This window comes from Pseudorhodoferax sp. Leaf274 (assembly GCF_001422445.1).
Taxonomy (GTDB): domain Bacteria; phylum Pseudomonadota; class Gammaproteobacteria; order Burkholderiales; family Burkholderiaceae_C; genus Pseudorhodoferax.
The window spans coordinates 108,607-221,309 of the sequence record NZ_LMNA01000030.1; the positions used below are offsets into that span (position 1 = coordinate 108,607).

A 112,703-nucleotide genomic window follows, 5' to 3' on the forward strand; every position below is an offset into this window, starting at 1 on the left:
CCTGGGCGCCACGCGCGAGGAGGTGATCGCCTGGCACACCGGCAGCGACTACACGGTGGCCTTCACCGGCTTCGCGCCCGGCTTCGCCTACCTGAGCGGCGGCGACCCGCGCCTGGACGTGCCGCGCCGCAAGACGCCGCGCACGCGCGTGCCGGCCGGCGCCGTGGCCCTGGCGGGCACCTTCAGCGCGGTCTATCCGCAGGCCAGCCCGGGCGGCTGGCAGCTGCTGGGCGTCACGCACACGCCGATGTGGGACCTGGCCCAGGCGGTGCCCGCGCTGCTGCAGCCCGGCTTTCGCGTGCGCTTCGTCGATGCGGCGCGCCGGCCGCCGCGCGCCCGCACCGCGGCACATGCCGTGGCGCCGGCCGTCGCGGGCACCGCCGCGCCGGCCCCGGGCATGGCTGCCGGCCCCGCAGGTGCGGTGCTCGAAGTGCGCAACGCCGGCTTGCAGGCCGTGTTCCAGGACCTGGGCCGGCACGGCCAGGCCGGGCAGGGCGTGTCGGCCTCCGGCGCGCTGGACCAGGGCGCGCTGCGCGCCGCCAACCGCGCCGTGGGCAACCCTTGCGACGCGGCGGCGATCGAGATCGTCGACGGCGGCTTCGAGCTGTGCAGCCAGGGCGACACCGTGCTGGCCGTGGCCGGCGCCGACGGGCCGCTGCACCTGGTCGCGCCCGATGGCCGGCGCTGGCCCCAGCCACGAGGGCAGGCGCTGGCGCTGTCCGATGGCGACCGGCTCGTCGTCGGTGCCCCGCGCGCCGGCGTGCGCTCCTACCTGGCGGTGCGTGGTGGCTTCGCGGTGGCGCCCGTGCTGGGCAGCTGCGCGACCGACACGCTGGCCAAGGTCGGCCCCGATCCCATCCGCACGGGCGACCGCCTGGCGGTTCGGCCGGCGGTGCGCGGCACCGTGGGCACACCCGAACTGGCGCCCGGCGACCTGCCGACCGCGCAGGACATCGTCGTGCTCGACGTGGTCATGGGCCCGCGCACCGACTGGTTCACGCCCGAGGCGGTGGCGTTACTCGCGCAGCAGCTGTGGAGCGTCACGCCGCAGTCCAACCGCGTCGGCCTGCGGCTGGCGGGCGAACAGCCGCTGGCGCGCAGCCAGCCCGCCGAACTGCCCAGCGAAGGCACGGCGCTGGGCGCCATCCAGGTACCGGCCAGCGGCCAGCCCGTGCTGTTCCTGGCCGACCATCCGCTGACCGGCGGCTACCCCGTGATCGGCGCCGTGGCGCCGCACCACCTCGATCTCGCAGGGCAGATCCCCATCGGCGCCCGCATCCGTTTCAACCCCATCCGGCCGTTCGCGCCCATCACGCCATGAACATGACCCCCACGCTCGTCGCCGCGCATCCTTCGCTGCCCCCCGAGGAGGCGCCGCATGCCTTGGGGCGTCCCGGCGGCATGCGCAAAGTCCTCATCGCCAACCGCGGGGAGATCGCCGTGCGCATCGCGCGCGCCTGCGCCGACTACGGTGTGCAGTCCGTCGCCGTCTACGCCGACCCCGACCTCGACGCGCTGCACACCCGCGTGGCCGACGAGGCGCATGGCCTGGACGGCAGCCGCCCGGCCGACACCTACCTGTCGATCGGCAAGCTGCTGGCCGTGGCCAAGAGCAGCGGCGCCGACGCCGTGCACCCAGGCTACGGCTTCCTGTCGGAGAACGCCGGCTTCGCCCAGGCCGTGCTCGACGCCGGCCTCACCTGGATCGGCCCGCCGCCTTCGGCCATCGCCGCGCTGGGCGACAAGGTGCAGGCGCGCAGGCTGGCGCTGGAGGTCGGTGCGCCGCTGGTCGCCGGCACGCCCGGCCCGGTGCAGGGCGCCGACGAGGTGCTGGCCTTTGCCCAGCAGCACGGCCTGCCGATCGCCATCAAGGCGGCCTACGGCGGCGGCGGCCGCGGCATCAAGGTGGCGCGGCGCATGGATGAAGTGGCCGACCTCTACGCGTCCGCAGTACGCGAGGCCATCGCCGCGTTCGGTCGCGGCGAATGCTTCGTCGAGCAGTTCCTGGACAAGCCGCGCCACGTCGAGGCCCAGGTCATCGCCGACACCCATGGCAACGTGGTCGTGCTCGGCACGCGCGACTGCTCGCTGCAGCGGCGCAACCAGAAGCTCGTGGAAGAGGCGCCCGCGCCGTTCCTGACCGACGCGCAGCGCGAACGCATCCACCAGTCGGCCAAGGACGTCTGCGCGCGTGCGGGCTACGTCGGCGCGGGCACTGTCGAATTCCTGCTCAGCGCCGCTGGTGCGATCTCGTTCCTCGAAGTCAACACGCGGCTGCAGGTCGAGCACACGGTGACCGAGGAGACGGCGGGCATCGACCTGGTGGTGGAGCAACTGCGCGTGGCCGACGGCCTGCCGCTGTCCATCACCGAAACCCCGGTGCCCCAATGCCATGCGTTCGAGTTCCGCATCAATGCTGAGGACGTGGGCCGCGGCTTCCTGCCCGCGCCCGGCCCGGTGCGCGTGTTCGAGGCCCCGGGCGGCATCGGCGTGCGGGTGGACTCGGGCGTGGTCTCGGGCTCTGTGGTGCCCGGCCAGTTCGATTCCATGATGGCCAAGCTCATCGTGACCGGCGCCACGCGCGCGCAGGCCATCGCACGCGCACGCCGCGCGCTCAAGGAATTCCGCATCGAGGGCCTGGCTTCGGTGCTGCCGTTCCACCGCGCGGTGATGGCCCATGCGGACTTCACCGGTGGCGACGGCTTCAAGGTGCACACCCGCTGGATCGAGACCGACTTCGCGAACGACCTGGCCGCGGCCCTGCGCGCGGAACCGCAGGACGATGGCCGCTTGCTGCGCACGGTGGCCGAGATCGACGGCCGGCGCGTGATGCTGGCCCTGCCGGCCGCGCTGCTGGGTGGCCTGCAGGCTGCGGCGCCCTCCACGGCCGCCTCCACGGCGCCGGCCAGCGCCCCCGCGGCCGATGCAGCGGCAGTTGCCGCCCCGGTGGCCGGCACCGTGGCCGCGTGGAAGGCCGAGGACGGCGCGCAGGTGCAGGAGGGCGAACTCGTCGCCATCATGGAAGCCATGAAGATGGAAACCCAGGTGCTGGCGCACCGGGCCGGCCGGCTGGTCCGGCTGCTGGAGCCCGGTGCCTACGTGGGGGCCGGGGCGCCCATCGCCCGCATCGGTTGATGCGCCCGCGCCATCACGGCGCCGGCTTGTGGAACAGCACCATCTGGGTGTTCACGGTCACGTTCTCGCTGGCATCGGGGTCGCTGCGCGTGGTGAACTCCTTGGTGGCCATGACGTCGCCGCCGACGATGCGCCAGTCGCGGATCGCCATCGCCAGCGTGGGATCGGCAAACGGCTGGATCCATGTCGGGAAGGCCGCGGTGACCCAGCTTTCGTGGTCGGTGGTGGTGGACGGCTGCTCGCAGCCCGTGGGATTGCGCGGCGAGGACAGCGTCACGCTGTAGCTGGAGCCCAGGCCGGTCGGGGCCACGGCGGGCGTGAGGTAGAAATCCTGCACCTCGGCGCGTTGCGCCACGCCGCCCTGGCGTGCGGTGAAGCCCAGCGAACCCCACACGGTGGCGTCGACCGGCGTCGTGCTGTTGACCGACGCGCAGGTGTGCCCATAGGTCACGCTGTAGCCGCTGGAGCTCAGCGGCACGGCCGCCGGCGAGGTGGCCACGTACGAGCCGCCGCTGGCGTAGAAGGCGATGCCCAGGTTGAACGGCAGCGGCACGCGCGCGCTGACGCTCTCGCGCACCGTGTGCGCGTCCACGTCGGAGCCCTCGGTCAGCACCATCTGCGAATCGATCTGCAGTTCGAAGTTGAGGCACTTGGCCGTGGCCGCCTCGGCGTCCTGCAGCCAGGCCGGGTCGGCCACGCCGGGGCTGCCGGCCAGGCCCAGCAGCTGGGCCTGGCGCGACAGGCCCAGGTAGTAGGGCAGCATGCGCGTGACGATGTGCTCGTCGCGGCACAGCGCGTACTCCTCGCGCGTGCAGGCGGCGGTGGCCTGGACCATGATGTCGCCATACAGCGCGCTCTGGCTGTAGGCGTCGTCCGGGTAGCCCAGCAGCTGGCGCTGGCGGCTGCGGCCCAGCACTGTCTGGATGGCCAGCCGGCCGGCCGCGCAGCTGCTGCCGGCGGCGGCGATGCGCGGTTGGAGCACTTCCTCGTCGTAGGCCTTGAAGATGTCGTCCAGGTTGAGTTCGGCCGGCGTCTGGCCCAGCAGCTGGCGCTGGCGTTCCTGCAGCAGCCGCTCGGCCGTCAGGCTCTGCAGCCGCGCCTCGGCGTCGCCGCCCAGCCGGTGGCGCGCCGGCTCCAGCGTGGCATTGGTGCCTTGGCGCGCCAGCAGCAGCGCGTAGCCGCTGAAGTGCAGCAGCTTGAGGCTGGTCTCCCGCCGGGTCGGGTCGAGCGCGGCCAGGGCCACGGTGTTGTTCTCGCCGCTCCAGCCGATCGGCAGCTGGCGCTCGACCGGCACGCTGGCACCGGGTGGGGGCGTGATGGTCAGCGTCACGTAGTTGGTGAACTGCGCACCGTCCGGGCCGAGCTGCACGCCGTAGGCCGCATCGCTGGCGAGCCCGTCCACCGCCAGGCTGCCCAGCGGCGTGAGGCTGATCTCGGTGGGTTCCGTGAGGGCGTTGTTTGGCACCGTGAGCGTGTAGACCGATCCGTCGGCGCCGATGGCCGACAGCGTGCCGCCCTCCAATGGCATGCGCTGCGTGACGGTGCGTGCGGTGTCGGCAACCAGCGTGGCGCGCAAAGGGTTGGTGTCGACGGCGATGGCGGCCGAACCCGTGCCGGTCACGGTTCCTGTTCCCGTGCCAGTGCCAGTGCCAGTGCCAGTGCCAGTGCCAGTGCCCGGGCCTTGCGCTGAACCGCCATCGTCTGCGCCGTCTCCGCCGCCGCAGGCCACGAGCACGGCGATGGCGAGACCGATGGCGGCGTGTTGCAGCCAGGTTCTGTCAGGGGAGCGGCCCCCCTCGGCGGGATGTGGCATGGAACCTCCGTGTGGTAGCGGCCGGCAGCGGCCGCGGCGCACGCAGGATAGGAAGGGCCGCCTCTGGCGGACAGTGTCCGGAGTCATGCTGGACGCGGGCCTCGGCCGGCACCTCTTCCAGCATCCCTATGGGCAAGCACGGCGCCGCCAGCGCCGCGGCCCTCGCCGCGTCAGTGCGGCGCCGCGCCGCCTTGAGCCGGCGCGTCGGCCGCGTGGCGCAGCGTGTACAGCCCCACGTCGACACGCCCGCTGCGAAACCCGGCCTCGCAATAGCACAGGTAGTACTCCCACAGCCGCTTGAACGGCAGGTCGAAGCCCTGGGCCTCGATGGCCGGCCAGGCCGCCAGGAAGCGGCGGCGCCATTCCACCAGCGTGGCGGCATAGCTGTCGCCGAACAGCAGTTCCTGCTGCAGCACCAGGCCGGCGCGCGCGGCCTGTTCGCGCAGTGCGGTGGGCGAGGGCAGCATGCCGCCCGGGAAGATGTAGCGCTGGATGAAATCGGCGCCGCGCCGGTAGCCTTCGAAGTGCGCGTCGGCGATGGTGATGGCCTGCAGCACGGCGTGGCCGCCCGGCGCCAGCCGGTCGCGCAGGGTGGCGAAGTAGGTGGGCCACCAGGCTTCGCCCACGGCCTCGACCATCTCGATGGAGACGATGCGCGCGTAGCGGCCTTGCACGTCGCGGTAGTCCTGCAGGCGCAGGTCCAGCTGCTGGGCGCAGCCCTCGGCCAGCGCCCGCTCGCGCGCGAAGGCCAGCTGTTCGGTCGACAGCGTGAGCCCCGTCACGCGCGCAGCGCGGCGCTGCGCCAGTGCCAGCGCGAGCGCGCCCCAGCCGCAGCCGATCTCCAGCACATCGGCGCCCTGCGGCGCATCGACCAGTTCCACGATGCGGTTCAGCCGCTCGGCCTGCGCCTGCTCCAAGGTGGCGTCGGGCCGCGTGTACAGCGCGCTGGAGTACAGCATGCTGGCGTCCAGCCACTGGGCGTAGAAGGCGTTGCCCAGGTCGTAGTGGAAGGCGATGTTCTCGCGGCTGCCGCGCTTCGTGTTGCCGCGGCGCAGGTGCGCCAGCCTGGCCAGCAGGCGCGACCAGGCCTTGCCCTGCAGCCGCTTGCCGGCCTGCTGGTCGTTGGCTGCGCCGAACTGCAGCAGCGCCACCAGGTCGGGGGTGGACCAGTCGCCGTCGCGCCAGGCACGCGCCAGGCCCAGGTCGCCCTGGGCGGCCAGGCGTAGCAGCGGGCGCCAGCGGTGCAGCACCAGCTGCGCCTGCGGGCCGGGCGCAGCGCCGCGCGCCAGCACGCGTTCTCCGTGCGGCAGCACCACCGTGAGTTCGCCGCAGGCCAGGTCGGCCAGCTGGCTGTGCAGGGCCTGGCGCAGCAGGCGCTGCGGCAGGGTCGCAGGTGGGGTGGGCGCGGCGGCGTGGGCCAGCAGGTCGGTGGCAGGCTTCATGGCGTGTGGTCGGGCGAAGGGCGGGTGACGAAGGTGACGGGCTCGGCCGGAGCGGCGGGGCGGGGATGCAGGCGCGCGCCCTTGCACCACAGCTTGAGCGCCTCCCAGTGGATGGCGGCGATGACCTTGAGCGTGAGCAGCGGGTGCGTGCAGAAGGCGCGCAGCAGCGCGCCATCGGTGAGCGGGCGGCGCTGGGCATCCAGCCGTGCCAGCAGCACGGCGCCGGCGGCGTCGTGGGTCTGCACGCCGATGGACAGCTGCTCGCCGGGCGGACGCACGCGAAAGCGGTAGTGCATGTCCAGCGGCAGGAAGGGCGAGACGTGCATGCGCTTGTCGCAGCGCTGCGTGATCCATGGCGCATCCGCCTCGGGGCCGGTGGTCAGCAGGTAGCTGTGGCGCTCGCCGAAGGTGTTGTTGACTTCGTAGAGGATGGCCTGCAGGCCGCCGGCCGGCGCGTGGCAGAAGTACACGGCCAGCGGATTGAAGGCATAGCCCAGGATGCGGGGCATCGCCAGCAGGCGGATGGCGCCGCCCACGGGCAGGCCGGCGGCGCGCAGCTGGCGCTCCACATGCGCGCGCGGGCCTTCGGGCTCGCCCGCGCCATGGTCGCGCCGATGGAAGCTGAACAGGTTGAAGCGGTCCAGCGAGAACAGCCGCAGCCGCGCGGCCAGGGCCGGCAACTCGTCCAGGTCCAGCAGCAGCGAGAACATGCGGTAGCGCAGGCGGTGGCGCAGCGGGCGCAGCCGCTGGTGCATCACCGTGCCGGTGTAGAGCGCGCTGTTCATGCGCTGGCCGCCCGGGTGGGATCGGTGGCGGCCGGCAGCACGATGCGGCCCGATTCGTCGGCCACCGTCCAGGGCCGGCGCACACCGCCGAGCGCCTCGGCCACGGCCAGGCCGGCCTGCAGGCCGTCCTCGTGGAAACCGGCGCCGAAGTAGGCGCCACAGAACCAGCTGCGCCGCTGGCCCTGCAGCGACCACAGCCGGGCCTGGGCACGCAGCGCCTCGGCATCGAACAGCGGGTGCTCGTAGACCTCGGTGCGCACCAGGTGCTCGGGCCGCGGCGCCTGCGCAGGGTTCAGCGTGACGAACAACGGCCGGTCTTCCGGCAGGCCCTGCAGCCGGTTCATCCAGTAGGTGACGCACAGCGCATCGGGGTGGCTGCGGTCGGCCAGGTAGTTCCAGGCCGACCAGACCGCGCGGCGCCGCGGCATCAGCGCCGGGTCGCTGTGCAGCACCGCCAGGTTGCGGCTGTAGCCGAAGGCGCCCAGAAGATGGCGCTCCTCGCCGCTGGCGTCGGGCAGCAGGCGCAGCGCCTGGTCGGCGTGGCAGGCCAGCACCACCTGGTCGAAGCGCTCGGGATGCCAGCCCTGGCGGGTGCGCAGGCGCACGCCTGCCGCGTCGCGCTGCACTTCCAGCACGGCGGTGTCCAGGTGCAGGCGCTCGCCGAAGCCCTCGGTGAGCCGGCGCACATAGCTGCGGCTGCCGCCCTGCACGGTGCGCCACTGCGGCCGGCCGTTCACCTGCAGCAGGCCGTGGTTCTGGCAGAAGCGCACGAAGGCCGCCGTGGGGTAGCGCCCGACCTGCGCCGCCGGCGTGGACCAGATCGCCGCGGCCATCGGATAGAGGTGGTCCTCGCGCAGCGCGGCGCCGTAGCCCTGCAGGTCCAGGTAGTCGTCCAGCGGCTGCAGGCCGGCGGCCTTGGCATGGCCCGGCGCCTCGCGATAAAAGCGCAGCAGCTCGCGCAGCATGCGCCAAAAACGTGGGCGCAGCAGGTTGCTGCGCTGCGCGAACAAGGTGTTCAGGCTGCTGCCCGCGTACTCCAGCGCGCCGCCGTCCAGGCTCACGCCGAACGACATGTCTGTGGCCTGCGTGGGCACCCCCAGGTGGGCGAACAGCGCGGTGAGGTTGGGGTAGGCCGGTTCGTTGTAGACGATGAAGCCCGTGTCCACCGCCACCGAGCCGCCGGGCTGGGCCACGTCCACCGTGTGGCTGTGGCCACCGGGCCGGCGGTCGGCCTCGAACACTTCCACATGGTGGCGCTGGGCCAGCAGCCAGGCTGCCGACAGGCCGGCGATGCCGCTGCCGACCACCGCCACGCGCAGCGGCTGGCCGCCGGCCGTGGCAGCGATGGCAGGGGACAAGGTGTGTGCTGGCTGCATGCGCAAGATCCTTGGAGGCGAGGGGCCCATTTTGTTTGCCGTCTGACGGTGCCTTCTACGCGGCCGCGCCGCATTTGGATCTCCGCAGTGATCCGGTGCAGGGGCCGCTGCGTAAGATGGACCATGAGCCCACAGCAGCCCCAGCCATCCGCACCGACGGAGCCCGTCGCGTCCGGGCTGCGCCCCAGCCATTTGTCCATCGTGCCACCACCCGGTTCGCGCAGCGCCGTTCCCAGCCCCGAAGACCTGGCCCACTGGCTGAACGCGGTCGCACAGGCGGGCGACCGCCAGGCCTTCGGCCAGCTGTTCGCCTATTTCGCACCGCGCATCAAGAGCTACCTGCTGCGCGCCGGCACCGACGATGCGCTGGCCGAAGACCTGGCCCAGGAGACCATGGTGCTGCTGTGGCGCAAGGCCGCATTGTTCGACGCGGCCCAGGCCGGCGCCGCCACCTGGGTGTTCACCATCGCGCGCAACCTGCGCGTGGACCGCTTCCGCCGCCAGGGCGGCGCCGCCGCACTGCAGGCGGACGATGTCGACATCGACACCCTGGCCCATGCCGCACCCGAGCCCGCCACCCAGCTGCACGCGCAGCGCATGGAGCGCCAGGTGCAGGCCGCGCTGCGCCAGCTGCCGCCCGAGCAGGCGCTGGTGCTGCAGCTGTCCTATTACGAAGACCAGCCGCATGCGCGCATCGCCGAGCGGCTTGGCATTCCCCTGGGCACGGTCAAGTCGCGCGTGCGGCTGGCCGTGAACCACCTGCGCCGGCTGCTGGCCGCGTTCGAAGACCCCGCACCATGAGTACCGCGAGCATCCAACACCACCCCGGCGACGATTTGTTGCTGGCCCTGGCGGCAGGGCAGTTGCCGACCGCCCCCGCGCTGGTGCTGTCCAGCCACGTCGAGGACTGTGCGCACTGCCAGGAGCAGCTGCGCGTGCTGCAAGCCGCCGGCGGCGCGCTGCTGCAGGAGCTGGCGCCCGCGCCACTGCGCGACGATGCGCTGGCGCGCGCCTTGCAGGCCATCGACGCGCCGCAGGCGGTGCCTGCGGCCGTGCCCGTGCGCGGCCTGCCGCCGCTGCCGGCCGGTGCGCACTGGCCGCGGGCGCTGGCCGGCTGCCGCATCACCCGCTGGCGCTGGATGGCGCCTGGCATGCGCTACGCCCGCGTGCGCGTGCCGCACGATCCGGCTGCCAACGTGTTGCTGCTGCGCATCGCGGCCGGCATGTACCTGGCCCAGCACACGCACAGCGACCGGGAACTGACCCAGGTGCTGCACGGCAGCTTCCACGATGGCCGGGCCCAGTTCAGCGCGGGCGATTTCGACGCGGCCGACACCCAGGTGCACCACCAGCCCGTGGTGCAGGCCGGCAGCGAATGCATCTGCTTGGCCTCGATCGAAGGGCGGCTGGAGTTCAACGGCTGGTTCGCGCGCACGCTGGGTTCGCTGGTCGGGATATAGGGCGCGCGGCCCCTGTGCGGTGGGGTGCCCATGCCGGTACACCACCGCACAGTTACCCGAAGATGCCCGAAGATGCCCGAAGGTATAGGGCGGTGCGCAAAGATGCGCAGCGCGCCAGGGCAATTGGCCCTCAGTTCTTGAACACCGCCGCGTGCAGCCAGGGGGCTGCTGCGGCACCGCCCGCCGCCGCCATGGCGGTCACGAAACTGCCCCAGGCCAGGTCGGCCAGCGTCACATGCCAGGGCCAGTCCTTCAGCACCGCCTGGTTGGTCAGGTCGAACGTCGCGTAGGCCAGCAGGCCCAGCAGCGCCCCGTGGCCCAGCGCGGCCAGCACCGGGCGGCGCGACTCCAGCGTTGGAGCGATGGCGAAGAACACGATGCCGCCCACGTACAGCACGTAGAACAGCACCGCCGGTGCCGCGGCGAAGCGCTCGGCCATGAGGTGGCCGATGCCCGGGCGGTACAGCCGTTCGGCCATGCTGCCCAGCCAGATGGCGTCCAGCCCCAGGAACACGAGGGCGCTGACGGCGTAGGCGATGGCGGCTAGGGACAGTGGCATGCGATGGCTCCGGCGGTGGGTTGCGTGCAGTACGCGGCTGGCGCCGCGTTGGATCACCAGCGCAGCAGCACCGGGCTCGGCGGCGGGGGCCAGCCTCCTGCCGCGCCGTGTCCCGCGTCAATACCCGTTTGGATGACGGCCGTCGGCGATGCGTTCCACACACTCGGCGCTTCATCAACCAGCAGCGAGGGAATTGGCGTGGCACGAGCAGCACAACAGCGTTGGAGGCATCCCGTCACGGTACTGGCCTTGGTGGCCACGGGCGTGGTGGGATGCGGTGGAGGGGGCGAAGACGAAGGCTCGGGATCGGGCACGGGCGGCTACGTGAACTGGAACAACAGCACCAACGGGGCCGTGGTCGTGGATGCCGACAACGAGGAGTTCCGCGTCGTCTCGGACAGCCGCCAGATCGAGGACCGCAGCGGCAAACAGGCACGCGGCATGACGGTGGACAGCGATGCGCGCGTCTTCGTCGAAGGCAGACAGGTGGGCGTGGTCCAGCTGGTCGACGGCAGCAACGGCACGAAGATCGCGGCGTTCCGCTGTCTCAACGGCTCGGCGATGGACATCACGTTCCAGGCCGACAACACCTATTCGTACGCTTGCGCCGCGCCGGCTTCGGGAGGCTCCACCGGCGCTGGCGCGGCCACCGGCACCGGCGGCGCGGACAGCACGGGCTACCTCACGTTCCAGGGCAACGGCAACGGGACGGTCGTGCTGGACAGCGACGACGAACGCTTTCAGGTGGCTGCTGCCACCCGCACGGTGGTGGACCGGTCCGGCGTGCGCCTGTCGGGCCTGGTGGTCGACAGCGGCGGCAACGTGCTGCGCAACGGCGTGACCATCGGCGCCGTCACGCTGGCCAGCGGCACGGGCGGCAGCCCTGTCGCGGTGTTCAGCTGCAACAACGGCAGCCGCATGAACCTGACCGTAGGGGTCCAGGGCTGGGGGCAGACCTGCGCGTCTGACAGCACAGGCGCCGGCAACCAGGCCGGAGGATCGACGGGCGGCAGCAGCGGCGGGCAGAGCCGCTCGTTCATCACGTGGACCGGCTCGGCCAACGGCGAAGTCGTGCTCGATGCGTCTAACGACCCGTTCAAGTTCAACAGCGCCACGCGCTGCCTCTACAGCGTGAACCGCGACATGGAGTACGGCAACTTCTGCCTGGCCAGCGGATCGGCTTCCATCAGCTTCGGCGGGACCACGTATTCCGTCACCCGGTTGCTCAGCACCAGCAACACCTGCATCGTCGGGCTGACGACGGCGGATGGCTACAAGGCGGACATCGTGACGGACGCCACCCGCATCGACAACATCCGGGCCACCACCGATCGCCCGGTGGCTTGCTGATTTCGGGTGCGACCCGGCCCCGCCGTCCGGCCCGTGCGACGCCGGGTCACGCCGGGAGCAGCACCAGCCCCGGCGGCAGCGCCTCGCCGAACACGCGGCGCTGGTCGGCCTCGTCCAGCACCGTCACCTCGCGCACCATCGCGGCCCAGCTCGGGGCGGCGTGGGCGGCCTGCAGCTGCGCAACGATCTGCAGGCGCAGGGCCTCGGGCAGGTCGCGTGCGCGGTCGCCGGTGGCCTGTGCGATCTGGGCCACGGCGAAGGCCGCGGCCTCGTTGCGGGCCCAGTCCGGCGCGATGGCCGCCACCTGCGCCAGCCAATCCTGCGCCGTGGCGGGCGGCAGCACATGGTGCACGCTGGCATACAGCGGCTGGCGCGCGCCCAGGCGGCCCAACGCCCACCAGAGTTCGGCCGTGGCGCCGCACTTCAGGCGCTGCAGCAGCCAGTGGCCGAACTGCGTCTTGTGGGCGGGAGAGATGCGCTCGAACGAAGCCGCCATGCGCAGCAGTTCGTCCAGCGCCTGCATGGCCGGCCCCTCGGGCGTGGCGATGTCGGTGCCGCCCGGCGGCTGCAGGTAGTAGGCGATGACCTCGAACACCATCTGCTGCTGTTCGGCGTCGAGCCCGCCCGCGATGCGGCGCCACAGCAGCCACCACTCGGACCATTGCTGGCTGTCGTGGCTGTGCGCGATGCCCGGGCCGAACAGCTCCCACATCTGCGCCATGCGCCAGCCGTCCAGCGCGTCGCCGAAGCCGGGGCGCAGCGTGAAGCCGACCAGGTTGAACCAGGTGCGCTCGTGCTGCAGCGAGCGGCGGCGCCGCCTGGCGCCCTGCAGCAGCGCGCCGAACAGCGTGCGCAGCAGGGCCGCATGCCAGGTGGAGCGCTCGCCGAGCAGGCGCTCCAGCGTGGCACGCAGCTGGCGCACTTCCCTGGCTTCCACGCCTTGCTTCTTGTCGCCGTAGACGCGGGCGATGGCGGCCAGGGCCTCGGCCAGGCGCGGGTGGGCGGCCACGGGCACATCGGCATCCTGTGCGGCGGCGTCGCCACGCAGCTGGAATTCGAGCCGCCAGCGCTGGCGTGGCGCGTCGGCGGCCACGCAGTGCATCTCCAGCGTGCCGACTTCGGTGATCTGCGCGTCCAGCAGCACCTGCACCTCGGCGGCGGCGCCGCCGGCCGCAGCGGCTTTGGGCTGCAGCACGGTGGCGATCGGCGGCAGGCGTTGCAGGCCGTCCTGCAGCGCGACGAGATCGCCCGCGCGGTGCCGCAGGTCGACGGCGCTGGTGGCCAGGTTGAAGCGCACCGGCCGGCCCAGGCGCAGGCTGAAGCGTTGCGCGTCCAGCCGCACCGTCTCGCCTTCGGGCGTGCCGTGCGGCAACACGCAGACGCCCTGGCCGTCGTCGAGCGCGAGGTAGTAGGCGCGCGCGGCGCCGCTGCGGATGCGCGGCCCGCTGCCGGCGCGGGCCATGGCATAGGCCACCGCGCCGCGCGCCACGGCGGCATCGAGCCGGGGGGCGTCCAGCAGGCGGATCGGCGTGCTGCCTGCCGGCTGCCAGCTGCGCAGCGTGGCCAGCAGGCGTTCGCGCAGCACCTGGGCATGGAACACGCCGCCGTTGAGCAGCACCGTGTCGGGCAGGGCGCCGCCCTGGCGCTGCAGGAAGGCCGCGATGTGGCGCGTGATGGCCGCGTCGCTGGCGTAGGGCAGGCCGAATTCGACCAACGCGCCGCGGGCGCGCCGGGGCTGGGCATCGGCCGGCACCTGCGGGAAGAAACCTTCGACCAGCAGGCGGTCCACATCGGCGCGGGTCAGCAGGGCCGAACGCGCGCCGCCGATCAGGCGGCTGCCACTGCCCTGCAGCGTGACCGTGGTTTCCAGCGGGCCATCGGGGGCCAGCAGGCGCTCCTTGGCGCTGCGGCAGCGCTGCGTGAGCTGGGCCAGTTGGATGGCACTGAGCCGTTGGCCCGGCGTGCCGCCGGACAGCCGCGGCTCGATCCAGCGCGCCAGGGCCAGGTCCATGTTGTCGCCGCCCAGCACCAGGTGGTCGCCCACGCCGGTGCGCGCGAGCTGCGGCTGGCCCTGGGCGTCCAGCGTGACTTCGATCAGCGTCAGGTCGGTGGTGCCGCCGCCCACGTCCACCACGAGCAGGCGGCGCGTGCCGGCCAGATGCGCGGCCAGGTCGGCACGGTGCGCGAAGACCCAGTCGTAGAAGGCGGCCTGCGGCTCCTCGATCAGGTGGACCGCACCCAGGCCGGCCAGCTGGGCCGCCTGCAGCGTGAGCTGGCGTGCGCCCTCGTCGAACGAGGCCGGCACCGTGAGCACGGTGGGCTGCCGTGCCAGCGGTGCCCCGGGATGGGCGTGGTCCCAGGCCTGGCGCAGGTGGCGCAAGTAGCTCGCGCTGGCCTCGAGCGGGGAGACCTTGGGCACCTCGTCGGGCGCGCCCCAGGGCAGGATGGCGGCCGTGCGGTCGACCGACGGGTGCGACAGCCAGCTCTTGGCGCTGGCGACCAGCCGGCCCGGCGTCTGCTGGCCGAGTTCGCGTGCGAAGGCGCCGAGGATGGCCTTCTCCTCCGATGCCCAGGGCAAGGGCAGGTCGGCCGCGGCCAGCGCGCCCTCGGCCGCATGGAAGCGCAGCGAGGGCAGCAGCGGCTGCGGGGCGACCTCGCCGGCCGCGATGCTTTGCGGGACCGCAAACACCGCGATGTCGCCACCCATGTCCGCGTTCAGCGGCGCGAACGCCAGCACCGTGTGGGTGGTGCCCAGGTCGATGCCGATGCAGAACGCGGCGGTCATCCCTCGCCGCGGACGTCGAACTCCACCTTCCAGTGCGCGCCGCCAGCCGCTTCGGCCAGAAGCTCCAGCGTGCCGACCTCGGTCACGCGCGCACGCAGTTGCACGGGCACGACCTCGCCGACGGCGCGGCCTTCGGCCGGCAGCGTCGCCTCGATCTGCGCCAGCTCCTGCAATTCGTCTGGCGTCCAGAAATCCAGCAGCGTGCCGGGCCGGTCCTCGCGCCGCGTGGAAGAACCGAAGAAGCGAAAGCGCACCGATTCGCCGACGACCAGGCCCAGTTGCTGCGGCGGCAGCGGCGCCTCCGAGCCTTCCTCCATGCCGAAGGGCGCCACGCACAGCGCCTGCACCGGCGGCTCCAGCCCCGGCACGGCCGGCATGCTGGACTCGATGCCCACGTAGTAGGCCTGTGCCGTGCCGCCGCGGATGCGGATGCCCTGGCCTTGGCGCACCTGGCCGTAGTAGGCGGCGCCGCGCGCCACGGCGTGGTCCATGTCGGCGCCCTGCAGCAGCCGCGCGGCGGGTGCGCCGTCGGCGGCGAGCCAGGCGTTGAGCGTGTCCAGCACGCGCTGCACCAGCAGCGCCGACTTGAACACGCCGCCGTTGAACAGCACGGCAGTGGGGTGCAGGAAGCTGGCGGCCTCGGCCTGCGCGAAGCCCGCCAGCTGCGCCGTGGCGCCGAGCTGGCGGCCCAGCAGCGCGGCCAGGTGGCGCGTGACGGCCGCGTCCTGCGCATAGGGCAGGCCGATCTGCGTGAGGCCGGCACGCGGACGGCTGACGGGCCGCGCGTCGCTGGCCACGGCCGGGAAGAAGCCGTCGAGCAGGATGGTGGTGAGCAGCGCGCGCTGCAGTTCGGTCTTGATCGAGCCGCCGATCAGCTTCGATCCGCGGCTGGGCACGACCAGCGGCACGCTCTGCAGGTCGGCATCGCCCAGCAGTTGCTCCTTGGCCAGGCGGCAGGCGTAGGTCAGCGCGCGCATCTGCCAGGGGTCCAGGGTCTTGCCCTCGGCGGCCAGGCCGCGCGCCACGCCGTGGGCCAGCGCCAGGTCCATGTTGTCGCCGCCCAGCAGGATGTGCTCGCCCACGGCCACGCGGTTGAGCTGCAGGTTGCCGGCCTCCTCGGTCACGGCGATCAGCGAGAAGTCGCTGGTGCCGCCGCCCACGTCGACGACCAGGATCACGTCGCCGACCTGCACCTGCTTGCGCCAATCCCCCGCGCTGCCGGCGATCCAGCTGTACAGCGCAGCCTGGGGTTCCTCCAGCAGCGTGACGGCATGCATGCCGGCGGCCTGGGCGGCCTCGGCCGTCAGCTCGCGCGCGGCCGGGTCGAAGGAGGCCGGGATGGTGACGGTGACCGACTGCTGGTCGAACGGCGCCTCGGGATGGCGGTGGTTCCAGGCGTCGCGCAGGTGCTGCAGGTAGTGCGTGCTGGCCGCCAGCGGCGAGATGCGTTCGACCTCGGCCGGTGCGTCGGCCGGCAGGATACCGGCACGCCGGTCCACGCCGCCATGGCCGAGCCAGCTCTTGGCGCTGGAGACCAGGCGGATCGGCGTCAGCGCGCCATGGCTGCGCGCCCATTCGCCCGTGATGCGGTCGGGCGCAGGGTTCCAGGGCAGGGCCAGGTCGCTGGCCGCGAATTCGCTGGCGTTCGGCAGGTAGAGGAAGGAGGGCAGCAGCGCGAAGTCCTGCACGGCGCCGGGGCCGCTCTGCTGCGCAATGGGCAGGATCTCGGGGGCTGCGCCCTCGGCCTGCAGGTCGACCCAGGACAGTGCGCTGTGCGTGGTGCCCAGGTCGATGCCAATGGCGTACCGCGCGCCGCTCAAAGCTCGACCTCCGCCGGCGCGATCACGCGCGCGTCGTGGCCTTCGGTCAGCGCGGGCAGCCGCACCGCCGTGGCGCGCCAGCCCTTGTGCTGCAGCGTGCCCGTGAACGGCGCCTGGCCGACCACGTTGCCGGTGAGGCGCACGGCCGCCGCGTCGAAGCCGGCGGGCAGCGTCAGGCGGCCGCCTTCGGCCTCGCTGCGCACGGGTTCGAGGTCGAAGGTGTCCTTGAGCACCTTGCGCGCGCCGCCGTGCAGCAGGCGCGCGGCGCCGCCCACGTCGGCGTCGGAGTAGGCGGCGATATCTTCCTGCAGGAAGTCGACCAGCCGCGCCTCGCGCTGCAGCAGGCCCAGCAGCTGCAGCGCCGCATCGACCTGGGCGGTGGCGCGCACGGGCGAGGGGGCCGGCGCCGGCGGGGGCGGCACCGGGGCCGGCGCAGGCGGCTGCGCAGGGGCCGGCGTGCCATTGCGCAGGGCCTGGACCTGGGCGGCCAGCTTGCCGTCGCCCAGCAGTGCGAAGAAAGTCCCGATGGCCAGCGCCAGGCGGGAGAGGAAGGGCAGGGGTTGTTCGTTCATCGGTGTGCTCGCAACAAGGCAAACGGCCTGGGGGAGGTCCAGGCCGCGGGGGCTATTGTCGCGGTTGGCGGGGCGGGCCCGCTGCGGATGGGCCACGGCGCGGCAAGGGGATGGGATCTCGGCGCCACGGATGGCCGCGGCCGGCGGCCCGGCACTGCGCCGCAAGGGGGATGCGCGTGGCCGCCCCGTCCGCAGATCAAGCCCCGCGTACCGCCTGTAGCGCCCATCGCCTGGCACCGCCGGCGCGCGGCGAAAGGGTGTTACAAAAGCCGCCCCCGGCCATCTGCCGCAGGCGTGCGTTTCCTCGCATGCCCACGAACACCAGCCCCCGCTGCATGACCAGCCTTTCCTCCCCGATTTGGCATCGCCCCCCCGATGCAGACCCGGCGCTCGCCACCATCGAGCCCATCGACCGCGACATCGACCGCACCGCCCTCGATGTCGACGACGCACAGGCCATCGTGGCCACCCTGCGCAACCTGGCCATGCGCGCCGAGCCGGTCACCCTGTACCCCGCGGGCGGCAGCACCTGCGTGTCGGGCCGGCTGGTCAGGCTGCAGGAGCCCGGACTGCGCTGGACCGTCCAGGCCGAGCCCGCCGCGGTGCCGCTCGCCGGCCCCGCGTTGCTGGTGGCGGCGCCCGAGGAATTGCGCGTGCAGTTCATCGCCCATGTCGCATGGCAGCGGCGCGAAGGCTGCGCGCTGGAGGCCACCGCCGATGCGCCCCACGCCATCGTGCGCCAGCAGCGGCGCCGCTTCGTGCGCGTGGAGGCGCCGCTGGGCCCGTCGCTGCGGGCGGAGTTCTATGCCGAGGGCAAGAAGCGCGTGATGGTGGTGGACGACCTGTCGCTGGGCGGCGTCGGCCTGCGCGGCCCGCTGCGCGAGCACCGCGACCTCATGACCAAGCTGCGCCTGGAGCGCGTGCGGCTGGAGCTGGGCGGCGCGCGCCTGCCCGACCTGCGGCTGGACGTGTGCTCGCACCGCAGCTACCGCTCGTTCCTGGCGGGCGAGCAGGTCCACTTCGGTTGCCGGTTCGTCGACCTGGCTGCGCGCGACCGCGCCACGCTGGAGCGCGTCCTGCACAGCCTGGAGCAGGAGCGCCGGATCGACACGACGTTCTGAGCTAGGACACCGCCCCGTACACCAGGTTCTTGTAGAGCATCCGCGTGTGGATGCGGTTGGACGGGCACTGCGCCATCAGCACGCCCACCAGCCGCTCGCGCGGGTCAATCCAGAAGCTCGTGCCCCAGGCGCCGGCCCACATCGCGTCGCCGGTGCTGCCGGGCGTCCAGCCCACGCCGTCGTACAGGCGCACCCCCCAGCCCAGGCCGAAGCCGTAGCCCGGGCCGGTGGTGGCGTTGGGCACGCCGGCCTTGCCGACCAGGTGGTCGGACAGCATGAACTCGGTGGTCTTGCGCGACAGGTAGCGCGTGCGGCCGTCGGTGCCGCCGTTCAGCACCATCTGCGCGAACTTGAGGTAGTCCGCCCCGGTGCCGACCAGGCCTGCACCGCCCTTGAGGTACTGGCGCGGGGCCGGGTCGCTGTCCTGGCGGTAGGCGCGCGTCATGGCGGCCTTGAGCGGGTCGCTGTCCAGCGTCTCTGCCAGGCGCGCGCGCTTGGCCGGCGGCACCCACCAGGCCGTGTCCGCCATGCCCAGCGGGCCGATCAGCAGTTCCTGCGTCAACGCATCGAGCCGCTTGCCCGACACGCGCTCGAGCAGCAGGCCCAGCACGTCGGTGGCGATGGAATAGAACCAGGTGGTGCCGGGCTGGTAGAGCAGCGGGATGGTGCCCAGGCGCTTGAGCATCTCGTCGCCGGAAATGTCGGTCTCCAGCGATTCGATGTTGAGGTCGGCGTACATCTTGGCGATGCGCGGCGAGGGGCTGGCCGGGCCGTAGACGAAGCCGGCCGTGTGCATGAGCAGGTCCTGCACGGTGATGGGCCGGGCCAGCGCCACGTCGCCCTGCGGCGTCTCGACCTTGAGGTTCTTCAGCTCCGGCAGCCAGTTGGTCACCGGGTCGTTGATCTTCAGCTGGCCCTGCTCGGCCAGCATCATCGTGGCCACCGAGGTGATGGGCTTGGTCATCGAGGCCAGGCGGAAGATGGCGTCGCGCGGCATGGGCCGGGTCTTGGCCGCGTCCAGGAAGCCCACGGCCTCGTGCTGCACGATCCTGCCGTCCTGCGCCACCAGCGACACCGCGCCGGCGAAGGTGCCGATGCGCACCTGCGCGTCCAGCGCGGGCGCGATGCGGCCGAGCCGGTCGGCCGACACCTCGGTGCGCGGCATGGCGGGTGGGCTGGCGCAGCCGGCCAGGAACGTGCTGCCCAAGGCAGAAAAGGCGAGCTGGCGCCGGGTGATCGTCATGTGCTGTCTCCTATTTGGTATTGGAAGCGCACAAATTCTTTCGATCCTTGGCATCGATTGGTGAACGGGTAAACCCCCGGATACCGGGCGCCATGCCCGCGCAATTGTGTCAATCCGCAATCAGGCGGCGAACCCGCCGTCGATCAGCAGGCTGCCACCCGTGACCATGCCGGCTTCCGGGCCGACCAGGTAGGCCACCATGCCGGCGATCTCGTCGGGGTGGGCATGGCGGTCCAGCGCCATGAGGCCGTGCATGCCGGCCGCCATGGGGCCGTCGGCGGGGTTCATGTCGGTGTTGACGGGGCCGGGCTGCACGTTGTTGATGGTGATGCCGCGCGGGCCCAGGTCGCGTGCCAGGCCGCGGGTGAGGCCGACGATGGCCGCCTTGCTCATGGCGTAGACGGCGCCGCCGGCCCAGGGCATGCGCTCGGCATTGGTGCTGCCGATGTTGACGATGCGCCCGCCCTTGCCCATGTGGCGCGCGGCAGCCTGCACGCCGACGAACACGGCGCGCACGTTCACGTCCAGCGTGCGGTCCAGGTCTTCCAGGCGGAAGCTGTCGAGCTCGCCCATCACGGCCACGCCAGCGTTGTTGACCAGGATGTCGAGCCGGCCGAACTGGGCGGCGGCGCGGTCGATGGCCGCGCGCAGCGCGTCGGCGTCGGCGCTGTCGGCCTGCAGGGCCAGCGCGCGGCCGCCGGCGGCCTCGATCCCGGCGGCCAGCGCTTGCGCCGCGGCTTGCGAGCCGGCGTAGGTGAAGGCCACGGCCGCGCCGTCGCGCGCCAGGCGGCGCACGATGGCCGCGCCGATGCCGCGGGCGCCGCCCGTGACGAAGGCGGCCTTGCCGGCAAGGACGGGGGAATGGGGGGTGGTCGGGGCCATGTCGAAACTCCAGAGTGGTGTGGGTGCTGGCAGTGTCGGCACGGCGGCCTGATCGCGGTAGCCATCAATGGGATGGATCAATTTCAACCATCCATTGAAAATGGTGGCCATGCCATCCCTGAGCCACCTGGAGTGCTTCGTGAAATCCGCCGAGCGCGGCAGCTTTTCGGCGGCCGCGCGCCTGCTGGAATGCACGCCGGCGGCCGTCAGCAAGAACATCGCGCGGCTGGAGGCCGAACTCGGCGTGCGCCTGTTCCAGCGCAGCACGCGCAGGCTGGCGTTGACGGAGGGCGGCGAGCGTCTGCTGGCCCAGGTCGGCGGCCCGCTGGCCGCGCTGTCCGATGCGGTGGGCCACGTGGCCGAGCAGGACCGCCAGCCCGCCGGCACCTTGCGCGTGAGCATGGGCCAGGCCTTCGGCCGCGCCTACCTGGTGCCGCTGCTGGACGAGTTCCTGCGGCGCTATCCGGCCGTGGTGCCCGATTGGCGCTTCGAGAACCGCCAGGTCGACCTGATCGGCGAAGGCTTCGACGCCGGCATCGGCGGCGGGCTCGAACTCAAGCCGGGCATGGTGGCGCGCACATTGGGCCGCATCCACATCGTGGCGGTGGCGGCGCCGGCCTACCTCGCGGGCCGCGCGCTGCCGCACCATCCGAGCGGGCTTGCGGCGCTGGACGGCATCGTGCGGCGCTCCAGCCAGAACGGCCGCATCTACCAGTACACGCTGCGCCGCGCCGATGGCGAGGTGGCGGCTGCGGCCCAGCGCACGCGCGTGGTGTTCGACGACCCCGAGGCCATGTGCCAGGCGGCCCTGCTGGGCCTGGGCGTGGCCCTGCTGCCCATGCCGTTCGCCGCACCCTGGCTGCGCAGCGGCGCGCTGGTGCGCGTGCTGCCGGGCTGGTCGGCAGAAGCCGGGCCGATCTCGCTGTACTACCCGGCCAAGAAGCTGTTGCCGGCGCGCACGCGCGTGTTCGTCGACTTCGTGCTGGAACAGTTCCGCGCGCGGGGCTTCGAGCAGTTGGTGCAGGACGTCTGAGGCGTCCGACGCGCCGGTGATGCGGCCGTCCACTCAGCCGTCTGTGCAGCCGTTTATGCAGCCGTCAGTGCAGCCGGTAACGCAGCTGCCTGCCGCTGCGCACGGTCGAATCCAGCCCCACCCAGTCGCCCGCTGGCGTGTACCAGACGTCGATCGGCTGCTCCGGCCCTTCGATGCGCCAGCGCTCGGCCGACCGAGGCTGGCCGCGCACGTCCACGGTACCGCTGTCCATGCGCCTGATGCGCACGGCCTCATGGCGGCCGGTCTGGGCGTTGAGCAGCTGTGTCTGCAGGCGCATCGCCGGGTTCCAGTAGGCGTAGCTCATCACGCAGCCAGGCAGGCTCAGCGCGCCGGCCGGGCCGGTGACCTGCAGCACGTCGCCCCTGGCCTGTGCCTGCACCTTGCCGGGCTGGCCGTCGTCGTCGGTGCTGGCATCCAGCGCGGCCAGGCAGTCGCCGCGCCATTGCTCGCTGGCCTGGTGGCGGTACCGGTAGACGGTGAGCCCCAGCAGCTTGACGGCGAACGCGGCTTCGCTGCGCACCGTGCGGGCCTGCGGCGTGCCGCCGAGCGTAAAGCGGTGGGTGCCGATGGGCTGGTCGTCCAGCGTGACGCCGAACTCCTGCGCGCCCGCCAGGCCGGGCAGGGCGGCCAGCAGCAGGGCGCACAGGCGCGACCGCTCAATCCGCATGCGGGCGCACCGGGCCGGGGAAGAATGCGTTGGTGCGGGCGATGTAGTCGCGGTAAGCCGGGCGCCGCTCGGCGATGTCCTGCTCCAGCAGGCGCACGCCGGAGACCTTGAGCAGCAGCACCGTCATCAGCACCGGCGCCACGATGCTCCACGCCGCAGCCATGCCACCGGCCAGTGCGGTGAGCCACAGGCCCCACCAGACGCAGCACTCGCCGAAGTAGTTGGGATGGCGCGAATGGCGCCACAGGCCCTGGTCCATCACCCGGCCCTTGTGCGTGGCCACGGCCTTGAAGCGCGCGAGCTGCAGGTCGGCCACGGTCTCGAACACGAGGCCGAACGCGGCCAGTGCCAGCCCCGGCGCATCGAGCCAATGCAGCGGCCGCCCACCCGCCAGGCCCGCCAGCAGCGGTGCCGACACCACCCAGGCCAGCAAGGCCTGCAGCGCGAACACGAGGTAGAGGCTCTTGAACGCGAAGCCCGGCTGGTTGCGCGCGCGGATGGCCTGGTAGCGCCGGTCTTCGCCATGGCCCCAGTTGCGCCAGGTGATGAAGGCGCCGAGCCGCAGCGCCCACACGCTGGCCAGCAGCAGCATGGCCAGGCCGCGCTGCGACGGCGCCGGCAGCAGCGCCCAGTAGACCCAGCCCGCGCCCACGATCAGCAGCGCCCAGACGCGGTCGACCAGGCTCACATCGCTGCGCACCACGCTGGCGAGCCAGGCCAGCACGGCGGCGGCTCCCGTGAAGGCAAGGCCGGCGAGCGCCGTGCCCCACAGCGGCAGGGGTTCATGCATGGGGCACCTGCGGTTCTGAAACACCGTCGAACTGCGCCGACAGCCGCACCAGCAGCGGCAAGGCCAACGCCCACACGATGGCCAGCGTGGCGAGCGCAGCCGTGGGATGCAGGAACTGCGCGCCGCCGAGCCGCACGCCGGCGGAGAAAGCCATCGGCCCGACCACGGCGCCCAGCCCTGCCGCCAGCCACAGGCGCCCGCGCAGCCAGCGCATCGTGACGTTCAGCGCGATGGCCAGCAGCCCCCACAGCGCCACCATCCAGTACGGCGGCAGCTGCGCGAACGGCTGGCCCGAGGGATAGGCCACGTTGCCCTGGAACACGACCCATGTCTCGACCCCCAGGCCGACCAGGCTGGCCAGCAGCACCAGCCAGGCCTCCCGCGCAGGGCGCGCCGAGACCGCCAGGTGCCAGCCGATGGCCGCCACCACGCACAGCGTGCCCGCCAGCGGATGGTGGCGGGCTGCGCCCAGCACGGCGGCCCACCACGCCAGCTGCGACACCGCGAAGTTGGCCAGCTGCATGGCCCGCGTGGGCCTGGCGGCGGCAAGCGGCGCGGCCGGCGGGCGCAGCGGCCAGGACGGAGCCATCATGCGGCGCGCCGCTCGAACAGGTAGTGGCTGACCCACCACTGCTGGCCATCGGCGTAGCCGAACAGTTCTTCCACGGCCATGAAGAACAGGCGCCAGCGCTGCCACCAGATGCCGGCATGGTCCTCGCCATAGGTGGAGGCCAGCAGCGGCAGCAGCGTGGCCTGGCCGGCATCCATGTTGGCCAGCCAGGCGGCGGCGGTGCGCTGGTAGTGGCGGCCGTCCCAGCGCCAGCGTTCGAGCAGGCGCAGGTCGTCCTGGCACTGCAGCGCCAGGTCGTCGCTGGGCATCATGCCGCCGGAGAAGAAGTGCCGGCTCATCCAGTCGCTCTCGTCGCGCGGCTCGAAGGCGTAGGGTGCCTCGCGGTGCGCGAACACGTGCATGAAGAAGCGGCCGCCGGGCACCAGCCAGCGCGCGACCTGGGCGAAGGCGCGGGGCCAGTTGCGCAGGTGTTCGAACATCTCGACCGACACCACGCGGTCGAAGCGCTCGTCGGTGTCGAAGGCGTTGATGTCGCGGGTCAGCACGCGCAGGTTGGACAGCCCGCGCGCCAGTGCCTGGGCCTCGATGTAGGCGCGTTGCGAGTGGGAGTTGGACAGCGCCGTGATCCAGCTGTTGGGGTAGCGCTCGGCCATCCACAGCGACAGCGAGCCCCAGCCGCAGCCCAGCTCCAGCACGCGCTGGCCGTCCTGCAGGCCGGCGCGCTCGCAGGTGGCCGCGAGCGCGGCGGCCTCGGCGTCCTCCAGGCGCTGCACGCCCGGTGCCCAGTGGCAGCTGCTGTACTTGCGGTGCGGGCCCAGCACGCCGGCGAAGAAAGCGGCAGGCAGCTCGTAATGCTGTTCGTTGGCCTTCTCGGGCAGCGGGGCCAGCTCCGCCGCGCGCATCTGCCCGAGGAAGTCCTGGGCGATGCGCGCACCGGCCTCGGCATTGCCGCTGTGCAGTTCCGCAAGGCGCTGGCGCAGCAGGTGCCGGATGCCGCTGCGCACCACGCGGTCGGGCAGGCGGCCTTGCTCGGCCCAGCGCAGGGCGATGGCGGAGGAGAGCTCGGGGTTGTGCGTCATGCCGCTGGTACGCGGCGGGGGGGCGGGTGGATCACTGCGTGCCCCGCGCTGGCACACCAAGCGGTCCGGACGGATGGTCAACCGCCTCAGTACAACTCCATCGATGGCACCAGCGCGCGGACGGGCGGCATGCGGGCCAACGCGTCAAGCAGGCTGCGCACGCTGCTGCTCTGCGTCTTGGCGCGGATGGCCGCGATCTGGGTCAGCACCGTGGTGCGCGCCACTCCGTGGTCCTGGGCGATGGCTGCGGCGTTCAGACCGCGGCACAGCTGACGCAGCACGGCTGTCTCGGCGGGCGTCAGCTGATAGCGCAGGGCGAACATCTGCAGCTCGACGCTGCCGCACAACTCGTCGCGGCCGAACACCGCGAAGGCCAGCTGCGCCTGCGGCAGGGCCAGCGGCGACAGGACGACCGAGATGGTCGTGTCGTCTGGCATGCGCACGCGCAGCAGCTCGCGCTTTCCTTTTGTGCAGACCTGTACCAGCGCTTGGGGCCAGCAAGACGGCAGCCGCAGGGGGGCGCCTGCTGAAGCCGGTGCCCAGCCCAGGCGCGACCAAAGTGACCGCGCGCTGGTATTGGCGAAGCGTACCGTGCCGGCTTTTTCGAGGAGCGCGACACCGTGCGCCAACCTATCCAGGCCAGCCCGCAACGCACCGTGCAGCGTGTCCAGTTCTGTCGGCCGGCTGACCACGGCGGTGCTGCCGACGGGCGGTTCTTCGTATTCGATGGGGTTCCACATGGTTCTTCCTCCGTGTTTCTGTCATCAGGCGCGGGCATCGACGCGGTGGTCGCGATCTCCGCCCGTGAGATCCACCGTGGCTTCCTGCGTGCCTACCAGCACGCGTAGTACTCCGATCCGGGTACCCGCGGCCGTAGCCGTAACCGCCCCGAGGCGGGCAGACAGCCGTCGAAGATCCGCAGCGCAGGCTGTTGCGCCAGGGCGAACACGGCAACCGGCACACCCGCTGGGCCGAGGAGCTCCAGCATGCCGCGCCGTATGGCGTCGGCTGGCGTCGGGTGGCTCATGTCGTTGCGTGTACTGGGTGTGGCCGCAGGCTTGTATGACCCATGGGGCGCATGCCAAGGCGGGGGTACAGGTGCAGCCTTTCATCGAAACCTCCTTGGATCCTGGCTGGTGTCGGCCGGATGGCCGCCCGGGCCACCAGGACGCATGGACAGACTTTCTCAAGGCATGCGGGGTGGCGTCCTTTAACACAATGAAACATGCGCTAAACATTTCTAACCTGCATGAAGCGGGTAAATTCACACGAAACAACCTGTGGAAACGGTCCTGCTTGCGCAGGACCGGCCTGGGAGGGCTGCTAGCGTGCGGAACAGTTTCAGATTCGGCCGCTTCGAGTTGCGGGCGGACGAGCGGGTTTTACTGGGCGATGGCGCGCCGTTACGCCTGGGCGGGCGAGCGTTCGACATCCTGTTGGCCCTGGTGGAGCGGCGCGAACGCCTTGTCGAGATCGATGAACTGCTCGACCTTGTCTGGCCTGGGTTGGCGGTTGAAGAGAACAACCTTTCCGTTCAGATCTCTACGCTGCGCAAGCTGCTGGGCGATGGAGCCATCACCACGGTGCGCGGGCGAGGCTACCGGTTCACGGCCCCGGTAGCGCCGCCGCAGCTCCTGCCAGCGGCGCCAGCGCCAGCGCCGGCATCGCAGCCGACCATCTCTGTCTTGCGCCCGCAGGTGGCCCTGGTGGCCGGCCGGCTGGACCGATTGCAATTGCCCACGGGCGCTACCGATGATTCAGGCGCCGCGCTGGCCCTCTTGCGTGCTTTGCCGGACCCTGCGGCTCGCGTGCACCGGATGGCTGGCGCTAGCTTCGTGCTGGTGTTTCCTCACGTGCGCACCGCCGTGGCATGGGCGCTGAAGGCGCAGCGCTGGCTGGCCGCACAGGCTGGGGTGCTGCACGGTGGTTTTGGCATTGCGCTGGCCGACGCCCGCGAGCCCGCAGCCGAAGCCGAACGTGCCCTCGGCTTGGTCGCGTTGGCAGCCAATGGCGAGGTGCTGGTCGGGCCGGAGGTGATGGCGGAGCTGGTGCCGGGTTTAGACGCCGAGGTCGACGACCTGGGCGACCTGGGGCCGGACGGGGGCATGTCGCGCGCCTACCGCCTGGGTCCGGCGGCCGGCATGGCGCCGCTGGACGATGCGCTGGCCCACGCCCAGGGAGGCTACCGGCCCAGCATTGCGGTGCTGCCGTTCGAGTCGCTGTTGGGCCAGGACGGTGATGACCTGCTGGGCGAGGCGCTGGCTGACGAGGTGATCGCCGGCCTGGCGCACATTCCCGACGTGTGCGTGGTGTCGGGCATGTCGTCACGTCGCCTGAAGCGCTGCGGTCTGACGCTGACCGGCCAGGCCGACTGCCTGTCGGCGCACTACCTGCTGACCGGCGTGTACCGCCAACAGGGCGGCGGGCTGGTGCTGCAGGTACAGTTCCAGGAGGTGCGCAGCGGCGCCATCCTGCGCGCGCAGCAGTTCTCCACCACGTTGGCGACGGCGTTCGATCCGGCCAGTTCGGTGGGGCAACAGATTGCGCAGGACGTGGGGCAGGCGGTGTTCCGGCACGCGATAGAGCGCTCGCGCAGCGCGGCCTTGCCGGGATTGGATAACTATGCCTTGTTGCTTGGTTCCATCGGGCTGATGCACCAGAACCTCGGGCGCGAGTTCGAGCGCGCGCGCGCCATGCTGGCCTACTTGGCGGCGCGGCCGGGTTGCGCTGGCATTGCCGCCGCCTGGCAGGCCAAATGGCATGTGCTGCGCGTGGCGCAAGGCTGGTCGCCCGATCCGATGGCCGATGCACGCAGCGCGCTGGATCTGGTGCACCGCTCGTTGGACGAAGGTTCGCGCAACGCGCTGGCGCTGGCTATTGGCGGCCTGGTGCACGCCTACTTGCTCAAGGACCTGGATACCGCAGGGCACATGTACGAGGAAGCCATCGACGCCAACCCCTCTGAGCCACTGGCCCGCTTGTTCAGTGCCACGCGCCACGCTTACCTGGGCCATGGCGCCGAGGCCGAGCAAGGCGGCGAGCAGGCGCTGCGCCTGTCGCCCATCGACCCGCTCAAGTCATTTCTGGATTCACTGGCTGCAACGGCAGTGCTGAGCAACGGACGCTGGGACCGGTCGGTGCAGCTGTGCCGCCAATCGATCCGGAGCAACCGCAACCATGCGTCGAGCTGGCGCACGCTGGTGATCGCTCTAGCCATGTCCGACCGCATGGAGGAAGCGCGGCACGCGGCGCAGCAGTTGCGCCAGATTGAGCCGGGGCTCACCGTGGCCCTGTTTCGCGACCGTTTTCCCGGCCGCGACGGGCCGGTGGCCGAGCCGTGGGCTCGGGCTTTGCAATTGGCGGGATTACCGGCTTAACAAAGGAGATGCGATGACCATGGGACCAATGAGCGGCGGTGCAGGTACGGCTGGAACTGCAGGGACGGCGGGGACTGCTGGAACGGCCGGGACCGCCGGCACTGCCGGGACGGCTGGAACCGCAGGCGCCCCCGTCGTAGGGCTGGATGGGATGCTGGGCTACCCCGCTTATTCCGGTGCCTTTCCCAGTCCGATGGTGACAAATGCGCTGATCACAACGCGTGAAGCTGCCATTGCTGGAAAGGCGGTGTGGAGCATTCATGAAGCCAAGCAGAATCTGTTGCGTCAGCCGTTCCTCCCTCCAAGCGCAATCGTCGATTGGATGCCTAGGTCAAAAGTGGCCGGCCTCCAGACCAGCGTGCGTAGTGCGCTGATCGAGATGGAGCTGCTGAAAAATCTAAGCTACGCATACGATGCGAAAGGAAAAAACGTAGAGCTGACAGCGGGTGGAATAAGTTTGGTAAAAGTTCACTGCCCAGACAAAACGGTCTTTGACAAACAGTTGAGCTTGGTTGAATCGTTCTCCGCGTTGCGTGCCGAGCGTACTGCAGAAATCTTGACACAAGTTGTGCCCCAGACCTCCCACTGGAGTTCAATCGCTGCCTTGTCGCCGGATCGGCATCGCTACACCTGGGAGCTTATCGGCATCGGCTTGCGTTTTGCCATGATGATAGTAATGCGCTTCAAGTACGACTTCAACGTCAAGCGAGCTTGGCAGCGGTCGGCTGTCATACAACCCATGATTCTTACGCCTGGTCATGCCGCTTATCCATCAGGCCACGCCACGGAGGCGGCCTTCGTGGCGGAGTTTTTGCCATTGCTGATGGGAGATCCTTCGCACCCCTTTTCTAATGAGTACCCCAGCCGTGATGATGACAATATCATAATTGGAATGGAGAAGCATGCTGGCGAAGAATACGGCATGGCTCGGCAGTTGAACCGGTTGGCATTGCGTGTTGCCGAAAATCGGGTCGTTGCAGGACTTCACTACCCAATTGATACGATCGCAGGTCAGGCCTTGGGGTGCATGTTGGCTCGCTATATGGTGTGGTTGACTGGCGATCAACCAGCGCCGTGGCTGCAGATGAAAGCGTTGCCGGTTGGGGCCATCGCGTTCAGCAGTGCGGTGACGGGCCATGATGATCGCCCCGGTTCCGATAGTTTTGTTCATGAGCAGCATGGTATTGAAAAGGATTCGGTGAAGCAGCCATTGCCCGCCGCTCCGAAGAATGAAGCAATTGTCTTGCGCGACCTTTGGGTCTTGGCACGTCGCGAATGGGTTAACTCGTAGGAGGCGGCCATGTGGAGCGACTTGGAAGACATGAAAATCAAAACATTGGTGCAGTGGAGGCGAAAGCGTTTGCATCGGTGCGACCCGTACTTGGTGTGGGCAGATGCAACCACAGAACCGCAAACCAACAAACATCTCGATATTTTTGTTTTGGTTGAGTTATGCGATAAGAATGATTTTTGGTGGTTTTTCGCGCGCATGAATTTAGATGTCAGAAGGCGCGGACTTCATTTTCTCCCCAATGGGGTTGAGGGTTGGAATACGAGTTGTTTTGTCACGGGTGTGGTCAGCCAGACGGGTTTGAAGCGATTGGTCACGGGGGTGCTCAAGAAGCACATTGCCCGCTTTTCATTGCAGGAATCCCGCGCAGATTTGGCAGACAAGATGCGCTTGAATTTCTGTGCGTCGGATTTTTTGAGGGCTGGAGAGAAAGAATCAAAGGTCGAGCCTGTACGCCAGGGTGGAACCTATCTGGCCATCATTGACGATGGATTGCCGCTGCTGGCGATTCGAGACTTTATTCAGTTTGTCAAAAAACCTGTCCGCCTGTGGGATCAGGGCTGGGTCGGCAGATTTATGCAGGGCGAAAATCCAAGTAGTCCAACGAGCAAGCCGCCGGCAAAGTACGACCGCTATTGGACTAAACCTTGGGATGTGAATAGGGGATTTCTCTATGGGCGACGCTCAAAGCCCTGGCCGACTGTATTTCTAGCGCCGTCTGAATTGGGCGAGGGTGAATACTTTGCGGCGCGCTACTTTTCCCCTGCGCCACGATCGACCCATGGGGCGCGTGTGCTGGGCTTGATGGCGCCCTGGTTATCGGGTCTCAAGCACGAAGTGCAGTGGCCGGAATACGTCAGCGGCCTTGCCATGGTTCAGTTGCCAACGCGCACGGTCCGCGATAGCGCAGGTGGGTCGCTGGCAATGCGTGTACTGGACGGCTTGCGGTTTATCCTTTGGCAAGAAGAGAAAGACCGGCCGGATCCCAAGTGCGCGCGGCCGCTAGTGACGAATATCAGCTACGGCGTCCACGCGGGACCGCACGACGGTACCTCCATGCTGGAGCGGGCGTTGAAGGAGGCTTTGAATCTCCACACGAACCTGCATGTGGTTTTACCTGCAGGCAATGGCCATCGTGCGGGTTGTCATCTTCGAAAAGAGCTGCAAGTGAAAGGCTCCGTTGGTGACGCTGCAAACATGATGCTGCGCGTGTTGCCGGACAACGCCGGTGACACCTTCGTTGAAATCTGGATTCCGAAGTTCGCCGAGATTTCGTTGAGTATTCGCATGCCCGGCACGGACGTTGCCGTCCCCGTTGGGCGAGGCGATGCGAAGTTCCACTACGAGCCGATGGACCATGGCCAGCCGAAGCTGCCCAACGTGCTGCATTTCGCCGCCATCTATGCCGAGGAAGTTGCGCAGGGTACCGAGGGCACGATGATCCTTCTGGCGATCGGTCCGACACAGGCCAGACGCATAGCCGACGGCGCCACCGCGCGTGGTCTCCATGGTGGCCGGCGCAGGCATGTCATGGCGAGACCGGGCTTGTGGCAACTGGAATTGCGCAACCTCAGTGCCCGGCCGATCGCTGTGGACGCATGGATCGAGCGCGCAGACGCGCCACCGGATCAGCAAGGCAGCGGCAGACAGGCGTTTTTTCCCGAATCTTGCGCACGCGAAATGGCAGTGGGCAACGCAACGCCGGCCGGCACCTTGAACGGCATTGCCACGTTTGAGCATGATCGCGCCCACGTTGTGGGCGCGATGCGTCGAGACGGCAGGCTGTCCGACTACTCTGCGGCCGGAAAGGGCCGCAAACCTGCTCAGAAAGAAATCGATGTGGTCGCCCCGGCCGATTGGAGCAACAGCATCGCCGGTCTGCAGACGATGGGCTTCGCATCGGGTGCAGTGTGCCGCATCAATGGCACGAGCGCCGCGAGCGCCGTTTACGCACGTGCGCTTGCCAAGCACCTGGACAAGCAGCCGACCACCTTGCCGCTGGCGTCAACGCCTCCAGACCTGCCGCCGGAGATTGACTGCGCGCCGGAGCGCCAGCCTGTCGCCGATCCGAAGTTGAGAGGGCAGCAGCGGCGGATGCTTTTCCCCTACGAGATCGACCGCTGAAGCGCCGCCTACCGCACCCCCACGCCCAATGCCCTCCGCAAGCGTGTCGATGTCGTCGTGTACTCCACCACCACCTTGCGGCCGCTGACGAGCCGCTCCGCCGCGTCGTACGCCGCCAGCGTCGCCTCGTGGAAGGCGCACAGGATCAGCTTCTTCTTGCCGGGGTAGTGGTTCACGTCGCCCACGGCGTAGATGCTTGGCAGCGATGTGGCGCAGGTAGCAGGGTCGACTACCACCTGCTTGCGCTCCAGCGCCAGCCCCCAGTTGGCCAGCGCGCCAAGGCGCGGCGATAGGCCCTGCCGCACCAGCAGTAGGTCTAGCGCCAGCGTTGTGTCCGGCCCTTCCGCATGGCTCAGTTGCAGCGCGCTGAGCTGGCCGCGCTGTTCGGCAAAGCCTGTGGGCTGGCCGGTGGCCAGTTGCACGCGGCCGGCTCCCAACAGGGCTTGCAGCGCGGCCAGCGCTTCTGCATGGGCCTCGAAGCTGGTCTTGCGGTGCACCAGCGTGATACTGGCCGGTGGTACCGCCAGCGCGGCGCACTGCAGTGCGGCAGCCACCGCCTCTTCGCCACCGCCCACGATGGCGATGCGGCGGTCGGCCATCAGCGCCTCGTCAGGCAGGTGGTGGTGCAGGCTGTGGCCTTCCAGGCGCTCCAGGCCATCGATGCGCAACCGGCGCGGCTCGAAGGCACCGATGCCGGCAGCGATGAACACGCTGCGCGCCAGAAACTGCGTGCCGGCGCTGGTAGCCAGCTGCCAGCGGTCATCGGATGCGGCAACCAGCTGGCTGAGCTCCTGCCCCAGGTGCAGCTCTGGCGCGAACGGCGCGATCTGCTGCTGCAGCGAGGCGACCAGCTCGCGCCCCGTGCACACCGGCACGCCAGGAATATCGTAGATGGGTTTGTCGGCGTACAGCGCGGCGCACTGGCCGCCCACGTAGGGCAGCACGTCGACGATGTGAGCCCTGATCTCCTGCAGTCCGAGCTGGAAGGCCTGGAACAGGCCGGCGGGGCCGGCGCCGAGGATGAGCGCGTCGGTCTCGATCACGCGCGCCCAGCCGTCACTTCACCAGTTCGGTGATCTTGTTCGGCTTGTCTTTCCAGTCGTCGGCATCGGCCAGCGGCGCCTTGCGCTTGGTGATGCTCTTCCAGCCGTCGGCCAGCGCCAGTTCGGCGTTGAGCTTGATGAAGGCCAGCTGGTCGGCCGGCAAATCTTCCTCGGCGAAGATGGCGTTGGCCGGGCACTCGGGGATGCAGACCGCGCAGTCGATGCACTCGTCCGGGTCGATCACCAGCATGTTCGGGCCTTCGCGGAAGCAGTCCACGGGACACACGTCGACGCAGTCGGTGTATTTGCAGCGGATACAGTTTTCGGAGACGACGTGGGTCATGGTGCTTGGCGTTGCGGGCGGGCAAGGCCGCTAGAGGGAAACCCGCGATTTTAAGGAGATTTGCACCACGCACCGTGCGCGGCCCTTGGGCCGGCATGGGCGGGGGGCGAACGGATACGTCTTCAGCGCACCAGAACGGCCGCGGCCGTCTTGTGCGAGGCCTGGTCGACCAGCACGAGTGCGCCCAGGGTGCGCGACTGCGTGAAGGGCCGCGTGGCGATGGCGTCCTGCAGCACCAGCTCGACCTGGCCGATGGCATTGGCCTCCAGTTGCGTGGCGTCCTGCTCGGCCAGCGTGTGGATGTCCAGCCGGTGCACGATGCGGCGCACCTTGGCCTTGACCCAGCGGTGGCCGTGCAGCGCCCAGTAGGCGCGGCCGGGCACGAGCGGCTCGTCGTCCATCCAGGCGACGGTGGCGGCGATCTCGCGGCTGCCTTGCAGTGCGGTGCCATCGTCGGCTTCGGCCAGCAGCCAGTCGCCGCGCGAGACATCGACCTCGCGGTCGAGCACGATGCCGGCGCTGTGGCCGGCGGCCACGTCCTGCTCGGCACGCACGTGGCTCAGCACGCGCGCCACCGTGGCGCTCTGGCCGCTCGGTAGCACGCGCACGCGCTGGCCGACGCTGGCCTGGCCCGTGGCCACGCGGCCCCAGAACACGCGGCGGCCCTGGCTGGTGTCGGACGAGGACGAGAACTTCTCGACCCACTGCACCGGGAAGGCCAGCGGCAGGCCGGTCTCGGAGGGCGTATTGGACAGCCCCTCGAGGATGCGCAGCAGGCTGGGGCCGTGGTAGCCGCACCAATGCGTACCCTCGGACGCGTCCGGCGCCGCATCGACCACGTTCCAGCCCTTGAGCGCGGAGACGGGCACGATGGCTTCCACCGCGATGCCGGCCTCCTGCGCAAAAGCGCGCAGCGCGGCCTCGATGCGGGAATAGGCGAGCCTGGGGTCGGCCACCGCGTCGAGCTTGTTCACCGCGAACACGATGGCCGGCACGCGCAGCAGCTGCACCAAGAGGGCATGGCGCCGCGTCTGCTCCAGCAGCGGGAAGGCAGCATCCTGCCAGGCCAGCTTGGTCGCGTCGACCAACAGCACGGCGCAGTCGGCGCTGGAGGCGGCCGTGACCATGTTGCGCGTGTACTGCTCATGGCCCGGCGTGTCGCCGATGATGAACTTGCGCCGCGTGGTCGAGAAGTAGCGGTAGGCCACGTCGATGGTGATGCCCTGCTCGCGCTCGGCCGACAGGCCGTCGGTCAGCAGCGCGAGGTCGGTCTCGCGGCCGTCCTGGCCTTGGCGCTGCACGCCGGCCAGCTGGTCCGACAGCACGGCCTTGCTGTCGACCAGCAGGCGGCCGATCAGCGTGCTCTTGCCGTCGTCGACGGAGCCGCAGGTGATGAACTTCAGGGCCGCGGTCGGGGCGGCGTCGTTGGCAGCGTCGTTCACGGCGGTCGTCACGGGGTGTTCCAGGGTGGCAGTCATCAGAAGTAACCGTCCTTCTTGCGCTTTTCCATCGAAGCTTCGGAGGTCTTGTCGTCCATGCGCGTGGCGCCGCGCTCGCTGACGTCGGACAGCAGCGTTTCCACGACGATTTCTTCGGGCGTGCTGGCGAGGCTTTCGACCGGGCAGGTGCAGGTGATGTCGCCCACGGTGCGAAAGCGCACCTGGCGGCGTTCGGCGGTCTCGCCTTCCTTGAGCGGCGTGAGTTCGGTCACGGGCACCAGCAGGCCGCGGCGCTCGACCACGGTGCGCTCATGGCTGTAGTACAGCGAGGGCAGGGCGATGTTCTCGCGGGCGATGTACTGCCACACGTCGCGCTCGGTCCAGTTGGAGATCGGGAACACGCGGAAGTGCTCGCCGGGCTGCAGGCGGGTGTTGAACAGCGTCCAGAGCTCGGGGCGCTGGGCCTTGGGCTGCCATTGGCCGAAGCTGTCGCGGTGCGAGAAGATCCGCTCCTTCGCGCGGGCCTTCTCCTCGTCGCGGCGGGCGCCGCCGATCAGCGCGTCGAAGCGGAATTCCTCGATGGCCTCCAGCAGCGTGACCGACTGGTGCACATTGCGCGACTCGCCCGGGTGCGCCAGGCGCACGGTGCCGCGGGCCATGGAGTCTTCCACACTGCGCACGATCAGCTCGGCGCCGAGTTCCTTGGCGCGCAGATCGCGGAAGTCGGTCACTTCATGGAAGTTGTGGCCGGTGTCGATCATCAGCAGCGGATACGGGATGCGGCCCGCGCCGAACGCCTTCTCGGCGCACTTGAGCAGCACCAGCGAATCCTTGCCGCCCGAGAACAGCAGCGTGGGGCGCTCGAAGGCCGCGGCCACTTCGCGCAGCACGAAGATGGCCTCTTCTTCCAGCGCATCGAGCTGGGCGTCGGCCAGCGGGGCGTGGGCCACGGGCGGGTGCAGCACGTCGGCTTGCTCGTCGAATTGGGTGCGGGCGTTCATGGTTGGATCGGTTGTTCGGTGCGCCAGGGTGGGCCTGATCGGTTCAGGTGGGCTTCAGTGGCTCAGGTGCAGGCCGCATTCGCGGTTGTCTTCACCCTTGGTGGGGTCCACATAGTCGAAGTTGTTGGGCAGGTCGTGGGCCTTGCAGTACTCGTGCAGTTCCTTGGACGACCAGTGCAGCAAGGGCGCAACCTTGATCAGGCCGTCGGGGTTGAGGCTCACCGGCTCCATCTGCGCACGCACGGCGGTGTCGGTGGCGCGCAAGGCGGTGAACCAGACCTTGGGGGCCATCTCGCGCAGCGCGCGGGTGAAGGGCTCCAGCTTCACTTCCTCGGTGAAGGCCTGGTGCCGCGGGTCGTCCAGCGCAGGCGTGGCGCCTTCCACGGCTTCGCGGTGCGCACGCGAGCGGCGCGGCAGGTAGACGTGCAGGTTCAGCTTCAGGCGCTGGGTGACTTCGTCGACGAAGCGGTAGGTGGCCTCGGTGTTGTAACCGTTGTCCATCCAGACCACCGGCACATCCGGCTTCGCTTGCGTGACCAGGTGCAGGATGACCGCTTCGAACGGGCGGAAGTTGGTGGTGACGATGGCCGGCTGGCGCAGGCCGAGGGCCCAATCCACCAGCGCGGGCGCGTTGCGGCCCAATTCGGTGTTGATGCGGGCGAGGTCGATAGCGGACATGGTTGATTCCTAAAACGCTCAGGCGGCGACCTGGCGCTCGACCTCGGCCGCGTCGGCAGCGGCGTTGTCGGCCTCGGCGAAGTGCGGCGCGGGATGCGCAGCATCGCCCTGGTAGAAGCCCTTGAAGCGGTCGAACTGGCGCTGGGCGGCGTCGGCCTTCAGGCCCTGGCGCAGCACGGCGGTCGTGAAGCCCGAGCGGGCCATCTGCACGAGCTGGTCGATCAGCACGTCGCCGGTGGCGCGGATCTCGCCCGCAAAGCCCAGTCGGCGGCGCAGCAGGTAGGCCTGGCTGTAGGCGCGGCCGTCGGTGAACTTGGGGAAGTGCAGGTCGATGCGCTGCACGCCGTCCAGCGCGATGCTGCGCGGGTCGACCGTGTTGTCCACCACCAGCGCGCTGGCGTCGCCTTGGGCCGGGGCCTGGTGTGCTTCGAATGTCAGGATGTTCATCGGGGGCTGCTCTTCTTCAGGCGGTCTGGGCTTCCGGCTTGCGCGCCGTGCTGACGCGGGCGGCGTTGGCCGCGGCCTTGAACGGGTCGTGGCCGACGCGGCGCAGCGTGGAGATGAAGGTCTCGCCGCTGCCGCGCTGGGCGCGGTAGGTGTCCAGCAGGGCTTCGATGACCTCGGGCACCTCGGCCGCCGCGAACGACGGGCCGACCACCTTGCCGGCCGCAGGCGCGCCCGACAGCTGCGAGCCATCCGAGCCGGCCAGCGTGATCTGGTACCACTCCTGGCCGTCTTTGTCGACGCCCAGGATGCCGATGTGGCCGGTGTGGTGGTGGCCGCAGGAGTTGATGCAGCCGCTCATGTGCAGGTCGATCTCGCCCAGGTCGTGCAGCTCGTCCATGTCCTGGTAGCGCGCGGTGATGGCGTGCGCGATCGGCAGCGAGCGGGCGTTGGCCAGCGCGCAGAAGTCGCCGCCGGGGCAGGCGATCATGTCGGTCAGCAGGCGCACGTTGGACTTGGCCAGGCCCAGCTTGCGGGCCTCCTGCCACAGCGCGGGCAGTTCCTCGGCGCGCACCCAGGGCAGCACCAGGTTCTGGTCGTGCGTGACGCGCACCTCGCCAGCGCTGAAGCGGTCGGCCAGTTCGGCCGCGCGGTCGAGCTGGTCGGCCGTGGCGTCGCCGGGCGCGAAGCCCATGCGCTTGAACGACAGCGTGACGATGCGCAGCGCGGGGTTCTTGTGCGGGGCCACGTTCTGCTGCAGCCAGCGCGCGTAGTCGCCGTCGCTCTCGGCGGCCGCGCGCAGCGCGGGGTCGGGCTGGCCGGCGGCGGGCGTGGCGGGCGCGTGGAACGAGGCGGACACGCGGTCGAGCTCGGCCTGCGTGATGGTGTGGGCGGCGCCGTCGTGCGCCATGATGCCGGCGTATTCCTCTTCGACCTCGTCGATGTAGCGCTGGCCTTCGGCCTTCACGAGGATCTTGATGCGTGCCTTGTAGATGTTGTCACGCCGGCCCCAGCGGTTGTACACGCGCACCACCGCCTCCAGGTAATTGATGACCTGGTTCCAGGGCAGGAACTCGCGGATCACCGTGCCGACGACGGGCGTGCGGCCCATGCCGCCGCCCACCAGCACGCGGAAGCCCACCTCGCCGGCCTCGTTGCGCACCACGTGCAGGCCCACGTCGTGCCAGAAGGTGGCGGCGCGGTCGTCCGTGGCGCCGGTGATGGCGATCTTGAACTTGCGCGGCAGGAACGCGAACTCGGGGTGCAGCGTGCTCCAGTGGCGCAGGATCTCGGCGAAGGGGCGCGGATCGACGATCTCGTCCACCGCGATGCCGGCGCGCTCGTCGCTCGTGATGTTGCGGATGCAGTTGCCGCTGGTCTGGATGCCGTGCATGTTGACGCTGGCCAGCAGGTCCATCACGTCGGCGCTCCTGTCCAGCGGAATCCAGTTGTACTGGACGTTCTGGCGCGTGGTGAAGTGGGCCACGTGGTCGGGCAGGCTGGTCAGGTCCGACAGGCCGGCATTCGCCTTGGCCAGATCGTGGCCGCTCTTGTCGTCGTAGTCGCGGGCGATCGTTGCCAGAACGCGCAGCTGGGCGGAATTGAGCTCGCCATAGGGCACCGCGATGCGGAGCATGGGCGCGAACCGCTGCACGTACCAGCCGTTCTGCAGCCGCAGCGGCCGGAATTCGTCTTCCGCCAGTTCGCCCAATTGCCAGCGCTCGAGCTGGTCGCGGTACTGGGCGGCACGCAACTGGACGAATTCGCGGTCGAAATCTGTGTATTTGTACATCGTGGGTGTTGAAAGCAAGTGGCCCGCGCCGGGCCGACAGGGTCTCAAGACTGGTGGAAACCCGCGTACTCTAAGGACTGCGCCCTTAGAACCAAACTATTTATTTGTTGTGGCGCTATGTGTGCTTGGTTATAAGCAAAGCGCCAGATGCGGCTAAAAGCCGCTCAGGGCCAGTGGCCAGGGGGTCTTGGACCAAGCCTGCGCTTCTTCGCGCAGCAGGTGCGCGGACTGCGGGAAGGCCTCGACCCAGCCGGCGCGGCAGGTGAGCAGGCGGGATGCCTGGCGGCCCTTGCCGGCCGACAGCTTCAGGCCTTCGATGTCGGGGTCGCGCCGGGCGTGGCACAGGATCACGGCCAGCCGCAGCGCCAGCAGCTGCTGGGCCAGGGCAGGGTCGGCCAGTTCGGCCTCCAGCTTCCTGAGCTTGCCGCGGTGCCCCAGCACCAGCTGGCTCAGCCGGTGCAGTTCGGGCATGGCGAAGCCCGGTGCATCGGCGTTGTCGAGCACGTACGCGCCGTGGCGGTGGTAGCTGCTGTGGGAAACCAGGAAACCGATCTCGTGCAACTGCGCGGCCCATGACAGCTTGCGCTGCATGCGGTCGACTTCCTCGGCCGGGTGCTCGCCGCTGGCCTGCAGCTGGGTGAAGAACTGGTTGGCGACCTGGCCGACGCGCTGGGCCTGGGCCTGGTCGGTGTCGAACTTGCGGGCCAGCCGGCGCACCGAGGCCGAGCGCACGTCGCTGTCGGCGCCGTCGCGTTCCATGAGGTCGTACAGCACGCCATGGCGCAGCGCGCCGTCGGCCGCATGCATCTCGCTGATGCCGAGCAGGTCGAAGATGGCCAGCAGCACCGACAGGCCGCCGCCGATCACGAGCTTGCGGTCGTCCTTCATGCCGTCGACCTGCAGCTTGTCGACCGTGCGCGCCTTGAGCAGGCGTTCGCGCAGCCATTCCAGGCCGGCACGCGGGATCAGGCCGGGCGGGCCACCCGCGGCAGCCAGCATGTCGGCCACGGCGCCGACGGTGCCGGAGGCTCCATAGGCTGTGTCCCACTGGGTGGGGCCGTAGGCGGCCAGCGCCTCGTCGAGCACCGCCTCGGCCGCGATCTGGGCCATGCGGAAGGCGTCGGCCGTGAATTCGCCCTTGGGAAAGTAGCGCATGGACCATGCCACGCTGCCCACGCGGAAGGACTCCATGACCCGGGCCTCGAAGCCCTGGCCCAGGATCATCTCGGTGGAGCGGCCGCCGATGTCCACCACCAGGCGGCGTTCGTCGGACTGCGGCAGCAGGCGCGAGACGCCCTGGTAGATCAGCCGGGCTTCCTCGCGGCCGGGGATCACGTCGATCGGAAAGCCCAGGACCTGGTGGCCGCGGCGCAGGAATTCGTCGCGGTTGCGCGCCTCGCGCAGCGTCTGCGTGGCGACGGCGCGCACCTGGTGCTTCTGGAACCCCGCCAGCCGCTCGGCGAAGCGGGCCAGGCAGTCCAGCCCGCGCTGCATGGCGTCTTCGCTCAGGTTGCGGGCCTCGTCCAGGCCATTGCCCTGGCGCACCACCTCTTTCAGGTACTCGGTGCGGCGGATCTGCCCATGGTCGAGCCGGCCGATCTCAAGCCGAAAGCTGTTGGAGCCCAGGTCCAGGGCGGCGAGAAGGGTTCCGTTCTGCATGGCTGGGGCGGGATGCTAGCACCGATGCTGCAGTGCAGCGACGGGTTCCGCAGCGAAAGTTTGCGTACCGTTTCGTGTCATGTTGCTGTCACACAAGCTTCTTAAATTTGCGGCCATCGAAGGCGGCGAACCCCGCTGCCTGGTCCCCACCCGCAAGCACTCGAGAGAGGTTTTCATGCAATCGACCATCCGCTACTCCACCATCGGCCTGCTGGGCCTGGCCCTTTCCGGTGTCTCCGGCCTGGCTGCCGCGCAGGACGTGACCGGCGCTGGCGCCAGCTTCCCGGCGCCGCTGTACGCCAAGTGGGCGGCCGATTACCACAAGGCCACCGGCACCAAGGTGAATTACCAGTCCGTCGGTTCCGGCGCCGGCCTCAAGCAGATCGAAGCCAAGACCGTGGACTTCGGCGCTTCCGACGCCCCCCTGAAGGACGCCGACCTGGAAGCCAAGGGCCTGATGCAGTTTCCCACCGTGATCGGTGGCGTGATCCCCGTGGTCAACATCCAGGGCATCAAGGCTGGCGAACTCAAGCTGACCGGCCAGGTGCTGGGCGACATCTACCTGGGCAAGATCACCAAGTGGAACGACCCCGCCATCGTGGCGCTGAACAGCGGCGTGAAGCTGCCCGATGCCGCCATCGCGCCGGTGCGCCGTGCGGACGGCTCGGGCACCAGCTTCCTGTTCACCAACTATCTGTCCAAGGTCAACACCGAGTGGAAGGACAAGGTCGGTGAAGGCACGGCCGTGAACTGGCCCACGGGCGCGGGCGGCAAGGGCAACGAAGGCGTGGCCGCATTCGTCGGTCGCCTGCCCAACTCGATCGGCTACGTCGAGTACGCCTACGTCAAGCAGAACAAGATGACCTATGCGCTGCTGCAGAACGCTTCGGGCAAGTTCCCGCAGCCCGACGACACGGCGTTCAAGGCCGCTGCCGCCGGTGCGCAGTGGGACAAGAGCTTCTACCAGATCCTGACGAACCAGAACGGCGACGGCGCCTGGCCCATCACCGGCGCCACCTTCATCCTGATGCACAAAAAGCAGGACAAGCCGGCCGTGGCCGCCTCGGCGCTGAAGTTCTTCTCGTGGGCCTACAAGGACGGCGACAAGACCTCGGAAGACCTGGACTACGTGCCCATGCCCGCTTCCGTCAAGGGCGTGATCCAGAAGTCCTGGGGCCAGATCGTCGACGCTTCCGGCAAGCCGGTCGCGCTGGCTGCCAACTGACCGGCCACCAGCCCCTCTGACCTGACCTAAGCCGAGCCACTGACGTGTCTTCTACACTTCCAGCGAACGGCGCCCCCTTCGATCTGTCCGGCAAGGGTGCCGGCAAAGGGGGCGAACGCGCGATGACAACACCACCCCCCAAGAAGGCCCGCAGTGGTCCCATGGCAGACCGGCTGTTCGGCCTGGCTGCCAAAGGCGCGGCCTGGCTCACGCTGCTGCTGCTGATCGGCATCCTGTTGTCGCTGATCCAGGGCGCCTGGCCGGCGATCTCCAAGTACGGCCTGTCGTTCCTGACCAGCACCACCTGGGATCCGGTGCAGGAAGAGTTCGGCGGCCTGGTCATGATCTACGGCACGTTGATGACCTCGGTCATCGCGCTGCTGATCGCGGTGCCGGTCAGCTTCGGCATCGCGCTGTTCCTGACGGAGCTGTCGCCGGCCTGGCTCAAGCGCCCGCTGGGCACGGCCATCGAGCTGCTGGCGGCGGTGCCGTCCATCGTCTACGGCATGTGGGGCCTGCTGGTGTTCGGCCCGATCCTGTCGACCTACGTGCAGCAGCCGCTGCAGAGCCTGTTCTCCGGCGTGCCTTACCTGGGTGCGCTGGTGTCCGGCCCGCCGGTGGGCATCGGCATCCTGTCGGCCGGCATCATCCTGGCCATCATGATCATCCCGTTCATCGCCTCGGTGATGCGCGACGTGTTCGAAGTGACGCCGCCGCTGCTCAAGGAATCGGCCTACGGCCTGGGTGCCACCACCTGGGAAGTCATGTCCAAGGTGGTGCTGCCCTACACCAAGGCCGGCGTCATCGGCGGCATCATGCTGGGCCTGGGCCGCGCGCTGGGCGAGACCATGGCCGTCACGTTCGTGATCGGCAACATGAACCAGCTCGATTCGCTGAGCCTGTTCCAGGCCGCCAACTCCATCACCTCGGCCCTGGCCAACGAGTTCGCCGAAGCCGGCGCCGGCCTGCACCAGGCTGCGCTGATGTATCTGGGCCTGGTGCTGTTCTTCATCACCTTCGTCGTGCTGTCCTGCTCCAAGCTGCTGCTGGCCCGCCTGCGCAAGAGCGAAGGAGCCAAGTCGTGAACACGCCCACCACGAGTCAAATGCTAGTCAACAAGGCCGCCTACGAAGCCGGCAAGGCGGCCAAGTACGCCAGCCGCAAGCGCGTCAACCAGGTCGCACTGGCCCTGTCGCTGGCGGCCATGGCCTTCGGCGTGTTCTGGCTGGTCTGGATCCTATGGGAAACCATCCGCCTGGGGCTCGGCGGCCTGGCGATCGCCACGTTCACCGAGATGACGCCGCCGCCCAACGAGGCGGGCGGCATCGCCAACGCACTGTACGGATCGTTCCTGATGGTGCTGGTGGCCACCTGCGTGGGCACGCCCATCGGCATCCTGGCCGGCATCTACCTGGCCGAGTACGAGCCCAAGGGCTGGCTGGCCTCGGTGACGCGCTTCGTCAACGACATCCTGCTGTCGGCCCCGTCCATCGTGATCGGCCTGTTCGTGTATGCCGTGGTGGTCACGCAGATGCGGGCCTTCTCGGGCATCGCCGGCGCCATCGCGCTGGCGCTGATCGTGATCCCGGTGGTGATCCGCACCACCGAGAACATGCTGCAGCTGGTGCCGCCGGGCCTGCGCGAAGCCGCCTACGCACTGGGCACGCCCAAGTGGAAGGTGATCATGGCCATCACGCTGCGCGCCGCCCGCGCCGGCGTCGTGACCGGCATCCTGCTGGCCGTGGCCCGCATCGCCGGCGAGACCGCACCGCTGCTGTTCACCGCGTTGAACAACCAGTTCTGGACTTCCAGCATGGGCGAGCCGATGGCCAGCCTGCCGGTGACGATCTTCAAGTTCGCGATGAGCCCGTACGAGAACTGGCAGCAACTGGCCTGGGCCGGCGTGTTCCTGATCACGGTGGCCGTGCTGGGCCTGAACATCCTGGCCCGCGTGCTGACGCGCTCCAAGCAGTAAAACGAATTCCAAAGTGAGAACCGATATGTCCGCAAGCATTGCCGCCCCGGTGGCCGAACGCGCCAAGATCGCCGTCAAGGACCTGAACTTCTACTACGGCAAGTTCCACGCCTTGAAGGGCATCAACCTGGAGATTCCCGAGAAGAAGGTCACCGCCTTCATCGGCCCGTCCGGCTGCGGCAAGTCCACGCTGCTGCGCACCTTCAACCGCATGTTCGAGCTCTATCCCGAGCAGCGCGCTGAAGGCCAGATCATCCTGGACGGCGAGAACCTGCTGGAGAGCAAGCAGGACGTGGCCCTGGTGCGTGCCAAGGTCGGCATGGTGTTCCAGAAGCCCACGCCGTTCCCGATGTCGATCTACGACAACATCGCCTTCGGCGTGAAGCTGTTCGAGAACCTCTCGGCCACCGACATGGAAGAGCGCGTGGAATGGGCGCTGCGCAAGGCCGCGCTGTGGACCGAGGTGAAGGACAAGCTGAACCAGAGCGGCTCCGGCCTGTCGGGCGGCCAGCAGCAGCGCCTGTGCATCGCCCGCGGCATCGCCATCAAGCCCGAGGTGCTGCTGCTGGACGAGCCCTGCTCGGCCCTGGACCCGATCTCGACCTCCAAGATCGAGGAACTGATCACCGAATTGAAGACCGAATACACGGTGGTGATCGTGACCCACAACATGCAGCAGGCCGCCCGCTGCAGCGACTACACGGCCTACATGTACCTGGGCGACCTGATGGAGTTCGGCGCCACCGAGCAGCTGTTCTTCAAGCCCAAGCGCAAGGAGACCGAGGACTACATCACCGGCCGCTTCGGCTGATCCGGATCATCGGTCCAAGAGGGAACACAACATGTCGGACAAACATCTTTCGACCCAGTTCGACGCGGAGCTGAACAACGTGTCCAGCCGCGTCATGGAACTCGGCGGCCTCGTCGAGTCGCAGATCCGCAAGGCGATCTACGCGCTGGCGCAGTTCAGCACCGAGGTGGCGGACGAGGTCGAGGCCGCCGAGCAGCAGGTCAACGCCATGGAGGTGGAGATCGACCGCGAGCTGGCCTCCATCATCGGCCGGCGCCAGCCCACGGCACGCGACCTGCGCCTGCTGCTGGCGATCTCCAAGACCACCGCGAACCTGGAACGCGTGGGCGACGAGTCGGCCAAGATCGCGCGCATGGCCAAGTCCATCGCCCAGAGCGGCTCGGCGCGCCAGCTGCCGACGCTGGACCTGCGCGTCTCGGCCGACCTGGCATCGGGGCTGCTGCGCAAGGCGCTGGACGCGTTCGCGCGGCTGGACACGGCCGCTGCCGTCAGCATCCTCAAGGAGGACGACCTGATCGACCGCGAGTTCGACGGCTTCGTGCGCAAGCTCATCACCTACATGATGGAAGACCCGCGCACCATCTCCGCCAGCCTGGACCTGCTGTTCCTGGCCAAGGCCATCGAGCGCATCGGCGACCACGCGAAGAACATCGCCGAGTTCATCATCTACATCGTCAAGGGAGCCGACGTGCGCCATGCCAGCATGGAACAGGTCGAGTCCGCCGTCCAATGAAGCACATGCCGCGCGTCCTGATCGTCGAGGACGAACCCGCGATCGCCGAACTGCTGGCCGTAAACCTGCGGCACAGCGGCTTCCAGCCGACCTGGGCCATGGATAGCGTGACCGCACAGGTCGAGCTCGACGCGGTGCTGCCCGACGTGATCCTGCTCGACTGGATGCTGCCGGGCGAGAGCGGCCTGTCGCTGGCGCGCAAATGGCGTGCCGACCCACGCACCAAGGCCGTGCCCATCATCATGCTGACCGCGCGCGGCGACGAGCACGACCGCGTGGCCGGGCTGGATGCCGGGGCCGACGACTACATCGCCAAGCCGTTCTCCACCAAGGAGTTGCTGGCGCGCATCCGTGCCGTGCTGCGCCGGCGTGCGCCAGAGCAGGCAGGCGGTGCCGTGCAGATTGCCGGCCTGCTGCTGGACGCGTCCACGCACCGCGTGAGCTTCGAGGGCCAGCCGCTCAAGATGGGCCCGACCGAGTTCAAGCTGCTGCACTACCTCATGCAGCACGCCGAGCGCGTGCACAGCCGCTCGCAGCTGCTCGACCGCGTCTGGGGCGACCACGTGTTCATCGAGGAACGCACGGTGGACGTGCACGTCAAGCGCCTGCGCGAGGCGCTGGGCGCGGCGGGCCCCATGGTCGAGACGGTGCGCGGTGCGGGCTACCGCATCACGTCGCAACCGGCGGCCGTTCCGGCGGTGCCGCGCGCCACGCGCGCGGCGCAGGCGCCTTCGACTTCCGCCTCCGCTTCCTGAGATTTCGCCCGCGCGGGCTGCCGCGACAATCGCCCGCATGTGGTTGCGTTTCACGAGTTTCGTCGTCTTCCTGGTGGCCGGTGCCGCCGCCGGCTGGTGGCTGCGCGGCTGGCCCGCCGCCTGCGCCGGGCTGCTGCTGGCGGCCACGGCCTGGTGGCTGGTCGATGCGCTGCGCGCGGTGCGCGTGCTGCGCGGCCTGCGCGAGGACGAGACGCTGGCGCTGCCGCGCATGGGCGGCCTGTGGGGCGAGCTGGCGGACCGGCTGCGCCGCCTGCAGCGCACCGGCGAGCGCCGCCTGCAGGCCAGCGAACGCCGGCTGCAGGAGTTCCTGGAAGCGATCCAGGCCTCGTCCAACGGCGTGATGCTGCTGGACGCCGAGGGCCGCATCAACTGGTGCAATCCGACGGCGGCATCGCACTTCGGCATCGACGTGGAGCGCGACCACGAGCAGTTGATCGGCAACCTAGTGCGCGATCCGGCCTTCACGAGCTACTACGCGAACCCCGACCCCAAGCGCAATGCCATCGTCACCGGCAGTGGCGACAGCGCCGGCCGGCCGGTCAGGCTGGCCGTGCGCCTGCATTTCTATGGCGAAGGCCGGCGGCTGATGCTGTCCAACGACGTCACGGCGCTGGAGCAGGCCGAGGCCATGCGGCGCGATTTCGTGGCCAACGTCTCGCACGAGATCCGCACGCCGCTGACGGTGCTGACCGGCTTCGTCGAGACGCTGCAGTCGCTGCCGCTGCAGGAGGACGAGCGGGCGCGCTACCTGGAGCTCATGGCGCAGCAGGCATCGCGCATGCAGACCCTGGTCAACGACCTGCTGACGCTGTCGCGCATCGAGGGCAGCCCGCCGCCGGGCCGCAGCGAATGGACGCGGCTGGGCGATCTCAGCGACGACTGCGAGGACGAGGCGCAGGCCCTGTCGGCGCTGCTGACTGCGGGCCAGGGCGCACCGCATGCCCTGGCATTCGTGCCGCCGCCGGCACTGGCGCTGGCGGGCTCGCGCACCGAGCTCATGAGCGCGCTGTCCAACCTCGTGAGCAATGCGGTGCGCTACACGCCGGCCGGCGGCAGCGTGACAGTGGCCTGGCAGGCGCTGTCCGCCGGCCAGCTGGAATTCGCGGTGGAAGACACCGGCCCCGGCGTGGCCCCCGAACACCTGCCGCGCCTGACCGAGCGCTTCTACCGCGTGGACCGCAGCCGTTCGCGCGAGACCGGGGGAACCGGCCTGGGGCTGGCCATCGTCAAGCACGTGGTGCAGCGCCACGGGGCGGAACTGCGCATCCAGTCCACGCTGGGCAAGGGCTCGCGCTTCGCCATCGTGTTCCCGGCCAGCCGCGTGCGGGCGGACGCGCCCGTCAGCGCGAACGCGTGAGGCGCCAGAGCAGCACGAGGAACACGGCCGCCGTGGTTCCGAGGGCCGCGGCACCCGCCATCCAGAACGCCGCCGGCGATTGCAACGCCGGCCACGGGCCGATGCCGCGGTAGGCCAGCAGCTGGCCGCCGTAGAGCCCCACGCCCCACAGCAGCACGCCATACACCAGCAGCGGCACCAGCGTCACGCGGTAGCTGCGCAGCACGAACACGCAGACCGCCTGCACGGCATCGGCCAGGTGGTACAGGGCCACCCAGCCCAGCAGGCCGGCGGCCACCGCGGCCACGGCCGGGCTGCCTGCGTAGAGCCCGGCGATCGGGCCGCGCAGCAGCGCCACCGTGCCGGCCAGCAACAGCCCCATGCCGGCGGCCAGCGCCAGGCCGGTGCGCAGGCTGGCACGCGCGCGGGCCGGGTCGTCCTGGCCGAGCCACCAGCTCACGCGCGCGCTGGTCGCCAGGCCCAGCGACAGCGGCACCATGTACAGCACGGCCGTCATGCTGGCGGCGATCTGGTGGCCGGCCGACGCGACCGTGCCCAGCCGCGCGATCATGAGCGCCATCAGCGTGAACGAGGTGACCTCGACCAGCACGGCCAGGCCGGCCGGTACGCCGAGCCGCAGGAATTCGGCCAGGCGCTGCCAGTCGGGTGCCTCGATGCGGCCGCGGATCGCGAGTTCGGCGTACAGCGGCTGGCTGTGCAGCATCCACCAGGCGACGGCCAGCATGGCGTAGTTGACGACCAGCGTGGCCCAGGCGCAGCCGACCGCGCCGCCCGCCGGCAGGCCGGCGCCGCCGAAGGTGAACCAGACCGACAGCGGCACCTTGATCACGAGGCCGATGACCTGCAGCCAGGTCACGAACAGCGGCCGGGCCAGCGCCTGGTTCAGCGTGCTGTAGAGCCTGAACAGCAGCGCCGGTGGCAGCGCCATGGCCAGCACGGCCAGGTAGTCCTGCACCTCGACGCGCATGGCGGGCGGCACATCGGCCCAGCGCAGCAGGGGGGCCGGTGCCAGCAGCGCGCAGCAGCCCAGCGCGGCGCAGGCGCCGGCGAGGTAGAGCGACTGGCGCACCGAGCGGCCGATCTCGGCGGCGCGGCCACCGCCGCGCAGCTCGGCCCAGATGGGCAGCAAGGCCTGCAGCACGCCCATCAGGCCGACATAGACGCTGATGTACAGCGCCGAGCCGACCGACAGCGCGGCCAGCGCGGCGTCGGAATGGCGGCCGGCCACCAGCGTGTCGGTCACGCCGAAGGCCATCACGGCCAGTTGGCCGACCAGGATGGTGCCGGCGTGCCGTGCGATGCGCGAGAACTCTGGCGACTGGAACGCGGGCACGTTCTCAGCGCCGGAACAGCAGCATGTCTTCGTCCTTGTCGGCCGGGCGGCGCACGGAGGCGACCAGCGTCCAGGGCTGGGTGCCGACCGTGTCGCGCACCGTGGACACCGCGTCCGAGTGCACCAGCAGCCAGGGGCAGTCCGAGGGCTGGTCCGAGGCCGGCCGCAGGTCCATGCCGCCGTGGAAGCGGAACGCCGCGATCTGCGCGCGCGTGAAGCCGTGGATCTCCACGCAGCCCTGGGGCCCCTTCATCTGCGCCTGCACCAGGCGCACCAGCGGCGCGTAGCTGCGCGCGTAGTTGAGCGTGGGCATGCCCAGCGTCATGAGCAGGAACCAGCACAGCGCCGTGCCGCCGGCCGGCAGCACCAGGCTCTTCCAGATGGCGGCCGGGTGGCGGCCGACGCGCCAGCGCACCAGCCAGATCCAGACGCCGGTGGCGGCCAGCGCCAGCACGAAGGCGGGCAGCGAGAACAGCGGCTCGAAGCCCGGCGCGAGCTTGAACACATTGGCGGCAGGCTTGGCCGGCACGCCGGTCTGCAGCGAGATCCAGATGACCCAGATGGTGATCGCGCAGCTCGAGAAGAACAGCAGCGTGAACCAGTCGATCAGCGCCGCCATGCTGCGGCCGAATGTCGGCAACGCGAAGGCGGCCAGGGCGGCCATGGCCGGCAGGCCCAGCAGCAGCGCGCGGTCGGACGGCGGGGCCACCAGCGTGCCGCCCAGCAGTACCAGCAGGAACCACAGCGGGATCGCGAAATGCCGCTCCGGCCGCCCGCCGAGCAACTGGCCGCGCCAGCGCCACAGCGTCCACAGCGCCAGCGGCCAGACCGGCCAGGTGAACCACAGCAGCAGGCGGCCCAGGCTGCGCCAGGTGCTCCACTGCGCGGCCGGCAGGGCAATGCGCCAACGCCACAGGTCCAGCGCCACGCAAAGGGCGGCCGTGGCCAGCGCCAGCAGCAGCACCCACAGCGCCAGCCGGCGGCGCACGGCCGGGCTGTCGTCCTCGCCACGCTCGACCAGGCAGGTGGCGGCGCCACCCAGCCCCAGCAGCACCGCCACGCTGGGGGCGCCGGACAGGGCCAGCCCGACCAGGCCGGCGGCCAGCGCGGCCAGCGCCTGGCCGGTGCGGTAGGGCAGCGCGGCCAGGCCGAAGAAGGCCAGCGCGGAGCAGCCGAGCTGGGCCAGCGCCGGCGTGGTCTCGTGCGAGAGCTGGGCCAGGCCCAGGCAGGCGATCAGCGCCAGCAGGCCGCCATCGGCGAGTGCGCGCGCGTAGTCGGCGGGGCGGGCCTCGCCGCCGAAGGCGAAGGCCACGGGCTGGGCCCGCGGCGCGCGGGCTAGGTAGTACACGCCGTACCAGGTGGAGGCCAGGGCCGCCGCCAGCAACGCCATGAACGGGATGCGCGCGGCGAACGCCGGATCGATCCAGGAAGGTGCCAGCGCGATGGCGCCGGCGCCCAGCCAGAACGGCAGCAGCACGCCGGGCTCGGGCTGGCCCATCAGCGTGGGGTCCCACCACGAGGTGGTGCCGGCCACGAGCTCCAGCATGGTGCCGAAGGCGGCGACGTCGGTGTTCTTGAGCGGATCGCGCCCCACGAACCCCGCCAGCACATAGGCCGCGCACAGCAGCAGCAACGGCCAGCGCGGCAGGCGACGGACCGAACTCTGGGCGACGATGGCTGGGCTGGGTTGGTTCACGGAGTGGAGGGGAGCGGAGAGGGCAGCAAAAAGGGCAGCGCGGTCGAACCGGGCTGCCCTTGGGCTGCTTGCCTTGCGAGCGGCTGCTTACTTGGCAGCTGTCTTGCCGAAGCGGTTGCGGAAGCGCTCCACGCGGCCACCCATGTTGTCCACCGACTTTTGCGTGCCGGTGTAGAAGGGGTGCGATTCGCTGGAGGTGTCGAGCTTGAACAGCGGCAGTTCGCGGCCGTCTTCCAGCTTGACCATTTCCTTGGTGCTCACGCACGAGCGCGTGACGAACTGGAAGTTGTTGGACATGTCCTGGAACACCACTTCGCGGTAGTTCGGGTGGATGCCTTCTTTCATGGAGATTCCTTCTGTTTCAGCTGCGACAGCCGTCACGTGCCTTGCATGAACCATTCATGCAATCAAAAGCCGAGATACTTGCCGCGAAAAGCCCGCGATTATCACATATCCGCGGGCAGGGGAGTGCTGGGCGTTCAGCCGCCGCGGCGCATCATGTCGAAGAACTCGTTGTTGGTCTTCGTGGCGCGCATGTTCTTGAGCATCAGCTCCATCGACTCGATCTCGTCCATGTTGTACATGAACTGGCGCAGGATGCGGCTCTTCTGCAGGATCTCGGGAGCCAGCAGCAGCTCTTCGCGGCGCGTGCCGCTGCGGTTCAGTTGCAGCGATGGGAACACGCGCTTCTCGTACAGGCGGCGGTCCAGGTGGATCTCGCAGTTGCCGGTGCCCTTGAACTCTTCGAAGATCACTTCGTCCATGCGGCTGCCGGTGTCCACGAGCGCGGTGCCGATGATGGTCAGCGAGCCGCCTTCTTCGACATTGCGGGCCGCACCCAGGAAGCGCTTGGGGCGCTGCAGCGCGTTGGAGTCCACGCCGCCCGTGAGCACCTTGCCCGACGAGGGCACGACGTTGTTGTAGGCGCGGGCCAGGCGCGTGATGGAATCCAGCAGGATCACCACGTCCTTCTTGAGTTCGACCAGGCGCTTGGCGCGCTCGATCACCATCTCGGCCACGTGCACGTGGCGCGCCGCCGGCTCGTCGAAGGTGGAGGCGATGACCTCGCCCTTGACCGAGCGCTGCATCTCGGTCACTTCCTCGGGGCGCTCGTCGACCAGCAGCACCATCATGTAGCTGTTGGGGTAGTTGGCCGCGATGGCGTGGGCGATGTGCTGCATCATCACCGTCTTGCCGCTCTTGGGCGGGGCGACCAGCAAGGCGCGCTGGCCTTTGCCGATGGGCGCGACGATGTCGATGATGCGGCCGGTGATGTTCTCTTCGCCCTTGATGTCGCGCTCGAGCTTCATCTGCTCTTTGGGGAACAGCGGGGTCAGGTTCTCGAACATGACCTTGTGCTTGTTCTCTTCGGGGCCGCCGCCGTTGACCTTGTCCAGCTTGTTCAGCGCGAAATAGCGTTCGCCGTCCTTGGGCGTGCGCACCTCGCCTTCGATCATGTCGCCGGTGTGCAGGTTGAAGCGCCGCACCTGGCTCGGGCTGATGTAGATGTCGTCGGTGCTGGCGGTGTAGCTGGTGTCGGGGCTGCGCAGGAAGCCGAAGCCATCGGGCAGGATCTCCAGCACGCCGTCGGCGAACACCTGCTCGCCGGCACGCGCGCGCTTCTTGATGATCGCGAACATCAGCTCCTGCTTGCGCATGCGGCCCGTGTTCTCGATCTCCAGTTCCTCGGCCTGCCGCAGGACTTCGGACACGTGCAGAGCCTTGAGTTCGTTTAAGTGCATGGAATGACTCCGTCGGGGAGTTCAGTGGTGGCTTACGCGGGGGAGGTGGTGCGGGTGAGGCGGCATGCGCCTTGGCACCGAATCGAACCACCTGCCCCTGGTGGGGGTGGCGGCGAACTGCGGGGGATTATGACAGGAAAGAACGCCTGTCCGAGGTGCCGGTGCGTGGAGGACCGGATCGGGCAGGCGTGGGTGCGGTGCTCAGGCGAGCTGCTGGTCGATGAAGGCGGTCAGCTGCGCCTTGCTCATCGCGCCGACCTTGGTGGCGGACAGCTCGCCGCCCTTGAACAGCATCAGCGTGGGGATGCCGCGGATGCCGAACTTTGCGGGGATGTCGCGGTTCTCGTCGACGTTCATCTTCGCGATCTGCAGCTTGCCGGCGTAGCCCGTGGCCACGTCGTCCAGGATGGGGGCGATCATCTTGCAGGGGCCGCACCACTCGGCCCAGTAGTCCACGAGCACGGGCGTGGCGGACTTCAGCACATCGGCTTCGAAGCTCGCATCGGACACATGCTTGATCAATTCGTTTGCCATTGTTCGCTTCCTTTATGGTGATACGGTACGGCTAAAGTCGCGGCATTGTGACAGAAACCAAGTATTCGAGCGGGGCCCCAAAGGCTATAGCCGCCATAGCGAAAACGGCTATTCCAAAGGCTCCATGCACACCCTTGACGCGATGAAGCCGACCCCGCAGATCGCCGTGGTCGGTGGTGGTCCCGCCGGCCTCATGGCGGCCGAATGCCTGGCCCGCGCGGGCCTGTCGGTCGACCTGTTCGATGCCATGCCCTCGGTCGGCCGCAAGTTCCTGCTGGCCGGCAAGGGCGGGCTCAACCTCACGCATTCCGAAGACGGGCCGCGCTTCGTGTCGCGCTACGGCGCGCAGCAGGGCGCCGTGGCGGCCTGGCTCGCGCGGCTCGATGCACAGGGCGTGCGCGATTGGGCCGAGGGCCTGGGCGTGGCCACCTTCGTGGGCAGCTCGGGCCGCGTGTTCCCGTCCGACATGAAGGCAGCACCGCTGTTGCGCGCCTGGCTGCACCGCCTGCGCGAGGCCGGCGTGCGCCTGCACATGCGGCACCGCTGGATCGGCTGGACCGAGGACGGCCGCCTCGGCTTCGAGGCACCCTCCGGCCCCGTGCAGACGCGGCCCGCCGCCACGGTGCTGGCCCTGGGCGGCGCCAGCTGGCCGCGCCTGGGCTCGGACGCCGCGTGGGTGCCCTTGCTGGCCGCGCGCCAGGTGGCCATCACGCCGTTGGTGCCGGCCAACTGCGGCTTCGACCTTGCACCCACGCCACGCGCGCAGGCCGGCATGGGCTGGAGCGCGCACTTCGCCGAGCGCTTCGCGGGCCAGCCCTTCAAGTCCGTGGCCTTGCGCTGCGCCGACGGGCAGGGCGGCTGGTTCACGCGCAAGGGCGAATTCGTGGCCACCGCGGGCGGCATCGAGGGCAGCCTGGTCTATGCCGCGTCCAGCCTGCTGCGCGAGGAGATCGCGCGCAACGGCCAGGCCCGGCTGTGGCTGGACCTGCTGCCCGACCGCACGCCCGAGCAGGTGCTGGCCGCATGCCGCCACCCGCGCGGCGCGCGCTCACTGTCCAGCCACCTCAAGAGCCGGCTGGCGCTCGACGGCATCAAGCTGGCCCTGCTGTACGAGGTGCTGGCGCCCGACACGCTGCACGACCCCGCCGCGCTGGCGCAGGCCATCAAGGCCGTGCCGCTGGCATTGGCGGCGCCGCGGCCGGTGGCCGAGGCCATCAGCACCGCCGGCGGTGTGGCGCTGGATGCGCTCGACGCCCACCTCATGCTCAAGGCCATGCCTGGCGTGTTCTGCGCAGGCGAGATGCTGGACTGGGAGGCGCCCACCGGAGGCTACCTGTTGACGGCCAGCATGGCCAGCGGCGTGGTGGCGGCACAGGGCGTGCTGGCGCACCTGCAGACGCGTTGAGCGGCCTTGCACGGCTGCGCGCCGCGCTGGCCAGGTGGCGGCCGGCCATCCACGGCTGCGCAAGGCGGGCGATGCCCGATCCGGTCGACGCGCCGATGCACGACCCAGGCCTCAAGGCGGCAGCAGCGCGGACGCGCTGAAGGGCTCGCCCTCGTCGGCCTCGCGCTGGTCCCAGCGCTGCTTGACCTCCAGCACCTGCGGCAGGATGGAGGCGAACACCGGCACCATGTCCGGATCGAAGTGCGAGCCCGCGCCTTCGTGCAGCGCCAGCATGATGCGCTCGAGCGGCCAGGGCTCCTTGTAGGGCCGCCGCATGCTGAGCGCGTCGAACACATCGGCGATGGCCACGATGCGTGCCGACTCCGGGATGTCCTTGCCGGCAAGGTGCTGCGGATAGCCCGAACCGTCCCAGCGCTCGTGGTGGGCGAGCGCCACCTCTGCCGCCAGTTGGAACACCGGCGCGCGGCTTTTGACCAGGATGTCGTGGCCGATGCGCGGATGCGTGCGCATGATTTCCCACTCCTGTTCGTCCAGCTTTCCTGGCTTGCACAGGATGGTGTGGGGAATCCCGATCTTGCCGGTGTCGTGCATGGGCGCGGCCAGTTCCAGCATGGCGGCGTGCTCGGGGTCCCAGCCCCAGGCCATGGCCAGCAGCCGGGCGTAGGCGGCCATGCGCCAGATGTGCACGCCGGTGTCGTTGTCGTTGTAGTGGCCGGCCTCGCCCAGCATGAAGATGGCGGTGCGGTAGCTGTTCTCCAGCGCGGTGGCGCGCACCAGCGACAGGTGGGTGCGCACGCGCGCGCGCACGATCGGCGGCGACACCGGCTTGACGATGTAGTCCACGCCGCCGGCCGCAAAGCCGGCGGCCTCGTCGCCGACCTCGGACAGCGTGGTCACGAAGATCACCGGCGTGTCGCGCGTGGCGGCGTCGGCCTTCAGCCGGCGGCACAGCGCGTAGCCGTCCATGTCGGGCATGCGGATGTCCAGCAACACCAGCGCCGGCTGGTGCTTGTGCGCGGCGGCCAGCGCTTCGGCGCCGTCGCGGGCGAACACCAGCGGATGCTCGTCGGCGAGGATCTGGCGCAGCGTGGCAAGGTTGGCCGGTTCGTCGTCGACGATCAGGATGGGCCGGCGGCGCAGCATGGGGTCTCCTTGGCGCGGTTCAAAGGGTGTCGAGCAGGCGGCGCACATAGCGTTCGCCGCCACGGAAGTCGTAGCTGTCCAGCAGGTCCTGCAGGGCCTGCACGTCGGCTGGCGGCAGGTGCCGGCCCAGTGCGGCCACCAGGGCTTCGGCGGGGCCGGGTTCGTCGGCATCGAGTGCGTGCAAGAGGGCCTGCAGCAGCGGCTGTGGCCGCTCGTCGGTCGCCGGCTGCGTGGCCGCCGGCGGCGCGGCGAAGGCAGGGTCCGCGCTGAGCTGGCCCAGCGAGGCGCTGGCCGTGTCCAGAGCCTGCTCCAGCCGCTGCAGCGCCGCGGCCGCGTCCTGTCCCGCCTGCAGCGCCTGCTCGATGTCGGCCGCGGCCTCGGCGGCTTGCGGCAGCGCCAGGTGGGCGGCGCCACCGCGCAGCCGGTGGGCGAGCGCGCCCGCCTGTTCGGTTGCGCCGGCGGCCAGCAGCTTGCCGATCTCCTGCGCGCTGGCGCCATGCTCGTGGAGGAAGCGCGCCAAGAACCGGCGGTAGGCGCGCGCGTCGGTCCAGATCTGCAGGCCCTGCGCCAGGTCGATGCCGGGCAGCTGCGGCAGCCCCGGTCCCTCGCGCCGCGCACCGGGCGCGGCGACGCTGGTGGGCGTGCCATCGCGGCCGGTCAGGCGCCGGACCAGGGCGATCGCCTCGGCCACGTCGAAGGGCTTGCCGATGAACCCGTTCATGCCGGCCGCCCAGGCCGCGTCCTCCTGGCTCTTGAAGGCGCCCGCCGTCAGCGCGACCACGGGCAGGTGCGCCAGCTGCGGCTGGCTGCGGATGCGGCGGGTGGCCTCGATGCCGTCCATGACGGGCATCTGCACGTCCATCAGCACGATGTCCACGGCGGCGGCGGCGCTGTCGCCAAGCCGATCCAGCGCCTGCTGGCCATCGCCGGCCAGCACCACGGCGGCACCGGCACGCTGCAGGATGCGCTGCGCCACCTCGCGGTTGATCTCGCTGTCGTCCACCACCAGGATGGACACGCCGGCCAGGGGCTGTTCCGCCACCGGCCGGCCTGCTGCCGGTCCGTCCGGCACGGCGCTGCGGCGGCGCTGGGCTTGCACCACCGCGTCGTAGAGCTTGGAGCTCGTGAGCGGCTTGTCCAGCACGGCGTCCACCAAGTCGGGGCCGGCCTGTGCGAGCAGCGCGCCGCGCGCATGGGCGGTCACCATGATCACGATGGGGCAGGCGTGCGGCGGCACCGCGGCGCGGATGGCGCGCGCGGCGGCCAGCCCGTCCATGCCCGGCATGCGCCAGTCCAGCAGCACGACGTCGGGCAGGCTGTGCGTGGCGATGCGCCGGTCGATGAATTCCAGCGCGTCACGGCCCGAGGCCACGGCCTCCATCTGCCAGCCCAGTCCGCGCGCGGTGGCCACGGTGGCCTCGCGCACGAGCGGGTTGTCGTCGGCCACGAGCGCCTGCACCTGCAGCATGGCCGGCGAAGAGAAGTGCGTGGCCGGCGCCGGCTCGAACGGCACCGTGAACCAGAAGGTGCTGCCCTGGCCCGGCGTGCTCTGCACGCCGATCTCCCCGCCCATCAGTTCCACCAGCTGCCGGCAGATCGCCAGCCCCAGCCCGGTGCCGCCGAAGCGCCGCGTGGTCGAGGTGTCGGCCTGGGCGAAGGGCGCGAAGATGTCGCCGACCTTGTCCGGCGCGATGCCGATGCCCGAATCGACCACCGAGAAGCGCAGCCGCACCTGCCGGCTGTCGCGACGCTCCAGCGCGGTGTGCAGGGCCACCTGGCCGCGGTCAGTGAACTTGATGGCGTTGGCGGTCAGGTTCACCAGCACCTGCTGCAGCCGCAGCGCATCGCCCATCAGCTGGCCCGCACCCAGCGGCGGCGGCGAGATCACCAGCTCCAGCGGCTTGTCGCCGGCGTTGACGCCCATGATGGTGGCGACGTTGTCGATGACCTCGTCGAGCCGGAACGGCGCGCGCTCGATCTCCAGCCGGCCCGCCTCGATCTTGGAGATGTCCAGCACGTGGTTGATGGTGCCCAGCAGCGTGCGCCCGGCGGCGTGGATCTTGCGCACCAGGTCCAGCGACTCGCCCTCCAGCGCGCCGTGCTCCAGCAGGTAGGCGAGCCCCAGGATGGCGTTGAGCGGCGTGCGGACCTCGTGGCTCATGTTGGCGACGAAGGCGGCCTTGGCCCGGCTGGCCTGCTCGGCCGCATCGCGCGCCTGCACGAGTTCGGCCTCGGCGCGCTCCAGGTCCGAGATGTCCTGCAGGAAGACCACCGTGGCCGGTCCGTCGGACAGGTCCACCGCGGTGCAGGCCACCAGCACGGGCAACAGCGCGCCGCTCTTGCACACGCTGTGGGCCTTGCCGGCGCCGGCCGGCGCGGCCTGCGGGGCGGCCAGCGCCGCGTGCGCATCGACCGCGAACGCCGCGCGCCAGTCGTTGCCGGCCAGCGTGTCGCCGCTGCCGTAGCCGTGCATCTCCAGGAAGCGCTGGTTGGTGTATTCGAAGCGCTCGCCGCGCAGGATGGCGACGGCCGTCGGCGCGTTCTCGATGAGCATGCGAAAGCGCGCCTCGGACAGCTTGAGCGCGGTTTCTGCACGGCGCGCCGTGATGTCGCGCACCACGGCCAGGAAGCGGGGCCGGCGCTCGGTGGTGGCCGGCAGGTACTGCAGGAACACTTCCGCGGGGATCGGGTGGCCATCGCGGTGCCGGTGCACGACCTCGACCAGCTGCGAGGGCATGCGGCCTTCCACCAGCGGCCGCGTGCGCTCCAGGTACTGGGCCGGCGTGGTGTCCCACAGCAAATCGGTCGGCTTCATCGCAAGCAGCTCGGCCTCGCCATAGCCGCTCATGCGGATGGCGCCTTCGTTGACGTAGAGGAACTGCAGCGTCTGCGCGTCGAGGATGAACACGCAGTCCAGCGTCTCGTCCAGCATGCTCTTGAAATCGCGCAGTTCGGCCTCGCGCGCCGCCAGGGCCTGGGCCGATTGCTGGCGCGCCGTGACATCCATGTGCGTGCCCGCCAGGCGGACCGGCGAGCCGTCGATCCGGTTGCCGCGCGACAGCAGCCAGACCCAGTGGCCGTCGGCATGCCGCACGCGGAACTCAGCCTCGAAGCGCGGTGCGCGGCCTTGCGCGTGGTCGGCGGCATGGGCCAGCACGCCGGCCGCATCTTCCGGGTGCAGCCGCTCGGACCAGGGCTGGCGCTCCAACTGCAGCTGCGTCGGCGTCAGGCCCAGCATGCTGCAGCCGCGCGCGTCGAGCACGATGCGGCCGCTGTCCAGGTTCCACTCCCACAGGCCCAGGTCGGCGCCGCGCAGCGCCAGCGCCACGCGCTCCTCGCTCTCGCGCTGGGCGGCGCGGCCAGCCAGCTGCAATGCCGCCAGCTGGGTGCGGCGGCGCTGCAGCAGCCCCAGGCCCACGCTGCTGGCCAGGGCCACCGCTGCGAACAGCAGGCCATAGGTCTGCGCCTGCTGCCAGATCGGGGCATACATCGCGGTTTCGGAGCGGCCCACCGCAACCACCAGCGGCTGGTCGACCTGCACCCGCGGCGACAGCACGGTGCGCACGGCCACCAACCGCTCGAGGCCTGCGCCCTGGTCGTGGTGCAGGCTCTGCGGCGCGCCGGCTGCCGCGTGCTGCTGCCAGAAACCGTCCGCGCCATCGAGGTCGTCCAGCATGTCGGCGGACGTCAGCGGAGCGACCTGGAACAGCCGGCCCTGGCCGTGCAGCACGGCGGCCCACATGTCCGGCGCGTAGGTGACCGAGCCGAGCACGCCGCCGAAGTATTCCGGGTCCAGCGTGGCACTGGCCACGCGCAGCACGCTGCCATCGGTTGCGAAACTGGCGCGCGCCACGTTCAGCGCCACGCTGCCCAGGTAGGAGCGGAACGGTGCGGACAGCGACAGCATGCCCGTCTTCGGTGCGCTCCGGGCGGCCCGGAAGAAGTCGCGGTCGGCGTAGTTGCGGCCCAGCAGTTCGGGCCGGTTGGCAGACAGCACCCGGCCCTTGTTGTCCATGACCGCCAGCGTGCGCACGCCGGGCATGACATCCACCAGCGCATGCAGCGCGGCATCGCCCACGCTGCCGGCCGGCGATGGCCAATGCGCAGCCGCGGCCAGCGTGGTGCGCAGAGCCTGGTCCACGCTCTCCAGCTGGCGGCGCACATGGTGGTCCACGACCTGTGCCTGCGTCTGCAGGCGGACACTTTCCGACAATCCAACGCGCCGGTGTTCTCGCACGAGGGCGTACACCATCAGTCCAGCCAGCACCGCAAGTACACCAGCCAGAAGCAGCCATTCGCGCAGCAATGCAGACCATAGGGTCCTGCGGACCTTATTAGCAGTCATTTTCGTGCATTTTAATAAGGTGAATCGCTCAAATTCGGGTCATATTACCGCGTGCCATGCAACGGCGAAAAGGCAGGGAAATGGAGCCGAATGCCGTGGCCCCGGGGCACGGCGGGCCTGCGGTCGCGGCACGTACCACCGCCGTCGAGCGGTGGTGCCGACATGGGGCGTTGACATGCGCGGCCTATGCTGCGCCGATGGATTTGTGGGACGCGCTCCAGGCGTTATGGCAACTGCTCGTGCTGGTCGCGCGCTTCCTGGGCTGGCTGCTGGGCGTGGGGCACTAGGCCGTGGCGACCGGTACTCGGTCAGAAGCCTGTCTTCCGTCGCGCTCTGGCAGGGCTTGAGCCGCGCCGCCGAAGGCCGCTCACTACTTCCTGGCTGGCGAGGAGGCCATGGCCTCCAGTGCCTCGATGCTCGCCTCGGTCCCGGGGATGCCGCGCAATGCGTCCAAGGCTTCCAGCATCATCGACTTGGTGAGCTTCTGAAAGCGGATGTAGATCTCGATCCGCTCGACCAATTCCAGGCCGTCTTTCCGGGCTTGCTCGTCCGCGACATGGGCGAGGCACTCGCGGATGTGCTGCAAATGGGTCAGTGCGGCAGGGTGTCTGTGCATCGCTGCAATGTAGGCGATCCGACGCGCGCGTTCCACCCATTGCACGCGGCGCCTGGGCCGCTCGGGCGCTGAAACAGGGAGAGGGAGGGGGTGACGAGCCTTGACCCCGGCACTGGCTACACAGTTAGGGCTGCTTGGTTCCCCACCTGACCCGGTTGGCCGCTTCACCATGCGGGAAGGCCCGTCGAGGCGCATTGTAGCCGCGCCGAATTGCCCCCTGGACCGGTTCGTAGAATGCGCGGATGTCCTATCTGGTTCTCGCGCGCAAATTCCGACCCAAGACGTTTGGAGAGATGGTGGGGCAGGAGCATGTGGTCCGCGCGCTCGAGAACGCACTGACCAGCCAGCGCTTGCACCACGCCTACCTGTTCACGGGCACGCGCGGCGTCGGCAAGACCACCGTGTCGCGCATCCTGGCCAAGTCGCTCAATTGCCAGGGCCCGGACGGGCAGGGCGGGGTGACGGCACAGCCCTGCGGCGTGTGCCAGGCCTGCACCGAGATCGATGCCGGCCGCTTCATCGACTACACCGAGTTGGACGCGGCGTCCAACCGCGGCGTGGACGAGGTGCAGGGGCTGCTGGAGCAGGCCGTGTACAAGCCGGTGCAGGGCCGCTTCAAGGTCTTCATGATCGATGAAGTGCACATGCTCACGAACACGGCCTTCAACGCCATGCTCAAGACGCTGGAGGAGCCGCCCGAGTACCTCAAGTTCGTGCTGGCCACCACCGACCCGCAGAAGGTTCCGGTCACGGTGCTCTCGCGCTGCCTGCAGTTCAACCTGCGGCCGATGGCGCCCGAGACGGTGCGCGAGCACCTGGGCCGTGTGCTCCAGTCCGAGGGCGTGCCGGCCGACGACGCCTCGCTGCGGCTGCTGGCGCGTGCGGCACGCGGCTCCATGCGCGACGCGCTGTCGCTGACCGACCAGGCGATCGCGTTCGGTGCCGGCCAGCTGCAGGAGGCCACCGTGCGCCAGATGCTGGGCAGCGCCGACCGCAGCCACGTGCTGCGCCTGCTGCAGGCGCTGGCCGATGGCGACGGGCGCACCGTGGTCGACACCTGCGAGGAGCTGCGCCTGCAGGGCTTGTCGGCCGCGGCCACGCTGGAGGACATGGCCGCCATGCTGCAGCGCATGGCCGTGCTGCAGGCCGTGCCCGATGGCGCCCGCGGCGACGACGCCGAGCTGGCCGACGCTGCCCGACTGGCCGCCGCGATGCCGGCCGACGAGACGCAGCTGCTCTATTCCATCTGCCTGCACGGCCGCGCCGAACTGGGCCTGGCGCCGGACGAGTACGCCGGGCTCACGATGGTGCTGTTGCGGCTGCTGGCGTTCAAGCCGGCCGGCGCCACGGCGGAAAAAAAAACTCCGCATGACGGCGGTGCCGGCCTGAGCCGCGCGGCGCAGGCCTCTGCCCCCACCGTCACTCCCACTGCCACACCTCCATCTGCACCGGCACCCAGCGCTGCGCCCGCCCCGGCGCCGTCCTCCGCGCCGCGTCCGGCCATGCCGTCGGTCTCGGCGGCCCCGGCCAGGCCCGAGGGCGAACGCCTGCGTGTGGTGGAGATGCCGCCCGTGCAGGTGCAGGCTCCCGCGCCCGCTGCGCCCGTCCATGCGCCGCAGCAGGACGTGGTGGCCGTCGCCGTGCGCGAGCAACCCGAACCCGGCGCGCGCCAGCAGCCCCAGTCCGCCACCGGGCCATCGCGGCTGGTGCCCAACGAGGAGGGCGACCTGTGGCACCAGACCGTGCAGCAGCTCGTTGCCGCCGAGGCCATCACCGCGCTGGCGCGCGAACTGGCGCTGCAGGCCCAGCTGATCGCGCGCGATGGCGACCACTGGATGCTGCGCGTGGAGCGCGAGTCGCTGAACCAGGCGGGCAGCCGCGAGCGGCTGCGGGCCGCACTGGAGCAGGCGGGCCTGGGCACCCGCCTCAGCGTGGAAGTGGGCACCGTCAGCGACAGCCCGGCGCGCCGCAATGCCGCGTTCGCAGCCGAGAAGCAGCGCGTGGCCGAAGAGACCGTGCGCAACGACAGTTATGTGCAAAGCCTGGTGCGCGACTTTGGCGCGAAAATCGTCGCCAGCGGCATCAAGCCACTTTGATTCAAAAACCTCTAGGAGTATTCGCATGTTCAACAAGGGACAACTGGCCGGCCTCATGAAGCAGGCCCAGGCCATGCAGGACAACCTCAAGAAGGCGCAGGACGAGCTGGCCTTCATTGAGGTCGAGGGCGAGTCCGGCGCCGGCCTGGTCAAGGTCGTCATGACCTGCAAGCACGACGTCAAGCGCATCACCATCGACCCCAGCCTGCTGGCCGACGACAAGGACATGCTGGAAGACCTGGTGGCCGCCGCCTTCAACGCCGCCGTGCGCAAGGCCGAAGAGACCAGCCAGGAAAAGATGGGCAAGCTCACGGCCGGCATGCCGGGCCTGCCGGGCGGCATGAAGTTCCCTTTCTGAGGCCGGCGGCAAACCTTCCGTGGCCGATTCCGGCTCGCTGCAGGCGTTGGTCGAGGGGCTGCGCCGCCTGCCAGGCGTGGGGGCCAAGTCGGCCTCGCGCATGGCCTTCCACCTGCTGCAGCACGACCGTGTCGGTGCGCAGGCCCTGGCCCGCGCGCTGACGCAGGCGGTGGACCAGGTGCGCCACTGCGCGCTATGCCATACCTTCACCGAAGCCGAGATCTGCAGCACCTGTGCCGACCCGCGCCGAGATGCCAGCAAGCTGTGCGTGGTGGAGACGCCGGCCGACCAGTCGGCCGTGGAGCGCACCGCCGCCTTCAGGGGGCGCTACTTCGTGCTGATGGGGCGGCTCAGTCCGCTCGATGGCATCGGCCCCAAGGACATCGGCCTGCACGAACTGGTCGACCGCGCCTGCGACGGCGTGGTGCAGGAGGTCATCCTGGCCACCAACTTCACGGCCGAGGGCGAGGCCACGGCACACGCCATCGCGTCATCGCTCAAGGCCCGCGGCCTGGCCGTCACGCGGCTCGCGCGCGGCGTGCCCGCGGGCAGCGAGCTCGAATACGTCGACCTCTCGACCATCGCGCACGCGCTGGTGGACCGTCGCTGAGGGCTGCGCCGCGCGGGGCGCCATCCGCAGCATCGCTTACGTGCTTTCCCCAAAGGGATGTTCCGGATGACGCGCGCCGCAGGGCATGACTATGCTGGGCCGGCCTTGTGCCAGGAACCAGAACCATGCAGACGCCTGCTTTTCGACGACGCTGCATCGTGGCTGCCGGCCTGGCCGGTGCGGCGTGGGTGGCCGCTCCTGCCCTGCGGGCCCAGGAGAAACCCGAGAGAACGCGGCTGACCCTGGCCGTGGGCGGCAAGGCCACCTTCTACTACCTGCCGCTGACCATTGCCGAGCAGCTCGGCTACTTCAAGGCCGAGGGCCTGGATGTGGTGGTCGAGGACCATGCCGCGGGCGGGCACGCCATGCAGGCCGTGCTCAGCGGTACGGCCGACATCGGCGCCGGCCCCTTCGAGTCCCTCGTGTTGCTGCGCAGCCGCAACCTGGCCTACCAGTCCTTCGTGCTGCAGGGGCGCGCGCCGCAGATCGCCATGGGCGTTTCCACGCGCACGCTGGCCCAGTACCAGGGCCTGGCGAGCCTGCGCGGGCGCAGCATCGGCGTGTCGGCACCGGGCACATCCACGCAGATGGTGGCGCAGTTGCTGCTTGCGCGCGCCGGCGTCAAGCCGCACGAGGCGCGCTTCGTCGGCGTGGGCACGGGGGCCGAGGCACTGGCCACGCTGCGCGCGGGCGAGCTCGACGCCATGAGCAACACCGAGCCCGTGATGACCATGCTCGAGCAGCACGGCGATGTGCGCATCGTGGCCGACACGCGCACGCTCAAGGGTTCGCAGGACCTGTTCGGCGGCAACATGCCGGCCGCCTGCCTGTATGCGTCCACCGCCTTCATCGCGACCCAGCCGCGCGTCTGCCAGGCGCTGGCCCACGCCATCGTGCACGCGCTCAAGTGGCTGCAGACGGCCGGCCCCGGCGACATCGTGCGCACCGTGCCCGAGAACTACCTGCTGGGCGACCGCGCGCTCTACCTCGCCTCGTTCCAGAAGGTGCGCGATACGATTTCTCCCGACGGCCTGGTGCCCGAGGACGGTGGCGCCACGGCCTTGCGCACGCTGGCCAGTTTCGATGCAGACATCGACAGCGCGCGCATCGATCCCGCCAGGCTGTTCACCAACGCGTTCGCGCGCAAGGCCAAGGAGCGCTTCAAGCTCTGACGCGGCAACGCAAGGCAGCGCCATGCACGGCCGGGCCTCAGGTGCCCGGCTCGATCTCCAGCATGCGCACGCGCGCGTTCTCCACGTGCGCGCGCATGGCGTGGCGCGCGGCCTGCGGGTCCTGCGCGCGGATCAGCGCGAAGATGTGTCGGTGCTCGTCCAGCGCATCCTGGGTGCGGCGCCAGGGCTGCATGCGCGCCAGGTGGCGCCACAGGTTGACGGCATGGCTCACGTCGTACTCCAGCGACTTGAGCACCTGCGCCATGCGCGGATTCGCCGTGGCCTGGGCAATGGCCTCGTGGAAGCCGTGGTCGAAATGGTGGGCCACGTCGCCGCGGCGGTTGGCATGCTCGAAACCCTCCAGCATCTCCTCCATGCGGGCCAGGTCGCGCGGCTTGCGGCGCATCGCGGCGAGGTAGGCGCATTCGGGCTCGACCACCAGCCGCAGCTCCAGCCCATGCGCGATGTGGCTCAGGTCGGCCGTGCTGCGCGCCAGTGGCACGATGGGCATGGTGGCGGGTTCGGTGCGCACATAGGTGCCCGAGCCGCGGATGGATTCGACCAGCCGGTCGCTGCGGAGCCGGTCCAGCGCCTGGCGCACCACCGGGCGCGAGACCTGGAAGCTGGCCGCCAGTTCCACCTCGGACGGCAGCCGCGCGCCCGGCGCCAGGCGGCCGGTCATGACCGCATGGAACAGACTCTCGTACACGCGTTCGGCAAACCGCTCGTGCCGCACGGGCTGCAGGCCCAGGGGCAGGGACGGTGCGGCTGGTTCTTCTGAATTTGTCATCCGAATTGACTTGTAGACGCGATCGTGCACCGGCAGGAAGCGGGATAGTACGGAGTCGGCGCATGAAGTAGTAAAACACTTTGACAACTCTGGCGGCAAGCTCCTAACATCCGCGCCGCCAACGTCGGCCAGGAGACAAGCATGCAGCAGCATTTCATCGGCAACCGCCGCGTCGCGCCCGCCTCGGGCGAAAGCATCCCCGTCGTCGATCCGTCCGACGGCCAGGTCTTCGACGCCATCGCGCGCGGCAATGCAGCCGACATCGACCTGGCCGTGGCCGCCGCGCGCGGGGCCTATGAAGGCGACTGGGGCCGGTTGACCGCGGCCGAACGTGGCCGCCTCATGCACAAGCTGGCGCTGCACCTGGCCCAGCACACCGACGAGCTTGCGCACATCGAGGCGCGCGACGCCGGCAAGCCCATGAAGCAGGCACGCGCCGATGCGCTGGCCATCGTGCGCTACTTCGAGTTCTATGCCGGTGCCTGCGACAAGCTGCACGGCGAGACCATTCCCTACCAGAACGGCTACACGGTGCTGACCTGGCGCGAGCCGCATGGCGTGACCGGCCACATCGTGCCGTGGAACTACCCTCTGCAGATCTTCGGCCGCAGCGTGGGCGGCGCGCTGGCCGCCGGCAACGCCTGCGTGGTCAAGCCGGCCGAGGACGCCTGCCTGTCGCTGCTGCGCGTGGCAGAACTCGCGGCCGAGGCCGGCTTTCCGAGCGGCGCCATCAACATCGTGACGGGCTATGGCCACGAGGCCGGCGACGCGCTGGTCAAGCACCCCGGCATCGACCACGTGTCGTTCACGGGCTCGCCCAACATCGGCAAGGTCGTCACGCGCGCGGCCTGCGAGAACCACACCCCGGTCACGCTGGAGCTCGGCGGCAAGAGCCCGCAGATCGTGTTCGCCGATGCCGACCTCGATGCGGCGCTGCCCGTCATCGTCAACGCCATCGTCCAGAACGCCGGCCAGACCTGCTCCGCGGGCAGCCGCCTGCTGGTCGAGCGCAGCGCCTACGAAGCCGTGCTGGCGCGCCTGGGGCCGATGTTCGCCGCGCTGCGCGTGGGCTCCTCGCAGATGGACCTGGACTGCGGCCCGCTGATCCGCAAGACCCAGCAGCAGCGCGTGGCCGGGTTCCTGGACGAGGTGCGGCGCGACGGCCTGCCCATCGTGGCCCAGGGCAGCGTCGACCCGGCCGCGCCGCAGGGCGGCTTCTACCAGCCGCCCACGCTGGTGCGCGACGTGCCCGTGGCGCACCGGCTGGCGCAGGAAGAGGTGTTCGGCCCGGTGCTGGCCGCCATGCCCTTCGACGACGAGGCGGACGCCGTGCGCATCGCCAACGCCACCGACTACGGCCTCGTGGCCAGCGTCTGGAGCCGCGACGGTGGCCGCCAGTTGCGCATGGCGCGCCAGCTGCGCGCGGGCCAGGTGTTCGTCAACAACTACGGCGCGGGCGGCGGCATCGAGTTGCCGTTCGGCGGCGTCAAGGCCAGCGGCCATGGGCGCGAGAAGGGATTCGAGGCGCTCTACGCGTTCACGGTGCTCAAGACCGTCGCCATCCGCCACGACTGAAGCCACACACGGAGACACCGAGAACATGCAACGCAGACGATTCCTGGCCCGCGGCAGCGTGGCCGGCACCCTCGCAGCGGGCCTGGCCGCGCCCGCGCTCGCGCAAGGCAGCAACCCGCAGGTCCGCTGGCGCCTGGCCTCCAGCTACCCGAAATCGCTGACCACGATCTATGGCGCCATGGACATGGCGGTCAAGCGCGTCGGCGAGCTGACCGAGGGCCGCTTCAACATCTCGCTGCACGCCGCCGGCGAACTGGTGCCGGCGCTGCAGGTGCTGGATGCCGTGCAGTCCGGCTCGGTGGAGGCCGGCCATTCCGCCAGCTACTTCTACATCGGCAAGGACCCGGCCTACGGCTTCGGCACCGCGCTGCCGTTCGGCCTCAACGCACGCGGGCAGAACGCCTGGCTCTACGAGGCGGGCGGCATGGACCTGCTCAACGAGTTCTATGCCACGCAGGGCGTGGTCATGCTGCCGGTGGGCAACACCGGTGCGCAGATGGCCGGCTGGTACCGCAAGGAGATCAAGACCCCCGAAGACTTCAAGAACCTGAAGTTCCGCGTCGGCGGTCTGGCCGGCATGGCCCTGGCCAAGCTCGGCGTGGTGGCCCAGCAGCTGGCGGCCGGCGACCTGTACCCGGCGCTGGAGAAGGGCGTGATCGACGCCGCCGAATTCGTCGGCCCCTACGACGACGAAAAGCTGGGCCTGCACAAGGTGGCCAAGTACTACTACTACCCCGGCTGGTGGGAGGGCTCGGCCACGCTGAACCTGTTCATCGGGCCCAAGGCCTGGGCTGCGCTGCCGGCGCACTACCAGGCGGCCGTGCGGGTCGCGGTGGCCGAGGCCAACCAGTGGTCCACCGCCAAGTACGACACCGAGAACCCGCGTGCGCTGGCGCGGCTGGTGTCGGGCGGGGCGCAGCTGCGCGGCTTCTCGCGGCCGGTGCTGGACGCCTGCTACAAGGCCACCGAGCAGCTCTACACCGAGCTGGCCGACAAGAGCCCGGCGTTCCAGAAAATCTTTGCGCACTGGATCAAGTTCCGCAACGAGCAGGTGGTCTGGCAGCAGTACTGCGAGGCCCCGTTCGACACCTACATGGCGGCCGTTTCGCGCAGGCGCTGATGGCCCGGCTGGACCGCGCGCTGTCCATTGCCGACCTGCGCGCCATCGCGCGGCGCCGGCTGCCGCGCTCGGTGTTCGAGTTCATCGACGGGGGAGCCGAGGACGAGCTCACGCTGGCCGACAACCGGGCCGCGTTCGAACGCGCGCGCATCGTGCCGCGCGTGCTGGTCGACGTGTCCGCGCCCGACCTGTCGACGGACATCGCCGGCACCCCGTCGGCCGCGCCCTTCGTGGTGGCGCCCATGGGCTCGTGCGCGCTGGGCTGGCCCGGTGCCGACATCGCCATCGCGCGGGCGGCGGCGGCGCACGGCATTCCCTACACGCTGTCGACCATGTCGACCACCGGCATCGAGCGCATGGCCGATGCCGTGCAGGGGCCGCTGTGGTTCCAGCTCTACGTGCTGCGCGACCGCGCGTTCAACGCCACGCTGGTGCAGCGCGCCTGGGCCGCGGGCTATGGCACGCTGGTCGTCACGGTGGACCTGCCGGCTGGCGGCAAGCGCGAACGCGACCTGCGCAACGGCGTCGCCATCCCGCTGCGCATGACGCCACGCCACCTGTGGGAGGGGCTCACCCACCCAGGCTGGGCATGGCGCATGGCGCGCGGCGGCAGACCGGGGTTCGAGAACGTGCGCGGCCTGCTGGGCGACGACAGCGCAGGCCTGACGATCGCGGCCAGGGTCGGCCAGAACCTGGATGCGTCCTACGGCTGGGACGACCTGCGCGTCCTGCGCGACAGCTGGCCCGGCCGGCTCCTGGTCAAGGGCGTGGAGCACCCAGACGATGCCGAGCGGCTCGCGGGCCTGGGCGTGGACGGCATCTGGGTGTCCAACCACGGCGGGCGCCAGCTCGATGGCGCCCAGGCCTCTGCCGATGCGCTCGCGGCCATTGGCGCGCGGCTGGCAGGGCGCCTGCCGCTGCTCGTCGATTCCGGAGTGCGGCGCGGCGTGGACGCGCTCAAGGCCCGCATGCTGGGCGCGCAGGCCGTGGCCATCGGCCGTGCCGCGCTGTTCGGCGCCTGCGCGGGCGGCCAGGCCGGCGCCCACCGTGCCATCGCCATCCTGCTCGGCGAGCTGAAGCTGGCGATGCAATTGGCCGGCGTCGCCGCGCTGGCCGATGCCCGGCGTTCCGACCTGTTGCGCAACACGACTGGCCCGCAGACTTGACGCAGGTCAATTCGCGCGTCGGCCGCGCGAAATTTTGATTTTATTTGCTTGTTTATGTGACTAGACTGTGCGTTCCGACCAACGAGTGGGGACAACATGCGCAACAACCAGCCCATCACCGGGCACGAATACCAATTCCCTGCCGACCAGACGTTGGTCTCGGTGACCGACCTGAAAGGCCGCATCACCTACTGCAACCCGGCCTTCATCGAGGTCAGCGGCTTCACGCGTGACGAACTGCTGGGCCAGCCGCACAACCTGGTGCGGCATCCGGACATGCCGGCCGAAGCCTTCCGCGACATGTGGGCCACCATCCAGGGCGGTGCGCCCTGGAGCGCCCTGGTCAAGAACCGGCGCAAGAACGGCGACCACTACTGGGTGCAGGCCAACGCCACGCCGATGATGGATGGCGACCGCATCACCGGCTTCCTGTCGGTGCGCACCCACGCGGCGCGTGCCCGCGTCGAGGCGGCCGAGCGCCTGTACGCCAGCATGCGCGAAGAGGCGGCCAGCGGCAGCCTGAGCCACGTGCTGCAGAGCGGCGAGGTGCGGCGCCGCGACCTCTGGGGCCGGGTCGCGCAGGGCCTCAAGCCGCAGGCCAACGGCAAGCTGCTGGCGCTGCAGTTGACGGCCTCCGCCGCCATCGTGCTGGCCAGCTGGTTCGACCTGCCAGACGCCGCGGTCCTGGCGGTGGCGGCCGTGGCCACGGCCGGCGCGGTGTGGGGCGTGCGCCAGCTCATGCTGGCGCCGCTCAAGGGCCTGGTGGCCGACGCCAACCGGCTCGCATCGGGCGACCTGTCGCACCGGGTGGCCACCGACGCCACGGGTGCGGTGGGGCACCTGCAGCGCGCGCTGATGCAGATGTCGGTCAACCTGCGCACCGTGGTGTCCGATGTGCGCTCGGAGGTGCGCCAGCTGGGCGAGGCCGTGGGTGAGATCGCCGCCGGCAACCACGACCTGTCGGCCCGCACCGAATCGCAGGCCAGCAGCCTGCAGCAGACCGCCGCGTCGATGGACCAGATCAACGGCACGGTGGAGCAGAGTGCGACCTCTGCGTCGCGCGGTGCCGAGCTGGCGCACGCCACCTCGGAGGTGACCGAGCGCAGCAACGCCGCCGTGCTGGCCGCCGCCGAAACCATGGAGCGCATCACGCAGTCGTCCAAGCAGATCGGCGAGATCGTGCAGCTGATCGAGGGCGTGGCCTTCCAGACCAACATCCTCGCGCTGAACGCCGCGGTGGAGGCGGCGCGCGCCGGCGAGAGCGGCCGTGGCTTTGCCGTCGTGGCCTCGGAGGTGCGTGCGCTGGCACAGCGCAGCTCGGGTGCGGCGCGCGAGATCCGCGAGCTGATCGTCGAGTCGGCTGCCCGCGTGGAGCAGGGCGCCAGCCGCACGGGCGAGGCGCGCGAGCGCATGCAGCAGGCCCTGTCTTCCGTGGCCAAGGTGCGCACCGCGCTGGACGAGATCAGCAGCGCCGCACGCGAGCAGCAGCGGGGCATCGCGCAGATCAACGAGGGCGTGAACCAGATGGACGGCATCACGCAGCAGAACGCGGCGCTGGTGGAGCAACTGGCCGCAGCGGCGCAATCGTTGCAGGGCCGGACCCAGGGCGTCAGCGACTCGATGCGGCTGTTCCGGCTGGTGCGTGGCGAGCAGTCGCTCGCCGAGGTCGATGCGGTGGCGCTGCGGCGCGCGGCGCGCCCGGAGCTGGTCGGGGAGGCCGCCTGATCAGCGCGCGGCGCGCTTCTTGGCCGGCTGCCGCGCCGACGGTGCGGCCTGGCGCGTGGCGGGGCGGCTCTTGGCCACCGTCTGCGTGCGGGCCGCGGTGGCGCGCACCGGCAGGAACAGGGTAATCGCCTGGCCGGCGCGCAGCGCGGCCGAGGGTGCGATGTCGTTCCAGTCGGCAACCTGCGCGGTGCTCACGCGGTAGCGCCGCGCCAGGCTGGCGATGGTGTCCTTGCGCGCGGCCTTCACGACGGTCTTGCGCGTGACGATCTCGGGCGCCAGTTGCAGGCTGGCGTTGTCGGCCATCTGGCTCGTGACATCGCCCATCTTGCCCGAGCGCGGCACCACCAGCACCGAGCCGGCCTTGATCAGCATGCGCGGCGGGATGTTGTTGACGTTGCGCAGGTCTGCCTCGCTCATGCCCACGCGGTCGGCGGCCACGGCCACGCTCATGGTGCTGGGCACGGTCCAGGCGCCCCAGCTCGCGTACTGGCCCTTGGTGTGGGCATCCAGGTTGCGCTTGAACACGAGCGCGTTGTCCCACGGCAGCAGGATCTGCGGCGTGGCGGCGGCCAGGATCACCTGCTTGTTCATCGCCGGGTTGAGCGCGCGGAAGTCGTCGGGCGAGACGTCGGCCAGCCGCGCGGCCAGCGCCACGTCGATGTCGTGCGACAGGTCGACCATCTGGAAGTAGGGGTGGTTCTCGATCAGCGGCAGGTCGGCGCTGAAGCGCTCCGGCTGGGCCACGATGTTCTTGACCGCCTGCAGCTTGGGCACGTAGTAGCGTGTCTCGTTGGGCATGGACAGGTCGGTGTAGCCCGTCGGCAGGCCGGCGCGCTGGTTGCGCGCGATGGCACGGCCCACGCTGCCTTCGCCCCAGTTGTAGGCTGCCAGCGCCAGGTGCCAGTCGCCGAACATGCCGTAGAGCTTCTGCAGGTAGTCCAGCGCCGCGCGCGTGGAGGCCAGCACGTCGCGCCGGTCGTCGCGAAAGATGTTCTGCTTGAGCTCGAAGTAGGTGCCCGTGGCCGGCATGAACTGCCACATGCCCGCGGCCTTGGCCACCGACACCGCCTGCGGGTTGAAGGCGCTCTCGATGTAGGGCAGCAGGGCCAGCTCGGTCGGCATGCCACGCACCTCGAGTTCCTCGACGATGTGGAACAGGTACTTGGACGAGCGCTCGGTCATGCGCTGGATGTAGTCGGGCCGCGTGGCATACCACTGCTCGCGGTCGCGCACGAGATCGCTGTCCAGGTCGGGCATGGCGAAGCCGCGGCGGATGCGCTCCCACAGGTCGGCCGGCGGCAGCTGCAGCGTGACGGGCCCGGAGCGCAGTTCTGACGAGGTGATGGGGCTCAGCGGGCCCGCGGGAATGATGGCCTGGCGCGGGCCGGCCGGGATGGCGGCGCCGTCCACCTGCACGGTGGTGCCGGGAGGCTGGGGGGCGTTGGCGGAGATCGTGGAGCCGGGGCGGTCGATGCTGGCGCAACCGGTCAGCCAGAGCAGGGCCGCCACGCCGAGGTACTTCATCAGGACATTCATTTGAATTCGTTTTTCCACTGCCGTAGCGCGGCCAGCACGCCGACGGCGTCCTGCGCGCCGGCGTCGAAGCCACGGGCCGCTTCGGCCACCAAGGGTTCGCGTACGCGCAGGAAGGGATTGATGCGCCGTTCCAGCGCGATGCGCGAAGGCAGCGTGGGCTGGTTCAGCGCGCGTTGTTGTTCGCACTGCGCGCTGTAGTGGAGCAGATCCTCGCTCGCAGGTTCCACGGCGCGTGCAAATTTGAGGTTGGACAGCGTGTACTCATGGGCGCAGCACACGCGCGTGTTGCCGGGCAGGGCGGCGAGCCGGTCGAGCGAGTCCAGCATCTGCGCGGGCGTGCCTTCGAACAGACGGCCGCAGCCGCCCGAGAACAGCGTGTCGCCGCAGAACAGCACGGGCGCGCCGTCCGCATCGTCCAGGCCCACGCACCAGTAGGCGATGTGGCCGGCCGTGTGGCCCGGCACGTCGATGACCTCGAAGGCCAGGCCTAGCGTGGCGGGATCGGCCGGCAGGCGGTCGCCACCGGACACGCGCGTGAGGGGCTCGGGGATGCGCTCGCGCGACGGGCCGAACACCTGGGCGCCCGTGGCATCGCGCAGCGCCGCCACGCCGCCGACATGATCGGCGTGGTGGTGCGTGACTAGAATCGAGCGCAGTTGCAAACCGCGGCGCTGCAAGGCCTCGAAGACCGGCGCGGCATCGCCCGGATCGACCACCAGCGCCGCCTGTCCGTCGTGCAGCATCCACACGTAGTTGTCGGCGAAAGCGGGCAGCGCAATGAGTTCCATGAGCGGTCAAATTATAGGTTTGCACGAATGGTTCCAGACCCCGCCCGGCCGCTATCTGCTGGCCTGGGAGCAGGCCGCGTTCGACCGGGCGGTGGCCGACGTCTTCGGTTACCACGCGTTGCAATTGGGCGCGGGCGAACTCGATGGGCTGCGCGCCTGCCGCATCCAGAACCGCTGGCTGGCTGCGGCCGAACTGCCGGGCACGGCCGGCCGCGCCGCGTTGGCCTGCGACTTCTCGGCCTTGCCGTTCGAATCGAACAGCCTGGACCTGGTGCTGCTGCCGCACGCGCTCGAACTGAGCCCCGACCCGCATGCCACCTTGCGCGAGGTCGAGCGTGTGCTCGTGCCCGAGGGCCAGGCCGTGATCTGCGGTTTCAACAGCGCCAGCCTGTGGGGCCTGCGCCAGCGCCGCGGGCGGCTGTACCGCAAGCTGGGCCTGGGCCAGCTGTACCTGCCGGCCGATGGCGAGTTCATCGGCTACCTGCGGCTGCGCGACTGGCTGCGGCTGCTGTCCTTCGAGGTCGAGTCCAGCCGTTTCGGCTGCTACCGGCCGGCCGTGGACAGCGAGGCCACGCTCGGCCGTTTCGGCTGGATGGAGCCGCTGGGCGAACGCTGCTGGCCCATTCTGGGCGCGGTCTACTTCGTCACCGCCGTCAAGCGGGTGCGTGGCCTGCGCCTGCTCGAGGCCAACTGGAAGGGCGCGCGCAAGCTCACCACCCGGCCCGTGCCGCTGGCCAACCGGCGCCCGCGGCGCCCTGTCCACGAGCCGGCGCACGCTGCGCCGGCGCCTTCTGTTTCCAAGAGAGAAAAAGGACTGCGTTGAACCACGTCGAGATCTACACCGATGGCGCCTGCAAGGGCAACCCCGGCCCGGGCGGCTGGGGGGTGGTGCTGAAGTCGGGCACGCTCGAAAAGGAGTTGTTCGGTGGCGAGCTGGCCACCACCAACAACCGCATGGAGATGACCGCCGTCATCGAGGCGCTGGCCGCCCTCAAGAAGCCCTGCGAGGTCACGCTGTACCTGGACAGCGAGTACGTGCGCAAGGGCATCACCGAGTGGGTCAAGGGCTGGAAGGCGCGCGGCTGGGTCACCTCGACCAAGCAGCCGGTGAAGAACGTGGAACTGTGGCAAAAGCTCGACGCGCTGGTCGCCACCAGCGGCCACAAGATCGACTGGCGCTGGGTGCGCGGCCATGCCGGCAACCCCGGCAACGAGCGCGCCGATGCGCTGGCCAACAAGGGCGTGGACAAGGCATTGGGGCGCGCATGAGCCATACCTTCCTCTGGCACGACTACGAGACCTTCGGGGTCGTGCCGCGGCGCGACCGGCCCTCGCAGTTCGCCGCCATCCGCACCGATGCCGAGCTCAACGAGATCGGCGAGCCCATCATGCTGTACTGCCAGCCGGCGCCGGACTACCTGCCCGATCCCGGCTCTTGCCTGATCACCGGCATCACGCCGCAGCTGTGCCTGGAGCGCGGCGTGCCCGAGGCCGAGTTCGCCGCGCGGATCGAGGCCGCGTTCAGCCAGGCCGGCACCATCGGCGTGGGCTACAACACCATCCGCTTCGACGACGAGGTCACGCGCTTCCTGTTCTGGCGCAACCTGATCGACCCGTATGCACGCGAGTGGCAGAACGGCTGCGGCCGCTGGGACCTGCTGGACGTGGTGCGGCTCACCCACGCGCTGCGGCCCGAGGGCATCCAGTGGCCGCAGCGCTCCGCCGAGGAAGGGGGCGGCCCCAGCTTCAAGCTCGAGCACCTGAGCGCGGCCAACGGGCTGGTGCACGATGCCGCGCACGATGCGTTGTCCGACGTGCGCGCCACGATCGCGCTGGCCCGCCTGATCCGCCAGGCGCAGCCCAAGCTGTTCGACTTCGCGCTGGCCCTGCACAAGAAGGACCGCGTGGCCGCGGAGCTGGGCCTGCCGACCGCACCGCAGGCAGCGCGGCCCTTCCTGCATGTCTCAGGCATGTTCGGCACCGAGCGCGGCTGCCTGGCGCTGATGTGGCCGCTGGCCATGCACCCGACCAACAAGAACGAGCTGCTGGCCTGGGACCTCGCGCACGACCCGCGCCAGCTGGATGGCCTCACCGTCGAGGACGCGCGGCTGCGCCTGTACACCCGCGCCGCCGACCTGCCGCCCGGCATGGCGCGGCTGCCGCTCAAGAGCGTGCACCTGAACAAGTCGCCGATGGTGGTCGGCAACCTCAAGACGCTGGCGCCCGCGATGGCCGGGCGCTGGGGCCTGGACCTGCCCGCCCAGCTGGAGAACGCCGCGCACGCCGCCGCGCTGCCCGACCTGTCGGACCTGTGGGAAGGCCTGCTGCGCCGCGAGCCCCAGGCCACGCCCGACGTGGACGAAGACCTGTACGGCGGCTTCATCGGCCCGGCCGACCGGCGCCGGCTGAACCAACTGCGCCAGCAGTCGCCGCAGGCACTGGCCACGGCGCGCAACAGCTTCGACGATGCGCGCCTCGAGGAGATCTTCTTCCGCTACCGTGCGCGCAACTTCCCCGACACGCTGTCCGAGGAAGAGCAGGAACGCTGGCAGCAGCACCGCGCCGCGCGGCTGATCGAAGGCGAGGGCGGTGTCCGCAACGTGGACCAGTTGCTCGAGGAGCTCGACCGCCACGGCCAGGATGCCGATGCGCGGGGCGCGGAGATCCTCGAGGCCCTGCACGCCTATGTCGAGGACATCACGGCGGATCTCGGCTGAAATGAAACCACCCCGTTTGGCTGGCTCACTTCGTGTAGCCATCCGATACCCCTCCAGGGGCGCCGCCAGCGGCCGGGCAGAGCCCGTTCCGCGGCGTCCGCTGGCATGGCCTGCTCCGCGGCCTTCCGAGCCTTTGCTTGCGGCCCGGTTTCGTGGGCTGCGGGTGGCGCGCAGCGCCGTGGAAAACTGAGATGCAGGCACCAGCCGCACCAGCCGCACCGACCGCACAGGCCGCGCAAGCCGCGCTGGCCGCGTTCGTCGCCCGCCATGCGCGCCTGCTGGTGCTGACGGGCGCCGGCGTCAGCACCGAGTCCGGCATCCCCGACTACCGCGACGCCAACGGCGACTGGAAGCGGCCGCAGCCCGTGACCTACCAGGCCTTCACGGGCGAGGAGGCCACGCGCAAGCGCTATTGGGCGCGCAGCCTGCTGGGCTGGTCCACCATGGCCCACGCGCAGCCGGGTGCGGCCCACCTGGCGCTGGCGCGGCTGGAGGCCGCGGGCCGCGTCGAACTGCTGCTGACGCAGAACGTCGACGGCCTGCACGGTGCCGCCGGCAGCCAGCGCGTGGTCGACCTGCACGGCCGCATCGACACCGTGGTCTGCCTGGGCTGCGGCACCCGCTCGCCGCGCGCCGCGCTGCAGCTGGAGCTGGTGGCGCGCAACCCGGCCTTCGCCGGCCTGTCCGCAGGTGCCGCGCCCGATGGCGATGCCGACCTGGAGCTGGCCGATTTCTCGGGCTTCGATGTGCCGCCCTGCAGCCGGTGCGGCGGCATGCTCAAGCCCGACGTGGTGTTCTTCGGCGAATCCGTGCCGCGCGAACGCGTGGCCGAGGCCATGGCCGCGCTGCAGCGCGCCGACGCCGTGCTGGTGGTCGGCTCTTCGCTGATGGTGTATTCGGGCTACCGTTTCGCCCTGGCCGCGGCCGAGCGGGGCCTGCCCATCGCCGCCCTGAACCTGGGCCGCACGCGCGCCGATGCTCTGCTGTCGCTCAAGGTCGAACTGCCGATCGGCGCCGCGCTCGCGGCGCTGGCCTGATACCAGGCTTTGCACAAGGCCAGCATTGCGCCACGGCTGCTTTACATTCGCGCCCTAAGCTCGATTCCAGCCTGGCACACCGGGCAGAGAAAGGACTCCAGATGAACCGCTCGAGATTCACCGCCGCGCTGCTGGCCCTGACGTTGGGCGTGTCGGCCGTCGGTGTCGGCGCGCAGCCGCGCGACCGCGACGACGACAGACATGGCCGCCAGGACCGCCGCCACGACGACCGCCGCGATGACCGGCGCGGTCCGGGCCGCCACGACGACCGCGACCACGGCCGCCCATCCTACAACCCGCACCGCGGCCCGCCGCCCCACGCCCATGGCGGCCCGCCGCCGCGCCATTGGCACCGTGGCGAGCGCCTGCCGCCGGCCTACCGCGCCCGCACCTACGTGATCGAGGACTGGCGCGGCCACCACCTGCGCCAGCCGCCGCGCGGCCACCGCTGGGTGCAGGTCGGGGCCGACTATGTACTGATCGCCATCGCCACCGGCGTCATCGCGCAGGTCATCCTGTCGCAGTGAGCCCGGGCCGGCTCAGGGGGCCGGAGGGATCGCCAGCCCGCGCTGCACGGCCGGCCGTGCGGCGAAGGCGTCCAGCACGCGCCGCACCTCGCGGAAGTCGTCGAAGCCCGTGATCTCGCCGGCACCATAGAAGCCGGCGAGGTTGCGCACCCAGGGGAACACCGCGATGTCGGCGATGGTGTAGTCCTTGCCCATGAGCCAGTCGCGCCCGGCCAGACGGCCATCGAGCACCTGCAGCAGCCGGCGCGATTCGGCCACGTAGCGGTCGCGCGGGCGCTTGTCCTCGTAGTCCTTGCCGGCGAATTTGTGGAAGAAGCCGAGCTGGCCGAACATCGGGCCGATGCCGCCCATCTGGAACATCAGCCACTGCAGCGTCTCGTAGCGCGCGGCTTCGTCCTGCGGCATCAGCTGGCCCGTCTTGGCCGCCAGGTAGACCAGGATGGCGCCCGACTCGAACAGCGCCAGCGGCGCGCCGTTCGGCCCATTCGGGTCGAGGATGGCCGGGATCTTGTTGTTCGGGTTCAACGACAGGAACTCGGGCGAGAGCTGGTCGTTGGTGTCGAAGGCGACCCGGTGCACCTCGTAGGGCAGGCCGGTTTCCTCCAGCGCGATGGAGACCTTGACGCCGTTGGGCGTGGGCAGGGAGTACAGCTGCAGGCGCTCGGGGTGGCGCGCGGGCCACTTCCTGGTGACGGCGAAGGCGGACAGATCGGGCATGGTGCTTTGGAACCCTTGGGGAAATGGACGAAGCGCGCAGCATAGGCCGGCGCCGGGCGCCATGCGCGGCCGGGGTCTTGGCGTTCAGGGCGCGGCGCGCGACTTGGGCAGCGGCGGCGGCCGGCTCTCGCTGGCGGGCAGCGGATGGTCCTGCAGCGTGGTGTCGGCCGGCGCCACCCAGACCTCCACCGTGTTGGGCCTGGGGCGGTAGCGTGCCGACAGCGGTTCGACGATCCAGTCCGTGAAGCCGGCCTTGGGCCCGAGCGCACGCGCGCAGGCCAGCGACGCCGGGTCGTGGAAGCGCACCGTGGTCCGCTCCACCGGCACCGGGCTGGCGTAGCCGCGCGCGTTGGCGGTTTCCACCACGTCCTCCAGCGGCGGCACCTCGGCGCCCATGGCGCGCCAGGTGCGGCGCAGCGGCCAGACGGCGCGGCGTTGGCTCGGGCCGTAGATCTGCATGAAGACCGTGGTGCCCGCGCATTCGTGGCTGGGCGTCGGCGTGGGCAACGGCGGCAGCGTGGCGCCCGGCGAGGGCGGCGCCACCGGCGTGCCGCTGGCGGCCGGGACCGGCGCGCGCGCGAACACGCCTTCGGCGAAGCGGCCGGTGTAGCGGCAGCCGGCCGGTGGCCCGTCGCGCGGTGCGCCAGTGGCGGTCTGCTGCAGGTAGACACGCTCGGCCACGACCGGATCGCAGGGGTGCGAACTCGAGGCCGCGCCCTTGCCGGTGTAGTCGTACACCCAGTAGCGCGGCGGCGGCGCCACCGCCAGGATCTCGGGCGCCGGCACCAGGCAGCTGCTGTTGGAGCGCGTGTCGGCGTGGCGCTCGCCGGTGGCCAGCAGCGCGGCGCAGGCGGCCGGCAGGGTGTCCGTCAGCGCCGCGCATTGCTGCATGGCCGACTGGTGGATGCGCCGGGCCAGGTCCGAGCGCGTGAACCAGCGCGCCTCGTCGGTCGGGCACAGCGTGTCGGCCGTGCGCAGCAGCGCGGCCGCCAGGTTGCTGGCGGCCGCCGGGTCGGGCCGGGCCTGGCCGCCGGGCGTGGCCTTGGACCACAGGTCGGCCAGTTCCTTGAGCGCGGCGCGCTCGTCCAGCGTCTGCTTGGAGAACGCGGTGCGCGCCGTCTCGATGGCCTGCCACACCGTCACGCCCAGCGTGGCGGCAGCGCCCAGGCTCAGCGTGGCGCCCACTGCCGTCGCGGCGCCGCTGATGCGGGCCGGCAGCCGGCCGCCGGCGGCGCGCGCACCTTCGTGCTCGAGCGCGGCGCGCGAGGCCTGCGCGGCGGCAAAGGGCGAGCAGTCGTCGTCTTCGAACCAGGCCGCCGGGTCGCGCAGCAGCTCGCCGATCCAGGCGCGGTTGAGGTTCTGGCCCAGGAAGGTGCCCAGGTGGAAATAGCTCTCCCACTGCGCCTCCGAGAAGAACTGGTCGGCCGTGGTCTCCTGCGGAAAATCGGGGTTTTGGCGCTTGAAGTTGACGAGGTCCACCGGCAGCCCGTCGCACAGGTTGGGCTTGATGACGATGAGGATGCCGGTGGATGGCTGCGCACCGCCGTACAGCACCTTGGCCAGCGCCAGGCAGGCCGTGCTCTCGGGCGAGGCCAGGTCGTTGAGCGAGCCGAAGCGGACCAGCCCGGCAGGGATCTCGTCGCTGCCCGCAGGCAGGCGGCGCGGCCGCTGGAACAGGATGTCGGCCTGCAGGTCGATGCGCGCCTTGCGCACCAGGTCCTCCAGGTTGTCGAAGCCGTAGCGCGGGTCGGCGCCGCAATCGGCCAGCACGATCACCTCGGCGCGTTCGGCCAGCAGCGCATAGGCGCCGGTGTTCTCGAAGTGGCCACCGTCGGTCAGGAACCAGTTGTCGCCGCGTCCGCCCATGAAGCTGCCGAAGGTCTCGCTGAGCACGCCGCAGGACTTGACGAACAGCCGGGGCCAGCGGCGCGCCGTGCCCGTGCGCGCCGACACGTTCCACCAGTAGCCGAGCCGGATGCCCGCGAAGGTGGCCAGCGCGGAGATGCCGCCGCGCGTGAGGTTGCCCAGGCCCGGCGCGATGGCCGCCCCCGAGATCGCCATCCAGCCGCCCAGGGTGGGCAGGCCGTGGGCCGGCGGGCGTTCCCAGTCTTCCTGCGAGACCTTGAGCAGCCCGCCGGAGGCCACCGACAGCGGCAGGCCGCGCCGGTCCTGGTTGAACAGGCCGCCGCGCGGGTCGCGCGTCTGGTTGATGCACACGTTCATCAGGTGCACCGGCCCGCCGCAGTCCTGCGGCCGGTAGCGCTCCATCGCCACATCGTCGTCGGCGTTCAGGTCGTCCACGGGAATGTGGCGGCGGCGCACCGGCAGCACGGGCGGCACCTCGTTCAATGCGGACAGCGCGCCGGGCCCCGCGCCCAGCCGCGCGCCGTTGGCCGCGCCCAGGTAGCTGCGCACGATGCGGGCCTGGTAGAAGGCGTGCAGCGAGGACAGGTTCAGGAACTCCACGTTGCGCGCCGTCGCCAGGAAGAAGACCGCCAGCGGCAGCAGGAACACCAGCCACATCTGCCAGCCCTGCGCGAACTGCGCGCCGTTGTAGCTGAACACCGCGCCCATGACCGCCTTGTGCACGAGCGAGACCCACCAGATGCACAGCGCGAACGACAGGCCATAACCCAGCACGCGGCCGATCACCAGCAGCGCGCGCGTGAGGATGCGCCCGGGCAGCAGCTGCGAGGCCAGCGGCAGGGCGGTGCGGATGATGGCGGCCCAGGCCGCCAGCCACAGCGCGGCGGCGCCTTGCCCGGCCTCGGTCAGCGGCTCCAGCTCGAAGGCGAGGAACCAGGCCGCGCGGTCGATCAGCCCGGCCAGCGCGATGGCGCTGAACCAGCGGAAGGAGTTGGCCAGCTGGGCCGTCAGCTCGCTGCGTGCGGTGTCGGCGGTGGGGCCGGCGGCCCGCAGCCTGGCGCGGCGCAGCGCCACGGCCCCGAGCGGCACGGCCAGCAGCCACAGCAGCAGCAGGCCGGCCGTGATGCCCCACAGCGTGGTGCGCATGACCTCGCCCACCGGGCTGATGCTGGCCTCCACCAGCCGCCAGTACCACGCCAGCAGCCAGGCCGTGCCCGCTGCCACCGCCAGCCAGCCGGCCACCGCCCAGCGCCGCGCCAGCAGGAGCCAGGGCACGATCCAGTACGCCATGGCGCGCACGGCGCCCAGCAGCACCACGAACGGCAGCAGCAGCCAGGCCATGGGCACCCACAGCGGCACCCAGTCCGGCAGGTTGCGCAGCGTGGCGAACACCGGCGTGGGATGCGTGAAGCCCAGGTGGTGCGCCAGCTGCCAGCCCGCGAGGTTGCCGGCCGTCAGCAGCACGCCCAGCAGCAGCGCCAGCATGCCGAGCTCGAAGTGGATGGCGACCAGGTTGCGGATGTACAGCGCGGCCACGAAGGTGGCGTCGCGGGCGCCGCGCGGAATCAGGTAGCGGCCATTGGCGCGCAGCCACCAGACGAACCAGTTGGTGCGTGCCGCGCCCAGGGCGTGCTGCACCCGGGCGGCCTCCTGCGGGGTGGTGGCGCGCGAGAACAGCCGCCCCAGCAGGCCGCCGATGTGGCCGCCGCCCGAGACGGTGGACAGCAGGTCGAAGCGCAGCAGCAGCCCCTCGCGCGCCAGTGCGCGCAGCAGGCCGAAGCAGAAGGTGGCGCTGCGGATGCCGCCGCCGGACAGCGCCAGGCCCCACAGGCCGGCTTCTTCCAGCGGCTTGCCCAGCTCGTCGTCGGTGCCGGCGTTGGCCCAGGCCTGCCGGCGCACCTGCACCTGCTTGCGCAGTTCGTTGTCCACGCCGCCTCCGTCCGCTGTTGTGCCGGGACCGAGGCTAGCCCTGGCGCGCTCGAACCGCGCCGGGCGAATCATTTCGTTACGTTGCCGGGCCCTTCGCCGCTCAGCGGCGCGCCGGCATGAACGCGGTCGCGTCCGGGCGGTCGGGCAGGTGCAGGCGGGCGGTGGCCGGTGGACTCTCGGCCAGAACCCGGCCCTTGCGCACCACCTTGAGCCGCGTGGCGCGCAGCCGGATCGCCTCGACCGGGTCGCGCGCCTGCAGCAGCACGAAGCTCGCGTCGCAGCCCGGGGCCAGCCCGTACCCGCGCAGCCCCATCACACGCGCGGCGCTGGTGGTCACGGCGTCGAAGCACTGCGCCATGCCGGCCTCGCCGGTCATCTGCGCCACGTGCAGGGCCATGTGGGCCACCTCCAGCATGTCGCCGGAGCCCATGCCGTACCAGGGGTCCATCACGCAGTCGTGCCCGAAGGCCACGGTGACGCCTGCGGCCAGCAGCTCGGGCACGCGCGTCATGCCACGGCGCTTGGGGTAGCTGTCGTGCCGGCCCTGCAGCGTGATGTTGATGAGCGGGTTGGCCACCACGCTGACGCCACTCTCGGCGATCAGCGGCAGCAGCTTGCTGACGTAGTAGTTGTCCATGCTGTGCATGGAGGTGCAGTGCGAGCCGGTGACGCGGCCCGACAGGCCCAGCCGCAGGGCTTCGCAGGCGAGGGTCTCGATGTGGCGCGACAGCGGGTCGTCCGATTCGTCGCAATGCATGTCCACCGGCAGGCCGCGCTCGGCCGCCAGTTCGCACAGCAGCTTCACGCTGGCCGCGCCCTCGGCCATGGTGCGCTCGAAATGCGGGATGCCGCCGACCACGTCGACGCCCAGGTCCAGTGCACGCTGCAGGTTGGCCAGCCCGCCCGCGCTGCGCAGCACGCCGTCCTGCGGGAATGCGACCAGCTGCAGGTCCAGGTAGGGCGCCACGCGGCGGCGCACCTCCAGCATGGCCTGGACGGGCAGCAGGCTCGGGTCGCTGGTGTCCACGTGGCTGCGGATGGCCAGCAGGCCGCGGGCCACGGCCCAGTCGCAATAGGCCAGCGCGCGCTCGACCAGCGCCTCGGCCGTGAGCAGCGGCTTGAGCTCGCCCCACAGCGCGATGCCTTCGAGCAGCGTGCCGCTCTGGTTGATGCGCGGCAGGCCGCGGCTCAGCGCCGCGTCCATGTGGAAGTGCGGATCGACGAAGGGCGGGCTGACCAGCAGTCCGCCGGCGTCCAGCGTCTGGTGCGCGGGGGCCTGCAGGCCTGGCGCCACCTCGACGATGCGGCCGTCCTGCACGGCGATGGACATGTCGGATGCGCCGTCCGGCAGCGTGGCGTGGGTGACGAGAAGATCGAGCATGGCGTGGTTCGCGGCCGCGCGTCGCGGCGGGCTGGTGCAATGGCGTTGCCCTGCAGTATCCATGCCACGGCCCGCGGCCTCGCGGCCTCGCCGTCCCGGGGGCGGGCGCCGGATGGTGCGATGCCTGCACCTAGAATTCGCCCCCACGTATTCGACTATTGCGCCGGGCCCACGGCCGGCGCACCATTGGCCCCATGTCCAGCGCGCCCCCCAAGACCCTCCTGATCGTTGACGACAGCCGCGTGTCGCGCATGATGATCCGAACCCTGGTGACGGCCCGCAAACCGCACTGGACCCTGCAGGAATGCGAGAGCGGCGACGAGGCGCTGGCCCGGCTGGCACATGGCGTGCCCGATTACGTGAGCATGGACATCAACATGCCTGGCACCATCGGCACCGATGTGGCCGAACGCATCCTGCAGACCTATCCGCAGGTGCGCGTGGTGGTGTTCTCGGCCAACGTGCAGGCCGTGCACCAGGCGCGTGCCGCCGCGATGGGCGCCTGCTTCGTGTCCAAGCCCGTGGGCGATCGCAGCGTGCAGCAGGCCCTGAACTTCTTCGACGAGGCCCCGTGATCGCGCTGACCGAGCTGCAGACCGACGCGCTGGCAGAAATGTTCAACGTCGGCGCAGGGCACGCGGCGGCCAGCCTGTCGGAGATCGTCGGCGACGAGGTGCTGCTGTCGATCCCGCGCATTGCGTTCTGCCACCGCGACGACCTGGGCAGCAACCTGTCCTCGCTGCGCAGCGAGCGGCTGGGCGCGGTGCGGCAGGACTTCAGCGGTGCGTTCTGCGTCAGTGCCTCGCTGCTGTTCACCGAGGACAAGGCGCTGGAGATCGTGCGCGAGATGCTGGGCTCGCAGGTCAGCGTGGACGACCTGCCCGAGTTCGAGCAGGAAGCGATGTGCGAGCTGGGCAACATCATCCTCAACGCCTGCATGGCGGCGATCTCGGAGATGCTGGGCGTGGAGATGACCAGCACGCTGCCGCAGTACCTCGTGAACCGCACGGAGAGCGTGCTGGACGAACTCACATCCGACATGCAGCAGCCGGTCGTGCTGGTGCTGCACATCGACCTGACCATCGAGAAGCGCGAGACGCACGGCGCCCTGGTGTTCCTGCTGAGTTCTGCGTCGTTCCACGAGCTGATCGCGGCCGTCGACAGGTTCCTGGCGCGCATTTGAACGGTCAAGAGGCTTCGCGCCCAAGGCACCGATGACAGACCCGCATCCGACGGTCGACTGGCCGATGCTGTACGACGCATTGGCGCTGGGCCTGGTGCTGCTCGACGGCAAGGGCCGCGTGCTGCACTGGAATGCCTGGATCAGCCGCTACGCCGGCATCGCCCTGGCCGATGCGCAGGGCCGCACGCTCGACGAGGTGTTTCCCGATGCGCTGTCCGGCCCGTTCCGCAAGGCGCTGGGCAATGCGCTGCGCCACCGCCTGCCCATCGTGCTGTCCAACGTGCTGCACCGCGCGCCGCTGCCGCTCTATGCGCGGCCCGAGCACCGGGCTGGCGGCCAGCGCCTGCCGCAGTCGGTGACGATCACGCCGGTGGCCCAGCCCGGCGCCACCCATCTGTGCCTGCTGCAGGTCACCGACACCAGCACGCTGGCCACGCGCGAGCGCGTGCTGCAGTTGCGCTCGGACCGCCTCTCGCGCGAGGCCGTGATCGATGGCCTCACCGGCATCTACAACCGCAAGTACCTGGACGACAAGCTGCGCTCCGAGCTGGAGCGCGCGCAGCGCACACAGGTTCCGGTGGCGCTGGTGATGTTCGACGTGGACAGCTTCAAGGCCTACAACGACACCTATGGCCATCCGGCCGGCGACCGGGTGCTGGTGGCCATCGCCCATGCCGCGCGCGAGCAGATCAACCGCGGCACCGACGTGCTGGCCCGCTACGGCGGCGAGGAATTCGCGGCCGTGCTGCCGGCGTCCGACAAGCTCGGCGCGCAGCGCGTGGCCGAGAAGATCCGGGCTGCCGTCGAAGCGTTGGCCATCCCGCACCTGGCCTCGAGTGCGGCCCCCCGGGTGACCGTGAGCCTGGGCGTGGCCTGCCACGATCCGCGCGACGGCCACCACGCTGCCGACGAACTGCTCGAGCTGGCCGACCGTGCGCTCTACGTCGCCAAGCGCAATGGCCGCAACCAGGTGCGCTGGACCGTCAGCAGCGCCGCGCCGCTGGACGTCTTCCCGTTGGCGCAGCCCTGATCAGCGCGCCAGCCGCATGTCGCGCGCGAGCGCGGCGGCCAGCATCTGCGGATCCTCGACATAGCGGATGAGGTCGGTGACCTCGCCCGCGCGGATGGTGCCCAGCCGGGCCATCTCCTGCACGCGCTGCTCGAAGCCCTTCCAGTACACCGCGCGCGGACCGACCAGGTAGATCGGCACCGGGTCGAGCTGGCGGCTCTTGATCGACTCCACCGTCTGGTAGATCTCCCACTCGGTGCCGGTGCCGCCGGGCGTGACGACCACGGCCGCGGCGTGCAGCACCATCATGGATTCGCGCATGGCCACGCTCGTGAACACCAGCCCGTCGCTGACGATGGGCTGGCCCTGCCAGGTCTGGAAGGCGAGCCGGGCATCGGCCTTGTCGCGCGCGGGGCCGTAGTAGGTGGTGTAGCCGATGCTGGGGCCGCCGGCCTCGGTGGCGCCGCGCGCGGCCGCCTCCATCATGCCGGGGCCGGCGCCGGTCAGGATCGGGAACGTGGCCCCGTGCGCGCGCGTCCAGTCGGCGGCGAAGCGCCGCACGCCCTGGTAGAGCCGGCCGCTGTCGGTGGGCGGCGCGCCGGCCTTGTCCTCGCCCAGCCGCGAGCTGCCGTACACCACGACGAAGCCGCGCGGGTACTTGGCGGCCTTGAAGGCCTCGGCGCACTGCAGGTCGCGCGCCATGTCGGCCGCCGTGAGACGGTTCTCCTCGCCCTTGTAGGGGCCGGTGTAGCTCGCGTTGGGCGCCACGCTGGTGCAGGCCGTGGAGGCCGGCGGCGTGGCACAGCCCTGCAGCAGGGCCATGACGGTGGCGAGGGCCAGGCAGGCGGCGCGCATGGTCGTGGCCCCGCTACTTGGTGCCGAAGATGCGGTCGCCCGCGTCGCCCAGGCCCGGCAGGATGTAGCCGTGCTCGTTGAGCTGGCGGTCGATCGCCGCCGTGTAGATCGGCACGTCGGGGTGCTCCTTCTGCATGGTGGCGATGCCCTCGGGGCAGGTCAGCAGGCAGACGAACTTGATCGACTTGGGGTTGAGCTCCTTGAGCCGCTCGACCGCCGCGCTGGCCGAGTTGCCGGTGGCCAGCATCGGGTCGACGACGATGATGTCGCGCTCGTGCATGTCGTGCGGCATCTTGAAGTAGTACTCCACGGCCACCAGGGTCTTGGGGTCGCGGTACAGGCCCACATGGCCCACGCGCGCGCCAGGCACGATGTTGAGCATGCCTTCCAGGATGCCGTTGCCGGCGCGCAGGATGGACACGAACACCAGCTTCTTGCCGTCGATGACGTTGGAGCGCATGGTCTCCAGCGGCGTCTCGATCTCGATCTCCTGCATGGCCATGTCGCGCGTGACCTCGTAGGCCATCAGGCTGGACAGCTCGTTGAGCAGCCGGCGGAAGGTGTTGGTGCTGGCATCCTTGCGGCGCATCAGCGTCAGCTTGTGCTGCACCAGGGGGTGGTCGATCAGGTGGACGTTGGACATGGCTGCGTTGTTGTTGGTTGGAGGATTCATCTAGAACACGGTGCCATCGCTGGCGATGTGGAGCGGCGGCAGACCCCCACGCAAGCGCTGGGCCAGCACGCGGCCCGCGGCCCAGGTGCCGCCTTCCAGCACGCAGGCCAGCGGCAGCTGCGCAGCCGGCACGCCCAACTGGGCCCGCACGATGGGCGCGAGTTCATCGAGCAGCGCCACGGTCAGCGCACGCCATTCGACCACCAGTTCGTCGCCCGGCTGCCAGGTGCGCGTGGCCAGCGCCGGGTCGCGCAGCGCCAGCACGCCGGCGTCCAGCAGCAGGCCGCCGTTGCGGTACTCGGGCAGGCCGGTCAGCGCGTCGATGCCATCGACATGCACGCCGGCCCACTGGAACGGCTCGAGCAGCGAGTAGGTGAGCCATTGCGAGAGTTTGTGGAACGGCATCCAGCCGGCGGTGAGGCCGGGGCCCGCCACGGCCTCGTGGCGCCAGCAGTCGCCCAGCGGCTGCGTGCCGATGGTGTTCTGCGCGGGCCAGATGCTGGACAGCGACATCAGCAACTGCGACAGGATGCCGTGGGCCGCCACGCTGGCCGTGGGCGCGATGCCGGACGGCCCGAGCGGCGCGACCAGCATGTCGAACAGGCCGCCGGGCCGGCCCTGCGGGCCGAACACCTCGGGCTGGGCCGCCAGCGCCTCGCCGAGCCGGCGCAGCAGCAACACGCGGCCATCGAGCCCGACCAGCGGGTTGGACGCGCCGACCTGGAAGGCCTGGGCCAGCCGCTCGGGAACGAGGCCGCGCAGGCCGGCCGCATCGACCTGCAGCGGGTGCGCCGGATCGCTGGAGAACAGCCCGCCCAGGAAGGCATGCCAACTGGCCACGCCCAGCCCCTCGGAGCGCGTGAAGCGCTGGCCGCTGGCGGCCTCGGCATAGCTCCAGTCGGGGCCGGCACCGGCGTCCAGCAGCACACTGACGAGCGCCAGGTCGATCATGGCGCGCGCGCGCGCCGGCGGGTCCAGCGGCGCGAGCCGCGCGTCGAGCCCGGCCTTGCGGTCCACGCCACCGGCTTCGAAGTGGCGCCAGCGGCTGTGGAACGGGATCTTGAGGTCGGGGTAGCGCTGGCGCGTCAGCGCGGCCACGTCGGCGGCGGCGGACTGCAGTGCGTCGTCGTGCACCACGAACCAGCGCGAGGCGCCCACGCGTGCGCGCTCCAGCAGCTGGCGCGCGCGGGAGCGCACGGCCAGCGTGGTGCGCAGCGCCGTGGCCGCGCCTTCGGGGTGGCCCGTGTCGAGTTCCAGGGAGGTTCCGTCGAAGCTCATGTCATGCGTCCAGTCCGCGGCCCTTGGCCTTCTTGAGTTCTTCCGCGTCGGGCACCACGCCCGGCGTGAAGTAGCCGGCCGCCATCTTGGCGTCCATCTCGACGCGCGCGTCGGCCGGGATCAACGCGTCCGGGATGTTCACGCGCACGCCGACCTCGATGCCCGATCCCGTGATGGCGTCGTACTTCATGTTGCTCATCGAGACCAGGCGGTGGATCTTTCGGATGCCCAGCCAGTGCAGCACGTCGGGCATGAGTTCCTGGAAGCGCATGTCCTGCACGCCGGCCACGCACTCGGTGCGCGCGAAGTACTGGTCGGCCGTGTCGCCGCCGACCTGGCGCTTGCGCGCGTTGTAGACCAGGAACTTGGTGACCTCGCCGAGCGCGCGGCCCTCCTTGCGCGAGTACGAGACCAGGCCCACGCCGCCGCGTTGGGCGCCCTGGATGCACTCCTCGATGGCGTGCGTGAGGTAGGGGCGGCAGGTGCAGATGTCCGAGCCGAACACGTCCGAGCCGTTGCACTCGTCGTGCACGCGGGCGGTCAGCTCCACGTCGGGGTTGGCCAGGTCGCGCGGGTCGCCGAAGATGTAGACGGTCTGCCCGCCGATGGGCGGCAGGAACACCTCCAGGTCGGAGCGCGTCACGAGTTCGGGGTACATGCCGCCCGTCTCCTCGAACAGCACGCGGCGCAGGTCGGTCTCCGAGCAGCCGAAGCGCTTCGCCACGCCGGGCAGGTACCAGACCGGCTCGACCGCGGCCTTGGTCACCATGGCCGCGCCGCCCGCCGTCAGGAACTTGCCGTCGGCCTTCAAGCGGCCATTCTGCAGGGCTTCGAGCACCTCGGGCAGGATCACGTGGGCCTTGGTCACCGCGATCGTCGGCCGGATGTCGTAGCCGGCGGCCAGTTCGGTCGCGAACACGTCGGCCACGGAGGCGCCCCACGGGTCCAGGCTCACGATCTTGCCGGGCTCGCTCCACTGCGGGTAGGGCCCGATCAGGTCGGTCGGCATGGTGTTGGTGAGGTCGGCCCTGTGCTGGCGCGAGAGCGCACCCGCCGCGACGGCCAGCGCGCGGTAGACGCTGTAGGAGCCGCTGTGCGTGCCGATCACGTTGCGGTGGGCGCGCTTGGAGGTGGTGCCGACCACCGGTCCGCGTTCGACGGCGGTCGCGGCGCCCCAACGGATCGGCAGCGCGCCGAAGCCGCCGCTATGCGAGGTCAGTCGGATGTGGCCCGCGGCCGGCTTGGGACTGGCGGCAGGAGAAGGAGAGGGGGCGGCGGCGCCGGCTTCTGCAGACATGGTCGTTCCTCGGAAGGGACCGGCTGCGCGGTGGGACGCAGCCGGCCTGCTGGCACACCGGATGGTGGTGTTCGCCAAGCATAGCGACTCGCCGGCCTGTTCTGCATGCGGGGCGCATGCAGTGCCGTGGCGCGGTGTGCATCCGCGCCACAGCGGGGGACCGATCAGGCCTTGGAGGCTGCGGTCGACTTCTTGCCGGCGTGGTTGCTGGTCTTGTGGGTCTTCTTCTTGGCCACGGGCTTCTTGGCGGGCTTGGCCTTGGTGGCTGCATCCGCCGGTGCGGTGGCCGCAGCGGGTGCCGCAGGGGCGGGGGTCTGGGCGAAGCCGGCCGAAGCGGCGAGGGCGAGGGCGGCAGCGGCGATCAGGGTCTTGGTGCGGTTCATGGTGCGGTCATCCGAAAAGCAAGACTCGTTGCAACTCCGAGTCGGGTGAGTGGGCTGGGCATTTGCCTGGCTTGGAACCACAACGCGGCTCGGTGCACGCACAGCGACAGCCTGCGCACGGGCCAAGATGACAGATGCAACAAAGGCCGCATCGAAAAGCTGCTACGCGTTGCCGGCCGCCACATGCACGCCCGGCTTACGCCCGTCGTTCCAGCGCCCGCCGATGGCACGCTCGACCTGCGCGGCCAGCTGCAGCAGCAGCCCGTCGCCGGCCTGGCGCGTCTGCGCGTGCATGCCCAGCGGCAGGCCATGCTCGTTGCAGGCCAGCGGCAGCGAGATGCCGGGGATGCCGCACAGGTTGGCGATCGGCGTGTAGGCGAAGTTGTGCCAGAGGTTGTCGAACCAGTCGTGCACCGAAGGGTTGTCGCTGGTGGTCAGGTACTCGGTCGTGCCCACGCGCGGCGTGGGCAGGGCGGTGACGGGCGAGAGCAGGATGTCCCAATCCTCGAAGAAGGCGCCGAAGCCGCGGGCCGTGGTGTTGAACGCGGCCTGCATCTGGAAGCGTTCGGCGTAGCTGGTGTCCCGGCCGGCCTCCCAGATCTTGATGTTGATGGGCTCGATCTTGTCGGCGGGCGGGTGCGCGAGCCCCAGCGTGCGCAGCAGGGTCTCGATGGTCTGCGCGAAATTGCTGATGTAGCACAGCGTCTGCGCCTTGAACGCGGCGCGGATGTCGACCGCCGGCTGCGCCCATTCGACATGGTGGCCCAGGCCCTGCAGGAAGCGGCCCACGCGTTCGAGCTCGGCCGCGATGTGCGGCGTGGCCGCTAAGTCGCCCCACTGGTGCACCAGCGCGATGCGCAGCCGGCCCGGGTCGCGCTGGACCAGCTCGGCATAGGGCTCGGGCGCGGTCCAGTAGGGCATGAACTCGCCGGGCGCGCCGCCGCGGCAGTGGTCCACGAAGCGGGCCATGTCGCGCACGCTGCGGCTGATGGCACCCTGCGTGGAGACCAGGCCGGAGAGGTCGGACAGCCCCGGCGCGATGGAGAACACGCCGCGCGAGCACTTCAGCCCGATGGCGCCGTTGACCCCGGCCGGGATGCGGATGGAGCCGCCGCCGTCGGTGGCGTGGGCGATCGGCACCACGCCGGCTGCCACCATCGCGGCCGAGCCGGCCGAGGAGCCGCAGGTCGTGTAGTCCAGGTTCCAGGGATTGCGCGTGACGAAGAGGTCGTTCTCGACCGAGCTGCAGACGCCGAATTCCGGCGTCGTGGTGCGGCCGATGATGTTGAGCCCGGCCTGGCGCAGCTTGCCGGCCAGGAAGCTGTCGGCGCTGGCACGGTTGCCCTGCATGAGCTGCGAGCCCATCTCCTGCAGCCGGCCCTTGAGCGTGGGCCCCAGGTCCTTCATGAGGTAGGGCAGGCCGGCGAACGCGCCGTCGGGGTCCATGCCGTCGCGCAGCGGATCGGCCACCACGTCGTCGAACACCTCGACCACGGCGCTCGTCGGGCCGTTGGTGCGGGCGATGCCGGCCGCGGCCTGGGCCGCCAGTTCGGCGGGCGTCAGTTCGCCGGCGCGCACGCGCGCGGCCAGGGCCGTGCCGTCGTGCGCGGTCCATTCGTCCCAGGACATCGCGAGCGTCATGCCGGCATCTCCTCAGGTGTGGTCAACAGGGCATCCATGGTGTGCGTCCCTCAGGGAAGGGGTGGGGTGGAACGGGTGAACGAGAAGGGCGGCTCCTGCGCCGCAGGCTCGTGCCAGAGCCGGTGCCAGGTGCCGCGCAACACGATGCCGCGCGCCTCGGGCGGCGCGGGCAGGGTGGTGGGCACGACCGGCGTCCAGGGTGCCTGCGGCCCCGCACGCTCGGCGATGCGGTAGCGGAAGCTGTAGAACGGCGCCGCGCCCATGCGCAGGTCCGACAGCAGCAGGCTGTCGCCCTCGGCGTTGGCGAGCAGGAAGCCGCTCGCGAACCAGCGCAGCCGCGCGACGGCCGGTGTGCCTGCCAGCGCCTGCAGCGCGGCGGTGTCGCCGGCGTGGCGCTCGAAGCGCAAGGGCCCGCGGTCGGTGGGCAGCGAGCGGTAGCCTTCCAGCATGCCGTCCGGCGTCAACGCGACGACGCGCCACAGCAGCGTGTTGAACGGCGTGGGCGTGGAGAAGAAAGGGGCATCGGCCAGGCCCTGCGCGGCCAGCGCGGCGCGGGCATCGCGGTCGACCAGCGTCTTGGCCAGCAGCGACCAGCCCAGGTAGGCGGTGGACAGCACCAGGCCCCAGGCCAGGAAACTGCGTCCCACGGGCCGCAGGCCCACCACCAGCACCGCGATGAAGCCCGCCAGCAACGGCAGCGTGTAGGCCGGGTCGATGATGAACACGCTGGACCACATGGTGGGCCGTGGCGGCAGCGGCCACCACAGTTGCGTGCCGTAGACCGTGAAGGCGTCCAGCAGCGGATGCGTCAGCAGCGCGAGCCAGATCGCCAGCAGCCAACGGCCGGGCGCCTCGCGCACGGGCGACCACCGGCGCCGCAGCAGCCACCACAGCAGCGCGCCGAACAGCGCCAGCACAGGCAGGGCGTGCGAAGGGCCGCGGTGCCAGGTGACCAGCGTCACGGCGTCCACGCCCATCCAGCGCATCGGGAAGCTGTCGAGGTCGGGCAGGGTGCCCAGCACGGCGCCGGCCAGTGCGGCGCGGCGGCGGTGGGCAGCGGGCACGGCCAGCGCGGCCACGCTGCCGCCCAGCACGATCTGCGTCAGCGAATCCAACTAGCGTTTCCGGCCGCCGAAGATGCCGCCCAGCACCCCGCGCAGGATCTCGTTGCCGATCTTGGTGCCCATGGTGCGCATGGTGGACTTGGCCATGGTCTGCACCAGGCCGTCGCGCTTGCCGCCGCGCGGGCCGGTGGAGCCGAACAGCAGGTCGTTCAGGCCGTCCATCATGCCGCTGTCGGCACCGCTGCCCTGGCGCGCGCCGGCCGTGGCCTTGGCGTCGGCCGCTCCGGCGGCGGCGTTCTCGGCGCGGCCCTTGAGCTTCTCGTACGCCGATTCGCGGTCGACCACCTTTTCATAGACGCCCGCCACGAGCGAGCCGGCCAGCAACGCCTGGCGCTGCGGGGGCGTGATCGGCCCGACCTGGCTGCCGGGCGGCAGCATGTAGACGCGCTCGGTGATGCCGGGGCGGCCCTTGGCATCGAGCAGGCTGACCAGGGCCTCGCCCACGGCCAGCTCGGTGATGGCGGCCTCGATGTCCAGGCCGGGCTTTTGCCGCATCGTCGAGGCGGTGGCCTTGACGGCCTTCTGGTCGCGCGGCGTGAACGCGCGCAGCGCGTGCTGCACGCGGTTGCCCAGCTGGGCGAGCACGGTGTCGGGAATGTCCAGCGGGTTCTGCGTCACGAAGTACACGCCCACGCCCTTGGAGCGCACCAGCCGCACCACGAGTTCGATGCGCTCGACCAGCACCTTGGGCGCCTCGTTGAACAGCAGGTGCGCCTCGTCGAAGAAGAACACCAGCTTGGGTTGGTCCGGGTCGCCGATCTCGGGCAACTGCTCGAACAGCTCGGACAGCAGCCACAGCAAAAAGGTGGCGTACAGCCGCGGCGAGTTCATGAGCTTGTCGGCCGCCAGCACGTTGACCATGCCATGGCCGTTGCCGTCGGTCTGCATGAAGTCGGCGATGTCCAGCATCGGCTCGCCGAAGAACTTGTCGCCGCCCTGGCCCTCGATCTGCAGCAGGCCGCGCTGGATGGCGCCCACGCTGGCGGCGCTGATGTTGCCGTACTCGGTGGTGAAGCTCTTGGCGTTCTCCCCGACGTGCTGCAGCATGGCGCGCAGGTCCTTCAAGTCCAGCAGCAGCATGCCGCTGTCGTCGGCGATCTTGAACACCAGGTTGAGCACGCCGGCCTGTGTGTCGTTGAGGTTCAGCATGCGCGCCAGCAACAGCGGGCCCATGTCGGAGATGGTGGCGCGCACCGGGTGGCCCTGCTCGCCGAACACGTCCCACAGCTGCACGGGGCAGGCCAGCGGCGTGGGCGGCGCGATGCCGCGCTCGGCCAAGATGGCCGCCATCTTGGCGTTGGGCGTGCCGGCCTGGCTGATCCCGGTGAGGTCGCCCTTGACGTCGGCCATGAACACCGGCACGCCGATCCTGGAGAAATTCTCGGCCAGCGTCTGCAGGGATACGGTCTTGCCGGTGCCCGTGGCGCCGGTGATCAGGCCGTGCCGGTTGGCCAGGCCCGGCAGCAGCGCGCATTCGGTGTTGGCGTTCTTGGCGATCACGAGCGGCTCGGCCATGGGGGTCCTTCAATCGAAAAGTAAAATCCGCGCCCGAGATTAAATCAGACCGATAGAAGGATTCTTCGTGGCCGGACACAGCAAATGGGCGAACATCCAGCACCGCAAGGGCAGGCAGGACGAAAAGCGGGGCAAGATCTGGACGCGCATCATCCGTGAGATCACGGTCGCGGCCCGCCAGGGCGGCGGCGACCTGTCGGCCAACCCGCGGCTGCGGCTGGCGGTGGACAAGGCCAAGGCGGCCAACATGCCGGCCGACCGCGTCAAGTACAACATCGACAAGGCCACGGGCAATGCCGAAGGCGTGCACTACGAGGAAATCCGCTACGAGGGCTACGGCATCGCCGGCGCGGCCATCATCGTCGACACCATGACCGACAACCACGTGCGCACCGTGGCCGAGGTGCGGCACGCGTTCAGCAAGTACGGCGGCAACATGGGCACCAACGGCTCGGTGGCGTTTCAGTTCAAGCACTGCGGCCAGATCGTGCTGGCGCCCGGTGCCGACGAAGACAAGGTCATGGAGGTGGCGCTGGAAGCCGGCGCCGACGATGTGCTGACCGACGCCGACGGCGCCATCGAGGTGCTGACGCCGTATCCCGAGTTCGAGAAGGTCAAGAACGCGCTGGAGGCCGCCGGCTTCCAGCCCGAGCTGGCCGAAGTGACCATGCGGGCCGAGAACACCATCGAGCTCACCGGCGAAGACGCCGAACGCATGCAAAAGCTGCTGGACGTCCTGGAAGACCTGGACGACGTGCAAAACGTCTACCACAACGGGGCGCTCTGAAATGAAGCACCCCCGTATGGATTTCTCATTGCGTGTAGAAATCCCATCCCCCCTCCAGGGGGCGCCGCGAGCGCCCGGGCAGAGCCCGTTGCGCCGCGTCTGCTGGCATGGCCTGCTCCGCGGCCTTCCGAGCAGCGGCTTGCGAGCCGGTTTCGTGTCCTGCGGATGGCGCGCCAGCGCCGTGGAAAACTGAGATGAAAGTTCTTGTGATCGGCGGCGGTGGCCGCGAACACGCACTGGCCTGGAAACTGGCCCAGTCCCCGCGCGTCACGCGCGTCTACGTGGCGCCGGGCAACGGCGGCACGGCGCTGGACGAGCGCCTGGTCAACGTGCCCATCACCGACGTGGTGGCGCTGCGCGAATGGGCGCAGAAGGAGCACATCGCGCTCAGCGTGGTCGGCCCCGAAGGCCCGCTGGCGGCCGGCGTGGTGGACGAGTTCCGCGCCCATGGCCTGCGCGTGTTCGGCCCGACCAAGGCCGCCGCGCAGCTGGAAAGCTCCAAGGCCTTCTCCAAGGCCTTCATGCAGCGCCACGGCATTCCCACGGCCGAGTACCAGACCTTCAGCGACCCGGCGCAGGCCCATGCCTACGTGGACGCCAAGGGCGCGCCCATCGTCGTCAAAGCCGACGGCCTGGCGGCGGGCAAGGGCGTGGTCGTGGCCACCACGCTGGCCGAGGCCCATGAAGCCATCGACTTCATGCTCGTGGACAACACGCTGGGCGTGGCGCACAACGAAGGCGGCGCGCGCGTGGTGATCGAGGAGTTCCTGTCGGGCGAGGAAGCCAGCTTCATCGTGCTGTGCGACGGCAAGAACGTCACCGCCATGGCCACGAGCCAGGACCACAAGCGCCTGCAGGACGGCGACCAGGGCCCCAACACCGGTGGCATGGGCGCCTATTCGCCCGCGCCCGTGGTCACGGCGGACGTGCACGCGCGCGCCATGCGCGAGATCATCCTGCCGACCATCCGCGGCATGGAGAAGGACGGCATCGCCTACACCGGCTTCCTGTACGCCGGCCTCATGATCGACGCCCAGGGCCGGCCCAAGACGCTGGAGTTCAACTGCCGCCTGGGCGACCCCGAGACCCAGCCGCTGCTCATGCGCCTGAAGTCCGACCTGTTCGAGGTGCTGTGGGCCGCCACCGAGCCCGGCCCGCACGGCAAGCTCGACCAGGTCGAGCTGGAATGGGACCGCCGCATCGCGCTCGGCGTGGTGCTGGCCGCGCACGGCTACCCGCTGTCGCCGCGCAAGGGCGATGCCATCACCGGCCTGCCGGCCGCCGAGCCGGATGCCGTGGTGTTCCACGCCGGCACCCAGCGCGACGCCGATGGCACCGTGCGCGTGAGCGGTGGCCGCGTGCTGTGCGTGACCGTGCTGGCCGACAAGGTCAAGCTGGCCCAGCAGCGCGCCTACGAGGTGGTGCGCGGCATCCAGTTCGACGGCATGCAGTACCGCCGCGACATCGGCCACCGCGCGGTCCGATGACAGACGCCGCCACCGGCTTCGCGGCCTGGCTGCGCGGCCTGCAGGACGAGATCTGCAGCGCCGCGGCGGCCGTGGACGGCGGCACCTTCCTGACCGACCGCTGGACCAAGGGCGAAGGCGAAGTGCTGCAGGGCGAGGGCGTCACGCGCATCCTGGAGGACGGCGCCGTCCTCGAACGCGCCGGTTGCGGCTTCTCGCACGTGCGCGGCCCGCGCCTGCCGCCCTCGGCCACGCAGCATCGCCCGCAGCTGGCAGGGGCGCCCTTCGAGGCCATGGGCGTCTCGCTCGTCTTCCACCCGCGCAACCCCTATGCGCCCACCGTGCACATGAACGTGCGCATGATCGCGGCCGGCCACCCGGGCGAAGTGCCCGTGTGCTGGTTCGGCGGCGGCATGGACCTGACGCCCATCTACGGCTTCGAGGAAGACGCGCGCCACTTCCACCGTGTCTGCCGCGATGCGCTGGCGCCCTACGGCGACGACAAGTACCCGCGTTTCAAGCAATGGTGCGACGAGTACTTCTTCCTCAAGCACCGGCAGGAAGCGCGCGGCATCGGCGGCGTGTTCTTCGACGACTTCTCCGAACTGGGCCTGGCGCGCAGCGGCGCCATGGTCCAGGCCGTGGGATCGGCCTTCCTGGGTGCCTACCTGCCGATCCTCGCGCGCCGCAAGGACCAGGCCTACGGCGAGCGCGAGCGCGCGTTCCAGCTGTACCGGCGCGGCCGCTATGTCGAGTTCAACCTGGTCTGGGACCGCGGCACGCACTTCGGCCTGCAGTCCGGCGGACGCACCGAATCCATCCTGCTGTCGATGCCGCCGCAGGCCGCCTGGTCGTACCGCCACACGCCCGAGCCCGGCTCGGCCGAGGCGCAGCTGACCGAGCACTTCCTGGTGCCCCGCACTTGGATCTGAGCCACCCCACCATGCTGCGCGTCGGCGTCTACGGCGGTGCCTTCGACCCGCCGCACAACACCCATGTGGACCTGGTGCGCGCGGCCATGGCCCAGTTTCAGCTCGACCGCCTGCACGTGCTGCCCACGGGCCAGCCCTGGCACCGGCCCAAGCAGCCCACCGATGCGGTGCACCGGCTGGTCATGGCGGAGCTGGCATTCGAGGGGCTTGCCGGCGTGGTCGTGGACGCGCGCGAAATCGAGCGCACCGGCCCCAGCTATACCGTGGACAGCCTGCGGGAACTGCAAATCGGCTATCCTCGCGCCCGGCTGTACCTGCTGATCGGCTCCGATCAAGCGCGTGCGCTGACCAGCTGGCACGAGTGGCAGGAGATCGTGGCACTGGCCAATCTGTGCGTCGCCGCCCGCGTGGACGACGCCGCGCCGCAGGGCAGGATGCCCGACCTGGCATTGCCGGGCGCGACGATCGACTTCCTCCACACCGTTCCGGTGGCGACCAGCGCCACCGAAATCCGCCAGCGCGTTGCAGCGGGCCAGGGCATTGCCCATCTGGTTCCGCCAGCCGTTGCACGCTATATTGACCAACACCACCTCTACCGAACCGCTCGATGACCACTGGCACCACCACGGAATCCGCCGCCAAGAAAGACACCCAGAAGCTGCAGAGGTCCATCATCGATGGCCTCGAAGACGTCAAGGCGCAGGACATCCAGGTCTTCAACACCGAGCACCTGTCCCCACTGTTCGAGCGCGTGATCGTCGCCTCGGGCACGTCGAACCGCCAGACCCGCGCGCTGGCCGCCAGCGTGCGCGATGCCGTGCGCGAAGCCGGCTTCTCCAAGCCGCGCGTCGAGGGCGAGGACAACGGCGAGTGGATCATCGTGGACTGCGGGCCGGCCGTGGTGCACATCATGCAGCCCAGCATCCGCCAGTACTACCACCTGGAAGAGCTGTGGGGCGACAAGCCCGTGCGCCTGAAGCTCGGCGCGCCCAAGCCCGCCGCGCCGGCCAAGGCCGTCGAGAAGGCGCCGGCCAAGAAGGTCGCCGCGAAGAAGACGGCAGCCAAGACGCCTGCCGGCAAGGCCGCAGCCAAGAAGGCCCGCAAGCCCGAGCCCGAGTACGCACCCGAGCGGCCCGTGATCGAGGCGCCCGCCCGCAGGAAGGCGCCGGCGAAGAAGGCGGCCCCGGCCGCACCGGCCGCCAAGACTGCCGTGCCCGCCAAGAAGGCGCCCCTGAAGGCCGCGGCCAAGCCCAAGACGCTGGTCGTGGGCAAGCCGGCACCGGCCCGCAAGGCTGCCCCGGCGAAGAAGGCGGCGCCCGCCAAGAAGGCCGCCGCGCGCCGCTCCTGATCCGGGTGTGAAGCTCGTCATCGTGGCCGTGGGCCTGCGCGTGCCCGACTGGGCACAGACGGCCTACGACGATTACGCCAAGCGCTTCCCCGCCGAACTGCGCGTCGAGTTGCGCGCCGTCAAGACCGAGCCGCGCGGCTCGCGCACCGTGCCGCAGATGCAGGCCGCCGAGCGCGAGCGCATCGAGGCCGCCATCGCCTCGGCCGTCGGCCGCAATGCGCGCGTGGTGGCGCTCGACGAGCGTGGCATCACGCTGACCACGCAGGCCCTGGCCACGCGGCTGTCGACCTGGCAGCTCGAAGGCGACGGCGTGGCCCTCGTGATCGGCGGCCCCGACGGCCTGGAGCCGGCCTTCCGCCAGGCCGCGCACGAGCGCATCCGCCTGTCGGACATGACCTTGCCGCACGCCATGGCGCGCGTGCTGCTGATCGAGCAGCTCTACCGCGCCTGGTCGATCAACGCCAACCATCCCTACCACCGCGAATAGCGGCGCCCGGCATGCCCGACTTCGTCTACCTCGCCTCGCAGAGTCCGCGCCGGCGCCAGTTGCTCGACCAGATCGGCGTGCGCCACGAACTCCTGCTGGCCGGGCCGGGCGAGGATGCCGAGGCGCTGGAAACCGTGCGCGGCCGCGAGGCACCGGCGCGCTACGTGCAGCGCGTGACGGCGCTCAAGCTCGATGCCGCCGTGGCGCGCCAGCGAGCGCGTGGCCTGCCCGCTGCGCCCGTGCTGTGCGCCGACACCACGGTGGCGCTGGGCTCCACCATCCTGGGCAAGCCCGAAGACGCCGACGATGCAGCGCGCATGCTGGCCGCGCTGTCCGGCCACACGCACCGCGTGCTGACGGCCGTGGCAGTGCAGCACGGCAACCAGCGGCTGCAGGCCCTGAGCGTGTCCGAGGTCTGCTTCGACACCCTCACGCCCGCGCAGATCGCGGCCTACGTCGCCAGCGGCGAGCCGCTGGGCAAGGCCGGCGCCTATGCCGTGCAGGGCAGGGCGCAGACCTTCATCCGCACGCTGCGCGGCAGCTACACGGGCATCATGGGCCTGCCCCTGTTCGAGACCGCGCAGCTGCTGCGCCAGGCCGGCCTCGCCTGCTGAAACCCGCGCGCGGGACTCTGGGACTTGTCCCGGCCGCCTGTGGATATCGTTGGGGACAGGCTTGGGAGGGGCGGGCGCCGCGCCAGTGCCCATGCGGGCCGCCACAGGATTGCCTCGTTTTCGGGCAGCCGGCGCGCTGTGGACCGTCAGCCTTGCGGGCGCGCATGAGGTCCGCGGACGTCGCCGCGTCGGGCCGCGTGGGTGCATGGTGCAACCGGCCGGCGCCGTGGTGGACAGGGCAGGGGTGGGCCATCGCGGTCAGGTTCTGGACAGGTTCCGGCGGGCCGCGGCGCTGCACCGCTCGCGCGAGCGTTTAGACTCTCGCCCCCTGCCTGCCCAGCCCGAAGCGTCGGCAGGCTGCGGCCGGTGCAGCACCTGGCCGCACGGCCCCAGGCCATCCCCTCCGTTCGATTTTCGTTTTCGCCCCAGTCACGAGGAGACTTCATGACGTTGATCCGCCGTTCCTTTCTTGCCCTGTCCGCTGCGCTGGCCGCTGCCGCACCCGTGGGCAGCGCGCTGGCCCAGCAGCCGCGCGAGATCAAGATCGGCTATGCGCTCGCGCAGAACTCGCACTTCGGTGCCGGCGCGCTGGCCTGGTCCGAGGCGGTCGAGAAGTCGACCAACGGCGCCTTCAAGTTCAAGCACTTTCCGTCCAGCGCACTGGGCGGCGAGCGCGAACTCATCGAAGGCCTCACGCTGGGCACGGTCGAGGCCGTGATCGTCTCCAACGGCGCGGTCAGCAACTTCGTGCCCGATGCCGGCGTGATGGACGTGCCCTTCCTGTTCCGCGACACCCCGCACGCCCGCGCCGTGCTGGACGGCAAGTTCGGCGAAGACCTGCTGGCCAAGTTCCGCGGCCGCGGCCTGATCGCGCTGGCCTGGGGCGAGCAGGGCTTTCGCCACCTGACCAACAGCAAGCGCCCGGTGGTCAAGCCCGAGGACGCCAAGGGCCTGAAGATCCGCGTGACGGAGAACCAGACCCACATCACGGCGTTCCGCCAGCTCGGCATCGCGCCCACGCCCATGTCCTGGCCCGAGGTCATCGGCGCACTGCAGCAGGGCATCATCGACGGCCAGGAGAACCCGGTCTCGGTCATCGTCTCGGCCAAGCTCTGGCAGGTGCAGAAGTACATGACGCTCACGGGCCATGTCTACGCGCCGATGGCGCTGATCGTCTCGCCCGCGCTGTGGGGCAGCCTCAACGACGCGCAGAAGAAGGCCTTCACCGACGGCGCGCGCGCCGGCGGCCTGGCTTCGCGCAAGTTCGTCGACGACGTGGAGAAGAGCGGCGTCGAGGAGATCAAGAGCCATGGCGTGGCCGTGGTCACGGATGTCGACAAGGCAGCCTTCCGCGCCGCGTTGGCGCCCGCCTACAAGCAGTTCGCGACCAAGTTCGGCCAGAAGACGCTGGACAACATCGCGGCCGTCAAGTGAGCCGTTTGGAGAAGGCGCTGGTGGCCGGCAACCGCTGGCTGCTGATCGTGATGCTGCTGACCATGGCCTGCATCGTGTTCGCCAACGTGGTGCTGCGCTACACCACAGGCGAATCGCTGGTCTGGGGCGAGGAGATCTCGCGCCAGCTCATGATTTGGGTGACCTTCCTCGGTGCCGGCATGGTGCTGCGCTTCGGCGGCCATGTGGCGGTGGACAGCCTGCACGCGGGCACGCAGCCGCCGCTGGCGCGCGCGATCCGCGCCGTGATCGTCGTGGGCATCGGCATCTTCTGCCTGGTCATGGCGTACTTCTCGTCCTTGTACGTCTGGGCCACGCGCTTCCAGACCACGGCCGCCACCGAGATCTCGATCTCGTGGATCTACCTGGCCATGCCCGTCGGCTTCGTGCTGTTGTTCGTGCACCTGCTGTTCATCGCGCGGCGCTTCATCGCCACCGGCCAGTACGCGCCATCGGACGAGCTCGACCCCGACGCCGCCGCATCCCTCTAAGCCATGAGTGTCACGCTGTTCATCGCGGCCATCGTGTTGATGGTCCTGGGTTTCCCCATCGCGTTCGCGCTGGCCATCGCGGCCTCGCTGGCGGTCTTCGTCGGCGGGCGCTATCCGCAGCTGATCGTGTTCAAGGAGATGTTCACGGGCATCGACAGCTTCCCGCTGATGGCCGTGCCCTTCTTCATCCTGGCGGCCGAGCTGATGTCCGGCGGCGCGCTCACGCAGGTGCTGCTGCGCTTTGCGGCGCAGTTCGTGGGCCACCTGCGCGGCGGCCTGGGCTATGCCAACGTGCTGTCGCTGACGCTGTTCTCAGGCATCTCGGGCTCGGCGCTGGCCGACGCCGCGGGGCCGGGCTCCATGGCCGTCAGGATGATGGAGAAGGCCGGCTACTCGCGCGCCTACGCGGCCTCGCTGACGGCCAGCACGGCCATCGTCGGGCCCATCATCCCGCCGTCGATCGCGATGATCATCTACGCCATGCAGGACGAGCAGGTCTCGGTCGGCGGGCTGTTCATGGCCGGCTTCATTCCCGGCGCACTGATCGCGCTGGCCATGGCCTTCGTCAACTGGCGCGTGTGCCGCCAGCGCGGCTACCGCTCGCACGAGGCGCGCCCCTCGCGCCGCGAGATGTGGGTCAACAGCATCAAGGCCATCCCGGCGCTGCTGCTCATCTTCGTGATCCTGGTGGGCATCCGCTTCGGCATCTTCACGCCGACCGAGGCCTCGGTCGTGGCCGTGTTCTACGCGCTCATTTGCGGCAAGTGGATCTACCGCACGCTGCAGTGGAAGGCGATCCCCGCCATCGCCTCGCGCTCGGCGCTGCTGACGGCCTCGGTGCTGCTGGTCATGGCCACCTCGTCGGCCTTTGCCTGGGTGCTGACGGTGGAGGGCGTGCCGCAGATGCTGTCGCAGATGGTGACGGGCTGGAACCTGCCGCCGGTGGCGTTCCTGCTGGTCGTCAACGTGTTGCTGCTGCTGTTCGGCATCTTCATGGAGCCGCTGCCCGGCATCATGATCCTGGTGCCCATCCTCGCGCCGATCTCGGCCGCGCTGGGCATCGATCCCACGCACTTCGCGATGGTGGTGATCGTCAACCTCACGCTGGGCATGATCACGCCGCCGGTGGGCGGGCTGCTGTTCGTGGTCTCGGTGGCCACGCGCGTGCCCATGGCCCAGCTGGCGCGCGAGCTGCCGCCGTTCCTGGTGGCGCACCTCGTGGTGCTGGCGCTGATCACCTTCGTGCCGGCGATCTCCACCTGGCTGCCGCACACGCTGGGTTTCTGAGTTCGCGGTGGTGGGCGCGACTACACTCGCGCCTCTACAGACCGACCCAGAACAAGGAGCCGCCGTGACGACCGCCAAGCCCGCCCGCAAGTCCACCACCGCCAAGAAGGCTGCCGCCCCCGCGCGCAAGGCAGCGGCCAAGCCCGCGCAGGCCGAAGCCCTGCTGCCCAACATGACGCGCGATGCGCTGGGCGAAGTCACCGAGACGCTGGAATTCATGTGGTCGGCCACGCAGGCCGTGTTCGGCGAGAAGGCCCGTCCCGAGCATGCGATCTCGCTGCTGCCGTACGCGCTGGACGCGCTGGAAGTGCGCCGCCTGCTGGCCGAGGACGTGGCCAAGCAGGCCAAGCGCAAGGCCTGACGGGCCTTGTCGATTCCGGCCCACGCGGAGCGTCGTGGGTGCAGAGGGTCGTCCTCGGCTTGAGCAGGAGCACCGCATGTCCGCATCCACCCACACCATCCGCCTGCACCGCGTGCTGCGCGCGCCGCCAGAGCGTGTCTACCGCGCTTTCCTGGACCCCGACGCCATGGTCAAGTGGCTGCCGCCGCACGGCTTCACGGCCAAGGTGCACGCCATGGACGCGCGCGTGGGCGGCAGCCACCGCATGTCGTTCACCAACTTCACGACGGGCCAGAGCCACAGCTTCGGCGGCACCTACCTGGAGCTCGTGCCGGGCGAGCGGCTGCGCTACACCGACCGCTTCGACGATCCCAACCTGCCCGGCGAGATGCAGGTCACCGTCAGCCTGCAGCAGACGCTGGTCGGCACCGAGATGCACGTGGTGCAGGAGGGCATTCCGGCCGTGATCCCGGCCGCCGCGTGCATGCTGGGCTGGCAGGAGTCGCTGACCTTGCTGGCGCAGCTGGTCGAACCCGAAATTCCCGACGGCGCATGAGCGGTGCGCAGGGCCGCCCCGACCAAGCGCGCTCCGCGGGCGGAGCCGAAGGCTCTCGCGCGCAACAGGCCTTGCCGCGCCGCGGCGGGCGCTAGCGCGGTGCAGCCCTTTCGCGTGCACGGCGGCCCCGGCGCGGCCGGGCCGGCAGCGCACGATTTCTCGACCAACGCCAACGCCTGCGGCCCATGCCCCGCGGCGCTGCAGGCCGTGCAGGCCGCCGATCCCACGCGCTACCCCGACCCCGGCTACGGCGCGCTGCGCGAACAGCTGGCGGCCTGGCACGGCGTGGCGCCGGCGCGCGTGCTGGTCGCCGCCAGCGCCAGCGAATTCATCATGCGCATCAGCGCGGCGGTGGCCGAGCCGGGCGCCGCCGTGCAGGTGCCCGCGCATGCCTATGGCGACTATGCCTGGGCTGCGCAGGCGCAGCAGATGGCCGTGCGCAGCACCGATGGGCCGGTGCGGCTGGCCTGGGCCTGCGAGCCCTCGTCGCCGTTGGGCCAGGCCCATGCCGGCCTGGCCTTGCAGCTGCAGGCCCTGGCGACCGGTGTGCCGCTGGTGCTGGACTGCGCCTACGCGCCATTGCGCCTGTCCGGCCAGCCCACGCTGGATGCGGCGCAGCAACAGCAGGTCTGGCAGCTGTGGTCGCCCAACAAGGCGCTGGGCCTGACGGGTGTGCGCGCTGCCTATGCGGTCGCGCCGCGGCATGCCGATCCGCGGTTGCTCGCGCGGCTGGCGCAGCTCGCGCCGTCCTGGCCGGTGGGCTCGCACGGCGTGGCCATGCTGCAGGCCTGGACCGGCAATGCGGCGCAGGACTGGCTGGCCGCCAGCCTGGCGCAGCTGCGCGCCTGGAAGGCACGCCAGGCCGCGCTGTGCACCAGCCTGGGCTGGCAGGTGCTGGCGAGCGACACCAACTTCTTCTGCGCGCAATTGCCGCAGCCGGCGCGCATCGCCGAAGACCTGGCCGTGCTGCGCGCGGCCGGCGTGCAGTTGCGCGACTGCGCCTCCTTCGGCCTGCCGGGCCATGTGCGGCTGGCCGCGTTGGCCCCATTGCACCAGGACGCACTGGCCCGCGCATGGCCGCGCCGCTGACGCGCAGAGCGCGTACGATCCGGCACGGACAACACGAACAACGAGGAGCTGCTGTGCGCACCGTCGCCGCCACCCGGTGGCCGCGCGCGCGCTCCGCAACAAGGAACGCATGCAGCAGGACATCCTGATCAACTGGTCGCCGCAGGAAACGCGCGTGGCCATCGTCGAACACGGCGCCGTGCAGGAACTGCACCTGGAACGCACGCTGGAGCGGGGCCTGGTCGGCAACGTCTACATGGGCAAGGTGGTGCGCGTGCTGCCCGGCATGCAGTCGACCTTCATCGACATCGGCCTGGACCGCGCCGCCTTCCTGCACGTGGCCGACCTGCTGCCCAGCGCGGCTGCCGTGCGCGGCGAGGGCGAACCCTCGCAGCCGCGCCCTGGCGCGCACGGCCAGGTGCCCATCGAACGCCAGGTCTTCGAGGGCCAGGCGCTGATGGTGCAGGTCATCAAGGACCCCATCGGCACCAAGGGCGCGCGCCTGTCCACGCAGATCAGCATCGCCGGCCGGCTGCTGGTGTTCCTGCCGCAGGACGAGCACGTGGGCGTGTCGCAGAAGATCCCCGCGGCGCAGCGCGAGGACCTGCGGCGCCGGCTGCAGGCGCTGGTGGGCGAGGCCGCCAGCGGCGGTGGCGGCGGCTTCATCCTGCGCACCAACGCCGAGGACGCCAGCGATGCCGAACTGGCCGAGGACATCGCCTATCTGCGCAAGGCCTGGGCGCGCACCAAGGCTGCGGCGCACAAGCTGCCGCCGGCCTCGCTGCTGCACCAGGACCTGGATCTGCTGCAGCGCGTGCTGCGCGACCTGGTGACCGAGGAGACGCAGAGCATCCGGCTCGATTCGCGCGAGCAGTTCGACAAGCTCATGGCCTTCGGCCGCGAGTTCATGCCGGCGGCGGCGCAGAAGCTGCAGCACTACAAGGGCGAGCGGCCGATCTTCGACCTGTTCTCCATCGACGACGAAGTGGCCAAAGCCCTGGGCCGGCGCGTGGACCTGAAGTCCGGCGGCTACCTGATCGTCGACCAGACCGAGGCCCTGACCACGGTGGACGTGAACACCGGCGGCTACGTCGGCGCGCGCAACTTCGACGACACCATCTTCAAGACCAACCTGGAGGCGGCCGGCGCCATCGCGCGCCAGTTGCGGCTGCGCAACCTGGGCGGCATCGTCATCGCCGACTTCATCGACATGGTGCGCGACGAGCACCGCACGGCCGTGCTGGCCGAGCTGCGCAAGCAACTGGGCCGCGACCGCGTGAAGACCACGGCCAGCGGCTTCTCGCCGCTGGGGCTGGTGGAGATGACGCGCAAGCGCACGCGCGAATCGCTGGCCCACATGCTGTGCGAGCCCTGCGCCATCTGCCGCGGCACCGGCGCCGTGAAGACCGCACGCAGCGTGACCTACGACATCCTGCGCGAGATCCTGCGCGAGGCACGCCAGTTCAACCCGCGCGAATTCCGCGTCGTGGCCTCGCCCAAGGTGGTGGAGTTGTTCCTGGACGAGGAAAGCCAGCACCTGGCCGGCCTGTCGGACTTCATCGGCAAGCCGATCTCGCTGCAGGCCGAAAGCGCGATGGGGCCTGAGCAGTACGACATCATCCTTCTCTGAGCTTGCACGGGGGCCTGCGCACGGGGCTCACACGTACGGACGCCCGCGCTGCGCGCCAGCGTCGGCTCAGACCCCCCGCCGCGGCCGCACGCTCAATGCCCACGTCCACAGTTTCTCGCTGGGCAAGGGCAGCACCATGAACCAGTGTTCCAGCACCGCCAGGCTCAGCAGCGTGGCCACCAGGCAGGCGCCCGTGGCCCCGAATGCCGTGGCCACCGGATGCGCGGCCGCCTGCCACACCGCGCCCGCTGCCAGCGTGCCGGCGATCACCGAACTCGCGAACAGCGCGTTGCTGGGCCGCTGGCGGAAGTAGCTGTGCATGTAGCGCAGGTGCTCGGGCAGGAACTGCTCGTTGAGGTTGCGCACGCCCAGGAACACGTTGAGCTTGGCCGACAGGCGCATCACCCACAGTGCGAGGAAGGTCCACAGCGCGACCTGGTTGGGCTGGCCCCAGGTGAGCCAGAGCACCGCTGCACCCAGGCCCAGCAGCGCCAGCTCGTGCCACAGGATGGCCATGATGGCGTGGCCCACGCGGCGCCAGCCGGCGGACCCCGGCGGGCAGGGGCTGCGGCGCGGGCCGGTCACGTAGCCGAGCAGGAAGCCCAGCTCCTGCCAGCCCCAGACCGCGATCGCCGCCGTGAAGGCGAGGTAGGCACCGCTCACGCGGGTGTCGTCGGCGGTGGCGGCCACGCCGCACAGGGCCACGCCCAGCAGCACGGTGGCCATGCCCATCAGCGCGGCGTGCCAGCGGCGCGGCAGGCCGTTCAGGTAGAGGATCACGCCCGTGCTGGCCCACCAGACGATGAGGGTGTAGAGCAGCGGGGCGAGCAGCCGCATGGCGGGGTGGCCGTGTGGTGGGGCGGTGGTTGTGGCGGTGGTCGTGCGGGTGGGCGCGGGGCCTACCAGCTCGGCGCCACGCGCATGTCGGCCGGCAGCGCGTGCTGCTTCACCGGTCGCAGGTACAGGCGCAGGAAGCTGCCCGCCGCGCCGACCGCGCCGATGGCCTGCTGCACCCGGCCCACCACGCCGCCGCGCGCCTTGCCCGCGTCGATGCGGCGCGACCAGTGCAGCAGCCGCTCCAGCCCGGCGCGGAAGGCCGGGTGGTCGGTGTCCAGGCTGATCGGGAAGACCTGCTGGCTGATCTCGGTGGTGATGTCGAAGACCTTGTAGTCGTAGGTGGTCGGGTCCATGCCCAGCGCCTCGGCCAGCCAGGGCCGCGTGTGGTCGCGCACGTACATGGTGGCGTACACGGCCAGCAGGAAGAAGCGGATCCACAGCAGGTTGGCGCCCTGCAGCAGCCGGGGCTGCGCGCGCATCAGCAGCGCGAAGGATTCGCCGTGGCGGAATTCGTCGTTGCACCAGCGTTCGAACCAGCGAAAGATCGGGTGGAAGCGGCGCTCCGGGTGGCGCTCCAGCTGGCGGAAGATGGTGATGTAGCGCGCATAGCCGATCTTCTCGCTGAGGTAGGTGGCGTAGAAGATGTACTTGGGCTTGAAGAAGGTGTAGGCCTTGGTGCGCTTCAGGTTCACCAGGTCCACGCCCAGGCCGAAGTCCTTGAGCGACTGGTTCAGGAAGTTCGCGTGCCGCGACTCGTCGCGCGTCATGTAGCGCATGAGCTGCTTGATCTCGGGGTTGTCCACGTGCTTGGCGATCTCGGCGTAGAGCACGCAGCCGCTGTATTCGCTGGTGAGCGAGCTGACCAGGAACTCCTGGAAGTCGCGGCGCAGCTGCGGCGACCACTGGGCCGAGGCGGCGGCCACCTCGGCGGCGAAGGCCGCGTCGCGCTGGAAGTGGTCGTGGTTGTTGTCGCCCTCGTACTCGGCCATCATGGTGTCCCACTCGGCGCGCACCGGGCCCACGTCCAGCCGGTTCATGGCCGCGTAGTCGGTGGTGTAGAAGCGCGGCGTGAGCACCGTCTCCTGCTTGGCCAGGCGGGCGGCGTCGTCGGGGGTGTGCAGCTCGGCTTGCATGGTCGTTCCTTGATTCAGAGGAGCCGTGCGAACACGGCGGCGTTCACCGGTCCGAAGGACTCGAGGTCGATGCGGCGCTGCGTGGCCGGGTCGACCAGGGTCAGGCGGCCGTCGCTGCGGCCGATCAGTTCGAAGGGCATCTCGGGGCCGATGCCCTGGCGCTTGCGCTCGCGCACCAGGCCGCGCATGGTGCTGCGGATGAAGCCGCCGGTGCCGGCCACCACCGTGTCGAGCACCTTGCCGCTGCGGTCGTCGATGACCTGCAGGCTGCCGTCCTGCGCATCGGCGAAGCGCAGCGCGCGTTGCGAGACCGTGGGGGCGTCGGCCTGCTGCCGGATGTCGATGCCGGTGAGCCGCACGGCCGCCGTGGCCGCCAGCACGCACAGCACCAGCACGACCATCGCGAGCAGCGGCAGGGGGGCGAGGCGTTGGGTGGTCATGGCGATCTCTCGGGCGGTGGTGGTCGGCGTGGCGTCAGGCGTGTGCGTGCAAGCCGGGGGCGTTGGAAGGCGCGGCGGCGGCCTCGCGCACCGGGCGGCGCGGCAGCGGCTGCACGGCCTCGCCCTGCGGCACCGCCACGGGCGCCGCCACGGGTGCAGCGACGGGTGCAGCCGAAGGTCCGGCGATGGGTGCTTCGATGGGCGCAGCAGCCTGCCCGTGCGCCACCCGCAGCGCCTGCGACAGTTGCGCCGCCACGGCGGCCGCCTGGGCCTCGGGCAGCGCGCGCAGCATCGGCTGCGGCTGGCGCAGGTGCCAGGGGCGCGCATGCGGCCACAGGTGCGGGTAGGCGATGCGGTCGTCGCCGGCCAGGGCCAGCGCGATCTCGCCGCTGCCCTTGCGCTGGCGCAGGCCGGCGGACGCGATGCGCTTGAGCGGCAGGTTGAAGGTGATGGACAGCACCACGCCGATGCGCATGACCACGCGCGCGCTCGTCAGCGTGTAGACGCTGGTGCGCGCCAGCAGCCAGGCCATGCCCGCGATCAGGCCCAGACCCAGCGTGATGGGCGCGAGCATGCCCACGCAGCCCATGAGCGCAGCGCCCAGGCCGGCGCCGTCGTACAGGTCGCTGGCAAGCCGCCACACCAGCAGCAGCGCGAAGTACAGCGCCACCTTGCGGATGTGCAGCACCTGCACGGCCAGCAGCTTCGCGTCGGGGCTGCCCTGCCACAGCAGTGTCTCGCCGGGCGGCAAGGCCTCGGGCAGGCCGTGCGTGGCCTCGAACTCGTGCTCGTGCGCGGGCTCCAGGATGTTGACCGCCTTCACAGCAGCGGCTCCTGCCGGTCGGCCGTGGCATACAGCGTGCCGGCGCCGTAGTAGGCCATGATCTTCTCTTCCTCCAGCAGGGTCACCTGTTCCGGGTCCTTCGTGCCGGGCACGTCGGCGAAGTGCTGGCCCAGGATGGCGCGCACCAGCACGCGGCGCTTCTGCATGCGCGCGAAGTTGATCGGCAGCAGCACGCGCCGGCCGTTGGCGGCCTGCAGCTCGACGTAGCGGAACAGCATCTCGGCGCGGTCCACCCACAGGTCGACCACGGTGCCGCCTTCCACCATGTCGGCACCGTAGACCGGCAGGCCGCGCGGGTCCACGTCCTCGCGCGCCACGCCGAAGCCGCCGGCCACGCGCAGCGGCACGATGCGGGCGTCGCCCTCGACGGTGCGGTCGGGCCGGTCGGCGCGGTCGGCCCAGGCACCGGGACCCACGCCGGCCAGCAGGGGGTTGCCGGTGGGTTCGAGCGGCAGGCCGCGGTACACGCCCTCGTGCAGCGCCGGCTGGTTGTCGCGCCGCGCATTGGGCACCTGCAGCGTGCTGCCGTCGGCCATGCGGTAGGTCTTGGGCTCGGGCACCGCGGGGAAGCCCTGGTGCGTGATGCGGCCCGAGCGGTCCGACTCCAGCGGATAGCCCTCGCGCTTGTTCTCGCGGTGCAGGTAGTAGATCAGGCCCGCGAAGAACACCCAGAAGGCGTAGAGCACGAGTTGGGCGACGTCGATGTAGCCCGTGATGGCACCGGTTTGCATGGAAAGCTCCTTCAGCCAGGGAATTCCGCCAGGCCGAAGCGCCGGGCAGTGGGGGAGGGGTCGGTGCGTGCCGCGCGGCGGCTGCGCACCAGGGGACCGATGGCGACCAGCGCGGCGAACAGCAGCGCGATCTCCAGGTGGTAGACGGTGCTGTAGGGCACCGAGATGTCGGTCATCGCCGGCCCCAGCACGCCGTGCGCGCTGAGCCAGCCGAACACGTCGCGCAGCAGGCCGCCGGCCGCCGTGGCCAGGCCCGCGCAGCCGGCCTGCACCGCGCCCCAGGCACCCAGCGCCAGGCCCGCATGGCCGTCGACCTTCAGGCCCATCGCCACGATCAGCATGCACACGGCGAACAGCCCGCCGCCCAGGCCGATGCCGAACGAGCCGATGCGAAACAGCAGCGCCGACTGCAGCGGCGCGGCGAACACCACGGCCGCGAAGGCGAAGATGCCCACCAGCGCGCCCAGCGCCGCCAGGCGGTACGGATCGGCGCCCTGCTGCAGCTTGCGCGCCGCGAACGCGAAGGCCAGCAGCGAGCCGGCCGCCAGACCAGCCGTCAGCAGGCTGGTGGCGGCGACCGACAGGCCCAGCACGGTGGCGCCGTAGGGCTCCAGCACCACGTCCTGCATGGCGAAGCCCGCCGTGCCCAGGCCCAGCGCCACCAGGAAGCGCTTGGCCTGCGGCTGCGCGACGAAGCGGCTCCACGCGCTGCGGAAGGGCGCCTCGGGCGGCTCGGCGCGCCGGTGCGGGCTGCGCGCCTCCTGCTTCCACAGCGCGATGCCGTTGAGCACCACGGTGAGGATGGCCGCGCCCTGCACCACGCCCACCAGGCGCGTGGGCGTGAAGCTCGTCAGCACCACGCTGAAGAAGGCGCTGCCCACCAGCATGCCCACCAGCAGCATCACGTACATCAGCGCCACCACGCGCGGGCGCTTGTCCGCCGGCGAGAGGTCGGTGGCCAGTGCCAGGCCGGCCGTCTGCGTGGTCTGCATGCCCAGGCCCACCAGCATGAAGCCGAAGGCCGCGGCCGCCTCGGGGATGGCGGGGATGACGATCGCCGCCTGGCCCACCACACCGCTCGGCGCCATCAGCAGCAGCGCGAAGGGCAGGATGGACAAGCCGCCGAACTGCAGCAGCGTGCCGAACCACAGGTAGGGCACGCGCCGCCAGCCGAGCGCCGAGCGGTGCGTGTCGGAGCGGTAGCCCACGAAGGCGCGCAGCGGCGCGACCAGCATGGGCAGCGCCACCATCAGCGCCACCAGCCCGGCCGCCATGCCCATCTCCACGATCATCACGCGGTTCAGCGTGCCCACCAGCAGGGCGGCTGCCATGCCCACGGACACCTGGAACAGCGCCAGGCGCAACAGGCGCGCCAGCGGCAGGTCGGCACTGGCGGCATCGGCGAAGGGCAGCAGCCGCGGCGACATCCGCGTCCACAGCTTGATCAGGGGGGCGGGGGCGAGGTGCATCGCTCAGCCCCTGCGTGCCATCTCGCAGGCCTGCGAGGTGTAGAAGCCACTGGCAATCCGCTCGGTGCGGGCCTGTTGCCAGGCCGGCACGTCGCGCGAGAGGCGGGCGCGCAGGCCGTCCACACCGACCGGCACGATGGACGGCGCCCGGTCGCCGCGTGGGAACAGCTTGCCGACGTTGTGCATCACCGTCAACAGCGGCGTGCGCGGCGCCACCGTGAAGAGGATGCTGCGCCGCACGCGGCCCGACCAGCCTTGCAGCAGCGCGGCCGCATCCTCGGGTTGGTAGTGGATCAGCGAGTCCATCGCCACCACGTGGTCGAAGTCGCCGTCGTCGGGTGCACGCATGTCGCCGCTGCGCCAGGTGATGCGCGCGCGCAGCAGGGCCGCATCGGGTTCGGCGTCGCAGCGCTCGCGGCCCAGTTGCACCAGGGTGGGCGAGAGGTCGATGGCCAGCACTTCAGCGCCGCGCCGTGCGGCCTCCATGGCCAGCGCGCCGGTGCCGCAGCCGGCGTCCAGCAGCCGCAGGCCCGTCATGTCGGTGGGCAACCAGGACAGCAGGGTCGAGCGCATGCGGTCGCGCCCCGCGCGCACCGTGGCGCGGATACCGCTGACCGGCGCGTTGGACGTCAGCCGCGCCCAGGTGGCGGCGGCCGTGCGGTCGAAGTAGGTTTCGATCTCGCCGCGGCGTTGGACGTATTGGCTTTGCGCGGTCATGGTCAATCGAATCCCAGCAGGTCGAACAGGTCGCGGTCCTTGAGCGGAATGGCCTCCAGCGGCTCACCGCCCAGGTACAGGGCCGCAGCCAGCCGCATGTATTCCGCCTGCACCTTCTCCAGCTCGGGGCTGGCCTCCATCTCGAACAGCGTGCTCTTCTTGAGCCGGCTGCGGCGGATCACGTCCAGGTCGGGGAAGTGGGCCGCGAGCTTCAGCCCGGCGCGGGTGTTGTACTTGTCGATCTGGTCGGTGGCCGCGCTGCGGTTGGCGATCACGCCGCCCAGCCGCACCTTGTAGTTCTTGGCCTTGGCGCCGATGGCCTGCACGATGCGGTTCATCGCGAAGATCGAATCGAAGTCGTTGGCCGTGACGATCAGCGCGCGGTCGGCATGCTGCAGCGGCGCGGCGAAGCCGCCGCACACCACGTCGCCCAGCACGTCGAAGATCACCACGTCGGTGTCTTCCAGCAGGTGGTGTTCCTTGAGCAGCTTGACCGTCTGGCCCACCACGTAGCCGCCGCAGCCCGTGCCGGCGGGCGGGCCGCCGGCCTCCACGCACTGCACGCCGTTGTAGCCCGCGAACATGAAGTCCTCCGGCCGCAGCTCCTCGGCATGGAAGTC

The 112,703-nt window shown here is 70.4% G+C and carries 101 protein-coding genes and 1 other RNA gene (2 of these 102 only partly in view); 48 read left to right on the forward strand and 54 right to left on the reverse strand.

Annotated features, from left to right (window positions below; all coding sequences use genetic code 11):
* Together ASF44_RS27365 and ASF44_RS27370 are read left to right on the forward strand one after the other, a co-directional pair.
* A protein-coding gene (locus ASF44_RS27365; RefSeq protein WP_056903032.1) for an urea amidolyase family protein crosses the window boundary here: on the forward strand, positions 1-1,321 show its 3' portion. 290 nt of this gene lie to the left of the window's left edge; the window shows 1,321 of its 1,611 coding nt (coding positions 291-1,611); its start codon lies off the left edge, out of view; the stop codon is at positions 1,319-1,321.
* An 80-nt stretch (positions 1,322-1,401) separates the two neighbouring features.
* A complete protein-coding gene (locus ASF44_RS27370) occupies positions 1,402-3,135 on the forward strand; it encodes a biotin carboxylase N-terminal domain-containing protein (protein WP_056903033.1) in 1,734 nt (577 codons plus the stop codon).
* A gap of 13 nt (positions 3,136-3,148) precedes the next feature.
* On the opposite strand, the gene ASF44_RS27375 is transcribed toward ASF44_RS27370, so the two are convergent.
* The 4 genes from ASF44_RS27375 to ASF44_RS27390 all read right to left on the reverse strand — a co-directional run bounded on the left by ASF44_RS27375 (position 3,149) and on the right by ASF44_RS27390 (position 8,551).
* Positions 3,149-4,756, reverse strand: a complete 1,608-nt coding sequence (locus ASF44_RS27375; RefSeq protein WP_056902437.1) for a hypothetical protein — start codon at positions 4,754-4,756, stop codon at positions 3,149-3,151.
* Between the two features lie 362 nt (positions 4,757-5,118).
* Positions 5,119-6,390: a cyclopropane-fatty-acyl-phospholipid synthase family protein gene (locus ASF44_RS27380; RefSeq protein WP_056902438.1), complete on the reverse strand. Its 1,272-nt coding sequence runs from the start codon at positions 6,388-6,390 to the stop codon at positions 5,119-5,121.
* Positions 6,387-7,175 carry a DUF1365 domain-containing protein gene (locus ASF44_RS27385; RefSeq protein ID WP_056902439.1) on the reverse strand — a complete coding sequence of 263 codons (789 nt, stop codon included), beginning with the start codon at positions 7,173-7,175 and terminating at the stop codon, positions 6,387-6,389. Before ASF44_RS27385 ends, ASF44_RS27380 begins: the two co-directional genes overlap by 4 nt.
* Positions 7,172-8,551 (reverse strand): NAD(P)/FAD-dependent oxidoreductase, encoded by a 1,380-nt coding sequence (locus tag ASF44_RS27390; protein ID WP_056902440.1) that lies wholly within the window; start codon positions 8,549-8,551, stop codon positions 7,172-7,174. Before ASF44_RS27390 ends, ASF44_RS27385 begins: the two co-directional genes overlap by 4 nt.
* Positions 8,552-8,674: 123 nt before the next feature.
* Here ASF44_RS27390 and ASF44_RS27395 point away from each other — a divergent pair, with 123 nt between their 5' ends.
* Positions 8,675-9,352, forward strand: coding sequence for a sigma-70 family RNA polymerase sigma factor (locus ASF44_RS27395; protein WP_056902441.1), 678 nt, complete (start codon positions 8,675-8,677; stop codon positions 9,350-9,352).
* A complete protein-coding gene (locus ASF44_RS27400; RefSeq protein WP_056902442.1) occupies positions 9,349-10,011 on the forward strand; it encodes a ChrR family anti-sigma-E factor in 663 nt (220 codons plus the stop codon). The genes ASF44_RS27395 and ASF44_RS27400 overlap by 4 nt, the downstream gene beginning before the upstream one ends.
* 130 nt (positions 10,012-10,141) lie before the next feature.
* Here ASF44_RS27400 and ASF44_RS27405 read toward each other — a convergent pair whose 3' ends face one another.
* Entirely contained in the window at positions 10,142-10,570 is a 429-nt protein-coding gene (locus ASF44_RS27405) for a DUF2177 family protein (RefSeq protein ID WP_056902443.1), read from the reverse strand.
* 132 nt (positions 10,571-10,702) lie between these two features.
* Here ASF44_RS27405 and ASF44_RS27410 point away from each other — a divergent pair, with 132 nt between their 5' ends.
* Entirely contained in the window at positions 10,703-11,920 is a 1,218-nt protein-coding gene (locus ASF44_RS27410) for a hypothetical protein (RefSeq protein ID WP_235579372.1), read from the forward strand.
* Positions 11,921-11,966: 46 nt separating this feature from the next.
* On the opposite strand, the gene ASF44_RS27415 is transcribed toward ASF44_RS27410, so the two are convergent.
* The 3 genes from ASF44_RS27415 to ASF44_RS27425 are packed head-to-tail and all read right to left on the reverse strand — an operon-like array spanning position 11,967 to position 17,097.
* Positions 11,967-14,705 carry an Hsp70 family protein gene (locus tag ASF44_RS27415; RefSeq protein ID WP_056902445.1) on the reverse strand — a complete coding sequence of 913 codons (2,739 nt, stop codon included), beginning with the start codon at positions 14,703-14,705 and terminating at the stop codon, positions 11,967-11,969.
* A complete protein-coding gene (locus tag ASF44_RS27420; RefSeq protein WP_056902446.1) occupies positions 14,702-16,525 on the reverse strand; it encodes an Hsp70 family protein in 1,824 nt (607 codons plus the stop codon). Before ASF44_RS27420 ends, ASF44_RS27415 begins: the two co-directional genes overlap by 4 nt.
* Positions 16,522-17,097, reverse strand: coding sequence for a DUF2760 domain-containing protein (locus ASF44_RS27425; protein WP_056902447.1), 576 nt, complete (start codon positions 17,095-17,097; stop codon positions 16,522-16,524). Before ASF44_RS27425 ends, ASF44_RS27420 begins: the two co-directional genes overlap by 4 nt.
* 335 nt (positions 17,098-17,432) lie before the next feature.
* Here ASF44_RS27425 and ASF44_RS27430 point away from each other — a divergent pair, with 335 nt between their 5' ends.
* On the forward strand, positions 17,433-18,218 hold the full coding sequence (locus ASF44_RS27430; RefSeq protein ID WP_162243877.1) for a PilZ domain-containing protein: 786 nt from the start codon (positions 17,433-17,435) through the stop codon (positions 18,216-18,218).
* A 1-nt stretch (position 18,219) separates the two neighbouring features.
* On the opposite strand, the gene ASF44_RS27435 is transcribed toward ASF44_RS27430, so the two are convergent.
* Complete coding sequence (locus ASF44_RS27435) at positions 18,220-19,461, reverse strand: serine hydrolase (RefSeq protein ID WP_056902449.1); 1,242 nt, start codon at positions 19,459-19,461, stop codon at positions 18,220-18,222.
* 120 nt (positions 19,462-19,581) lie between these two features.
* Positions 19,582-20,343: an SDR family oxidoreductase gene (locus tag ASF44_RS27440; RefSeq protein ID WP_056902450.1), complete on the reverse strand. Its 762-nt coding sequence runs from the start codon at positions 20,341-20,343 to the stop codon at positions 19,582-19,584.
* A 109-nt stretch (positions 20,344-20,452) separates the two neighbouring features.
* On the opposite strand from ASF44_RS27440, the gene ASF44_RS27445 reads away from it, so the two are divergent.
* A complete protein-coding gene (locus ASF44_RS27445; protein WP_056903034.1) occupies positions 20,453-21,376 on the forward strand; it encodes a LysR family transcriptional regulator in 924 nt (307 codons plus the stop codon).
* 64 nt (positions 21,377-21,440) lie between these two features.
* Here the strand turns inward: ASF44_RS27445 and ASF44_RS27450 are convergent, their stop codons facing one another.
* The 5 genes from ASF44_RS27450 to ASF44_RS32210 all read right to left on the reverse strand — a co-directional run bounded on the left by ASF44_RS27450 (position 21,441) and on the right by ASF44_RS32210 (position 25,244).
* Positions 21,441-22,064: a DUF6134 family protein gene (locus ASF44_RS27450; RefSeq protein WP_056902451.1), complete on the reverse strand. Its 624-nt coding sequence runs from the start codon at positions 22,062-22,064 to the stop codon at positions 21,441-21,443.
* On the reverse strand, positions 22,054-22,854 hold the full coding sequence (locus tag ASF44_RS27455) for a DUF1295 domain-containing protein (protein ID WP_056902452.1): 801 nt from the start codon (positions 22,852-22,854) through the stop codon (positions 22,054-22,056). Before ASF44_RS27455 ends, ASF44_RS27450 begins: the two co-directional genes overlap by 11 nt.
* On the reverse strand, positions 22,847-23,443 hold the full coding sequence (locus ASF44_RS27460; protein ID WP_235579373.1) for a DUF2878 domain-containing protein: 597 nt from the start codon (positions 23,441-23,443) through the stop codon (positions 22,847-22,849). Before ASF44_RS27460 ends, ASF44_RS27455 begins: the two co-directional genes overlap by 8 nt.
* Positions 23,443-24,504 carry a cyclopropane-fatty-acyl-phospholipid synthase family protein gene (locus ASF44_RS27465; protein WP_056902454.1) on the reverse strand — a complete coding sequence of 354 codons (1,062 nt, stop codon included), beginning with the start codon at positions 24,502-24,504 and terminating at the stop codon, positions 23,443-23,445. Before ASF44_RS27465 ends, ASF44_RS27460 begins: the two co-directional genes overlap by 1 nt.
* Positions 24,505-24,590: 86 nt before the next feature.
* The gene (locus ASF44_RS32210) at positions 24,591-25,244 is read right to left on the reverse strand and encodes a hypothetical protein (RefSeq protein ID WP_156374733.1); all 654 of its coding nucleotides are present in this window, start codon (positions 25,242-25,244) and stop codon (positions 24,591-24,593) included.
* 540 nt (positions 25,245-25,784) lie between these two features.
* Here ASF44_RS32210 and ASF44_RS27475 point away from each other — a divergent pair.
* The 3 genes from ASF44_RS27475 to ASF44_RS32215 are packed head-to-tail and all read left to right on the forward strand — an operon-like array spanning position 25,785 to position 31,296.
* Entirely contained in the window at positions 25,785-27,881 is a 2,097-nt protein-coding gene (locus ASF44_RS27475) for a winged helix-turn-helix domain-containing protein (RefSeq protein ID WP_162243878.1), read from the forward strand.
* Between the two features lie 13 nt (positions 27,882-27,894).
* Positions 27,895-29,172: a phosphatase PAP2 family protein gene (locus ASF44_RS31355; protein ID WP_162243879.1), complete on the forward strand. Its 1,278-nt coding sequence runs from the start codon at positions 27,895-27,897 to the stop codon at positions 29,170-29,172.
* A 9-nt stretch (positions 29,173-29,181) separates the two neighbouring features.
* Positions 29,182-31,296, forward strand: coding sequence for a S8 family serine peptidase (locus ASF44_RS32215; RefSeq protein WP_156374734.1), 2,115 nt, complete (start codon positions 29,182-29,184; stop codon positions 31,294-31,296).
* An 8-nt stretch (positions 31,297-31,304) separates the two neighbouring features.
* Here ASF44_RS32215 and ASF44_RS27485 read toward each other — a convergent pair whose 3' ends face one another.
* From ASF44_RS27485 to ASF44_RS27520, 8 genes are all read right to left on the reverse strand, one after another.
* A complete protein-coding gene (locus ASF44_RS27485; RefSeq protein ID WP_056902458.1) occupies positions 31,305-32,339 on the reverse strand; it encodes an NAD(P)/FAD-dependent oxidoreductase in 1,035 nt (344 codons plus the stop codon).
* A gap of 13 nt (positions 32,340-32,352) precedes the next feature.
* Complete coding sequence (fdxA, locus tag ASF44_RS27490) at positions 32,353-32,682, reverse strand: ferredoxin FdxA (RefSeq protein WP_056902459.1); 330 nt, start codon at positions 32,680-32,682, stop codon at positions 32,353-32,355.
* Positions 32,683-32,804: 122 nt separating this feature from the next.
* Positions 32,805-34,160 (reverse strand): sulfate adenylyltransferase subunit 1, encoded by a 1,356-nt coding sequence (locus ASF44_RS27495; RefSeq protein WP_056902460.1) that lies wholly within the window; start codon positions 34,158-34,160, stop codon positions 32,805-32,807.
* Positions 34,160-35,122, reverse strand: a complete 963-nt coding sequence (cysD, locus tag ASF44_RS27500; protein WP_056902461.1) for a sulfate adenylyltransferase subunit CysD — start codon at positions 35,120-35,122, stop codon at positions 34,160-34,162. The genes ASF44_RS27495 and cysD overlap by 1 nt, the downstream gene beginning before the upstream one ends.
* Positions 35,123-35,176: 54 nt before the next feature.
* Entirely contained in the window at positions 35,177-35,800 is a 624-nt protein-coding gene (locus tag ASF44_RS27505; RefSeq protein ID WP_056902462.1) for a phosphoadenosine phosphosulfate reductase family protein, read from the reverse strand.
* An 18-nt stretch (positions 35,801-35,818) separates the two neighbouring features.
* Complete coding sequence (locus ASF44_RS27510) at positions 35,819-36,247, reverse strand: DUF934 domain-containing protein (RefSeq protein ID WP_056902463.1); 429 nt, start codon at positions 36,245-36,247, stop codon at positions 35,819-35,821.
* A gap of 16 nt (positions 36,248-36,263) precedes the next feature.
* Positions 36,264-38,036 (reverse strand): nitrite/sulfite reductase, encoded by a 1,773-nt coding sequence (locus ASF44_RS27515; protein ID WP_056902464.1) that lies wholly within the window; start codon positions 38,034-38,036, stop codon positions 36,264-36,266.
* A gap of 153 nt (positions 38,037-38,189) precedes the next feature.
* On the reverse strand, positions 38,190-39,695 hold the full coding sequence (locus ASF44_RS27520) for a Ppx/GppA phosphatase family protein (RefSeq protein ID WP_056902465.1): 1,506 nt from the start codon (positions 39,693-39,695) through the stop codon (positions 38,190-38,192).
* A 175-nt stretch (positions 39,696-39,870) separates the two neighbouring features.
* Between ASF44_RS27520 and pstS the strand changes: the two genes are divergently transcribed.
* The 7 genes from pstS (at position 39,871) to phoR (ending at position 46,572) form a co-directional block, all read left to right on the forward strand.
* Positions 39,871-40,920: a phosphate ABC transporter substrate-binding protein PstS gene (gene pstS, locus ASF44_RS27525; protein WP_056902466.1), complete on the forward strand. Its 1,050-nt coding sequence runs from the start codon at positions 39,871-39,873 to the stop codon at positions 40,918-40,920.
* Between the two features lie 122 nt (positions 40,921-41,042).
* A complete protein-coding gene (gene pstC, locus ASF44_RS27530; protein ID WP_156374735.1) occupies positions 41,043-42,005 on the forward strand; it encodes a phosphate ABC transporter permease PstC in 963 nt (320 codons plus the stop codon).
* A 20-nt stretch (positions 42,006-42,025) separates the two neighbouring features.
* Positions 42,026-42,895, forward strand: a complete 870-nt coding sequence (gene pstA, locus ASF44_RS27535) for a phosphate ABC transporter permease PstA (protein WP_056902468.1) — start codon at positions 42,026-42,028, stop codon at positions 42,893-42,895.
* Between the two features lie 25 nt (positions 42,896-42,920).
* Positions 42,921-43,706, forward strand: a complete 786-nt coding sequence (gene pstB, locus ASF44_RS27540; RefSeq protein WP_056902469.1) for a phosphate ABC transporter ATP-binding protein PstB — start codon at positions 42,921-42,923, stop codon at positions 43,704-43,706.
* A 31-nt stretch (positions 43,707-43,737) separates the two neighbouring features.
* Positions 43,738-44,439, forward strand: coding sequence for a phosphate signaling complex protein PhoU (phoU, locus tag ASF44_RS27545; protein ID WP_056673305.1), 702 nt, complete (start codon positions 43,738-43,740; stop codon positions 44,437-44,439).
* Entirely contained in the window at positions 44,436-45,194 is a 759-nt protein-coding gene (phoB, locus tag ASF44_RS27550; RefSeq protein WP_056902470.1) for a phosphate regulon transcriptional regulator PhoB, read from the forward strand. The genes phoU and phoB overlap by 4 nt, the downstream gene beginning before the upstream one ends.
* 37 nt (positions 45,195-45,231) lie before the next feature.
* Positions 45,232-46,572: a phosphate regulon sensor histidine kinase PhoR gene (gene phoR / locus ASF44_RS27555; protein ID WP_056902471.1), complete on the forward strand. Its 1,341-nt coding sequence runs from the start codon at positions 45,232-45,234 to the stop codon at positions 46,570-46,572.
* Here the strand turns inward: phoR and ASF44_RS27560 are convergent.
* From ASF44_RS27560 to trxA, 5 genes are all read right to left on the reverse strand, one after another.
* Positions 46,556-47,905, reverse strand: a complete 1,350-nt coding sequence (locus ASF44_RS27560) for an MATE family efflux transporter (RefSeq protein ID WP_056902472.1) — start codon at positions 47,903-47,905, stop codon at positions 46,556-46,558. The genes phoR and ASF44_RS27560 overlap by 17 nt on opposite strands.
* Positions 47,906-47,909: 4 nt before the next feature.
* Entirely contained in the window at positions 47,910-49,601 is a 1,692-nt protein-coding gene (locus ASF44_RS27565) for a hypothetical protein (protein WP_056902473.1), read from the reverse strand.
* An 87-nt stretch (positions 49,602-49,688) separates the two neighbouring features.
* Positions 49,689-49,946 (reverse strand): type B 50S ribosomal protein L31, encoded by a 258-nt coding sequence (locus ASF44_RS27570; RefSeq protein WP_056902474.1) that lies wholly within the window; start codon positions 49,944-49,946, stop codon positions 49,689-49,691.
* 134 nt (positions 49,947-50,080) lie between these two features.
* Positions 50,081-51,343 carry a transcription termination factor Rho gene (gene rho / locus ASF44_RS27575; protein ID WP_056902475.1) on the reverse strand — a complete coding sequence of 421 codons (1,263 nt, stop codon included), beginning with the start codon at positions 51,341-51,343 and terminating at the stop codon, positions 50,081-50,083.
* A gap of 201 nt (positions 51,344-51,544) precedes the next feature.
* The gene (trxA, locus tag ASF44_RS27580) at positions 51,545-51,877 is read right to left on the reverse strand and encodes a thioredoxin TrxA (RefSeq protein ID WP_056673284.1); all 333 of its coding nucleotides are present in this window, start codon (positions 51,875-51,877) and stop codon (positions 51,545-51,547) included.
* 124 nt (positions 51,878-52,001) lie between these two features.
* Between trxA and ASF44_RS27585 the strand changes: the two genes are divergently transcribed.
* The gene (locus ASF44_RS27585; protein ID WP_056902476.1) at positions 52,002-53,282 is read left to right on the forward strand and encodes a TIGR03862 family flavoprotein; all 1,281 of its coding nucleotides are present in this window, start codon (positions 52,002-52,004) and stop codon (positions 53,280-53,282) included.
* A gap of 111 nt (positions 53,283-53,393) precedes the next feature.
* Here ASF44_RS27585 and ASF44_RS27590 read toward each other — a convergent pair whose 3' ends face one another.
* From ASF44_RS27590 to ffs, 4 genes are all read right to left on the reverse strand, one after another.
* Positions 53,394-54,425: an HD domain-containing phosphohydrolase gene (locus ASF44_RS27590; protein ID WP_200930669.1), complete on the reverse strand. Its 1,032-nt coding sequence runs from the start codon at positions 54,423-54,425 to the stop codon at positions 53,394-53,396.
* A 19-nt stretch (positions 54,426-54,444) separates the two neighbouring features.
* On the reverse strand, positions 54,445-58,638 hold the full coding sequence (locus ASF44_RS27595; protein WP_056902477.1) for a response regulator: 4,194 nt from the start codon (positions 58,636-58,638) through the stop codon (positions 54,445-54,447).
* A 502-nt stretch (positions 58,639-59,140) separates the two neighbouring features.
* Positions 59,141-59,386, reverse strand: a complete 246-nt coding sequence (locus ASF44_RS27600; RefSeq protein WP_162243880.1) for a hypothetical protein — start codon at positions 59,384-59,386, stop codon at positions 59,141-59,143.
* 89 nt (positions 59,387-59,475) lie between these two features.
* An RNA gene (gene ffs, locus ASF44_RS31360) (signal recognition particle sRNA small type) lies at positions 59,476-59,572 on the reverse strand.
* A 56-nt stretch (positions 59,573-59,628) separates the two neighbouring features.
* On the opposite strand from ffs, the gene dnaX reads away from it, so the two are divergent.
* The 4 genes from dnaX (at position 59,629) to ASF44_RS27620 (ending at position 63,622) form a co-directional block, all read left to right on the forward strand.
* Entirely contained in the window at positions 59,629-61,482 is a 1,854-nt protein-coding gene (dnaX, locus tag ASF44_RS27605; protein ID WP_056902479.1) for a DNA polymerase III subunit gamma/tau, read from the forward strand.
* A gap of 25 nt (positions 61,483-61,507) precedes the next feature.
* Positions 61,508-61,840 carry a YbaB/EbfC family nucleoid-associated protein gene (locus ASF44_RS27610; RefSeq protein ID WP_056902480.1) on the forward strand — a complete coding sequence of 111 codons (333 nt, stop codon included), beginning with the start codon at positions 61,508-61,510 and terminating at the stop codon, positions 61,838-61,840.
* Between the two features lie 19 nt (positions 61,841-61,859).
* Positions 61,860-62,450 (forward strand): recombination mediator RecR, encoded by a 591-nt coding sequence (gene recR / locus ASF44_RS27615; protein WP_056902481.1) that lies wholly within the window; start codon positions 61,860-61,862, stop codon positions 62,448-62,450.
* A gap of 125 nt (positions 62,451-62,575) precedes the next feature.
* Entirely contained in the window at positions 62,576-63,622 is a 1,047-nt protein-coding gene (locus ASF44_RS27620; RefSeq protein ID WP_056902482.1) for an ABC transporter substrate-binding protein, read from the forward strand.
* A 37-nt stretch (positions 63,623-63,659) separates the two neighbouring features.
* Here ASF44_RS27620 and ASF44_RS27625 read toward each other — a convergent pair whose 3' ends face one another.
* Entirely contained in the window at positions 63,660-64,412 is a 753-nt protein-coding gene (locus ASF44_RS27625) for a FadR/GntR family transcriptional regulator (protein ID WP_082525090.1), read from the reverse strand.
* 141 nt (positions 64,413-64,553) lie between these two features.
* Here ASF44_RS27625 and ASF44_RS27630 point away from each other — a divergent pair, with 141 nt between their 5' ends.
* From ASF44_RS27630 to ASF44_RS27645, 4 genes are all read left to right on the forward strand, one after another.
* Positions 64,554-65,987: an aldehyde dehydrogenase family protein gene (locus tag ASF44_RS27630; RefSeq protein WP_056902483.1), complete on the forward strand. Its 1,434-nt coding sequence runs from the start codon at positions 64,554-64,556 to the stop codon at positions 65,985-65,987.
* A gap of 25 nt (positions 65,988-66,012) precedes the next feature.
* A complete protein-coding gene (locus ASF44_RS27635) occupies positions 66,013-67,107 on the forward strand; it encodes a TRAP transporter substrate-binding protein (RefSeq protein ID WP_056902484.1) in 1,095 nt (364 codons plus the stop codon).
* Positions 67,107-68,273 (forward strand): alpha-hydroxy acid oxidase, encoded by a 1,167-nt coding sequence (locus ASF44_RS27640; protein WP_056902485.1) that lies wholly within the window; start codon positions 67,107-67,109, stop codon positions 68,271-68,273. Before ASF44_RS27635 ends, ASF44_RS27640 begins: the two co-directional genes overlap by 1 nt.
* Before the next feature lie 96 nt (positions 68,274-68,369).
* A complete protein-coding gene (locus tag ASF44_RS27645; RefSeq protein ID WP_056902486.1) occupies positions 68,370-69,998 on the forward strand; it encodes a PAS domain-containing methyl-accepting chemotaxis protein in 1,629 nt (542 codons plus the stop codon).
* Here the strand turns inward: ASF44_RS27645 and ASF44_RS27650 are convergent, their stop codons facing one another.
* A complete protein-coding gene (locus tag ASF44_RS27650) occupies positions 69,999-71,534 on the reverse strand; it encodes a transglycosylase SLT domain-containing protein (RefSeq protein ID WP_056902487.1) in 1,536 nt (511 codons plus the stop codon).
* Positions 71,531-72,322, reverse strand: coding sequence for a hydroxyacylglutathione hydrolase (gloB, locus tag ASF44_RS27655; protein WP_056902488.1), 792 nt, complete (start codon positions 72,320-72,322; stop codon positions 71,531-71,533). Before gloB ends, ASF44_RS27650 begins: the two co-directional genes overlap by 4 nt.
* On the opposite strand from gloB, the gene ASF44_RS27660 reads away from it, so the two are divergent.
* The 5 genes from ASF44_RS27660 (at position 72,321) to ASF44_RS27680 (ending at position 76,603) form a co-directional block, all read left to right on the forward strand.
* Positions 72,321-73,145: a class I SAM-dependent methyltransferase gene (locus tag ASF44_RS27660; protein WP_200930680.1), complete on the forward strand. Its 825-nt coding sequence runs from the start codon at positions 72,321-72,323 to the stop codon at positions 73,143-73,145. The genes gloB and ASF44_RS27660 overlap by 2 nt on opposite strands.
* Positions 73,142-73,591: a ribonuclease HI gene (gene rnhA, locus ASF44_RS27665; RefSeq protein ID WP_056902490.1), complete on the forward strand. Its 450-nt coding sequence runs from the start codon at positions 73,142-73,144 to the stop codon at positions 73,589-73,591. The genes ASF44_RS27660 and rnhA overlap by 4 nt, the downstream gene beginning before the upstream one ends.
* A complete protein-coding gene (gene sbcB / locus ASF44_RS27670; protein WP_056902491.1) occupies positions 73,588-75,039 on the forward strand; it encodes an exodeoxyribonuclease I in 1,452 nt (483 codons plus the stop codon). The genes rnhA and sbcB overlap by 4 nt, the downstream gene beginning before the upstream one ends.
* A 191-nt stretch (positions 75,040-75,230) precedes the next feature.
* Positions 75,231-76,076, forward strand: coding sequence for an NAD-dependent protein deacetylase (locus ASF44_RS27675; protein ID WP_056902492.1), 846 nt, complete (start codon positions 75,231-75,233; stop codon positions 76,074-76,076).
* Between the two features lie 101 nt (positions 76,077-76,177).
* Complete coding sequence (locus ASF44_RS27680) at positions 76,178-76,603, forward strand: RcnB family protein (protein WP_056902493.1); 426 nt, start codon at positions 76,178-76,180, stop codon at positions 76,601-76,603.
* Positions 76,604-76,615: 12 nt separating this feature from the next.
* On the opposite strand, the gene ASF44_RS27685 is transcribed toward ASF44_RS27680, so the two are convergent.
* From ASF44_RS27685 to ASF44_RS27695, 3 genes are all read right to left on the reverse strand, one after another.
* Positions 76,616-77,320, reverse strand: a complete 705-nt coding sequence (locus ASF44_RS27685; RefSeq protein WP_056902494.1) for a glutathione S-transferase N-terminal domain-containing protein — start codon at positions 77,318-77,320, stop codon at positions 76,616-76,618.
* Between the two features lie 84 nt (positions 77,321-77,404).
* Positions 77,405-81,115: a patatin-like phospholipase family protein gene (locus ASF44_RS33015; RefSeq protein ID WP_056902495.1), complete on the reverse strand. Its 3,711-nt coding sequence runs from the start codon at positions 81,113-81,115 to the stop codon at positions 77,405-77,407.
* A gap of 100 nt (positions 81,116-81,215) precedes the next feature.
* Positions 81,216-82,496 carry an amidohydrolase family protein gene (locus ASF44_RS27695; protein WP_056902496.1) on the reverse strand — a complete coding sequence of 427 codons (1,281 nt, stop codon included), beginning with the start codon at positions 82,494-82,496 and terminating at the stop codon, positions 81,216-81,218.
* Positions 82,497-82,690: 194 nt separating this feature from the next.
* Here ASF44_RS27695 and ASF44_RS27700 point away from each other — a divergent pair, with 194 nt between their 5' ends.
* From ASF44_RS27700 to ASF44_RS27710, 3 genes are read left to right on the forward strand one after another with little or no spacing between them, the layout of a single operon-like run.
* The gene (locus ASF44_RS27700) at positions 82,691-83,071 is read left to right on the forward strand and encodes a response regulator transcription factor (protein WP_056902497.1); all 381 of its coding nucleotides are present in this window, start codon (positions 82,691-82,693) and stop codon (positions 83,069-83,071) included.
* Positions 83,068-83,679: a chemotaxis protein CheC gene (locus tag ASF44_RS27705; protein WP_156374737.1), complete on the forward strand. Its 612-nt coding sequence runs from the start codon at positions 83,068-83,070 to the stop codon at positions 83,677-83,679. Before ASF44_RS27700 ends, ASF44_RS27705 begins: the two co-directional genes overlap by 4 nt.
* 31 nt (positions 83,680-83,710) lie before the next feature.
* Positions 83,711-84,709 carry a GGDEF domain-containing protein gene (locus ASF44_RS27710; RefSeq protein ID WP_056902498.1) on the forward strand — a complete coding sequence of 333 codons (999 nt, stop codon included), beginning with the start codon at positions 83,711-83,713 and terminating at the stop codon, positions 84,707-84,709.
* Here ASF44_RS27710 and ASF44_RS27715 read toward each other — a convergent pair whose 3' ends face one another.
* The 8 genes from ASF44_RS27715 to ASF44_RS27750 all read right to left on the reverse strand — a co-directional run bounded on the left by ASF44_RS27715 (position 84,710) and on the right by ASF44_RS27750 (position 93,454).
* The gene (locus tag ASF44_RS27715; protein ID WP_056902499.1) at positions 84,710-85,543 is read right to left on the reverse strand and encodes an LOG family protein; all 834 of its coding nucleotides are present in this window, start codon (positions 85,541-85,543) and stop codon (positions 84,710-84,712) included.
* A gap of 13 nt (positions 85,544-85,556) precedes the next feature.
* Positions 85,557-86,186 (reverse strand): uracil phosphoribosyltransferase, encoded by a 630-nt coding sequence (upp, locus tag ASF44_RS27720; RefSeq protein WP_056903037.1) that lies wholly within the window; start codon positions 86,184-86,186, stop codon positions 85,557-85,559.
* Between the two features lie 30 nt (positions 86,187-86,216).
* The gene (locus tag ASF44_RS27725) at positions 86,217-87,494 is read right to left on the reverse strand and encodes a URC4/urg3 family protein (RefSeq protein WP_056902500.1); all 1,278 of its coding nucleotides are present in this window, start codon (positions 87,492-87,494) and stop codon (positions 86,217-86,219) included.
* A gap of 1 nt (position 87,495) precedes the next feature.
* Complete coding sequence (locus ASF44_RS27730; protein ID WP_056902501.1) at positions 87,496-88,791, reverse strand: GTP cyclohydrolase II; 1,296 nt, start codon at positions 88,789-88,791, stop codon at positions 87,496-87,498.
* A gap of 164 nt (positions 88,792-88,955) precedes the next feature.
* The gene (locus ASF44_RS27735; RefSeq protein WP_056902502.1) at positions 88,956-89,174 is read right to left on the reverse strand and encodes a hypothetical protein; all 219 of its coding nucleotides are present in this window, start codon (positions 89,172-89,174) and stop codon (positions 88,956-88,958) included.
* A gap of 162 nt (positions 89,175-89,336) precedes the next feature.
* Positions 89,337-90,815, reverse strand: coding sequence for an amidase (locus tag ASF44_RS27740; RefSeq protein ID WP_056902503.1), 1,479 nt, complete (start codon positions 90,813-90,815; stop codon positions 89,337-89,339).
* A 50-nt stretch (positions 90,816-90,865) separates the two neighbouring features.
* On the reverse strand, positions 90,866-91,930 hold the full coding sequence (locus tag ASF44_RS27745) for a metal-dependent hydrolase (protein WP_056902504.1): 1,065 nt from the start codon (positions 91,928-91,930) through the stop codon (positions 90,866-90,868).
* Positions 91,931-93,454, reverse strand: a complete 1,524-nt coding sequence (locus ASF44_RS27750) for a helicase HerA-like C-terminal domain-containing protein (protein WP_056902505.1) — start codon at positions 93,452-93,454, stop codon at positions 91,931-91,933.
* Between the two features lie 67 nt (positions 93,455-93,521).
* Here ASF44_RS27750 and ASF44_RS27755 point away from each other — a divergent pair, with 67 nt between their 5' ends.
* From ASF44_RS27755 to rng, 14 genes are all read left to right on the forward strand, one after another.
* The gene (locus tag ASF44_RS27755) at positions 93,522-94,241 is read left to right on the forward strand and encodes a YebC/PmpR family DNA-binding transcriptional regulator (protein ID WP_056902506.1); all 720 of its coding nucleotides are present in this window, start codon (positions 93,522-93,524) and stop codon (positions 94,239-94,241) included.
* A gap of 194 nt (positions 94,242-94,435) precedes the next feature.
* Entirely contained in the window at positions 94,436-95,728 is a 1,293-nt protein-coding gene (gene purD, locus ASF44_RS27760; protein ID WP_056902507.1) for a phosphoribosylamine--glycine ligase, read from the forward strand.
* Positions 95,725-96,639: an oxygen-dependent coproporphyrinogen oxidase gene (gene hemF / locus ASF44_RS27765; RefSeq protein ID WP_056902508.1), complete on the forward strand. Its 915-nt coding sequence runs from the start codon at positions 95,725-95,727 to the stop codon at positions 96,637-96,639. Before purD ends, hemF begins: the two co-directional genes overlap by 4 nt.
* A gap of 11 nt (positions 96,640-96,650) precedes the next feature.
* Entirely contained in the window at positions 96,651-97,250 is a 600-nt protein-coding gene (gene nadD / locus ASF44_RS27770) for a nicotinate (nicotinamide) nucleotide adenylyltransferase (RefSeq protein ID WP_056902509.1), read from the forward strand.
* Entirely contained in the window at positions 97,247-97,987 is a 741-nt protein-coding gene (rsfS, locus tag ASF44_RS27775) for a ribosome silencing factor (RefSeq protein ID WP_056902510.1), read from the forward strand. Before nadD ends, rsfS begins: the two co-directional genes overlap by 4 nt.
* Positions 97,988-97,994: 7 nt before the next feature.
* Positions 97,995-98,474 carry a 23S rRNA (pseudouridine(1915)-N(3))-methyltransferase RlmH gene (gene rlmH, locus ASF44_RS27780; protein ID WP_056902511.1) on the forward strand — a complete coding sequence of 160 codons (480 nt, stop codon included), beginning with the start codon at positions 97,995-97,997 and terminating at the stop codon, positions 98,472-98,474.
* An 11-nt stretch (positions 98,475-98,485) separates the two neighbouring features.
* Positions 98,486-99,088 carry a nucleoside triphosphate pyrophosphatase gene (locus ASF44_RS27785; protein ID WP_056902512.1) on the forward strand — a complete coding sequence of 201 codons (603 nt, stop codon included), beginning with the start codon at positions 98,486-98,488 and terminating at the stop codon, positions 99,086-99,088.
* Between the two features lie 444 nt (positions 99,089-99,532).
* The gene (locus tag ASF44_RS27790; RefSeq protein ID WP_056902513.1) at positions 99,533-100,522 is read left to right on the forward strand and encodes a TRAP transporter substrate-binding protein; all 990 of its coding nucleotides are present in this window, start codon (positions 99,533-99,535) and stop codon (positions 100,520-100,522) included.
* A gap of 50 nt (positions 100,523-100,572) precedes the next feature.
* Positions 100,573-101,031, forward strand: coding sequence for a TRAP transporter small permease (locus tag ASF44_RS27795; RefSeq protein WP_056903038.1), 459 nt, complete (start codon positions 100,573-100,575; stop codon positions 101,029-101,031).
* 3 nt (positions 101,032-101,034) lie between these two features.
* On the forward strand, positions 101,035-102,318 hold the full coding sequence (locus ASF44_RS27800) for a TRAP transporter large permease (RefSeq protein ID WP_056902514.1): 1,284 nt from the start codon (positions 101,035-101,037) through the stop codon (positions 102,316-102,318).
* Positions 102,319-102,382: 64 nt separating this feature from the next.
* Positions 102,383-102,679: a hypothetical protein gene (locus ASF44_RS32630; RefSeq protein ID WP_056902515.1), complete on the forward strand. Its 297-nt coding sequence runs from the start codon at positions 102,383-102,385 to the stop codon at positions 102,677-102,679.
* 76 nt (positions 102,680-102,755) lie between these two features.
* The gene (locus ASF44_RS27810) at positions 102,756-103,214 is read left to right on the forward strand and encodes an SRPBCC family protein (protein WP_056902516.1); all 459 of its coding nucleotides are present in this window, start codon (positions 102,756-102,758) and stop codon (positions 103,212-103,214) included.
* 99 nt (positions 103,215-103,313) lie between these two features.
* Positions 103,314-104,303 carry an aminotransferase class I/II-fold pyridoxal phosphate-dependent enzyme gene (locus tag ASF44_RS27815; protein ID WP_056902517.1) on the forward strand — a complete coding sequence of 330 codons (990 nt, stop codon included), beginning with the start codon at positions 103,314-103,316 and terminating at the stop codon, positions 104,301-104,303.
* A gap of 109 nt (positions 104,304-104,412) precedes the next feature.
* A complete protein-coding gene (gene rng, locus ASF44_RS27820) occupies positions 104,413-105,912 on the forward strand; it encodes a ribonuclease G (RefSeq protein WP_056903039.1) in 1,500 nt (499 codons plus the stop codon).
* Between the two features lie 66 nt (positions 105,913-105,978).
* On the opposite strand, the gene puhE is transcribed toward rng, so the two are convergent.
* The 8 genes from puhE to bchL form a co-directional block, all read right to left on the reverse strand.
* A complete protein-coding gene (gene puhE, locus ASF44_RS27825; protein WP_056902518.1) occupies positions 105,979-106,749 on the reverse strand; it encodes a putative photosynthetic complex assembly protein PuhE in 771 nt (256 codons plus the stop codon).
* Positions 106,750-106,811: 62 nt separating this feature from the next.
* The gene (acsF, locus tag ASF44_RS27830; RefSeq protein WP_056902519.1) at positions 106,812-107,882 is read right to left on the reverse strand and encodes a magnesium-protoporphyrin IX monomethyl ester (oxidative) cyclase; all 1,071 of its coding nucleotides are present in this window, start codon (positions 107,880-107,882) and stop codon (positions 106,812-106,814) included.
* Between the two features lie 14 nt (positions 107,883-107,896).
* Positions 107,897-108,322, reverse strand: a complete 426-nt coding sequence (gene puhC / locus ASF44_RS27835; RefSeq protein WP_056902520.1) for a photosynthetic complex assembly protein PuhC — start codon at positions 108,320-108,322, stop codon at positions 107,897-107,899.
* A 34-nt stretch (positions 108,323-108,356) separates the two neighbouring features.
* On the reverse strand, positions 108,357-109,145 hold the full coding sequence (gene puhB, locus ASF44_RS27840) for a photosynthetic complex putative assembly protein PuhB (RefSeq protein WP_056902521.1): 789 nt from the start codon (positions 109,143-109,145) through the stop codon (positions 108,357-108,359).
* Positions 109,142-109,897 carry a photosynthetic reaction center subunit H gene (gene puhA / locus ASF44_RS27845; protein ID WP_056902522.1) on the reverse strand — a complete coding sequence of 252 codons (756 nt, stop codon included), beginning with the start codon at positions 109,895-109,897 and terminating at the stop codon, positions 109,142-109,144. The genes puhB and puhA overlap by 4 nt, the downstream gene beginning before the upstream one ends.
* Positions 109,898-109,908: 11 nt before the next feature.
* Positions 109,909-111,366, reverse strand: coding sequence for a BCD family MFS transporter (locus ASF44_RS27850; RefSeq protein ID WP_056902523.1), 1,458 nt, complete (start codon positions 111,364-111,366; stop codon positions 109,909-109,911).
* A 3-nt stretch (positions 111,367-111,369) separates the two neighbouring features.
* Positions 111,370-112,083 carry a magnesium protoporphyrin IX methyltransferase gene (bchM, locus tag ASF44_RS27855; RefSeq protein ID WP_056902524.1) on the reverse strand — a complete coding sequence of 238 codons (714 nt, stop codon included), beginning with the start codon at positions 112,081-112,083 and terminating at the stop codon, positions 111,370-111,372.
* Between the two features lie 2 nt (positions 112,084-112,085).
* Positions 112,086-112,703, reverse strand: the 3' portion of a protein-coding gene (gene bchL / locus ASF44_RS27860) for a ferredoxin:protochlorophyllide reductase (ATP-dependent) iron-sulfur ATP-binding protein (protein WP_056902525.1). It continues 291 nt past the right edge of the window; only the last 618 of its 909 coding nucleotides appear in the window; its start codon lies off the right edge, out of view — the gene reads right to left on this strand; it ends in the stop codon at positions 112,086-112,088.

What these genes read in the sequence shown, in the direction of transcription:
- ASF44_RS27570 (WP_056902474.1), bottom strand. Translation starts at nt 49,946, where the DNA reads ATGAAAGAAGGCATCCACCCGAACTACCGCGAAGTGGTGTTCCAGGAC.
- ASF44_RS27680 (WP_056902493.1), top strand. Translation starts at nt 76,178, where the DNA reads ATGAACCGCTCGAGATTCACCGCCGCGCTGCTGGCCCTGACGTTGGGC.
- phoU (WP_056673305.1), top strand. Translation starts at nt 43,738, where the DNA reads ATGTCGGACAAACATCTTTCGACCCAGTTCGACGCGGAGCTGAACAAC.
- ASF44_RS32210 (WP_156374733.1), bottom strand. Translation starts at nt 25,244, where the DNA reads ATGTGGAACCCCATCGAATACGAAGAACCGCCCGTCGGCAGCACCGCC.
- ASF44_RS27520 (WP_056902465.1), bottom strand. Translation starts at nt 39,695, where the DNA reads ATGCAGAACGGAACCCTTCTCGCCGCCCTGGACCTGGGCTCCAACAGC.
- rng (WP_056903039.1), top strand. Translation starts at nt 104,413, where the DNA reads ATGCAGCAGGACATCCTGATCAACTGGTCGCCGCAGGAAACGCGCGTG.
- purD (WP_056902507.1), top strand. Translation starts at nt 94,436, where the DNA reads ATGAAAGTTCTTGTGATCGGCGGCGGTGGCCGCGAACACGCACTGGCC.
- cysD (WP_056902461.1), bottom strand. Translation starts at nt 35,122, where the DNA reads ATGAACGCCCGCACCCAATTCGACGAGCAAGCCGACGTGCTGCACCCG.
- ASF44_RS27650 (WP_056902487.1), bottom strand. Translation starts at nt 71,534, where the DNA reads ATGAATGTCCTGATGAAGTACCTCGGCGTGGCGGCCCTGCTCTGGCTG.
- ASF44_RS27505 (WP_056902462.1), bottom strand. Translation starts at nt 35,800, where the DNA reads ATGTCCGCTATCGACCTCGCCCGCATCAACACCGAATTGGGCCGCAAC.
- ASF44_RS27450 (WP_056902451.1), bottom strand. Translation starts at nt 22,064, where the DNA reads ATGCGGATTGAGCGGTCGCGCCTGTGCGCCCTGCTGCTGGCCGCCCTG.
- trxA (WP_056673284.1), bottom strand. Translation starts at nt 51,877, where the DNA reads ATGGCAAACGAATTGATCAAGCATGTGTCCGATGCGAGCTTCGAAGCC.
- ASF44_RS27385 (WP_056902439.1), bottom strand. Translation starts at nt 7,175, where the DNA reads ATGAACAGCGCGCTCTACACCGGCACGGTGATGCACCAGCGGCTGCGC.
- ASF44_RS27620 (WP_056902482.1), top strand. Translation starts at nt 62,576, where the DNA reads ATGCAGACGCCTGCTTTTCGACGACGCTGCATCGTGGCTGCCGGCCTG.
- puhA (WP_056902522.1), bottom strand. Translation starts at nt 109,897, where the DNA reads ATGCAAACCGGTGCCATCACGGGCTACATCGACGTCGCCCAACTCGTG.
- ASF44_RS27455 (WP_056902452.1), bottom strand. Translation starts at nt 22,854, where the DNA reads ATGCATGAACCCCTGCCGCTGTGGGGCACGGCGCTCGCCGGCCTTGCC.
- ASF44_RS27740 (WP_056902503.1), bottom strand. Translation starts at nt 90,815, where the DNA reads ATGACGCTCGCGATGTCCTGGGACGAATGGACCGCGCACGACGGCACG.
- ASF44_RS27635 (WP_056902484.1), top strand. Translation starts at nt 66,013, where the DNA reads ATGCAACGCAGACGATTCCTGGCCCGCGGCAGCGTGGCCGGCACCCTC.
- sbcB (WP_056902491.1), top strand. Translation starts at nt 73,588, where the DNA reads ATGAGCCATACCTTCCTCTGGCACGACTACGAGACCTTCGGGGTCGTG.
- ASF44_RS27430 (WP_162243877.1), top strand. Translation starts at nt 17,433, where the DNA reads ATGACCAGCCTTTCCTCCCCGATTTGGCATCGCCCCCCCGATGCAGAC.
- ASF44_RS27645 (WP_056902486.1), top strand. Translation starts at nt 68,370, where the DNA reads ATGCGCAACAACCAGCCCATCACCGGGCACGAATACCAATTCCCTGCC.
- ASF44_RS27625 (WP_082525090.1), bottom strand. Translation starts at nt 64,412, where the DNA reads ATGACAAATTCAGAAGAACCAGCCGCACCGTCCCTGCCCCTGGGCCTG.
- ASF44_RS27510 (WP_056902463.1), bottom strand. Translation starts at nt 36,247, where the DNA reads ATGAACATCCTGACATTCGAAGCACACCAGGCCCCGGCCCAAGGCGAC.
- ASF44_RS27380 (WP_056902438.1), bottom strand. Translation starts at nt 6,390, where the DNA reads ATGAAGCCTGCCACCGACCTGCTGGCCCACGCCGCCGCGCCCACCCCA.
- ASF44_RS27405 (WP_056902443.1), bottom strand. Translation starts at nt 10,570, where the DNA reads ATGCCACTGTCCCTAGCCGCCATCGCCTACGCCGTCAGCGCCCTCGTG.
- ASF44_RS27640 (WP_056902485.1), top strand. Translation starts at nt 67,107, where the DNA reads ATGGCCCGGCTGGACCGCGCGCTGTCCATTGCCGACCTGCGCGCCATC.
- ASF44_RS27735 (WP_056902502.1), bottom strand. Translation starts at nt 89,174, where the DNA reads ATGAACCGCACCAAGACCCTGATCGCCGCTGCCGCCCTCGCCCTCGCC.
- ASF44_RS27675 (WP_056902492.1), top strand. Translation starts at nt 75,231, where the DNA reads ATGCAGGCACCAGCCGCACCAGCCGCACCGACCGCACAGGCCGCGCAA.
- ASF44_RS27630 (WP_056902483.1), top strand. Translation starts at nt 64,554, where the DNA reads ATGCAGCAGCATTTCATCGGCAACCGCCGCGTCGCGCCCGCCTCGGGC.
- ASF44_RS27685 (WP_056902494.1), bottom strand. Translation starts at nt 77,320, where the DNA reads ATGCCCGATCTGTCCGCCTTCGCCGTCACCAGGAAGTGGCCCGCGCGC.
- ASF44_RS27585 (WP_056902476.1), top strand. Translation starts at nt 52,002, where the DNA reads ATGCACACCCTTGACGCGATGAAGCCGACCCCGCAGATCGCCGTGGTC.
- ASF44_RS27460 (WP_235579373.1), bottom strand. Translation starts at nt 23,443, where the DNA reads ATGGCTCCGTCCTGGCCGCTGCGCCCGCCGGCCGCGCCGCTTGCCGCC.
- gloB (WP_056902488.1), bottom strand. Translation starts at nt 72,322, where the DNA reads ATGGAACTCATTGCGCTGCCCGCTTTCGCCGACAACTACGTGTGGATG.
- puhC (WP_056902520.1), bottom strand. Translation starts at nt 108,322, where the DNA reads ATGACCACCCAACGCCTCGCCCCCCTGCCGCTGCTCGCGATGGTCGTG.
- ASF44_RS27710 (WP_056902498.1), top strand. Translation starts at nt 83,711, where the DNA reads ATGACAGACCCGCATCCGACGGTCGACTGGCCGATGCTGTACGACGCA.
- pstB (WP_056902469.1), top strand. Translation starts at nt 42,921, where the DNA reads ATGTCCGCAAGCATTGCCGCCCCGGTGGCCGAACGCGCCAAGATCGCC.
- acsF (WP_056902519.1), bottom strand. Translation starts at nt 107,882, where the DNA reads ATGCAAGCCGAGCTGCACACCCCCGACGACGCCGCCCGCCTGGCCAAG.
- ASF44_RS27730 (WP_056902501.1), bottom strand. Translation starts at nt 88,791, where the DNA reads ATGTCTGCAGAAGCCGGCGCCGCCGCCCCCTCTCCTTCTCCTGCCGCC.
- ASF44_RS27400 (WP_056902442.1), top strand. Translation starts at nt 9,349, where the DNA reads ATGAGTACCGCGAGCATCCAACACCACCCCGGCGACGATTTGTTGCTG.
- ASF44_RS27695 (WP_056902496.1), bottom strand. Translation starts at nt 82,496, where the DNA reads ATGCTCGATCTTCTCGTCACCCACGCCACGCTGCCGGACGGCGCATCC.
- ASF44_RS27445 (WP_056903034.1), top strand. Translation starts at nt 20,453, where the DNA reads ATGCCATCCCTGAGCCACCTGGAGTGCTTCGTGAAATCCGCCGAGCGC.
- ASF44_RS27800 (WP_056902514.1), top strand. Translation starts at nt 101,035, where the DNA reads ATGAGTGTCACGCTGTTCATCGCGGCCATCGTGTTGATGGTCCTGGGT.
- rho (WP_056902475.1), bottom strand. Translation starts at nt 51,343, where the DNA reads ATGCACTTAAACGAACTCAAGGCTCTGCACGTGTCCGAAGTCCTGCGG.
- ASF44_RS27495 (WP_056902460.1), bottom strand. Translation starts at nt 34,160, where the DNA reads ATGACTGCCACCCTGGAACACCCCGTGACGACCGCCGTGAACGACGCT.
- upp (WP_056903037.1), bottom strand. Translation starts at nt 86,186, where the DNA reads ATGTCCAACGTCCACCTGATCGACCACCCCCTGGTGCAGCACAAGCTG.
- ASF44_RS27700 (WP_056902497.1), top strand. Translation starts at nt 82,691, where the DNA reads ATGTCCAGCGCGCCCCCCAAGACCCTCCTGATCGTTGACGACAGCCGC.
- ASF44_RS27600 (WP_162243880.1), bottom strand. Translation starts at nt 59,386, where the DNA reads ATGCACAGACACCCTGCCGCACTGACCCATTTGCAGCACATCCGCGAG.
- bchM (WP_056902524.1), bottom strand. Translation starts at nt 112,083, where the DNA reads ATGACCGCGCAAAGCCAATACGTCCAACGCCGCGGCGAGATCGAAACC.
- ASF44_RS27750 (WP_056902505.1), bottom strand. Translation starts at nt 93,454, where the DNA reads ATGGCCGAGCCGCTCGTGATCGCCAAGAACGCCAACACCGAATGCGCG.
- ASF44_RS27790 (WP_056902513.1), top strand. Translation starts at nt 99,533, where the DNA reads ATGACGTTGATCCGCCGTTCCTTTCTTGCCCTGTCCGCTGCGCTGGCC.
- fdxA (WP_056902459.1), bottom strand. Translation starts at nt 32,682, where the DNA reads ATGACCCACGTCGTCTCCGAAAACTGTATCCGCTGCAAATACACCGAC.
- pstC (WP_156374735.1), top strand. Translation starts at nt 41,043, where the DNA reads ATGACAACACCACCCCCCAAGAAGGCCCGCAGTGGTCCCATGGCAGAC.
- pstA (WP_056902468.1), top strand. Translation starts at nt 42,026, where the DNA reads ATGCTAGTCAACAAGGCCGCCTACGAAGCCGGCAAGGCGGCCAAGTAC.
- ASF44_RS32215 (WP_156374734.1), top strand. Translation starts at nt 29,182, where the DNA reads ATGTGGAGCGACTTGGAAGACATGAAAATCAAAACATTGGTGCAGTGG.
- ASF44_RS27425 (WP_056902447.1), bottom strand. Translation starts at nt 17,097, where the DNA reads ATGAACGAACAACCCCTGCCCTTCCTCTCCCGCCTGGCGCTGGCCATC.
- hemF (WP_056902508.1), top strand. Translation starts at nt 95,725, where the DNA reads ATGACAGACGCCGCCACCGGCTTCGCGGCCTGGCTGCGCGGCCTGCAG.
- ASF44_RS27590 (WP_200930669.1), bottom strand. Translation starts at nt 54,425, where the DNA reads ATGCTGCGCCGCCGGCCCATCCTGATCGTCGACGACGAACCGGCCAAC.
- ASF44_RS27660 (WP_200930680.1), top strand. Translation starts at nt 72,321, where the DNA reads ATGAGCGGTCAAATTATAGGTTTGCACGAATGGTTCCAGACCCCGCCC.
- ASF44_RS27440 (WP_056902450.1), bottom strand. Translation starts at nt 20,343, where the DNA reads ATGGCCCCGACCACCCCCCATTCCCCCGTCCTTGCCGGCAAGGCCGCC.
- ASF44_RS27410 (WP_235579372.1), top strand. Translation starts at nt 10,703, where the DNA reads ATGACGGCCGTCGGCGATGCGTTCCACACACTCGGCGCTTCATCAACC.
- ASF44_RS27785 (WP_056902512.1), top strand. Translation starts at nt 98,486, where the DNA reads ATGCCCGACTTCGTCTACCTCGCCTCGCAGAGTCCGCGCCGGCGCCAG.
- ASF44_RS27370 (WP_056903033.1), top strand. Translation starts at nt 1,402, where the DNA reads ATGCGCAAAGTCCTCATCGCCAACCGCGGGGAGATCGCCGTGCGCATC.
- ASF44_RS27725 (WP_056902500.1), bottom strand. Translation starts at nt 87,494, where the DNA reads ATGAGCTTCGACGGAACCTCCCTGGAACTCGACACGGGCCACCCCGAA.
- ASF44_RS27395 (WP_056902441.1), top strand. Translation starts at nt 8,675, where the DNA reads ATGAGCCCACAGCAGCCCCAGCCATCCGCACCGACGGAGCCCGTCGCG.
- phoR (WP_056902471.1), top strand. Translation starts at nt 45,232, where the DNA reads ATGTGGTTGCGTTTCACGAGTTTCGTCGTCTTCCTGGTGGCCGGTGCC.
- nadD (WP_056902509.1), top strand. Translation starts at nt 96,651, where the DNA reads ATGCTGCGCGTCGGCGTCTACGGCGGTGCCTTCGACCCGCCGCACAAC.
- ASF44_RS27435 (WP_056902449.1), bottom strand. Translation starts at nt 19,461, where the DNA reads ATGACGATCACCCGGCGCCAGCTCGCCTTTTCTGCCTTGGGCAGCACG.
- dnaX (WP_056902479.1), top strand. Translation starts at nt 59,629, where the DNA reads ATGTCCTATCTGGTTCTCGCGCGCAAATTCCGACCCAAGACGTTTGGA.
- pstS (WP_056902466.1), top strand. Translation starts at nt 39,871, where the DNA reads ATGCAATCGACCATCCGCTACTCCACCATCGGCCTGCTGGGCCTGGCC.
- ASF44_RS27515 (WP_056902464.1), bottom strand. Translation starts at nt 38,036, where the DNA reads ATGTACAAATACACAGATTTCGACCGCGAATTCGTCCAGTTGCGTGCC.
- ASF44_RS27810 (WP_056902516.1), top strand. Translation starts at nt 102,756, where the DNA reads ATGTCCGCATCCACCCACACCATCCGCCTGCACCGCGTGCTGCGCGCG.
- ASF44_RS27850 (WP_056902523.1), bottom strand. Translation starts at nt 111,366, where the DNA reads ATGCACCTCGCCCCCGCCCCCCTGATCAAGCTGTGGACGCGGATGTCG.
- ASF44_RS27415 (WP_056902445.1), bottom strand. Translation starts at nt 14,705, where the DNA reads ATGACCGCCGCGTTCTGCATCGGCATCGACCTGGGCACCACCCACACG.
- puhE (WP_056902518.1), bottom strand. Translation starts at nt 106,749, where the DNA reads ATGCGGCTGCTCGCCCCGCTGCTCTACACCCTCATCGTCTGGTGGGCC.
- ASF44_RS27610 (WP_056902480.1), top strand. Translation starts at nt 61,508, where the DNA reads ATGTTCAACAAGGGACAACTGGCCGGCCTCATGAAGCAGGCCCAGGCC.
- ASF44_RS27390 (WP_056902440.1), bottom strand. Translation starts at nt 8,551, where the DNA reads ATGCAGCCAGCACACACCTTGTCCCCTGCCATCGCTGCCACGGCCGGC.
- ASF44_RS27795 (WP_056903038.1), top strand. Translation starts at nt 100,573, where the DNA reads ATGCTGCTGACCATGGCCTGCATCGTGTTCGCCAACGTGGTGCTGCGC.
- ASF44_RS27715 (WP_056902499.1), bottom strand. Translation starts at nt 85,543, where the DNA reads ATGCGCGCCGCCTGCCTGGCCCTCGCCACCGTCATGGCCCTGCTGCAG.
- ASF44_RS27465 (WP_056902454.1), bottom strand. Translation starts at nt 24,504, where the DNA reads ATGACGCACAACCCCGAGCTCTCCTCCGCCATCGCCCTGCGCTGGGCC.
- rsfS (WP_056902510.1), top strand. Translation starts at nt 97,247, where the DNA reads ATGACCACTGGCACCACCACGGAATCCGCCGCCAAGAAAGACACCCAG.
- ASF44_RS31355 (WP_162243879.1), top strand. Translation starts at nt 27,895, where the DNA reads ATGACCATGGGACCAATGAGCGGCGGTGCAGGTACGGCTGGAACTGCA.
- phoB (WP_056902470.1), top strand. Translation starts at nt 44,436, where the DNA reads ATGAAGCACATGCCGCGCGTCCTGATCGTCGAGGACGAACCCGCGATC.